The organism is Stenotrophomonas sp. VV52 (assembly GCF_002893095.1).
Lineage (GTDB): Bacteria > Pseudomonadota > Gammaproteobacteria > Xanthomonadales > Xanthomonadaceae > Stenotrophomonas > Stenotrophomonas aracearum.
The window spans coordinates 1-115082 of record NZ_PKQQ01000003.1 but is presented as its reverse complement, the minus strand read 5'-3'; the positions used below and the strand labels follow the sequence as shown (position 1 = coordinate 115082).

General features: G+C 67.1%; 98 protein-coding genes (1 of these 98 running past the window's edge). 32 read left to right on the top strand and 66 right to left on the bottom strand.

Features of this window, described 5'->3' with window-relative positions:
* Both C2U58_RS09035 and C2U58_RS09030 read left to right on the top strand, forming a co-directional pair.
* On the top strand, window positions 1-801 hold the 3' portion of the coding sequence (locus tag C2U58_RS09035) for an AGE family epimerase/isomerase (protein ID WP_102945561.1). It extends 393 nt beyond the left edge of the window; 801 of the gene's 1194 nt are visible here — the last part of the coding sequence; its start codon lies off the left edge, out of view; the stop codon is at window positions 799-801.
* A 33-nt stretch (window positions 802-834) separates the two neighbouring features.
* Window positions 835-3459 (top strand): glycoside hydrolase family 2 protein, encoded by a 2625-nt coding sequence (locus C2U58_RS09030; protein ID WP_102945560.1) that lies wholly within the window; start codon window positions 835-837, stop codon window positions 3457-3459.
* 55 nt (window positions 3460-3514) lie between these two features.
* Here the strand turns inward: C2U58_RS09030 and mtnC are convergent, their stop codons facing one another.
* From mtnC to C2U58_RS09005, 5 genes are all read right to left on the bottom strand, one after another.
* On the bottom strand, window positions 3515-4213 hold the full coding sequence (gene mtnC / locus C2U58_RS09025) for an acireductone synthase (protein WP_102945559.1): 699 nt from the start codon (window positions 4211-4213) through the stop codon (window positions 3515-3517).
* A gap of 3 nt (window positions 4214-4216) precedes the next feature.
* Entirely contained in the window at window positions 4217-4774 is a 558-nt protein-coding gene (locus C2U58_RS09020; RefSeq protein WP_102945558.1) for an acireductone dioxygenase, read from the bottom strand.
* Window positions 4775-4850: 76 nt separating this feature from the next.
* Window positions 4851-5489, bottom strand: coding sequence for a methylthioribulose 1-phosphate dehydratase (locus C2U58_RS09015; RefSeq protein WP_102945557.1), 639 nt, complete (start codon window positions 5487-5489; stop codon window positions 4851-4853).
* A 329-nt stretch (window positions 5490-5818) separates the two neighbouring features.
* The gene (locus tag C2U58_RS09010) at window positions 5819-7246 is read right to left on the bottom strand and encodes an amino acid permease (RefSeq protein WP_102945556.1); all 1428 of its coding nucleotides are present in this window, start codon (window positions 7244-7246) and stop codon (window positions 5819-5821) included.
* A 54-nt stretch (window positions 7247-7300) separates the two neighbouring features.
* Complete coding sequence (locus C2U58_RS09005; protein ID WP_102945555.1) at window positions 7301-8776, bottom strand: amino acid permease; 1476 nt, start codon at window positions 8774-8776, stop codon at window positions 7301-7303.
* 154 nt (window positions 8777-8930) lie between these two features.
* On the opposite strand from C2U58_RS09005, the gene C2U58_RS09000 reads away from it, so the two are divergent.
* Complete coding sequence (locus C2U58_RS09000; protein ID WP_102945554.1) at window positions 8931-9512, top strand: NUDIX hydrolase; 582 nt, start codon at window positions 8931-8933, stop codon at window positions 9510-9512.
* Here C2U58_RS09000 and serA read toward each other — a convergent pair whose 3' ends face one another.
* Entirely contained in the window at window positions 9513-10754 is a 1242-nt protein-coding gene (gene serA, locus C2U58_RS08995) for a phosphoglycerate dehydrogenase (RefSeq protein WP_102945553.1), read from the bottom strand.
* A gap of 168 nt (window positions 10755-10922) precedes the next feature.
* On the opposite strand from serA, the gene C2U58_RS08990 reads away from it, so the two are divergent.
* The 4 genes from C2U58_RS08990 to C2U58_RS08975 all read left to right on the top strand — a co-directional run bounded on the left by C2U58_RS08990 (window position 10923) and on the right by C2U58_RS08975 (window position 15150).
* The gene (locus C2U58_RS08990; RefSeq protein WP_102945552.1) at window positions 10923-12311 is read left to right on the top strand and encodes an FAD-binding oxidoreductase; all 1389 of its coding nucleotides are present in this window, start codon (window positions 10923-10925) and stop codon (window positions 12309-12311) included.
* A 62-nt stretch (window positions 12312-12373) separates the two neighbouring features.
* Window positions 12374-12664: a DUF2388 domain-containing protein gene (locus tag C2U58_RS08985; protein ID WP_102945551.1), complete on the top strand. Its 291-nt coding sequence runs from the start codon at window positions 12374-12376 to the stop codon at window positions 12662-12664.
* A complete protein-coding gene (locus C2U58_RS08980) occupies window positions 12664-14454 on the top strand; it encodes a DUF4105 domain-containing protein (protein WP_102945550.1) in 1791 nt (596 codons plus the stop codon). Before C2U58_RS08985 ends, C2U58_RS08980 begins: the two co-directional genes overlap by 1 nt.
* A 192-nt stretch (window positions 14455-14646) precedes the next feature.
* A complete protein-coding gene (locus tag C2U58_RS08975) occupies window positions 14647-15150 on the top strand; it encodes a hypothetical protein (RefSeq protein ID WP_253256696.1) in 504 nt (167 codons plus the stop codon).
* A 142-nt stretch (window positions 15151-15292) separates the two neighbouring features.
* On the opposite strand, the gene yeiP is transcribed toward C2U58_RS08975, so the two are convergent.
* The 5 genes from yeiP to C2U58_RS08950 form a co-directional block, all read right to left on the bottom strand.
* Window positions 15293-15859: an elongation factor P-like protein YeiP gene (gene yeiP / locus C2U58_RS08970; RefSeq protein WP_102945549.1), complete on the bottom strand. Its 567-nt coding sequence runs from the start codon at window positions 15857-15859 to the stop codon at window positions 15293-15295.
* A 32-nt stretch (window positions 15860-15891) separates the two neighbouring features.
* Window positions 15892-16662: an SDR family NAD(P)-dependent oxidoreductase gene (locus C2U58_RS08965; protein ID WP_102945548.1), complete on the bottom strand. Its 771-nt coding sequence runs from the start codon at window positions 16660-16662 to the stop codon at window positions 15892-15894.
* A gap of 79 nt (window positions 16663-16741) precedes the next feature.
* On the bottom strand, window positions 16742-19306 hold the full coding sequence (locus tag C2U58_RS08960; RefSeq protein ID WP_102945547.1) for an EAL domain-containing protein: 2565 nt from the start codon (window positions 19304-19306) through the stop codon (window positions 16742-16744).
* Entirely contained in the window at window positions 19303-20196 is an 894-nt protein-coding gene (locus C2U58_RS08955) for a hydroxymethylglutaryl-CoA lyase (RefSeq protein WP_102945546.1), read from the bottom strand. The genes C2U58_RS08960 and C2U58_RS08955 overlap by 4 nt, the downstream gene beginning before the upstream one ends.
* A 141-nt stretch (window positions 20197-20337) precedes the next feature.
* Window positions 20338-21126, bottom strand: a complete 789-nt coding sequence (locus tag C2U58_RS08950) for an enoyl-CoA hydratase-related protein (RefSeq protein WP_102945890.1) — start codon at window positions 21124-21126, stop codon at window positions 20338-20340.
* A gap of 119 nt (window positions 21127-21245) precedes the next feature.
* Here C2U58_RS08950 and C2U58_RS08945 point away from each other — a divergent pair, with 119 nt between their 5' ends.
* The 16 genes from C2U58_RS08945 (at window position 21246) to C2U58_RS08870 (ending at window position 42501) form a co-directional block, all read left to right on the top strand.
* A complete protein-coding gene (locus C2U58_RS08945) occupies window positions 21246-21500 on the top strand; it encodes a FeoA family protein (protein ID WP_102945545.1) in 255 nt (84 codons plus the stop codon).
* The gene (gene feoB, locus C2U58_RS08940; RefSeq protein ID WP_102945544.1) at window positions 21497-23350 is read left to right on the top strand and encodes a ferrous iron transport protein B; all 1854 of its coding nucleotides are present in this window, start codon (window positions 21497-21499) and stop codon (window positions 23348-23350) included. The genes C2U58_RS08945 and feoB overlap by 4 nt, the downstream gene beginning before the upstream one ends.
* Window positions 23350-23604: a DUF6587 family protein gene (locus tag C2U58_RS08935; RefSeq protein WP_102945543.1), complete on the top strand. Its 255-nt coding sequence runs from the start codon at window positions 23350-23352 to the stop codon at window positions 23602-23604. Before feoB ends, C2U58_RS08935 begins: the two co-directional genes overlap by 1 nt.
* An 87-nt stretch (window positions 23605-23691) precedes the next feature.
* On the top strand, window positions 23692-24414 hold the full coding sequence (dapB, locus tag C2U58_RS08930) for a 4-hydroxy-tetrahydrodipicolinate reductase (protein ID WP_102945542.1): 723 nt from the start codon (window positions 23692-23694) through the stop codon (window positions 24412-24414).
* A gap of 219 nt (window positions 24415-24633) precedes the next feature.
* Window positions 24634-25764 carry a glutamine-hydrolyzing carbamoyl-phosphate synthase small subunit gene (gene carA, locus C2U58_RS08925; protein ID WP_102945541.1) on the top strand — a complete coding sequence of 377 codons (1131 nt, stop codon included), beginning with the start codon at window positions 24634-24636 and terminating at the stop codon, window positions 25762-25764.
* 69 nt (window positions 25765-25833) lie between these two features.
* Window positions 25834-29076 (top strand): carbamoyl-phosphate synthase large subunit, encoded by a 3243-nt coding sequence (gene carB / locus C2U58_RS08920; RefSeq protein WP_102945540.1) that lies wholly within the window; start codon window positions 25834-25836, stop codon window positions 29074-29076.
* Window positions 29073-29549, top strand: coding sequence for a transcription elongation factor GreA (greA, locus tag C2U58_RS08915; RefSeq protein WP_102945539.1), 477 nt, complete (start codon window positions 29073-29075; stop codon window positions 29547-29549). The genes carB and greA overlap by 4 nt, the downstream gene beginning before the upstream one ends.
* A gap of 6 nt (window positions 29550-29555) precedes the next feature.
* Window positions 29556-30476: a phosphoglycerate mutase gene (locus C2U58_RS08910; RefSeq protein WP_102945538.1), complete on the top strand. Its 921-nt coding sequence runs from the start codon at window positions 29556-29558 to the stop codon at window positions 30474-30476.
* Window positions 30473-32206 (top strand): single-stranded-DNA-specific exonuclease RecJ, encoded by a 1734-nt coding sequence (gene recJ / locus C2U58_RS08905; protein ID WP_102945537.1) that lies wholly within the window; start codon window positions 30473-30475, stop codon window positions 32204-32206. The genes C2U58_RS08910 and recJ overlap by 4 nt, the downstream gene beginning before the upstream one ends.
* Before the next feature lie 89 nt (window positions 32207-32295).
* Window positions 32296-32841 (top strand): hypothetical protein, encoded by a 546-nt coding sequence (locus C2U58_RS08900; RefSeq protein WP_146033442.1) that lies wholly within the window; start codon window positions 32296-32298, stop codon window positions 32839-32841.
* Window positions 32841-33146, top strand: coding sequence for a hypothetical protein (locus tag C2U58_RS08895; protein WP_146033441.1), 306 nt, complete (start codon window positions 32841-32843; stop codon window positions 33144-33146). The genes C2U58_RS08900 and C2U58_RS08895 overlap by 1 nt, the downstream gene beginning before the upstream one ends.
* 180 nt (window positions 33147-33326) lie before the next feature.
* On the top strand, window positions 33327-36191 hold the full coding sequence (locus C2U58_RS08890) for a VIT domain-containing protein (RefSeq protein ID WP_253256710.1): 2865 nt from the start codon (window positions 33327-33329) through the stop codon (window positions 36189-36191).
* Window positions 36192-36261: 70 nt separating this feature from the next.
* A protein-coding gene (gene prfB / locus C2U58_RS08885) for a peptide chain release factor 2 (RefSeq protein ID WP_102945533.1) occupies window positions 36262-37387 on the top strand; the annotation gives its coding sequence in 2 pieces (ribosomal slippage) (window positions 36262-36336 and window positions 36338-37387; 1125 coding nt in all).
* A 76-nt stretch (window positions 37388-37463) separates the two neighbouring features.
* Window positions 37464-38981, top strand: a complete 1518-nt coding sequence (gene lysS / locus C2U58_RS08880; RefSeq protein ID WP_102945532.1) for a lysine--tRNA ligase — start codon at window positions 37464-37466, stop codon at window positions 38979-38981.
* A 204-nt stretch (window positions 38982-39185) separates the two neighbouring features.
* Window positions 39186-40325 (top strand): two-component system response regulator, encoded by a 1140-nt coding sequence (locus C2U58_RS08875; RefSeq protein WP_102945531.1) that lies wholly within the window; start codon window positions 39186-39188, stop codon window positions 40323-40325.
* Between the two features lie 10 nt (window positions 40326-40335).
* Window positions 40336-42501, top strand: a complete 2166-nt coding sequence (locus tag C2U58_RS08870; RefSeq protein ID WP_102945889.1) for an ATP-binding protein — start codon at window positions 40336-40338, stop codon at window positions 42499-42501.
* A 78-nt stretch (window positions 42502-42579) separates the two neighbouring features.
* On the opposite strand, the gene C2U58_RS08865 is transcribed toward C2U58_RS08870, so the two are convergent.
* From C2U58_RS08865 to acnA, 5 genes are all read right to left on the bottom strand, one after another.
* Window positions 42580-43449, bottom strand: coding sequence for a crotonase/enoyl-CoA hydratase family protein (locus tag C2U58_RS08865; RefSeq protein ID WP_070206802.1), 870 nt, complete (start codon window positions 43447-43449; stop codon window positions 42580-42582).
* Window positions 43450-44185: 736 nt separating this feature from the next.
* On the bottom strand, window positions 44186-45481 hold the full coding sequence (locus C2U58_RS08855) for an AAA family ATPase (RefSeq protein WP_253256695.1): 1296 nt from the start codon (window positions 45479-45481) through the stop codon (window positions 44186-44188).
* Window positions 45482-45525: 44 nt separating this feature from the next.
* Window positions 45526-46482, bottom strand: coding sequence for a reverse transcriptase family protein (locus tag C2U58_RS08850; protein ID WP_102945528.1), 957 nt, complete (start codon window positions 46480-46482; stop codon window positions 45526-45528).
* 321 nt (window positions 46483-46803) lie between these two features.
* On the bottom strand, window positions 46804-48480 hold the full coding sequence (locus C2U58_RS08845) for a long-chain fatty acid--CoA ligase (protein WP_102945527.1): 1677 nt from the start codon (window positions 48478-48480) through the stop codon (window positions 46804-46806).
* 165 nt (window positions 48481-48645) lie between these two features.
* On the bottom strand, window positions 48646-51399 hold the full coding sequence (acnA, locus tag C2U58_RS08840) for an aconitate hydratase AcnA (protein WP_102945526.1): 2754 nt from the start codon (window positions 51397-51399) through the stop codon (window positions 48646-48648).
* 271 nt (window positions 51400-51670) lie between these two features.
* Here acnA and C2U58_RS08835 point away from each other — a divergent pair, with 271 nt between their 5' ends.
* From C2U58_RS08835 to acnB, 3 genes are read left to right on the top strand one after another with little or no spacing between them, the layout of a single operon-like run.
* Complete coding sequence (locus C2U58_RS08835; RefSeq protein WP_070206788.1) at window positions 51671-51895, top strand: AbrB/MazE/SpoVT family DNA-binding domain-containing protein; 225 nt, start codon at window positions 51671-51673, stop codon at window positions 51893-51895.
* 6 nt (window positions 51896-51901) lie between these two features.
* Complete coding sequence (locus C2U58_RS08830; protein WP_070206789.1) at window positions 51902-52300, top strand: type II toxin-antitoxin system VapC family toxin; 399 nt, start codon at window positions 51902-51904, stop codon at window positions 52298-52300.
* 60 nt (window positions 52301-52360) lie between these two features.
* Window positions 52361-54952 (top strand): bifunctional aconitate hydratase 2/2-methylisocitrate dehydratase, encoded by a 2592-nt coding sequence (acnB, locus tag C2U58_RS08825; protein ID WP_102945525.1) that lies wholly within the window; start codon window positions 52361-52363, stop codon window positions 54950-54952.
* Between the two features lie 57 nt (window positions 54953-55009).
* On the opposite strand, the gene C2U58_RS08820 is transcribed toward acnB, so the two are convergent.
* A complete protein-coding gene (locus tag C2U58_RS08820; protein ID WP_102945524.1) occupies window positions 55010-56278 on the bottom strand; it encodes a LysR substrate-binding domain-containing protein in 1269 nt (422 codons plus the stop codon).
* Between the two features lie 100 nt (window positions 56279-56378).
* Between C2U58_RS08820 and C2U58_RS08815 the strand changes: the two genes are divergently transcribed.
* The 6 genes from C2U58_RS08815 to C2U58_RS08790 all read left to right on the top strand — a co-directional run bounded on the left by C2U58_RS08815 (window position 56379) and on the right by C2U58_RS08790 (window position 62763).
* Entirely contained in the window at window positions 56379-57050 is a 672-nt protein-coding gene (locus C2U58_RS08815) for a 4-carboxy-4-hydroxy-2-oxoadipate aldolase/oxaloacetate decarboxylase (RefSeq protein WP_102945523.1), read from the top strand.
* Window positions 57043-58098 (top strand): 4-oxalomesaconate tautomerase, encoded by a 1056-nt coding sequence (locus C2U58_RS08810; RefSeq protein ID WP_102945522.1) that lies wholly within the window; start codon window positions 57043-57045, stop codon window positions 58096-58098. The genes C2U58_RS08815 and C2U58_RS08810 overlap by 8 nt, the downstream gene beginning before the upstream one ends.
* A gap of 59 nt (window positions 58099-58157) precedes the next feature.
* Window positions 58158-59471, top strand: a complete 1314-nt coding sequence (gene dctA, locus C2U58_RS08805; RefSeq protein ID WP_102945521.1) for a C4-dicarboxylate transporter DctA — start codon at window positions 58158-58160, stop codon at window positions 59469-59471.
* Between the two features lie 79 nt (window positions 59472-59550).
* A complete protein-coding gene (locus tag C2U58_RS08800; protein ID WP_102945520.1) occupies window positions 59551-60831 on the top strand; it encodes a carbohydrate porin in 1281 nt (426 codons plus the stop codon).
* A gap of 22 nt (window positions 60832-60853) precedes the next feature.
* The gene (locus tag C2U58_RS08795) at window positions 60854-61876 is read left to right on the top strand and encodes an amidohydrolase family protein (RefSeq protein ID WP_102945519.1); all 1023 of its coding nucleotides are present in this window, start codon (window positions 60854-60856) and stop codon (window positions 61874-61876) included.
* Window positions 61876-62763 (top strand): amidohydrolase family protein, encoded by an 888-nt coding sequence (locus C2U58_RS08790; protein ID WP_102945518.1) that lies wholly within the window; start codon window positions 61876-61878, stop codon window positions 62761-62763. Before C2U58_RS08795 ends, C2U58_RS08790 begins: the two co-directional genes overlap by 1 nt.
* Window positions 62764-62823: 60 nt before the next feature.
* Here the strand turns inward: C2U58_RS08790 and C2U58_RS08785 are convergent, their stop codons facing one another.
* From C2U58_RS08785 to C2U58_RS08545, 49 genes are all read right to left on the bottom strand, one after another.
* Window positions 62824-63894, bottom strand: coding sequence for a chemotaxis response regulator protein-glutamate methylesterase (locus tag C2U58_RS08785; protein WP_102945517.1), 1071 nt, complete (start codon window positions 63892-63894; stop codon window positions 62824-62826).
* A complete protein-coding gene (gene cheD / locus C2U58_RS08780; protein ID WP_070206795.1) occupies window positions 63891-64487 on the bottom strand; it encodes a chemoreceptor glutamine deamidase CheD in 597 nt (198 codons plus the stop codon). The genes C2U58_RS08785 and cheD overlap by 4 nt, the downstream gene beginning before the upstream one ends.
* Entirely contained in the window at window positions 64484-65350 is an 867-nt protein-coding gene (locus tag C2U58_RS08775) for a CheR family methyltransferase (protein ID WP_102945516.1), read from the bottom strand. Before C2U58_RS08775 ends, cheD begins: the two co-directional genes overlap by 4 nt.
* Window positions 65351-65406: 56 nt before the next feature.
* The gene (locus C2U58_RS08770) at window positions 65407-67659 is read right to left on the bottom strand and encodes a methyl-accepting chemotaxis protein (RefSeq protein ID WP_102945515.1); all 2253 of its coding nucleotides are present in this window, start codon (window positions 67657-67659) and stop codon (window positions 65407-65409) included.
* Between the two features lie 183 nt (window positions 67660-67842).
* On the bottom strand, window positions 67843-70209 hold the full coding sequence (locus C2U58_RS08765; protein ID WP_102945514.1) for a methyl-accepting chemotaxis protein: 2367 nt from the start codon (window positions 70207-70209) through the stop codon (window positions 67843-67845).
* A 94-nt stretch (window positions 70210-70303) separates the two neighbouring features.
* On the bottom strand, window positions 70304-70609 hold the full coding sequence (locus C2U58_RS08760) for a hypothetical protein (RefSeq protein WP_253256708.1): 306 nt from the start codon (window positions 70607-70609) through the stop codon (window positions 70304-70306).
* 167 nt (window positions 70610-70776) lie between these two features.
* A complete protein-coding gene (locus C2U58_RS08755) occupies window positions 70777-71268 on the bottom strand; it encodes a chemotaxis protein CheW (protein ID WP_102945512.1) in 492 nt (163 codons plus the stop codon).
* Window positions 71269-71353: 85 nt separating this feature from the next.
* Complete coding sequence (locus C2U58_RS08750; protein ID WP_102945511.1) at window positions 71354-72130, bottom strand: flagellar brake protein; 777 nt, start codon at window positions 72128-72130, stop codon at window positions 71354-71356.
* 159 nt (window positions 72131-72289) lie between these two features.
* Window positions 72290-74527 carry a methyl-accepting chemotaxis protein gene (locus C2U58_RS08745; protein ID WP_102945510.1) on the bottom strand — a complete coding sequence of 746 codons (2238 nt, stop codon included), beginning with the start codon at window positions 74525-74527 and terminating at the stop codon, window positions 72290-72292.
* A gap of 311 nt (window positions 74528-74838) precedes the next feature.
* Window positions 74839-76821 carry a chemotaxis protein CheA gene (locus tag C2U58_RS08740; protein WP_102945509.1) on the bottom strand — a complete coding sequence of 661 codons (1983 nt, stop codon included), beginning with the start codon at window positions 76819-76821 and terminating at the stop codon, window positions 74839-74841.
* 48 nt (window positions 76822-76869) lie between these two features.
* A complete protein-coding gene (locus C2U58_RS08735; protein WP_070207889.1) occupies window positions 76870-77235 on the bottom strand; it encodes a response regulator in 366 nt (121 codons plus the stop codon).
* Window positions 77232-77540 carry an STAS domain-containing protein gene (locus C2U58_RS08730; protein WP_102945508.1) on the bottom strand — a complete coding sequence of 103 codons (309 nt, stop codon included), beginning with the start codon at window positions 77538-77540 and terminating at the stop codon, window positions 77232-77234. Before C2U58_RS08730 ends, C2U58_RS08735 begins: the two co-directional genes overlap by 4 nt.
* Before the next feature lie 74 nt (window positions 77541-77614).
* Window positions 77615-78679, bottom strand: coding sequence for a chemotaxis protein CheW (locus tag C2U58_RS08725; protein ID WP_102945507.1), 1065 nt, complete (start codon window positions 78677-78679; stop codon window positions 77615-77617).
* On the bottom strand, window positions 78676-79458 hold the full coding sequence (locus C2U58_RS08720) for a ParA family protein (RefSeq protein WP_102945506.1): 783 nt from the start codon (window positions 79456-79458) through the stop codon (window positions 78676-78678). Before C2U58_RS08720 ends, C2U58_RS08725 begins: the two co-directional genes overlap by 4 nt.
* 4 nt (window positions 79459-79462) lie before the next feature.
* Window positions 79463-80473 carry a flagellar motor protein MotD gene (gene motD / locus C2U58_RS08715; protein WP_102945505.1) on the bottom strand — a complete coding sequence of 337 codons (1011 nt, stop codon included), beginning with the start codon at window positions 80471-80473 and terminating at the stop codon, window positions 79463-79465.
* 1 nt (window position 80474) lies between these two features.
* Window positions 80475-81215 (bottom strand): flagellar motor protein, encoded by a 741-nt coding sequence (locus tag C2U58_RS08710; protein WP_102945504.1) that lies wholly within the window; start codon window positions 81213-81215, stop codon window positions 80475-80477.
* A 187-nt stretch (window positions 81216-81402) separates the two neighbouring features.
* A complete protein-coding gene (locus C2U58_RS08705; RefSeq protein WP_102945503.1) occupies window positions 81403-83223 on the bottom strand; it encodes a chemotaxis protein CheA in 1821 nt (606 codons plus the stop codon).
* A 4-nt stretch (window positions 83224-83227) separates the two neighbouring features.
* Window positions 83228-83842 (bottom strand): protein phosphatase CheZ, encoded by a 615-nt coding sequence (locus C2U58_RS08700; protein ID WP_070207896.1) that lies wholly within the window; start codon window positions 83840-83842, stop codon window positions 83228-83230.
* Complete coding sequence (cheY, locus tag C2U58_RS08695) at window positions 83842-84234, bottom strand: chemotaxis response regulator CheY (RefSeq protein ID WP_017357461.1); 393 nt, start codon at window positions 84232-84234, stop codon at window positions 83842-83844. Before cheY ends, C2U58_RS08700 begins: the two co-directional genes overlap by 1 nt.
* Window positions 84235-84250: 16 nt before the next feature.
* Window positions 84251-84997, bottom strand: coding sequence for an RNA polymerase sigma factor FliA (locus tag C2U58_RS08690; RefSeq protein ID WP_102945501.1), 747 nt, complete (start codon window positions 84995-84997; stop codon window positions 84251-84253).
* Complete coding sequence (locus C2U58_RS08685) at window positions 84994-85881, bottom strand: MinD/ParA family protein (RefSeq protein ID WP_102945500.1); 888 nt, start codon at window positions 85879-85881, stop codon at window positions 84994-84996. Before C2U58_RS08685 ends, C2U58_RS08690 begins: the two co-directional genes overlap by 4 nt.
* A complete protein-coding gene (flhF, locus tag C2U58_RS20260) occupies window positions 85868-87838 on the bottom strand; it encodes a flagellar biosynthesis protein FlhF (protein ID WP_343125467.1) in 1971 nt (656 codons plus the stop codon). The genes C2U58_RS08685 and flhF overlap by 14 nt, the downstream gene beginning before the upstream one ends.
* Window positions 87839-87992: 154 nt before the next feature.
* On the bottom strand, window positions 87993-90074 hold the full coding sequence (gene flhA, locus C2U58_RS08675; protein ID WP_172448124.1) for a flagellar biosynthesis protein FlhA: 2082 nt from the start codon (window positions 90072-90074) through the stop codon (window positions 87993-87995).
* 17 nt (window positions 90075-90091) lie between these two features.
* Window positions 90092-91219 carry a flagellar biosynthesis protein FlhB gene (flhB, locus tag C2U58_RS08670; RefSeq protein ID WP_102945498.1) on the bottom strand — a complete coding sequence of 376 codons (1128 nt, stop codon included), beginning with the start codon at window positions 91217-91219 and terminating at the stop codon, window positions 90092-90094.
* Between the two features lie 323 nt (window positions 91220-91542).
* Window positions 91543-93684 carry an EAL domain-containing protein gene (locus C2U58_RS08665; RefSeq protein ID WP_102945497.1) on the bottom strand — a complete coding sequence of 714 codons (2142 nt, stop codon included), beginning with the start codon at window positions 93682-93684 and terminating at the stop codon, window positions 91543-91545.
* 210 nt (window positions 93685-93894) lie between these two features.
* Entirely contained in the window at window positions 93895-94686 is a 792-nt protein-coding gene (gene fliR, locus C2U58_RS08660) for a flagellar biosynthetic protein FliR (RefSeq protein ID WP_102945496.1), read from the bottom strand.
* Between the two features lie 7 nt (window positions 94687-94693).
* A complete protein-coding gene (locus C2U58_RS08655; RefSeq protein ID WP_102945495.1) occupies window positions 94694-94963 on the bottom strand; it encodes a flagellar biosynthetic protein FliQ in 270 nt (89 codons plus the stop codon).
* Window positions 94964-94972: 9 nt separating this feature from the next.
* A complete protein-coding gene (gene fliP, locus C2U58_RS08650; RefSeq protein ID WP_301182355.1) occupies window positions 94973-95674 on the bottom strand; it encodes a flagellar type III secretion system pore protein FliP in 702 nt (233 codons plus the stop codon).
* An 83-nt stretch (window positions 95675-95757) separates the two neighbouring features.
* The gene (gene fliO / locus C2U58_RS08645) at window positions 95758-96159 is read right to left on the bottom strand and encodes a flagellar biosynthetic protein FliO (RefSeq protein ID WP_102945494.1); all 402 of its coding nucleotides are present in this window, start codon (window positions 96157-96159) and stop codon (window positions 95758-95760) included.
* Window positions 96156-96494, bottom strand: coding sequence for a flagellar motor switch protein FliN (gene fliN, locus C2U58_RS08640; protein ID WP_102945493.1), 339 nt, complete (start codon window positions 96492-96494; stop codon window positions 96156-96158). Before fliN ends, fliO begins: the two co-directional genes overlap by 4 nt.
* A complete protein-coding gene (gene fliM, locus C2U58_RS08635; RefSeq protein WP_102945492.1) occupies window positions 96491-97498 on the bottom strand; it encodes a flagellar motor switch protein FliM in 1008 nt (335 codons plus the stop codon). The genes fliN and fliM overlap by 4 nt, the downstream gene beginning before the upstream one ends.
* 9 nt (window positions 97499-97507) lie before the next feature.
* On the bottom strand, window positions 97508-98026 hold the full coding sequence (locus tag C2U58_RS08630; protein WP_102945491.1) for a flagellar basal body-associated FliL family protein: 519 nt from the start codon (window positions 98024-98026) through the stop codon (window positions 97508-97510).
* 382 nt (window positions 98027-98408) lie between these two features.
* A complete protein-coding gene (locus C2U58_RS08625; RefSeq protein ID WP_102945490.1) occupies window positions 98409-99566 on the bottom strand; it encodes a flagellar hook-length control protein FliK in 1158 nt (385 codons plus the stop codon).
* Window positions 99566-100021 carry a flagellar export protein FliJ gene (gene fliJ / locus C2U58_RS08620; RefSeq protein ID WP_070207910.1) on the bottom strand — a complete coding sequence of 152 codons (456 nt, stop codon included), beginning with the start codon at window positions 100019-100021 and terminating at the stop codon, window positions 99566-99568. The genes C2U58_RS08625 and fliJ overlap by 1 nt, the downstream gene beginning before the upstream one ends.
* Before the next feature lie 3 nt (window positions 100022-100024).
* Complete coding sequence (locus tag C2U58_RS08615; protein ID WP_102945489.1) at window positions 100025-101407, bottom strand: FliI/YscN family ATPase; 1383 nt, start codon at window positions 101405-101407, stop codon at window positions 100025-100027.
* A complete protein-coding gene (locus tag C2U58_RS08610; RefSeq protein ID WP_102945488.1) occupies window positions 101404-102039 on the bottom strand; it encodes a FliH/SctL family protein in 636 nt (211 codons plus the stop codon). The genes C2U58_RS08615 and C2U58_RS08610 overlap by 4 nt, the downstream gene beginning before the upstream one ends.
* A complete protein-coding gene (gene fliG, locus C2U58_RS08605; RefSeq protein ID WP_102945487.1) occupies window positions 102036-103049 on the bottom strand; it encodes a flagellar motor switch protein FliG in 1014 nt (337 codons plus the stop codon). The genes C2U58_RS08610 and fliG overlap by 4 nt, the downstream gene beginning before the upstream one ends.
* Window positions 103042-104688, bottom strand: a complete 1647-nt coding sequence (gene fliF / locus C2U58_RS08600; RefSeq protein ID WP_102945486.1) for a flagellar basal-body MS-ring/collar protein FliF — start codon at window positions 104686-104688, stop codon at window positions 103042-103044. Before fliF ends, fliG begins: the two co-directional genes overlap by 8 nt.
* Window positions 104689-104700: 12 nt before the next feature.
* Entirely contained in the window at window positions 104701-105057 is a 357-nt protein-coding gene (gene fliE, locus C2U58_RS08595) for a flagellar hook-basal body complex protein FliE (protein WP_102945485.1), read from the bottom strand.
* Window positions 105058-105333: 276 nt separating this feature from the next.
* Entirely contained in the window at window positions 105334-106443 is a 1110-nt protein-coding gene (locus C2U58_RS08590; protein ID WP_172448113.1) for a YadA-like family protein, read from the bottom strand.
* Window positions 106444-106728: 285 nt separating this feature from the next.
* A complete protein-coding gene (locus C2U58_RS08585) occupies window positions 106729-108216 on the bottom strand; it encodes a sigma-54 dependent transcriptional regulator (RefSeq protein ID WP_102945483.1) in 1488 nt (495 codons plus the stop codon).
* On the bottom strand, window positions 108213-108593 hold the full coding sequence (locus C2U58_RS08580; protein ID WP_102945482.1) for a response regulator transcription factor: 381 nt from the start codon (window positions 108591-108593) through the stop codon (window positions 108213-108215). Before C2U58_RS08580 ends, C2U58_RS08585 begins: the two co-directional genes overlap by 4 nt.
* A 12-nt stretch (window positions 108594-108605) precedes the next feature.
* Window positions 108606-110015: an RNA polymerase factor sigma-54 gene (rpoN, locus tag C2U58_RS08575; RefSeq protein WP_102945481.1), complete on the bottom strand. Its 1410-nt coding sequence runs from the start codon at window positions 110013-110015 to the stop codon at window positions 108606-108608.
* Between the two features lie 297 nt (window positions 110016-110312).
* Window positions 110313-110945 (bottom strand): response regulator transcription factor, encoded by a 633-nt coding sequence (locus C2U58_RS08570; protein ID WP_102945480.1) that lies wholly within the window; start codon window positions 110943-110945, stop codon window positions 110313-110315.
* 197 nt (window positions 110946-111142) lie between these two features.
* The gene (locus C2U58_RS08565; RefSeq protein WP_102945479.1) at window positions 111143-111721 is read right to left on the bottom strand and encodes a PilZ domain-containing protein; all 579 of its coding nucleotides are present in this window, start codon (window positions 111719-111721) and stop codon (window positions 111143-111145) included.
* On the bottom strand, window positions 111718-112023 hold the full coding sequence (locus tag C2U58_RS08560; protein WP_146033440.1) for a hypothetical protein: 306 nt from the start codon (window positions 112021-112023) through the stop codon (window positions 111718-111720). Before C2U58_RS08560 ends, C2U58_RS08565 begins: the two co-directional genes overlap by 4 nt.
* Complete coding sequence (gene fliS / locus C2U58_RS08555; RefSeq protein ID WP_070209330.1) at window positions 112023-112439, bottom strand: flagellar export chaperone FliS; 417 nt, start codon at window positions 112437-112439, stop codon at window positions 112023-112025. Before fliS ends, C2U58_RS08560 begins: the two co-directional genes overlap by 1 nt.
* A 67-nt stretch (window positions 112440-112506) precedes the next feature.
* Window positions 112507-113889 (bottom strand): flagellar filament capping protein FliD, encoded by a 1383-nt coding sequence (fliD, locus tag C2U58_RS08550; protein ID WP_102945477.1) that lies wholly within the window; start codon window positions 113887-113889, stop codon window positions 112507-112509.
* A gap of 387 nt (window positions 113890-114276) precedes the next feature.
* The coding region (locus C2U58_RS08545; RefSeq protein ID WP_102945476.1) for a flagellin at window positions 114277-115082 on the bottom strand (806 nt) is incomplete at its 5' end.

Genomic DNA, 115082 nt, shown 5'->3' with positions numbered 1-115082 from the left:
CTGAAGGCGGGCATCGAAGCCGCGCGCGGCTGGATGGACGAGACCTGGAACCTGCTGGAAACCCACTTCTGGGAGCCGGAATTCGGCCTGTACAAGGACGAGGCCGACGCCGACTGGAACTTCAGCGACTACCGGGGCCAGAACGCCAACATGCACATGTGCGAGGCGATGCTGGCTGCGTTCGAGGCCAGCGGCGAAGCGCGCTACCGCGACCGCGCCCTGCTGCTTGCCGACCACATGACCCGTCGCCAGGCGGCGCAGGGCGAGGGGCTGGTCTGGGAACACTACGACCGCAACTGGCAGATCGACTGGAACTACAACCTCGACAACCCCAAGCACCTGTTCCGTCCGTGGGGCTTCCAGCCGGGGCACCAGACCGAATGGGCCAAGCTGCTGCTGATCCTGGACCGCCACGTGCAGGCCGACTGGCTGGTACCGACCGCGCGTTCGCTGTTCGACACGGCCGTGGCACACAGTTGGGATGACGTGAACGGTGGGTTGGTCTATGGGTTCGCGCCCGATGGCACCGTGTGCGACAACGACAAGTACTTCTGGGTGCAGGCCGAGTCGCTGGCGACTGCTGCGTTGCTGGCCGCGCGTACTGGCGAGGCCATGTACTGGGAATGGTACGACCGCCTGTGGGCGTACTCGTGGGCGCACATGATCGACCATCAGTACGGTGCCTGGTTCCGCATCCTGGACGTGCAGAACCGCAAGTACAGCGACGAGAAGAGCCCGGCGGGCAAGACCGATTACCACACCATGGGCGCGTGTTACGAAGTGCTCAACGTGGTGCGCTGAGTTCGATTCGAGTGGCAACAACGGGGTGAGTGCATGAAGCAGTGGGCGTGGGTGTCGGGTCTTGTTCTGCTGCTTGCGCTTCATGCGCTCCCCACTGCCGCCGCGCCGTTGCAGGCGCAGTGGTCGTTCCGGCTGCTGCCCGGCAATGCGCAGTTGAAGGCGCATCCGGAGGCGGCCGACTGGCGAGCCGCCTCCGTGCCCGGTTCGGTGCATACCGACCTGCTGGCCGCGCAGCTCATTCCCGACCCGTACGCCGGTGCGCCGGAAGCGGCCCTGCAGTGGATCGGGCTGGCAGACTGGGAGTACCAGGCCCGGTTCGATGTGGATGCCGCCACCCTGGCGCGCGCGCATGCCGAACTGGTATTCGAAGGGTTGGACACCTTTGCTGATGTCAGTCTCAACGGCCGGCCGCTGTTGCGTGCCGACAACAGCCACCGTACCTGGCGGGCGTCTGTTGCGGGCCAGCTGCGTGCCCGCGGCAACGAACTGCGCGTGGTGATCCGCTCGCCGATCACCACGCTGCTGCCGGGCGTGCAGGCGATGCCGCACAAGATTGCAGGCAACTACCCGTCGCCGTACGGCGATGAACCGCGCGATGCGATGGTCGGCAATTTCGTACGCAAGCCCGGTTACCACTTCGGTTGGGACTGGGGCCCGCGCTATGTCACCGCTGGCATCTGGCGGCCGGTGCGGCTTGAAAGCTGGAACGTGCAGCGGATCACTGATGTGGCGGTGCAGACCACGGCACTCGACGCACAGCGCGCTGCGCTGCAGGTCCAGGTCGAGGTGGAAGCCGCTGCGGCACGACAGGCGACGGTGCAGGTGGAGATGCTGGATCCGGAAGGCCGCGTCGCGGCTACGGTGACGCAGCCGGCGGCGCTGGGTGCCGGCGTACAGGTGGTGTCGGTGCCGGTTGCGCTGGCCAAGCCTCGCCGCTGGTGGCCGGTCGGGCAGGGCGAGCAGGCGCGTTACACCGTGCGCGCGCGCGTGGATGGCGGTACGGCCGACGCGGTGGAGCGCAGCATCCGCACCGGCCTGCGCACGGTCGAGCTGCGCCGCGAGGAGGACGCCAAGGGCGGGCAGGGCTTCACCTTCGTCATCAATGGCGTGCCGATCTTCGCCAAGGGTGCCAACGTCATTCCGTTCGACATGTTCCCGGCCCGGGTCGATCCGGCACGGATCCGGCGCGAACTGACCGCCGCACGCGACGCCAACATGAACATGCTGCGCAACTGGGGCGGTGGCTACTACGAAGACGATGCGTTCTTCGACATCGCCGACGAGCTGGGGCTGCTGGTCTGGCAGGACTTCATGTTCGGCGGCGGCATGCAGCCGGGCTACGATCCGGCGTTCCGCGCCAACGTGGTGGCCGAGGCGCGCGACAACGTGCGCCGCCTGCGTCGCCATCCGAGCGTGGTGTTGTGGTGTGGCAACAATGAAGAAGAAACCGCGTGGAAGGACTGGGGCCACGGCAAGGACGTGAAGGCGGCCGATCCGGTGTTCGCAGCCAAGGTGTGGCAGGGCTACGTGGACCTGTTCGGCCACGATCTGCGCCAGGTGGTGGACGAGGAAGGGCTGGGCGTGCCGTACTGGTCAAGCTCGCCGAGCAACGACCTGGATACCGTGGCCAACGATTCGACCCGGGGCGACAAGCACTACTGGCAGGTGTGGGGCAATCCGGCGCTGCCGGTGCAGGCCTACCTGCGCGAAACCCCGCGTTTCATGTCCGAGTACGGGCTGCAGGCGTGGCCGGTGCTGCGGACGCTGGATGGCATCATTCCGGAAAGCGCGCGACAGGTGGACAGCACGACCGTGCGTGCGCACCAGAAGTTCATGGCGGGCGAGGGCAACCAGCGCCTGCTGCAGTACATCGAACGCGAGTTCGGCACGCCGCGCGACTTCGCCGATTTCGTCTACCTGAGCCAGGTGATGCAGGCCGAGGGCATCGAACTGGCCGCGCTGCATCATCGGGCCTCGCGTCCGTACACGATGGGTTCGCTGTACTGGCAGCTCAATGATGTATGGCCGGGCGCGTCGTGGTCGAGCATCGATCATGCGGGGCGCTGGAAGGCGCTGCATTTCCATGCGAAGCGGTTCTTCGCCGACCATGCGGTGGCCGCGTTGCGCGACGAGGGTGTGACCCGGGTAAGCCTGCTCAACGACCTGCAGCAGCCGTTGAAGGCGCAGTGGCGGCTGCAGGTGATGGATGTGGAGGGGCGCCAGCTTTCGAAACAGCAGCACGCGGTGGTGGTGCCGGCGCTGTCGGCGCTGGACGTGGGGCGATTCGCCGATGCGCAGCTGCTGGGCAATGCCGATCCTATGCAGACGGTGGCAGTGGTGGAGCTGCTGAAGGGTACGCAGGTGCTGTCGCGGCAGGTGGTCTATTTCGCGGCGGCGAAAGACATGCGGTTGCCGAAGGCGAAGATCGAGACGCGGTGGCTGCAGGACGGTGATGACACCGTGCTGGAGCTGCGCTCGGCAACGCTCGCACGCGGCGTGTGGGTGGCGTTCGAGGGGTTCGATGCCACCTTGGACGACAATGCGTTCGACCTGGTGCCGGGTGAGGCGGTATGCGTGCGGGTCAGCGCGGATGCGGACATGCAGGCGTTGAAGGACGCGTTGCAGGTTCGATCCGTAGTGGACGCGGTCGGAAGGTAATCGACTGCGCCGGCTACCGCGAGGACACGCCATGCGTGTCCCACGCAATGGCCGGTTACACCGTGATCTGCTGGAAATTCTCGACCCGGTCATGCCCGTGCGTTGCGTCCCCGGTGCGCGGCATCGGGTAATCGTCCAGGCGGTCCAGCAGGCGCGTCTGCAACCCGGCTTCGCGCGCGGCGTCCAGCTCTTCGACCACGTCGGACAGGAACACGATCTGCGCGGGGGGCACGCCAATCGCCTTGACGATGTTGCGATAACTCTCCGCGTCGCGCTTGCCGCCGATCTCGGTGTCGAACCAGCCGGACACCAGGTGGGTCAGGTCACCGGCTTCGCTGAAGCCGAAGAACTGCTTCTGGGCGGGGACCGAGCCGGAGGAGTACACGTACAGGGGCTTGCCTTCGGCGTGCCAGCCTTCGAGCACGGCGGCGACTTCGGGGTAGAAATGCGCCTTGTAGTCGCCGTTGCGGTAACCGGCTTCCCAGATCATGCCCTGCAGCGCCTTCAGCGCGGTGTGCTTGCGGTCCTGGTCGATCCAGCCCTGCAGGGTTTCCACGATCAGGGCGTCCTGGCAGGCACCGCCGATCTCCACGGCCACCGCATCCAGCCAGCGACGCACCTCCGGCTCCTGGCCGTGCGCGGCGACGTAGGCCGGCAGGGCCTTGCGCGCATACGGGAACAGCACGTTCTTGACGAACGAGATGCTGCTGGTGGTGCCTTCGATGTCGGTGAGGATGACGGTGGGGTGGGGCATGGATCAGGACGCCTTGGTCGGAACGTAACGGGGGAATTTCTGTGCGATGTCGGTGCCGGTGAAGTGCCCGACCCAGCCGTCCGGTTCGGTGAAGAAGCGGATCGCGACGAAGCTGGGTTCGTCGCCCATGTCGAACCAATGGGTGGTGCCGTCGGGCACGGCGATCAGGTCGTCCTTCACGCACTCGATCTCGTAGACCTTGTCGTCGACGTGCAGGGTGAACAGGCCGGAGCCGGCGACGAAGAAGCGGACTTCGTCTTCCTTGTGGAAGTGTTCGTCGAGGAACTTCCTGCGGAGTTCGGCGCGGTTGGGGTTGTCCGGGGCGATCGAGGCGACGTCGACGCTTTTGAAGCCGTGCTCGGCGACCAGGCGGTCGATGTCGCTGCGGTAGGCGGCGAACACCTCGTCCTGGCTGGCGCCGGGAGCGACTTCATGGGCGGCCTGCCAGCGCTCGAAGGTGACGCCGATCTTCTTCAGTTCGGCAGCGATGAGCGCGCCGTCCTGGGTATCCAGCAGCGGGGCGTCTGGGGCGTGGTCGTCGTAAATGCGCAGTCGGCTCATGGCGGCAGCTTGAACTGGTGGGGGAAACAGAGTGTGTAGTGCCGGCCGCTGGCCGGCAACCTTACGGTTGGAACGCTCAGGGCCCGCGCAGCTTGCGCAGCTCGAGCTCGCAATGCAGGAGGAATTCGAAGGCTTCCAGGTGGCGACGGGCTTCGGCCATGTCGCGGCCCCAGGCGTACAGGCCATGGCCGTCGATCAGGTAGCCCCACATGCAGCCTTCGTCGAGCCTGGCTTCGACCTTGGCGGCGAGTTCGTCCATGTCCTGGGTGTTGGGGAACACCGGTATCTCGACGGCGGTTTCATGGGTGGTGTTGCCGTGGAAGGCCTTCAACAGTTCGTAGCCTTCGATCCGGATGTGGCCGTTGGCGGCATACAGGCGCGAGGCGATGGTCTGCACGGGCGAGTGGGTGTGCAGGACGCAGCCGATTTCGGGGAAGCGGCGGTACAGCTGGGTATGCAGCAGGGTTTCGGCGGAGGGACGCAGGGGGCGGCCGACGGCCTTCCCGTCGAAGTCGACGACCATGATGTCGTCTTCGATCAGGCGACCCTTGTCCTTGCCGGAGACGGTGATCGCGGCGTGCTGGTCGTCCAGCCGGTGCGAAAAGTTGCTGCTGGTCGCGGGGGTCCACCCGGCCTGGGCCAGTTCGCGGATGTTGTCGATCAGCACCTGGGCCAGCTCACTCAGCCGGGTCGTGTCGTAGGGGGTGTTGTTCATGCTGGCATTTTAACTGGCAATGCAGGTAAAGGCAGGTTAGCGCGTGGAGCCGGGCTTTGCCCGGCTTTCACGCATTCGTGCGAACAGCCGAGGGCTGGTGCATGGCCTGTGCAGGGCCGCCCGGTGCGGGTTTGCGGGGTCGCCGTAAACCCATCCATGGGGGCTAAGCGGTCGCCATCCATGGCGCCGATTCCCCCGCAAACCCGCCCCGGTCGACCCTCGACAGAGGGCTGGCGGCCACGGGAAAGGCCACGTCAAACGCAGCGCACGTGCTGGCGCAGTGTTGCAGGCACGGTAGAGCCGGCCTCTGCCCGGCTGCACGGGAGCCGTCAGCGGTTGCGCAGGCGGCTGTGGCGGTAGCTGTAGCCGAAGTAGATCGCGAAGCCTACGACGGTCCAGACGCCCATCAGCATCCAGTTGTGCATCGTCATGGCCGAGAGCAGGGCCAGGCAGCTGAGCACGCCCAGGCTGCAGACCAGCCAGGCGGCCGGGATGCGGAAGGGGCGGGGCAGGTCCGGCTGGGTGCGGCGCAGGACCAGGACGCCGGCGCAGACGGCGGCGAAGGCGATCAGGGTGCCCATCGAGGTCAGTTCGCCGAGGATGTCAAGCGGGAACAGGGCCGCGAGCAGGGCGATGCCGATGCCGGTGATGACGGTGTTGATGTGCGGGGTGCGGTACTTCGGGTGGATCTTGGTGAACACCGGCGGCAGCAGGCCGTCGCGGCCCATGATCATGAAGATGCGCGGTTGGCCGATGATCATCACCAGCACCACCGAGCTCAGGCCGATCAGGGCGCCGATTTCGACCACGACCCGCAGCCAGCCGAGCTGGGGATGCGCGGCCACGGCGGTGACCACCGGTTCGTCGGTGCCCAGCATCGTGTAGGGCACCAGGCCGGTCATGACGGCCGCCATGGCGATGTAGAGCACGGTGCAGATCACCAGCGACAGCAGCATGCCGATCGGCATGTCGCGCTGCGGGCGGTGCGATTCCTGCGCGGCGACCGAAACCGCCTCGAAGCCGATGTAGGCGAAGAACACCATCGCCGCGCCGCGCAGCACGCCTTCCATGCCGTACTTGCCCGGGCCCTGGTTTTCCGGGATGAACGGGGACCAGTTGGCCGGGTCGACGTACTTCCAGCCGACTACGATGACCAGCACGATCAGGCCGGTCTTCAGGATGACCATGGCCATATTCATCGCCGAGGACTTGCTGATGCCGACGTAGCACAGCCAGGTCAGCAGCAGGACCAGGATGGCGGCCGGAATGTTGGCGATCGCGCCGGTCGGGCGCAGCTGGGCGTCCAGCGGGGCGCTGACCAGCGCGGTTGGCAGGTAAATGTCGAAATGACTGAGCAGGCTGAGGAAGTAGCCGGTCCAGCTGACCGCCACCGCCGACGCCGAGACGCCATACTCCAGCACCAGCATCCAGCCGATGAACCAGGCGGCCAGTTCGCCGAAGGTGGCGTAAGTGTAGGTGTAGGCGCTGCCGGAGACCGGCACCATCGAGGCGAACTCGGCGTAGGCCATGGCGCAGAACGCGCAGCAGATCGCGGCCAGCACGAACGACAGCATGATCGCCGGGCCGGCGTGGTTGGCGGCGGCCTGGCCGGTGATGACGAAGATGCCGCCGCCGATCACCGCGCCGATGCCCAGCGCGGTCAGGCCCCACGGGCCCAGATGGCGCTTCAGGCTCAGGCCGTTGGCGTCTTCATGCGCCGCATGCGGGTGCTTGGTCGCCCACAGTTGTTTGAACATCGATCAATTTCCGTCAAAGAACAGGGCCGGCGATGCGCCGGCCCGGGAATGGAATCAGGAAGCCTTGTTGAGCTTGCTGTGGCGGATGCCGTAGCCGAAGTAGATCAGCAGGCCCAGCACGGTCCAGCCGACGAACAGGTGCCAATGCACCACGAACGCCTGCCAGAACAGGAACAGGCACGCCAGCGCGCCCAGCGGGCAGATCAGCCACACCGCCGGCACGCGGAACGGACGGGTCAGTTCCGGGCGGGTGTAACGCAGCACCAGGACGCCGACGCAGACGGTGGCGAAGGCCAGCAGGGTGCCCATCGAGACCAGTTCGCCCAGCACGTTCAGCGGCATCAGGCCGGCCAGCGCGGCGGCCAGCACCCCGACCACGATGGTGGCCCAGTACGGGGTGCGGAAGCGGGCGTGGACCTTGCCGAAGATCTTCGGGATCAGGCCGTCGCGCGAGATCGTGTAGGCGATGCGGGTCTGGCCCATCATCATCACCAGCACCACCGAGGACAGGCCGGCGATCGCGCCGATTTCCACTGCGGTCTTGAGCCAGGACAGGCTGGCATACGGTTCAAGGGCGGTGGCCACCGGCTTGTCGGTGCCCAGCAGGTGGTACGGCATCATGCCGGTCAGCACCGCGCAGACGATGATGTAGACGATGGTGCACACCGCCAGCGAGCCGAGCAGGCCGATCGGCATGTTGCGCTGCGGGTCCTTGGTTTCACCGGCGGCGGTGGAGACCGCGTCGAAGCCGATGTAGGCGAAGAACACGATGGTGGCGGCACGGAACACGCCGCTCCAGCCGAACTCGCCGGACACACCGGTGTTTTCCGGGATGAAGGGCGTCCAGTTGGCGGCGTCGATATGCTGCGCGCCGAAGCCGATGAACAGGCAGATCACGGTGACCTTGATCGCCACGATGATCGCGTTGACGAAGGCCGATTGGGTCACGCCCACGTACAGCAGGCCCGAGACCGCCGCCACGATCAGCACCGCCGGCAGGTTGAACAGCTTGCCCGAGGAAATGAACTCCTGGCCGGTCCAGGCGATCGGCGCCGCGCTCAGTGCGTCCGGGAACGGCATGTGCAGGGTGGTGGTGATGAAACTGATCAGGTACGCCGACCAGCCCACCGCGACCGAGGCCGAGGCGAACAGGTATTCCAGCACCAGGCACCAGCCGATGAACCAGGCCATGCCTTCGCCGAGGGTGGCGTAGGAATAGGAATAGGCGCTGCCCGAGACCGGCATCATCGCCGCGAATTCGGCGTAGCACAGGCCGGCCAGCGCGCAGGCGAAGCCAGCGATCACGAACGACAGCATGACCGCCGGGCCGGCATGGTTGGCGGCAGCCTGGCCGGTCAGCACGAAGATACCTGCGCCGATCACCGCGCCGATGCCCAGCATGATGAGGTGTTTCGCCGTGAGGGTCCTTTTCAGTGAGGCTTCGCCATCCAGGCTGCCTTCGATCGGCTCGCCGGCATCGACGTGCCCGGCCGGTTCGACCGGTTTGACCCTCAACAGAGACTTCAGCATGCGGTGCTTCCCAAAAGTGGTGGTTACAACGGGGAGGTGCGATACATGGCCGCACCGGCCCGCTGTACCTTAGCCAAAGCTGAAGGCTGCTTACAAGCGCAAATGCAGCATGCCGGGCGATAATCTGCCAAATCCGTCTTCCAGCGCCGCTGCCATGCCCCAAATCCCCGAATCCGTTGTAGGACTTGATCCCGTGCTGCGCGCGCAATTGGCTGATTACGCCCGTCGCCACCCCGAACACGCCGACCTGGCTGACGAATTCAGCACATTGCTGGATGACCCGGAGAACCCGTTCCTGCGCAGCCGCCTGACCGGGCATTTCACCGGCAGCGCGTGGCTGGTCAGTGCCGATGGCGACAGGGTCCTGCTCACCCATCACCGCAAGCTGGACCGCTGGTTGCAGCTGGGCGGGCATGCCGACGGCGAGCGCGACCTGGCGAAGGTGGCGCTGACCGAGGCGGTGGAGGAATCCGGGCTCACCGGGCTGGTGCTGGAGGATGGCGAGCTGTTCGACATCGACAGGCACTGGATTCCGGAACGGAAGGACGTGCCAGGGCACTGGCACTACGACGCTCGGTACGTGGTGCGGGCGCTCGGCAGCGAAGCGTTCGTGGTCAGCGAGGAATCGCTGGCACTGGCTTGGCGGGAGGTGGCCGACGTGGCCAACGCGGCGATTGAAACCCCGGATGGGGATGATTCGTTGCCACGCATGGCGAAGCGCTGGCTGGCGCGGTGATCAATACAGAACGCGGGTGCGCAACGTGCCTGGAATGGCGGCCAGCTCGTCGCGCACCGCGGCCGCCTGTTCTTCGCTGGCGGTGATGTCGATCACCACGTAGCCGACCTTCGGGTCGGTGCGCAGGAACTGGCCGTCGATGTTGACGTTGTGGCGCGAGAAGATCTCGTTGACCTTGGACAGCACGCCCGGCACGTTCTGGTGGATGTGCAGCAGGCGCAGGCTGTCGGCGTGCTCGGGCAGGGTCACTTCCGGGAAGTTGACCGCCGACAGGGTGCTGCCGTTGTCGCTGTAGCGCACCAGCTTGGCTGCCACTTCCACGCCGATGTTGTCCTGCGCTTCCAGCGTGCTGCCGCCCACGTGCGGGGTGAGGATGACGTTGTCGTGCGCGGTCAGCGGCGACACGAACGCATCGCCATTGCCCTTGGGCTCGACCGGGAACACGTCCAGCGCCGCACCGCCGATGTGGCCCGAATGCAGCGCCGCGTCCAGCGCGTCGATGTCGACCACTGTGCCGCGTGCGGCGTTGATCAGGTGCGCGCCGGGGCGCATCTTCGCCAGCTGCGCCGCACCGATCATCCATTGCGTGGCCGCCGTTTCCGGCACGTGCACGGTGACGATGTCGGCGCGGGCCAGCAGGTCGTCCAGGTCGAGGGCGGCGCGCGCATTGCCCAGCGACAGCTTGGTTTCGATGTCGTGGAAGATCACCTGCATGCCCATCGCTTCGGCCATCACGCCCACCTGGGTGCCGATATGGCCATAGCCGATGATGCCCAGGGTCTTGCCGCGCACTTCATGGCTGCCGGCGGCCGACTTCGACCAGCCGCCGCGGTGGCATTCGGCGTTCTTCTGCGGAATGCCGCGGGTCAGCATGATCGCTTCGGCGATGACCAGCTCGGCCACGCTGCGGGTGTTGGAATACGGCGCGTTGAATACCGGGATGCCGGCCAGCTCGGCCGCTTCCAGGTCGACCTGGTTGGTGCCGATGCAGAAACAGCCCACCGCCATCAGGCGCTTGGCGTGGGCCAGCACCTCGGCGCTGAGCTGGGTGCGCGAGCGGATCCCGACGATGTGCGCTTCGGCGATGCGAGCTTTCAGCTCATCTTCGGGCAGCGCCTTGTTGTGCAGCTCGATCTGCGAATAGCCGGCGGCGCTGAACACGTCGATCGCGGTCTGGCTGACCCCCTCCAGCAACAGCACGCGGATATCCTGTTTGGGGAACGAGGTCTTCTTCGGCGACATGGGCGAGCGGCAGCATGTTGGACGGGAGCTGCCCACTATGCCAGATCGGGAGGGGCATGGTGCGGTGCGCCAAAGGGTGGAAATGGTTTCAAACGCGACCATGGCTGAGGTCGCACGACCAACGGCCGTGCGCTACCCTTTGGGGTTCTCCGCCCTGCGTTCGATTCCATGACCGACCCGCGCCTTGATTCGCTGTTGCAGGACTGCCCCGGGCTGCGGCTCAAGACCGATCCGGCCGATCTCGAACACTACGGGCGCGACTGGACCCGCCGCTGGACCCCGGCGCCGCTGGCGATCGCGTTGCCGGGCAGTGTCGAGGAGGTCCAGGCCATCCTGCGCTGGGCCAGCGCCCAGCGCGTGGCGGTGGTGCCCTCGGGCGGGCGCACCGGCCTGAGTGGCGGCGCCGTGGCGGCCCAGGGCGAGCTGGTGCTCAGCCTGGAACGCATGAACAAGCCACTGGCCTTCGATGCGGTCGACCGCACCCTGACCGTGCAGGCGGGCATGCCGCTGGAAGCGGTCCACAACGCTGCGCGCGAGCATGGCCTGATCTACCCGGTCGACTTCGCCGCGCGTGGGTCCTGCTCGATTGGCGGCAACATCGCCACCAATGCCGGCGGCATTCGGGTGATCCGTTACGGCAATACGCGCGAGTGGATCGCCGGGCTCAAGGTAGTGACCGCCAGCGGCGAGCTGCTCGAGCTGAACAAGGGGCTGATCAAGAACTCCAGCGGCTACGACTTCCGCCAGCTGCTGATCGCCTCGGAAGGCACGCTCGGGGTGATCGTCGAGGCCACCCTGAAGCTCACCGACCCGCCACCGGCCAGCAACGTGATGCTGCTCGCGCTGCCGTCGTTCGAGGTGCTGATGCAGGTGTTCGCCGCATTCCGTGAGCGCATGCAGCTGCAGGCCTTCGAATTCTTCACCGACCGCGCTTTGGAACACGTGCTGGCGCATGGTGCACAAGCGCCGTTCGAAGAGGTACATCCGTTTTACGTGGTCACCGAGTTCGCGGCCGGCGACGAGGCCCAGGAAGCGGCCGCGATGGCGGCGTTCGAGGCCTGCCTGGAGCAGGGCTGGGTCAGCGACGGCGTGGTCAGCCAGAGCGAGGCGCAGGCCGCGCAGCTGTGGCGCCTGCGCGAGGGCATCACCGAAGCGGTCGCGCGCTACAAGCCGTACAAGAACGATGTGTCGGTGCGGATATCGGCAATGCCGGCGTTCATGGCCCAGACCCAGGCGTTGATCGGCAAGGCCTATCCGCACTTCGACGTGGTCTGGTTCGGGCATATCGGCGATGGCAATCTGCACATCAACGTGCTCAAGCCTGACGGCACCGATGACGCCGAATTCCTGCAGCAGTGCGAGCACGTGACCAAGCTGCTGGCCAAGGTGCTGAAGGACTTCGATGGCAGCATTTCCGCCGAACATGGCATCGGGCTGGTCAAGAAGGGCTACCTGGACAGCACCCGGGGCCCCGCCGAAATCGCGCTGATGAAAGCGGTCAAACATGCGTTTGATCCCCAAGGGCTGCTGAATCCCGGCAAGGTATTCGACCTCTGACAGGCGACAGGCTTTCACATAGCCGATACGCTTTGCCTATTCCTGTCCTGAACGAATCCAAGATGACGCGATCGATCCTGCTGTTTGCCGTGCTCGCCCTGCCGCTTTCGGCCTTCGCTTCCAGCTTCGCCGGCTCGTCGGCCGGTTCGGCCTCGGGCGCTTCTTCGGCCGGCTCGTCCAGCTCGGACGATGACAAGGTGGTGGTGGACGCGCGCGAAGACGCGGCGGCCTTCGTCGCCAGCGACGGCGCGATCCGTGGCGCCCGCCTGGAAGCGGCACTCGTGCACCTGCGCGGCGCCGCCGCGCGCGACGCCAGCGACCTGCAGCTCGCGCGGTCGCTGCTGGCCCGCTGATGTTCCTGCGCCGCCGGGCCCTGCGCCGATGCGCGGCGGTCCTGGCGGCGCTGTTGTCCGCTCCGACCGCCCACGCCGCGCTGCAGCTGCAGTTGCAGGCCGACGGTCTCACCGCCGCGCAGGCCGACAGTGCCGCGCAGGTGCTGCACGCCGCGCCGGCCCTCCTGCCACCGGCGTGGCAGGCACGCTTCGTCGCGCCGGTCACCGTGGCCTGGTCGGATCGCCTGCCCGACAACGTGCACGGCCGCACCCGCCAGGGCGCGATCACCCTGCGTCGTGCCCTGCTCGATGCCGTGCGCCCCGGCGAACCGCTGCCCCGCGCGGTGCAGGCCGCACTCATCCACGAACTGACCCATGTGCTGGACCGCGCTGCCGACGGTGGCTGGTCATCCAGCGCGCGCTGGCGCGACCTGGCCGGCTGGCAACAACGCCCGTGGCGGCTGGGCCGCGGCGCCAACGCCTTCACCGAACGCAGCCCGGACCCCTACGAGCGCCACAGCCCGGCCGAGTATCTGGCGGTCAACGCCGAGCACTACCTGCTCGACGCCGATTTCGCCTGCCGTCGTCCGGCCCTGGCGGCGTGGTATGCCGCCGAGATCGGCGCCGGTCCACAGGCCGGTTGCGCGGGCACGGTGCCATTGGTGCAGGCAGGCGATACCACCGGCGAAGCCTCGCTGCTGGAGCTGGATCCGCGACGGGTGTACGCGGTGGACTACCTGCTGGCAGAAGGCAACGACCAGCTGATGAGCCGCTGGGGCCACAGCATGCTGCGCCTGGTGATCTGTGCGCCCGGACGCCCGCGTGGCCCGGCCTGTCGGCTGGACCTGGCCGAGCACCGCGTGCTGTCGTTCCGCGCCTTTGTCGGCGACGTGCAGATTTCCAGCTGGAGCGGCCTGACCGGGGCCTACCCGTCGCGCCTGTTCGTGCTGCCGCTCAACCAGGTCATCAACGAGTACACCCAGCTGGAACTGCGCGGACTGCAGTCGGTGCCGCTGGCGCTGGAGCAGGACGACATCGCCAGCCTGCTCGAACGCGTCGGCCAGGTGCACTGGAGCTACGACGGGCGCTACCGCTTCATCAGCAACAACTGCGCGGTGGAAACCGGCAAGTTGCTGCAGGAAGGCGTGCCGCGCTGGGCCGACCCCGGCCTGAACCGGCTCAGCCCCGGCGGCCTGCTGCGCCGACTGGAACGCGAAGGGCGCGCCGACGCCACGGTGCTGGACGATCGCCGCGAGGCGATGCGCCTGGGCTATTACTTCCCCTCGGCGCAGGTGCACTACCAGCAGCTGTTCGATGTGGCGCGCGCGGAACTAAACCTGCCCACCCGCAACGTCAGCAGCTGGTTGCAGCTGCCGGCCGAGCAGCGCGCCGCATGGGCCGAGCGCGGCGGACTGCGCGCAACCTCGGCATTGCTGTTGCTGGAACAGGCCGCGCGTTACCGCGAGGAGCTGCGCGCGCGCGACGGACTCAAGCGCGCGCTGGGCGCGGCGGGCGAGGGCGGCGACAGCGCGCTGGCCGCGCTGCTGGCACTGCTGGACGATGCCGGGCAGCTGGTCAATCCAGCGGGTCTGGTCGGGGGCGAAGGCTATGGCCTGCCCATAGGCGAGGAGCGTACAGCCGTGGCCGCCGCGACCCACCGCATCAGCGCGCGAGGCGTGCCCGCCTGGGCGCAGCTGCAGGCGCAGATGCGGGCGAGATTGCCGGCGGCGCAGCAGCGCGAGCTGCTGACGATTGACGACACGCTGGCAACGCTGGGCGACCGGATGCGCCGGTTGGCGCGCGAGGGCTGACGACCACCGCTGAAACCAACGCCGGTAGAGCCAGGCCCTGCCTGGCTGAATGTCGGAACGAGGCCTTGTTCGTGCCATTCAGGCGGTGTAGCCAGGCAGGGCCTGGCTCTACCACCTGTCTCGTCCCGTCAGGTTCACGATGGTTGCGTTACCGTTCCCTGCTGATCCAGAACATCGGCAAAGGAGTCGAACATGCGCATTTCTCCCCTTATCCTGAGCGCGGCCGTGGCCCTCGGGCTGGTGGCCTGCCAGCCTGCGCAGCACGCGGACCCGGCCGCGGCTGACCCGGCGGTTGGGACGGCAGCGCCGGCCGAGGCCCCAGCGGCGGATGCGAGTGGGTCGCTCGCGCCTGCGGCGGTTGCGGCCGGAGCCGAAGCGCCGCCGGCCTTCCGTGCCACCGGCAACGAGCCGGGTTGGCTGGCGCAGGTGAGCGACGGGCCCAACCCGGTGCTTCGTGTGGAAACCGGCTACGGTGAGCAGAAGTACGAGATCGCCTCGCCCACACAGGGTGCAGACGGCTGGTCGGGCAAGGCGGCCGACGGAACCGAGATCAAGCTCAGTTACCAGCGAACGCTCTGCCATGACGATATGAGTGGGCAGGGCTTCGGGGCCACGGTGATGCTTACCGTGGGCGCCCGCCAGTACCACGGCTGCGGCGAATTCGCCGGCGCCCCCGCCCGCGCGACACGCCCCTGACGAATCCGTAGCGACACGCCATGCGTGTCCCACGCGGTCCCAGCCCGGTAGAGCCACGCCCTGCGTGGCTGCCCCGTGGTGTCCAGCGAAAAGCAGCCGGGCAGAGCCCGGCTCTACGGAGTTTGCACCATCAGTGCATTGATCAATCCGCGCGACCGGCAAACTCGCCGGTCGCCGTATTCACCAGCACGCGCTCACCGTTGGTGATGTACTCGGGCACCATGATCTCGATGCCGGTGCTCAGCTTGGCCGGCTTCGGACGCTTGGTCGCGGTGCCGCCCTTCATTTCCGGCGGGGTCTCGACCACTTCCAGCACCACGCTGGCCGGCAGCTGCACGGCGACCGGCTGTTCGTCGATGACCTGCACATAGATGCCGGTCAGGCCTTCGGTGATGTAGCCGGCGTCGTCGCCGATCACGTCCGCATCCAGGGTGTACGGGGTGTAGTCCTCATCGTCCAGGAACACGAACGCATCGCCATCCATGTACGAGTAGGTGGACTGGCGGCGCAGCAGTTCGACTTCCGGCAGGTTGTCGTCGGCGTCGAAGCTGGCGTCCAACTTGTTGCCACCCGGCACGCTGTACATGATGAAACGGAAGCGCACGTTGCCGCCGCGACCCTGCGGCGAGCTGCGCTCGATGTCGCGGATCTGGTAGACGCCGTTGTTGTACTCGACGACGTTGCCTTTCTTGATGTCGTTGGCTTTCATTGGATGAAGATCAGTAGGTGGAAGTAGGGGTGTTACTTGGGAGCCAACCGCACCGCGCCGTCAAGGCGGATGGTTTCGCCGTTGAGGTAGGTGTTGGTGAGGATGTGCCCGACCAGGCCGGCGAAATCTTCCGGCTTGCCCAGGCGCGGCGGGAACGGGATCGACGCTGCCAGCGACTCCTGCACGGCCGGCGGCATGCCGTCGACCATCGGGGTCCAGAAGATGCCCGGGGCGATGGTCATCACGCGGATGCCGAAGCGCGACAGTTCGCGCGCCATCGGCAGGGTCATGCCGACCACGCCGCCCTTGGACGCGGCATACGCGGCCTGGCCGATCTGGCCTTCATAGGCGGCGACGCTGGCGGTGTTGATGATGACGCCGCGCTCGCCGTCGTCGCCGGCGGCATTGTGCTGCATGCGGTTGGCCGCGGCCTTGGCGACGTTGAAGCTGCCGACCAGGTTGACCATCACCGTGTTCTGGAAGGTGGCCAGCGGCATCGGCGCTTCCTTGCCCAGCACGCGGCCGGCACCGAGGATGCCAGCGCAGCTCACCACCGCGTTCAGGCCGCCGAGGAAGTCATGCGCGGCGTCGATCTGCGCGGCCACGGCGGCCTCGTCGCTGACGTTGGTGCTGAAATAGCGGGCGTGGTCGGCGCCGAGCTCGGCGACAGCAGCCGCGCCTTTTTCATCGTTGAGGTCGAACAGGGCCACGCGGGCGCCCTGGGACACCAGGTGCCGGGCCACCGACAGGCCCAGGCCGGAAACACCGCCGGTGACGACGGCGCGGACGGAAGACAGCTGCATTGCACGTACCCGCAGGTTCAAGAACCGCCGATTCTAGCGGATGCGGCCGGTTTCGCCGTTGTGCAGCGCGTGCGGGCGCTCAGTGGCGCGGGGTCAGGCGGCGGGCGAACTCGTCCGGGGCCAGCCCGGGCGCGAACAGGAAGCCCTGGCCGACGGTCACCCCCATGTCGTGCAGGAACCGCCGCTGCTCTTCCGATTCGATGCCCTCGGCGACCAGCCCCAGTCCCAGGCTGCGCGCGATGCCGCAGACCGCCTCGCATACCGCCACGTCCGAGCGGTTGCCGGGCACCCCCTCGACGAACATCTGGCTGAGCTTGAGCCCGTGGATCGGCAGCCGGCGAAGGTAGTTCAGCGCGCTGTAGCCTTCGCCGAAGTCGTCGATGGTCAGCAGCACCCCCATCTCGCGCAGCCGCGCGAAGGTCTGCAGCGTGTCCGGCGCGTCCTCGATCAGCACCCGCTCGGTGAATTCCAGCTCCAGCGCGCTGCCGGGCAGGCCGTACTGGTCCAGCGCCTGGCGCACGTTGCGGGCGAGGTCCTCGCCGACGAACTGCCGGTAGGAAACGTTGACCGCCACCCGCACGATGCCCAGCCCGGCGTCCTGCCACTGGCGGACCTGGCGGCAGGCCTCGTTCAGCACCCACAGCCCGATCCGGACGATGTCGCCGGTGCTTTCGGCATGACCGATGAAGATGTCCGGGCGCAGCTCGCCCAGTTGCGTGTTGCGCCAGCGGATCAGCGCTTCGGCCGCCACCATCTGCCCGGTGTGCAGGTTGACCTGCGGCTGGTAGACCAGGTGGAACTCGTCATCGTCCAGCGCCCGGTGCAGCCGGCTTTCGATCTGCAGGCGGTCGTGCTGGCGCTGCGCCAGTTCCGGTGAGAACACCTGCCAGCCGTTGCGGGTGCGGCGCTTGCAGTCGTACATGGCGATGTCGGCATTCTGGATCAGCTGCTGCGGGCGCAGCCCGTCCTGCGGCGCACGGGCGATGCCGATGCTGGTGGTCACCGCGAACTCGTCGCTGCCGAAGCGGAACGGCGTGGCGAACGCGCGGGTGATCGCCTCGGCAAGGCGTTCGGGCTGGTCGGGCTGGTCGCGGGTATCGCAGACCACCAGGAACTCATCGCCACCGAACCGCGCCAGCAGCCCTTCGGTGCCGATCGCAGTGGAAATGCGCCGGGTCGCGTCGATCAGCAGTTCGTCGCCGGCGTTGTGGCCGAGCAGGTCGTTGACCGTCTTGAACCGATCCAGGTCGATGTACAGCACGCCCACCCTGGAATGCGTGGGGCTGCCCATGCGCGTGGCGAGGTCGGTCAGCACCGCGTCGCGGTTCATGATCCCGGTAAGCGGGTCGGTGCGTGCCTGGATGCGCAGGGTTTCCTCGGCATGCTTGCGCGAGGTGATGTCCTGCACGGTGCCGGCGATGCGCGCGGCATTCACGTCGCCCGCTTCGGCTTCGCCGATCATGCGCACCCAGAACGAATGGCCGTCGCTGCGCTGGCCCTGCAGTTCAAGTTCGAACGGCGCCTGGCGGTCGATCACGTCCAGCAGGGCCTGCTGCAGCTGCATGCGGTCGTCCACGCGCAGGCATTCGAGCAGCTCGGCCATGTCCTGCAGCGGCAACTCCTGGCCGAGGATGCGCGCGGCTTCGTCGGTCAGGTACAGCCGGTGCAGGCCGCGGTCCCATTCCCAGCCGCCGATGTGGGCCAGCGACTGCGCGCGGTCGAACAGGGTGTTGTTGCGCTTGAGCTCGGTGATGTCGCTGAACAGTGCGAACACATGGTCGGGGATGTCGCGGCCGTTGCCGTACACCGGCACGTTGGTGGTGGAGATCCAGATCATGCGCCCGCGTGGCCGGTGGTAGAGCCCGACGATGGTGCTGCGGATGATGCGTCCGCGCAGCAGCGATTCGCTGGCCGGCCACTGCTCGCGGCTCAGCGGGTGGCCGTGCTCGTCCACGCTGATCCAGTCTTCCGGGGCCAGCAGCGCCTGCAGGCTGCCGCCGTTGCCCTGGGTGCCGAGGATGCGGTGCGCGGCCGGGTTGGCCGACACCACGCGCAGGTCCCGGTCGAACAGGATCACACCCTTGTCGATCGACTCCATCAGCAGGCGGTAGCGCGATTCGGCCTGCCAGCGGCTGCTCAGGTCGCGCGCGACCGCCACGATGCAGTGCTCGCCCTGGTGTTCGAACCCGGCTGAATGCACTTCCACCGGGAAGCGGCTGCCGTCGCCGCGCATGTTGGTGACTTCGATGACATAGGTTTCGCCCCGGCGCAGCGCTTCCCAGACCGGATCGAGGTGGTCACTGGGCAGGTCGGGATTGAGCGTTTCGATCGGCTGGCCGACGATGTCCTCGCGGCTGCGGCCATACGCGCGCACCCCGGCCTGGTTGAGGTCCAGCACCACGCCGGATTCACTGAGGATGCTGACCGGGTCGGGAACCGCGTCGAACAGCGCGGCGTAGCGGCGCAGCGCCAACTGGCGCTCATCCATAGCTTCCTGCAATGCCTGCTGCACGTCGCGCAGCAATGCATGCACATCCGTGCCCGGCGGCTGCGCCAGGGCCTGTTCCAGCGCCGCCAGCACATCGACGTGCGCGGTGAGGTGGTCACCGACCGCAGCATCCATGCGCGGGCGGAGACGGTTCATGCCGCGGCCAGCGCCCTTCCGGCCTTGCTGCCGGTTTCGCGGCCGAGCCGCGCGGCAAGCCAGCGGCCGGTCGCTGCCAATGCGGGCAGGTCGATCCCGGTGCGCATGCCGATCCCGTGCAGCAGGTACACCACGTCCTCGCTGGCGACATTGCCGCTGGCGCCCTTGGCATACGGGCAGCCGCCGGCGCCGGACACGGCCGAATCGACCACGCGCACGCCTTCTTCCAGGCAGGCATCGATGTTGGCCAGGGCCTGGCCATAGGTGTCGTGGAAATGGACGGCCAGCGCCGCCATCGGCACCTCGGCCGCGACCGCATGCAGCATCGCGCGCGCCTTGCGCGGGGTGCCCACGCCGATGGTGTCGCCCAGCGAGATTTCGTAACAGCCCATGGCGTGCAGCGCTTTGGCAACCCGCACCACCTCGCTGACCGGCACCTCGCCCTGGTAGGGGCAGCCGAGCACGGTGGAGACGTAGCCACGCACCTTGACCCCGTCGGCGCGCGCGCGCTCCAGGATCGGCGCGAAGCGGGCCAGCGACTCGTCGATGCCGGCATTGGTGTTGGTACGGTTGAAGGTCTCCGAGGCGGCGGTGAACACCGCCACTTCCTGCACGCCCACCGCACGCGCACGGTCGTAGCCCTGTTCGTTGGGGACCAGCACCGGATAGTCGATGCCAGGCAGGCGTTCGATACCGGCGTAGACCTCGGCGGCGTCGGCCAGCTGCGGCACCCAGCGCGGGCTGACGAAGCTGGTCGCCTCGATGGTGCGCAGGCCGGTCAGCGACAGCTGCCGGATCAGCTCGATCTTGTCGGCGGTGGCCACCGGCTGGGCTTCGTTCTGCAGCCCGTCGCGCGGTCCGACCTCGACGATGCGGACGAAGTCATCCATGACGGCGGGCCGGGCGGGCGGACAGCGGGGGGAACTCAAGTGCGATCACGGAACATCCTGGATGAATTGACGGCGCAGTTCCCTGGCGGGCCACGACAGGGAGATACGCGGGATGGGAAACAAAGCGGCCAGCGGCCGCGTTCAGTCCTGGCTGACCCAATGCGGGGCGCGTTTGTCCAGGAACGCGCCGAGCCCTTCCTGGCCCTCGGCCGAGACCCGTAGGCGCGCGATCAGCGCGGCATTGTCGCGGTCGGTGGCGTCGCGGTCGCGGCCGGCGGCGACCCGGCGCACCAGGTCCTTTGCCGACGCCGCGGCGATAGGGCCGGCCTTGTCGAGCAGCCCAAGCTGGCGCTGCACGGCTTCATCGATGCGTTCAGGTTCGACCAGCTGGTGCACCAGCCCGATCCGCAGCGCGGTCTCCGCATCGAAATGCTCGCCGGTGGCGAACCAGCGGCGGGCCTGGCGCGGGCCGATCGCGTCGATCACATAGGGCGAGATCACCGCCGGCAGCAGGCCGAGGCGGCTTTCGGTCAGGCCGAAACGGGCGCTGGTGCTGGCGATGGCGATGTCGCAGCAGGCCACCAGGCCGACCCCGCCGCCGAACGCGGCGCCGTGGACCCGGGCGATGGTCGGCTTGGGCAGCTCGTCCAGGGTCCGCATCAGCCGGGCCAGGGCCAGCGAGTCCTGGCGGTTGTCCTCCTCGCTGGCGGCGGCCATGCCGCGCATCCACTGCATGTCCGCGCCGGCCGAGAACGAGGCACCGGTCGCAGCCAGCACCACCGCGCGGACCTGCGGGTCGCGCCCGGCCGCGTCCAGCGCGGCGGTCAGCGCGGCGATCAGCCCGGCGTCGAAAGCGTTGTGCAGGGTGGGGCGGTCCAGCCACAGGGTCAGCACCGCGGCGCTGCGTTCAATCCGTAAAGCGTCACTCATCTTGGGGGCCTGCGCCTGCTCCATACATGTATGGATCATAGCGGTCCAAGGGGCGCGGGCCATGACGCGACGCGGCGATGCTAGAATTGATAACCATTCTTATCGACCCAAGGCGACCCGTGACGTTGTCCGATCTGCCGCTGCACGGCTCCGCTCAGGTGGAATCGGTGCGCGACCTCCATGCAAACGACGCCATTGCCCGCCGGCTCAGGGAACTGGGTTTTGTGAAGGGTGAAGATGTGCGTCTGGTAGCCCGTGGTCCCATCGGCGGCGAACCGCTGCTGGTGCAGGTCGGGTTCACCCGCTTCGCGCTGCGGATTTCCGAAGCCAGGCGCATCGACATCACGGCGGTTGCAGATGGAGCGGCCGCATGAGCGCCGCCACCCTGCGCGTTGCCCTGGTCGGCAACCCCAACAGCGGCAAGACCGCGCTGTTCAACCAGCTCACCGGCAGCCGCCAGAAGGTCGCCAACTACACCGGCGTAACCGTGGAACGCAAGGAAGGTCGCCTGCGCGCGCCGTCCGGTCGCGAATTCGCGGTGCTCGACCTGCCGGGTGCGTACAGCCTGCAGCCGGCCAGCCTGGACGAGGCGATCACCCGCGACCTGTGCCGGGGCTTCTACCCGGGCGAGGCGGCACCGGACGTGCTGCTGTGCGTGATCGACGCCACCAACCTGCGCCTGCACCTGCGTTTCGCGCTGGAGCTGCGCGAGCTGGGCAAGCCGATGATCGTGGCGCTGAACATGGTCGACGCGGCCGAGCGCCGTGGTATCAGGATCGACGTGCCAGCACTGGAGAAGGCCCTGGGCGTGCCGGTGGTGGAAACCGTGGCGGTGCGCCGTAACGGCGCCCGCGCGCTGGTCGAACGCCTGGACGCGATGGTGCCGCACCTGGATGCGCCGGTGGCGGCCGTCGCCGGGGAAACCGACTACCACATGCAGGTGCGCGACATCCTGGCCGCCGCGGTGAGCATGCCGACGCGCACCGCGAAGATCGACGACGCGCTGGACCGCTGGCTGCTGCACCCGGTGTTCGGGTTGATCACCCTGGTGGTGGTGATGTTCCTGATCTTCCAGGCGGTGTTCGCCTGGGCCACGCCGTTGATGGACGGGATCGAGGCCGGGTTCGGCTGGCTCGGCGAAGTGGTCGGCGCCAACCTGCCGGCCGGGCCGCTGACCAGCCTGCTCACCGACGGCATCATCGCCGGCGTCGGCGGGGTGGTGGTGTTCCTGCCGCAGATCCTGATCCTGTTCGCCTTCATCCTGGCGCTGGAAGAGTCCGGCTACCTGCCGCGCGCTGCGTTCCTGCTCGACCGCATGATGGCCTCGGCCGGCCTGTCCGGGCGTTCGTTCATCCCGCTGCTGTCCAGCTTCGCCTGCGCGGTGCCGGGGATCATGGCCACCCGAAGCATCCAGGATCCGCGCGACCGCCTGGCCACCATCCTGGTGGCGCCGCTGATGACCTGTTCGGCGCGCCTGCCGGTGTACGCGCTGCTGATCGGTGCCTTCATTCCGCAGAAGACGCTGTGGGGCTTCGTCAGCCAGCAGGGTCTGGTGCTGTTTGGCCTGTACGTGGCCGGCATCCTCAGCGCGCTGGCGATGTCGTGGGTGATGAAGAAGTGGCGCCGCGACAAGAGCGAGCATCCGCTCATGCTGGAACTGCCGTCCTACCGCATCCCGCACCCGCGCGACCTGGCGGTGGGCCTGTACGAGCGCGGCATGATCTTCCTCAAGCGCGTGGGTGGCATCATCCTGTCGCTGACCATCCTGCTGTGGGTGTTGCTGTCGTTCCCCGGTGCGCCGGAAAACGCCACCATGCCGGCCATCGACTACAGCTTCGCCGGCCAGATCGGCCATGCGATGGCGGTGTTCTTCGCGCCCCTGGGCTTCAACTGGCAGATCTGCATCGCGCTGATCCCGGGCATGGGCGCGCGCGAAGTGGCGGTGTCGTCGTTGGCGACCATCTATGCGCTGTCGGCAGCCGATGACGATGCTGCGATCCAGGCGCTGACCCCGGTGGTCGCCAACGGCTGGTCGCTGGCGACCGGGCTGTCGCTGCTGGTGTGGTTCATCTATGCGCCGATGTGCATTTCCACCCTGGCCACGATCAAGCGCGAGACCAACTCCTGGAAGCAGGTTGGCTTTGCCACCTTCTACCTGTTCGCGGCCGCTTACGTGGCTGCGCTGGTCACCTACCAGGTGACCGTGGCGCTGGGCGGCGGCTGATGGACGCCGGCCTGATGCTGCAGTACGTGGTGGTCGCACTGATCGTGCTGGCCAGCGCGTGGGTGGTGGTGAAGAAGCAGATGCCCGGCACCGTGCGCCGGGTGCGCGGGGCGATTGCGCTGGGGCTGGTGAAGCCGGATCGCAGTGCCTGGCTGCAGGCGCTGGGGCGCAGGATCGCCCCGCCTGCCACCGGCGGCGGCGCGTGTGGTGGTTGTGACAGCTGTGGTCCCACGCCGCCGAAGCAGCATCGGTAGCGCCGGCCGTTGGCCGGCCTTGGGATCGCGCGGGCCGGCCAACGGCCGGCGCTACCGTTTCCCGGGGCTTTCCTTTAGCCTTCTGGCATGACTACTCCCCCCATTCGTTTGCTCATCCACGGCGCATCCGGTCGCATGGGCCAGGCGCTGCTGCGGCTGGCCGCCGAACGCGACGACCTGCAGGTCGTTGCCGCCATCACCCGTCGTTCGCCGGCCCAGCGCGTGGTCGAAGGCGTGCCGCATTTCGCCGCCAGCGAACTGCACGGCGCGCCCCGGTTCGACGTGGCCATCGACTTCAGCCTGCCGGAAGGTTTCGATCCGGTACTGGCGCTGTGCGTGGAGCGCGGGGCAGGGCTGGTCTCCGGTACTACCGGGATCAGCGAAAGCCAGCGCCAGGCGCTGATCGCGGCCGCCGCGAAGATCCCGCTGGTGTGGGCCTCCAACTTCTCGCTCGGCGTGGCCGTGCTGGACGAACTGGTCGAACGCGCCGCCGCCGCGCTGGCAGGGTGGGATTGCGACATCGTCGAATCCCATCATGTGCACAAGCAGGACGCGCCGTCGGGCACCGCGCTTACGCTGGGCGCCGCCGCGCAGAAGGGTGGGGCACAGCCGCATTACGCCAGCCTGCGCGCCGGTGACATCGTGGGCGAGCATCTGGTCCAGTTCACCGGGCTGGGCGAGCGCATCGAACTGACCCACCGGGCCACCAACCGGGACATCTTCGCGCGGGGTGCGCTGTTTGCCGCCATTCAGCTGAATGGGCGGGCGCCGGGCAGCTACCGGGTCCGGGATCTGCTAGCCGGAGCGTAGGGACACGCCCTGCGTGTCCTGTGTGGTTCATCACGCATCGGCCCATCGTGAATACGCACAACCACTGGCGCCGGGGCGCCCTTCCCATTACAATTCCCGCTCGCCGAATCACGACAGCCGGACCGGTCCCGCACCGCAGTCCGCGCTTTTTTGCAACCGCTTTTCCGTGAAGCGTGGCGTGACTTCGGCGACCCCCTCGGTAGCCAAAGTGAGATTCCCGTGACCCAAGCCGCAATCCTCGTCCTCGAAGACGGCACCGTATTCGAGGGCGAATCCGTAGGCGCGCCCGGCCTGTCCGTCGGTGAGGTGGTGTTCAACACCGCCATGACCGGTTACCAGGAAGTGCTGACTGATCCCTCCTACGCTCGGCAGATGGTCACGCTGACCTACCCGCATATCGGCAACACCGGCATGACCGACCAGGACGACGAGGCCCACAAGGTCTGGTCGGCCGGCCTGATCGTGCGCGACGTGCCGCGCCGTCCCAGCAACTGGCGCAGCCAGGTCTCGCTGCAGGACTGGCTGCTGCAGCGTGGCGTGGTGGCCATTTCCGGCATCGACACCCGCAAGCTGACCCGCATCCTGCGCGAGCGCGGCGCGCAGAACGGTGCCCTGATGGCCGGCGACGACATCAACGTGGATGTGGCGCTGGAAGCGGCGCGCAAGTTCCCGGGCCTGAAGGGCATGGACCTGGCCAAGGTGACCAGCACGGAGAAGGCCTACAGCTGGAACGAGGGCCAGCTCGACCTGGACTCCAACACGTTCGTCAGCGCTGCCCCGCAGTTCAAGGTGGTGGCCTATGACTTCGGCGCCAAGCTGAACATCCTGCGCATGCTGGCCGAGCGCGGCTGCGACATCACCGTGGTGCCGGCGCAGACCCCGGCGGCCGAGGTGCTGGCGATGAACCCGGACGGCGTGTTCCTGTCCAACGGCCCGGGCGACCCGGAACCGTGCGACTACGCCATCGAGGCGATCAAGGTGTTCCTGGATAAGCAGCTGCCGGTGTTCGGCATCTGCCTGGGCCACCAGCTGCTGGCGCTGGCCTCCGGTGCCAAGACCGTGAAGATGGGCCACGGCCATCACGGTGCCAACCACCCGGTACAGGACCTGGACGACGGCCGGGTGATGATCACCTCGCAGAACCACGGTTTCGCGGTGGATGAAGCGACCCTGCCGGCCACCCTGCGCGTCACCCATCGCTCGCTGTTCGACGGTACCAACCAGGGCATCGCGCGTACCGACGTGCCGGCGTTCTCGTTCCAGGGCCATCCCGAAGCGTCGCCGGGCCCGCACGACGTCAGCCCGCTGTTCGACCGCTTCATCGCCCTGATGGCGCAGGCCAAGGCCTGATTCGCGGCGCCGCTGCCTTCGGCGCGGCGCCGGAACACCCCGACACGCTGTACTGACTTAGAGAAGACAATGCCCAAGCGCACTGACCTTAAGACCATCCTCATCATCGGTGCCGGCCCGATCGTCATCGGCCAGGCCTGCGAGTTCGATTACTCCGGCGCCCAGGCCTGCAAGGCCCTGCGTGACGAGGGGTATCGCGTGGTGCTGGTCAACAGCAACCCGGCCACGATCATGACCGACCCGGAGATGGCCGACGCCGTCTACATCGAGCCGATCAACTGGCAGACGGTCGAAAAGATCATCGCCAAGGAAAAGCCCGACGCGCTGCTGCCGACCATGGGCGGCCAGACCGCGCTGAACTGCGCGCTGGACCTCGCCGACAACGGCGTGCTGGAGAAGTACAACGTCGAGCTGATCGGCGCCAAGCGCGACGCGATCCGCATGGCCGAAGACCGCGAGCTGTTCCGCGTGGCGATGGGCGAGATCGGCCTGGAGTGCCCGACCGCTGCGGTCGCGCACACGCTGGAAGAAGCGATCGAGATCCAGACCCGCGTCGGCTACCCGACCATCATCCGCCCCAGCTTCACCTTGGGCGGCAGCGGTGGCGGCATCGCCTACAACCGCGAAGAGCTGGTCGATATCGTGACCCGCGGCCTGGAACTGTCGCCGACCACCGAAGTGCTGGTGGAAGAGTCGGTGCTGGGCTGGAAGGAATTCGAAATGGAGGTGGTGCGCGACACCGCCGACAACTGCATCATCGTCTGCTCGATCGAGAACCTGGACCCGATGGGCGTGCACACCGGTGACTCGATCACCGTGGCCCCGGCCCAGACCCTGACCGACAAGGAATACCAGCGCCTGCGCGATGCCTCCATCGCGGTGCTGCGCAAGATCGGCGTGGACACCGGCGGTTCCAACGTGCAGTTCGGCATCAGCCCGACCACCGGTCGCGTGGTGGTGATCGAAATGAACCCGCGCGTGTCGCGTTCGTCGGCGCTGGCCTCGAAGGCCACCGGCTTCCCGATCGCCAAGGTCGCCGCCAAGCTGGCGGTGGGTTACACCCTGGACGAGTTGAAGAACGAAATCACCGGCGGCCTGACCCCGGCTTCGTTCGAGCCGTCGATCGACTACGTCGTCACCAAGATCCCGCGCTTCGCCTTCGAGAAGTTCCCGGCCGCCGACGCCCGCCTGACCACCCAGATGAAGTCGGTGGGCGAGGTGATGGCGATGGGCCGCACCTTCCAGGAATCGCTGCAGAAGGCCCTGCGTGGCCTGGAAACCGGCAAGATCGGGCTCGACCCGACCGGCCTGGACCTGGCCAGCGAAGACGACATCACCACCCTGAAGCGCGAACTCAAGGCCCCGGGCCCGGAGCGCCTGTTCTTCGTGGGCGATGCGTTCCGCGCGGGCTTCAGCGTGGAAGAGGTGTTCGCGCTGTCGCACATCGACCCGTGGTTCCTGGACCAGATCGAAGAGATCATCCAGGCCGAAACCCAGCTGGCCGCCGATGGCCTCGACGCGCTCGACGCCGCACGCCTGCGCAGGCTCAAGCGCGCTGGCTTCTCCGATGCACGCCTGGCCGAGCTGACCGGTACCAACGAAGCGGGCGTGCGCGCGCTGCGCCGTGCGCACAAGGTGCGCCCGGTCTACAAGCGCGTGGACTCCTGCGCGGCCGAGTTCGGCACCAGCACCGCCTACCTGTACTCGACCTACGAGGACGAATGCGAAGCCGCACCGAGCAACCGCGACAAGATCATGATCCTGGGCGGCGGTCCGAACCGCATCGGCCAGGGCATCGAGTTCGACTACTGCTGCGTGCACGCGGCACTGGCGCTGCGCGACGATGGTTATGAAACCATCATGGTCAACTGCAACCCGGAAACCGTGTCGACCGACTACGACACCTCCGACCGCCTGTACTTCGAGCCGCTGACGCTGGAAGACGTGCTGGAGATCGTCGAGCTGGAACAGCCCAAGGGCGTGATCGTGCAGTACGGCGGCCAGACCCCGCTGAAGCTGGCGCGCGCGCTGGAAGCCAATGGCGTGCCGGTGATCGGCACCTCGCCGGATTCCATCGACCTGGCCGAAGACCGCGAGCGCTTCCAGCAGCTGGTGGACAAGCTGGGCCTGAAGCAGCCGCCGAACCGCATCGCCCGCAACGACCAGGAAGCGCTGCTGCTGGCCCGTGAGATCGGCTACCCGCTGGTGGTGCGCCCGAGCTACGTGCTGGGCGGCCGCGCCATGGAAATCGTCTACGGTGAAGCCGACCTGGCGCGCTACGTGCGCGACGCGGTCAAGGTTTCCAACGATTCGCCGGTGCTGCTGGACCGCTTCCTGGACAACGCGGTGGAAGTGGACGTGGACATCATTGCCGACAAGGACGGCAACGTGCTGATCGGCGGCGTGATGGAGCACATCGAAGAAGCCGGCGTGCATTCGGGCGACTCGTCCTGCTCGCTGCCGCCGTACTCGCTGTCGGCTGAAACCCAGGCCGAGCTGCGCCGCCAGGTGGTGGAACTGGCCAAGGCCCTGAACGTGGTCGGCCTGATGAACACCCAGTTCGCGATCCAGGCCGGCGACGACGGCCAGGACATCGTGTACCTGCTGGAAGTGAACCCGCGTGCCTCGCGCACCGTGCCGTTCGTGTCCAAGGCCACCGGCATGGCGCTGGCCAAGATCGCCGCGCGCTGCATGGCCGGCAAGACCCTGGCTGAGCAGGGCGCGACCAAGGAAATCGTGCCGGACTACTACTCGGTCAAGGAAGCGATCTTCCCGTTCGCCAAGTTCCAGGGCGTCGACCCGATCCTCGGGCCGGAAATGCGCTCCACCGGTGAGGTGATGGGCGTGGGCCGCAGCTTCAGCGCCGCCTTCGCGCGTGCGCAGGAAGCCGGTGGCATCAAGGCACCGCCGCTGGGCAAGGCCTTCGTGTCGGTCCGCGACCCGGACAAGAAGCGTGTGCTGCCGGTGGCGCAGGCGCTGCTGGAGCGCGGCTACAGCCTGGTGGCCACCCGTGGCACCGCAGCATGGCTGCAGCAGCACGGCATGGACTGCGAGATCGTCAACAAGGTGGTTGAAGGTCGCCCGCACATCGTCGACTCGATCAAGAACGGCGAAATCGTGTATATCGTCAACACGACCGAAGGTCGCGCGGCGATCAACGACTCGTTCTCGATCCGTCGCGAAGCGCTGCAGCACCGCGTGACCTATTCGACCACCATTGCCGGCGCCAAGGCGCTGGTGCAATCCCTGGAATTCCGCGGTACCGGCCCGGTCTGGTCGCTGCAGGAGCTGCACAAGGAGTTGAACGCATGAGAGCACCGATCACCCTGAAGGGCGCGCAGCGTCTGCGCGAAGAGCTGGACCACCTGAAGTCGGTCAAGCGCCCCAAGGTCATCGCGGCGATCGCCGAGGCGCGTGAGCACGGCGATCTCAAGGAGAACGCCGAGTACCACGCCGCGCGCGAAGAGCAGGGCTTCATCGAAGGCCGCATCAAGCAGCTGGAGAGTGAGCTCTCGCACGCCGAGATCATCGACATCAGCAAGCTCAATGCGGGCGAGAAGGTGGTCTTCGGCGCCAGCGTCACCCTGGCCGACGTGGACACCGACGAAGAGAAGAAGTACCAGATCGTCGGCGACCTGGAGGCGGACATCAAACTGGGGCTGATCGCGATTTCCTCGCCGGTGGCGCGCGCGCTGATCGGCAAGAACGCGGGCGACAGCGTGGTCATCGACGCGCCGGCTGGCCAGCGCGAGTACGAAATCGTCGACGTGCAGTACGTGGCCTGACCGACCATGGCCACGGCAACGTTGTTGCTGCCGGCACGCAGCCGGTTTCCCGCCGCATCGTTGCCCGATGACGTGGCCAAAGCGCTCGGCCGTGCCGAGCGCACCAGCGTCGACGCCGGCGAGCGTGCCCAGCTGCAGCGGCATTTCCAGCTGCAGCCGGCGCACTGGCCGGTGGCCGCGCTGACCCGCCAGCTCGACGTGGGCGATGCCCATGACGGGGTATGGCTGCGGGCCGATCCGGCCAATGTGGTGCCGGACATGCACGGCGCGCGGATGATGGGCCATGGCGACACGCTGCGACTCGAGGCCGACGACGTGGCCGCGCTGTTGCCGGCGTTGCAACCGCTGTTCGCCGGTTACGGTTTCACCCTGGACGCGCCGACCCCGTCGCGCTGGTACCTGCGCCTGCCGCCGGGCACCACGCTGCCGGCGTTTGCCGCGCCCGACGATGTGCTGGGCGATGACCTGTTCGCCTTCCTGCCCGAGGGCGATGCGGGGCGTCGTTGGCGTGCGCTGCTGACCGAGGCCCAGGTGGTGCTGCACCAGCATCCGTGGAACGCGCAGCGCGTGGCTGCCGGCAAGCGCGCGGTCAATTCGCTGTGGTTCTGGGGCGGTGGTGAGCTGCCTGAAGCGGTGCGCACCGCGCATGCCCAGGTGCGCAGCCGCGACGCGCTGCTGCAGGCGCTGGCCAAGGCGGCCGGCGTGCAGGCCGACGGCGACCAGCAGGTGGATGCGTTGGTCGACCTGCGGCAGCTGCGTTCGCTGGAGCAGCTGGGCAATGATGCGATCCGGCCGTTGTTGTCGGCCCTGCAGCGCGGTGAGTTGCGCCGGCTGGTGCTGGATTTCGAGGATGGCGCACGCTTCGAGCTGGACAAGGGCCAGCGCTGGCGCTTCTGGAAAAAGCCGGTCCAGCTGCACGACGCATGACCGCTTCCGATTCGCTCCAGATCCAGCGTCGCGTCATCCCGTCTGCCGGTGAATGGCCCGGTGAAATGTTGCCGCTTCTGCAGCGACTCTACGCGGCGCGCGGTGTCACTGACGCGGCCCAAGCGCAGCCAAAGCTGGCGCAACTGCATGCACCGGAGCTGATGGGCAGCATGCAGGCGGCCGTCGATCTGCTGGCCGAGGCCATCGCCAGCAATGCGCGCATCCTGGTGGTAGGCGATTTCGATTGCGACGGTGCTACCGCATGCGCGGTCGGCGTGCGCGGCCTGCGCATGCTCGGCGCGCGCGATGTGGTGCATGCGGTGCCCAATCGCATGTTGCACGGCTACGGGCTGTCGCCTTCCCTGGTGGCCGAACTGGCGCCCTTGAAGCCGGGCCTGCTGGTCACCGTCGACCATGGCATTGCCTGCCACGCCGGTGTAAACGCGGCCAAGGCGCTCGGCTGGAAGGTGCTGGTCACCGACCATCATCTGCCCGGCGAACAGCTGCCACCGGCCGATGCCATCGTCGACCCCAACATCAATGGCGATGCCTTCCCGAGCAAAGCGCTGGCCGGCGTCGGCGTGATCTTCTACGTGCTGATGGCGCTGCGCCGCCAGCTGCGCCAGCAGGGCGCGTTTGCGCCCGGCGCCGAGCCCGACCTGCTGACCCTGCTGGACCTCGTCGCGGTCGGTACCGTGGCCGATCTGGTCGCGCTGGATGCGAACAACCGCGCCCTGGTCAGCGCGGGTCTGCGCAGGCTGCGCGCGGGGCAGGGCTGTGTCGGCCTGCAGGCATTGATTGAAGCGAGTGGCCGCGAGGCAGCGCGCCTGAGCGCTACCGACATCGGGTTCGCCATCGGCCCGCGCCTCAACGCGGCGGGCCGACTGGAAGACATGGCGCTCGGCATCGAACTGCTGCTGACCGAAGACCGCACGCAGGCGCGCGAAATCGCCCAGACCCTGGAGCAGATCAACTCGGAACGGCGCGCGGTCCAGCAGCTGATGACCGACGACGCCGAGCTGGCGGTTGCACGCGCGGTACTGAGTGCCGAAGGCGAACGCCCGATCGCGGCCTGCCTCTTCGATGCCGAGTGGCACCCTGGCGTGGTCGGCCTGGTCGCGTCGAAGATGAAGGACCGCCTGCACCGTCCAGTAATTGCATTTGCACCGTCCGAACCGGGCAGCGATTCGCTGCGTGGCTCGGCCCGCTCCATCGCCGGTTTCCACATCCGTGACGCGCTGGCGCTGGTCAATGCCGCGCATCCGGGCCTGATCGACAAGTTCGGTGGCCATGCCATGGCCGCCGGCTTGAGCCTGTCGCACACGCGCCTGCCGGAGTTCCAGCGGGCGTTCGTGGCCGTCGTCGAATCCAGCATGGACCCGGCGGCACTGCAGCAGTTGCTGATGAGCGATGGCGAACTGGCGCCGACCGAACTGGACTTCCGCCACGCCGAAGCGCTGCGCCTGGCCGGCCCGTGGGGCCAGGGGTTCCCCGAACCGCTGTTCGACGGCCATTTCCAGGTCGCCCGCTGGCAGGTACTGAAAGAGAAGCACCTCAAGCTCAGCCTGCGCGTCCCCGGCCGCGCCGAACCGATCAACGCCATCCATTTCAGCGGCTGGCGCGGCAATGCCCCGGCCAACACCGTACACATCGCCTACCGCCTGGTCAGCGACGACTACCGCGGCGGCGGCGCCATCCAGCTCATCATCGAGCACTGCACCGACGCGTGATTGGGGATGGGCTGACTGCGATGGCGGATCCCGGACGTTAGGCTCGACGCGATGGCCAGACGGCCGACGCAGCGTGGGTGGCGGGATTCATGTCGCATGTTCGATGGATGTACGGTGTCGTGTCCGTCGCGGTTTGCGTTCTGCTGGTGTACGTCAGTGACAAATGGGCTGCTCCCGACAGAATTGATTCCTTCACCTACTGGTGTGGCGTTGCCACATTGGTGGCACTTGTCATCGCCGTTGGTGAGATTATTCATGCAGGAACGGCCACAAACGCAGTAAATCTGGCGCTTTCTGCCACTGCACGGCAGGAGGCGAGGACGCTGAGTGCCGAAGTCATTGCATTGGTTGACGAGGTCAGCGAAAGCATGCGCGCTGAGGACTACACTGCGGCGTTAAGGGCGGTGCAGATCGCGCGACGATTTGCCGCCCGCCTCGATTTCAAGCATGTGCTGCCGTTCGAAGGTAACGCCATCGCCGAGAAGCTGGGCGACGTGGAGCATGCTCTTCAAAGGGCACTGAACGACGACAGAGGGAAGCCAATGACCCGGGCCGGAAAGACTGAGCTGAATGATGTGTTGATGACCATCAAGCGCGCTGCCGAGAGGCTCGCAAATCTGGAGGGATGGGTCTGATGTTGCCGCCCAAAGTCCGGGATTTCATGGAGAAAGTCGTTTCAAAGACGGATGCCGGTGAACTGACATGGACCTTTACCTATGACAGGGATGCCATCACGACCAAGACTGACCAGTTCGAGATGACGGTCCGCCACCGACGCGCAACTGCTCAAGTCCCGGGCGGCTACCTCGTCTTTTACCGCAGCAGCATGGACCCCGAGGAATTCCGGTTCTTTGCCAGCTATGAGGCCGAGCAGGATTGCGCGCTTCTGCAGCAGGTATTCGATGGTGTGCAGGCGTGTTCGGCGCATTTCCCGTTCTAGGCCGGGTGGCCCCGCGGCTGGCGCGGCTCTCAGGTCGGTGACTTGACGCCTTTGTCCTTCAACCCCATTCCCACTCCCCATGCGTTGAACCTCCCGTCATCGGATCTGGAGCGTCACATGGACAGCATGCTGCGGAACATCGGGCTGGGGTTGTTGCTTTGGGCGGGGGTAGGGGCAGGCATGCAAACGGCGGCGGCGCAGCAGGTTGCCGCGCCGGTGTTGAAGGTCGCCGGGGCCGAGCAGCCGGTGCGGCTGGAGCAGGCCCGCATCGACAGCCACGTGGCCGGAGGATTGGGCGAAACCCGGATCGAGCTGGTGTTCCGCAACCCCAATCGCCGCGTCCTGGAAGGATCGCTGGAGTTTCCCTTGGCCGAAGGCCAGCAGGTGACCGGTTTCGCATTGGATATCGACGGTGTGCTGCGCGACGCGGTGCCGGTGCCCAAGGCGCAGGGTCGCCAGGTGTTCGAGGCCATTGAGCGGCGCGGGGTCGATCCGGGCCTGCTTGAACAGACGGCCGGTAACCAGTTCCGGCTACGCATCTACCCGATTCCGGCGATGGGCACGCGGCGGGTGGCGATCACTGTGCGCGAAGCGCTGCCGGTGGAAGCGCAGGGCCTGCGCTGGACCCTGCCGCTGCAGTTTGCGCGGCAGGCGCAGTCGGTGCAGCTGAGCCTTGATGCCGTGGGTAATGGCGTGCCGGTGGCCAACGGGAAGTCGCCGCTGGTGCTAGCCCCGCGCGACGGCGCGTGGCGGAGCCGCTGGCAGGGTTCCGGCATGGCATTGCCCGCACAACTGGGCTGGATCTTGCCGCTGCCGCGCGGGGTCGATGCGGTGCGCGGCCGCTTCGATGGCGGGCAGTACCTGATGGTGCAGGTGCCGGTTCCGGTGGAGGCGCGTGCACGCACGCTGCCGCGCCGGGTGGGACTGCTGTGGGACGCCTCGGGTTCGGCACGCAACCGCGACACCGCTGCGGAACTGGCGGTGCTGGATAGGTACTTCCGCGCCATTGGCAACGGCGAGGTGCAGCTGACCGTCCTGCGCGACCGTGCCGAGCCGAGCCGCCGCTTCGCGATCCGCCAGGGCGACTGGATCGCATTGCGTCGCCACCTGGAGGCATTGCCGCGGGACGGCGCCAGCGCCTTGGGCGACTGGACGCCCCAGCCCGACGTGGACGAGTACCTGCTGGTGAGCGACGGGCTGGCCAACTACGGCAAGCGCGACCAGCCCGTGCTGGGTGCGCAGCAGCGCCTGTACGCCCTGAGCGGCGCCGGCGCGCGCACCGACAGCGACCGCCTGCGCGTCTGGACCCGCGCCGGACGGGGCCAGCTGCTGGTGATGGACGGGGCCGGCGACGTGGAGGCCGCCGCCGCGCGCCTGCTGCGCGACAACCCGGCGGATGTGATGGCCGACGGCGAAGGACTGGCAGACCTGCTGATCGACCCGGAGCGTGCCGACCACGGTTGGGTGCGGGTGCTTGGGCGGGTGCAGCGTGCGGATGCGGTGCTGCGGCTGCAGGTACCGGACGAAAACGGCGCGCGACGCACCGTGACAGTGCGGCTGGCCGATGTCGGCGACATCGGTGGCGAACTGGTCGCCCATGCCTGGGCCGATGCCCAGCGTCGGGCGCTGGCCGGCGATCCGGGCGCGAACCGCGCGGCGATCCAGGCGCTGTCGCAGCGCTTCGGACTGGTCGGCCCCGATACCTCCCTGCTGGTACTCGAAACCTTGGACGATTACCTTCGGTACGGCATCCGCCCGGCCGGCCCGCTGCAGCAGGCGTATGACCGCCAGCACGCGGTCACCCTGGCCGACGATGCCGCCGCCCGTCGCCAGCGACTGGACACGCTGGCGGCGCAGTTCGCCCAGCGCGAGGCATGGTGGAACCGCTCCTGGCCCAAGGGCGCGCCGCCGGTCGCCCCACCGGCCAAGGCGATGTCCGCGCCGATGGCGATGGCACCGCCCGCGCCGCCTGCGCCTGCCGCACCGATGATGATGGCGGCGGAGCGCGCGCAGCGCCGAGAGGAAGCCGCGCGCTCGACCTCGCTGGACAGGATCGTGGTCACTGGTGCCCGCCTGCCGGCCGACGCCGAGTCCGCCGCTGACGCTGACGCCTACACCGCCGGTGACCCCGCCAACCGCGGCGCGCTGAAAACCAGCGTCGCTGCGTGGGCGCCTGATTCGGCCTACGCCCGTCGCCTGCGCGCGGCGCGTCCGGACGCGGTCTATGCGCTGTACCTGCAGGAGCGCGATGACCACGCCGACAGCAGCGCGTTCTATCTGGACGTGGCCGACATCCTGCTGGCCCACGGCCAACGCGACCTGGCCCTGCGGGTGCTGTCCAACCTGGCCGAGATGCAGCTGGAGAACCGCCACGTATTGCGCGTGCTGGGCTACCGGTTGATGCAGGCCAAGGCGCCGGCGTTGGCCGTGCCCGTGTTCCGGGATGTGCTGGCGCTCGGTGAGGAAGAGCCGCAGAGCTTCCGCGACCTGGCCCTGGCACTGGAAGCCAACAACCAGCCGGCGGAGGCACTGGCGGCGTTCAACGAGGTGGTGGTGCGGCCGTGGGATGCGCGCTTCGACGGCATCTCCCTGATCGCGCTGGACGAACTGACCACGCTGGTGGCGCGGACGGGGGTAGACGCCCGCGCGGTCAACCCGCGCCTGCGCCGGGCCATGCCGGTGGACCTGCGCGTGGTGCTGAGCTGGGACAGCGACAACAGCGACATGGACCTGTGGGTGACCGACCCGAATGGTGAACGCGCCTATTACGGCAACCAGCTGACGTACCAGGGCGGCCAGATGTCGCGCGACTTCACCGGCGGCTATGGTCCGGAGCAGTTCTCGCTGCGTCAGGCCAAGCCGGGCAAGTACAAGGTGGAGGCCAACTACTTCGGCAGCCGCGAGCAGCTGGTGACCGGCGCGACCACGCTGACCCTGCGGCTCAGCACCCATTGGGGCAGCCGAAGGCAGCAGGACCAGCAGGTGACCATGCGGTTGAAGGACAGCTCGGACACCGTGCTGGTCGGGGAGTTCGAGGTCCGCTGACCCTTGAACATGAACGGGGCTTGGGACGCTATAATCGTCGGTCTTGTCCCAAGCCTTCATTACCGCCGATATGATCGAGCTCAATCCCGTGCGCCAGCGAATCACCGATCTGACCGATCGCGTGGTCTCGCTCAGGGGGTATCTTTGACTACGACGCCAAGAAAGAGCGTCTGGAAGAAGTAACCCGGGAACTGGAAAATCCCGATATCTGGAACAACGCCGAGTACGCCCAGAACCTGGGCCGCGAGCGTTCCATGCTCGACAAGACGGTCGGCGGCATCGCCACCATCCTGGACGGGCTGACCGAATCCAGCGAACTGCTGGAGCTGGCTGAAAGCGAGCAGGACGAAGACACCGCGCTGGCCGTGGTCGCCGACCTGGACAAGTACCAGAAGCACGTGGAACAGCTGGAATTCCAGCGCATGTTCTCCGGCGAGATGGACAGCGCCGCCGCCTTCGTCGACATCCAGGCCGGTGCCGGTGGTACCGAAGCCCAGGACTGGGCCGAAATCCTGCTGCGCATGTACCTGCGCTGGTGCGAATCGCGTGGCTGGAAGACCGAGCTGATGGAAGTGTCCGGTGGCGATGTCGCCGGGATCAAGTCGGCCACGCTGCGCGTGGAAGGCGATTACGCCTATGGCTGGCTGAAGACCGAAACCGGCGTGCACCGCCTGGTGCGCAAGTCGCCGTTCGATTCGGACAACCGCCGCCACACCAGTTTCACCTCGGTGTTCGTGTCGCCGGAAATCGACGACAACATCGACATCACCATCAACCCGGCCGACCTGCGTACCGACGTGTACCGTTCGTCCGGCGCCGGTGGCCAGCACGTCAACAAGACCGAGTCGGCGGTGCGCATCACCCACATCCCGACCAACATCGTGGTGGCGTGCCAGACCGGCCGCAGCCAGCATCAGAACCGCGACAACGCGATGAAGATGCTGGCCGCCAAGCTCTATGAGCTGGAAATCCAGAAGCGCAACGCGGAAAAGGACGCCGTGGAAGCGACCAAGTCCGACATCGGCTGGGGCAGCCAGATCCGCAACTACGTGCTCGACCAGAGCCGTATCAAGGACCTGCGCACCGGCATCGAGCGTTCGGACACGCAGAAGGTGCTCGACGGCGACCTCGACGAATTCGTCGAAGCCAGCCTGAAGTCGGGCCTGGAAGTCGGTTCCAAACGCCTCGACGCCTGACCGTCGGGCCGCCACGTGCGGCCCGATGCTGCTTCACCTCCCCACTGTCCAACTCCCCAAGACACAGACCCACGCCATGAACGATCAGACCGCCGCGCCGCAGACCCCCGTCGACGAGAACAGCCTCATCGCCGAGCGCCGCGCGAAACTGACCGCGCTGCGCGGGCAGGGCATCGCCTATCCGAACGACTTCCGTCGCGAAGACTTCTCCGGCAGCCTCCAGGCCGAATTCGCCGATGCCGAACAGTGGACCGCCGAAGCGCTGGAAGCCACTGACCGTACGGTGAAGATGGCCGGCCGCCTGATGGCCAAGCGGGTGATGGGCAAGGCCAGCTTCGCCCAGATCCAGGACGAGTCCGGCCGCATCCAGCTGTTCCTGCAGGGCAACAGTCTGGGCGATGCCTACACCGCCTTCAAAGGCTGGGACGTAGGCGACATCATCGCGGTGGAAGGCGGGCTGACCCGCACCAAGACCGGCGAGCTGTCGGTCAAGGCGACCAGCATCCGCCTGCTGACCAAGTCGCTGCGCCCGCTGCCGGACAAGTGGCATGGCCTGGCCGACGTGGAGCAGCGCTACCGCCAGCGCTACGTCGACCTGATCGTGACCCCGGAGTCGCGCGAGGTGTTCATCAAGCGCTCGCGGATCATCCGCGCCATGCGCGCCTGGCTGGACAACCGCGACTTCCTGGAAGTCGAAACGCCGATGATGCATTACATCCCCGGCGGCGCCACGGCCAAGCCGTTCACCACCCATCACAACGCGCTGGACCTGGACCTGTACCTGCGCGTGGCGCCGGAGCTGTATCTCAAGCGCCTGGTCGTGGGTGGGCTCGAGCGCGTCTACGAAATCAACCGCAACTTCCGCAACGAAGGCGTCAGCACCCGGCACAACCCGGAATTCACCATGATGGAGCTGTACGAGGCCTACGCCACGTACACCGAAGTGATGGACCTGACCGAAGGCGTGATCCGTGACGTGGCCAGCAAGGTGCTGGGCACCACCACCGTGGAATGGGACGGCGCCACCATCGACCTGGCCCCGGCGTTCCGCCGCTGGCGCATGGACGAGGCGGTGCGCCACCACAACCCGGAGATCAGCCTGGCCGACTGCACCGACCGCGAGGCGTTGCTGCGCCATTGCGAGCGCCTGAAGATCCGGGTCAAGCCGTCCTACGGCTGGGGCAAGCTGCTGCTGGAGATCTTTGAAGCCACCGTCGAGCACACCCTGGTCCAGCCGACCTTCATCACCGACCACCCGGTCGAGGTCTCGCCGCTGGCCCGCGCCAACGACGACCAGCCGGGCTATACCGACCGCTTCGAGCTGTTCATCAACGGCAAGGAGCTGGCCAACGGCTTCTCCGAGCTGAACGACCCGGAAGACCAGGCGGCCCGATTCCAGGCCCAGGTCACGGCCAAGGAGGGCGGCGACGACGAAGCCATGCATTACGACGCCGATTACATCCGTGCGCTGGAGTACGGTATGGCCCCGACCGGCGGCCTGGGCATCGGCATCGACCGCCTGGTGATGCTGCTGACCGGCAGCAGCTCGATCCGCGATGTGCTCCTGTTCCCCTACATGCGCCCCGAAAACTGAGACGCAGGTCCGGTTGGACCCGCTGGGGCCACCCGGCGGGGTTCCGCTGGGATGGCCGGACGAGTATGGTTTCTGCGTAGCCCATTGAGGCGCCCTATGGGCGCCAGCTACGGATCATGAGCACTGGACGGCCCCCTGCGTTACGCACGCATCACGGCACGGCCAAGATCATGAATGGGGGAATCATGACCGGAGGTGGGTCCCATGCAAGGTGCCGGCGTACAAAGCAGCGGAGTATCGTCTTCGCAGCACGTTCCAGTGTGGTCCAGGAAGACAACGGAAGCAGCCTTGAATATTGTCATCGTTGACGATCAGACGTCTGCGCGCACCATGCTGCGTCATGTCATCGAGGACATCGCGCCGGAACTGAGCGTGCATGACTTCGGCGACCCGCTCACCGCGTTGGCCTGGTGCGAATCGCACGGGGTCGACCTGCTGCTGCTCGACTATCGCATGCCGGAAATGGACGGCCTGGAGTTTGCGCGCCGCTTCCGCCGCCTGCCCAAGCATCGCGACATTCCGGTGATCCTGATTACCGTGGTCGGCGACGAGCCGATCCGCCAGGCTGCGCTGGAAGCCGGGGTGATCGATTTCCTGGTCAAGCCGATCCGCCCGCGCGAACTGCGGGCGCGCTGCTACAACCTGCTGCAGCTGCGCCAGCAGTCCGAGAACGTGAAGCAACGTGCGCTCTCGCTGGAGCAGCGTCTGCTGGCCAGCATGCACGAGGTGGAAGAGCGCGAGCGCGAGACGCTGTCGCGGCTGGCCCGTGCGATCGAGTTTCGTGATGCCGGCACCAGCGCCTACCTGGAGCGCATGGCGCACGTGGCCGGGCTGATCGCTGAACAGCTGGGCCTGCCGGAAGAAGAGGTCAAGCTCATCGAGGCGGCCGCGCCGCTGCACGACATGGGCAAGATCGCCATTCCCGATGCGGTGCTGCTCAAGCAGGGCAAGCTCGACGACGAGGAGCTGGCGATCATGCGCCGGCACCCGCGGATCGGCTATGAGCTGCTCAGTGGCAGCCAGAACCGCTTCATCCAGGTGGGTGCGCTGATCGCGCTGCGCCACCACGAGCGCTACGACGGCAGCGGCTATCCCGATGGCCTGCGCGGCGATGCGATCCCGCTTGAAGCGCGGATCGTGGCGGTGGCCGACGTGTTCGACGCCCTCATTTCGCCCCGGCCCTACAAAGAAGCCTGGACGATGGAAGCCACCCTGGCCTATCTGTATGCACAGCGTGGTCGCCTGTTCGATCCGCGCTGCGTGGACGCCCTGCTGCGTGGCCGGCAGCAGCTCGACGATATCTGCGCGCAGCACTCCACTGCGTCGGCACGCCCGGGGATGTGAGGTGCAGAGCATGTTCCACACCTTGAAGCAGCGGCTGGGCAACCGTCCCGACACCGAGCACGGCCAGGCTATCGTGCGCATGGTGCTGATCGTCCTGATCCTGGGCTACGTGCTGCTTCCCGGTCCGCGCCACGACCTGCCGCACCACCAGTATCAGGTGGTGCTGGGCATCGTGCTGACCGGGTTGACCCTGTCGGTGCTGTTGTTCGCGTGGCTGCTGGCGCGCCCCGGCCGTTCGGACCCGCGCCGGGTGGCCGGCATGCTGGCCGACTACGGGCTGATCGCCGCCGGCATGGTGCAGATGGGCGAGCCGCTGGCCTGGGTCTACATCGTGGTGATGTGGGTGACCGTCGGCAACGGCATGCGCTTCGGCAACAAATACCTGTACACCGCCGTGGGCATGGCGCTGGTGAGTTTTGGGGTGACGGTGCTGGTCACCGACTACTGGCAGGCCAACGCGCGGCTCGGCTTCGGCCTGTGGCTGGGCCTGGCGGCGGTGCCGCTGTACTTCGCCACGCTGCTGCGCCAGCTGACCCATGCGATGGACGAGGCGCGCCGTGCCAGTGAAGCCAAGAGCCGTTTCCTGGCCAACATGAGCCATGAGTTCCGCACGCCGTTGAACGGCCTGTCGGGCATGACCGAAGTGCTGGCCACCACCACGCTGGACGAAGAACAGCGCGAGTGCGTCAACACCATCCAGGCGTCCTCGCGCAGCCTGCTGGCGCTGGTGGAAGAGGTGCTGGACATCTCGGCGATCGAGGCGGGCAAACTGCGCGTGGTGGCCGAGGACTTCTCGCTGGACGAGGTGATCCAGTCGATCGGGCTGATCCTGATGCCGCAGGCCAAGGTCAAGCGACTTGATTACCAGGTCAAGGTCGCCGCAGGCGTGCCCAAGCTGCTGCGTGGCGACCTCGGCCACCTGCGCCAGATCCTGCTCAACCTGGCCGGCAACGCGGTCAAGTTCACCGAGCATGGCCGCATCGAGATCCGCGTGTCGCAGCTGCGCGAAGAAAACGAAGGCCAGGTGCGGCTGCGCTTCGACATCCTCGACACCGGAATCGGCGTGGTGCCGGACATGCGCGCGCGCCTGTTCCAGGCCTTCGAGCAGGCCGATGTGAGCCTGGGCCGCCGCCACGAGGGCAGCGGGCTGGGCACCTCGATTTCGCGCGGCCTGGTGGAGGCCATGGGCGGGCAGATCGGCTATGCCGAGAATCCGCCGCAGGGCAGCTGCTTCTGGTTCGAACTGCCGTTCGCGCTGCCGCCGGTGGTGGCGGGCGAGTACACCCCGGCCGTGGTCGGGGAGGGCAGCGCCGCTGCGCCGGACAACGTGATCGCCTTCGCCGACCCGTTCCTCCGCCATCGCGCCCGGGTGCGCAGCATGAAAGTGCTGGTGGCCGACAACCACCAGGCCAACCGGCTGGTGCTGCAGCGCCTGCTGCAGAAGGCCGGGCACAAGGTGGTGTGCGTCAACGGCGGCGAAGCGGTGCTCGATGCCATGGCCGAGAGCGACTACGACGTGGCCATCGTCGACCTGCACATGCCCGGCATGAGCGGGCTGGACATGCTCAAGGAACTGCGCGTGCTGCAGGCCGGTGGCGCCCCGCGCACGCCGGTGCTGGTGCTCAGCGCCGACGTCACGCCCGAATCCATCCAGCAGTGTACCCAGGCCGGTGCGCATACCTTCTTCGGCAAGCCGGTGGTGCCGGTGCGCCTGCTCGACACGCTCGCTGAAATTGCCGCCAACGACGGCCTCAAGGCGCGCACGGCCGTGGTCCAGTCGGCGCCGGTCGCAGTGGGCGTGCTCGATACCGGTGTGCTCGACGAGCTGGCGGCGCTGGGCATGGGCGAAGGCTTCGAGCAGGAGTTCATCCGCCAGTGCCTGGCCGACGCCACGCAGTGCGTGGGCGGGGCCATGGAAGCCGGCGAACGCGGCGACTGGGTGCTGCTTCGCGAGCAGGCCCACGCCATCAAGGGCGTGGCCAGCAACCTGGGCCTGGTGCGGGTGGCGTACCGGGCCGGCGAGGTGATGCACATGGCCGACTGGCAACTCAAGAGCGAATGGCGCGAGCGGATGACGCTGATCCGTACGGCGGTGAAGGAAGGCCGGCAGGCACTGGAAGAACGCCGGCGCCCCGGTGCCGCATCCAGCGACGACGGCGGCATCGACATGCGCTGACCCGCGTGCCGATGGATGGAAAAAAGCCCGGTTTCCACCGGGCTTTTTTACCGAACCCCCTTGCCGGCAGCAGCGCCGTTACGCGGCATCGAACTGCGCACGACGGGTCTGCGCCTTGATCAAACGGTCCATGGTCCGCAGCGACTTGTCTTCCAGGGCCAGGGCCGAATCGACCCAGATCTTGGTGATTTCAAGCAGCTCGTCATAGCCCACCGCCTGGGCCAGGTTGCGTGCGGCGTTCATTGCCAGGTAGCTGCGCGGGGTGCGCTGCTGCTGGCGGATCAGGTCTTCGGCGGCCTTCACGCCCTGGCCCTTGGGCACCAGGATGTCGACCACGCCCATGGCGAACATTTCTTCGGACGAGTAGACCCGGCCTTCGAGGATGATCTTCTCGGCCAGCTGCGGGGCCACGCGGCGGCACAGGAACGAGTAGGCGCCCATGCCCGGGAAAAGCCCGAACAGCACTTCAGGCAGGCCCATGCCGCAGCCTTCCTCGGCAATGATGGTGTGGCAGGCCAGGGCCATTTCCAGGCCACCGCCCAGCGCGTCGCCCTGGATCAGGGCGATCGAGCGGACGTCGCCGCCGAAGCCGGTGTGCAGGTGGTGCACGCCTTCCACGCAGCGCTGGGCATAGGCCAGCAGGCGGTCGCGGTTGCCTTCACGGATCAGCTGGGCGAACAGGGCCAGGTCGCCGCCCAGGTTGTAGGCGGTGGCGTCGGAGGCCAGCACGAAGTGGCGCAGGCGGCCGCTGTTGCGTTCGGCCGGGGAGAGGGTGATCTGGCTCATCACGCTCCACATTTCGTCCAGCATGTCCTTGCGGCAGCAGGGACGGATGCCGGTAGCGGCGTCGGCGTGCATGAACAACCAGTGGGCGGCGTTGTCGCCGGTGGTTTCGGTGCGGATGGTCGCGTAGCCGCGGGCATAGGGGAGCTTTTCGATGGAATGCATGGTGATCACCTCGGCGGGTTGGCCTGCTGGGAGGACGGTGGGCGGCAGGCCGGACGGGTCCACACGCCGCGATCCTACACCGGCGGTGGGGGGTGTCATGCATATATCCCGCGTGCGTCTGGCAGCGGCGATGAAGGAGGGGTGAAACGCCCATACGCCTTGCGCGGCGGGGGTACTGCGTGGTCTTTGACCGAACGACGGGATCATCGCGTTCGCCCGGCACGGCGCAGAATGCGCAGATTCGTTCCAGTCCGACTCGGACGCGGGGCACCCGCTGTTCTTTCCGTAGTGGAGCCGAGTAGCGACATCGCGCAACGAACCCGTCTAGGACTACACCCCGTCTACAGCCCTGTCGTTGATGGTGCCGTTCGATTTGCTGACCGCGCTGGCGACGGATGCATACCTGCTTGCCACACTGGGCATGCCGGCCGGGCTGACACTACTGGCTGCCAAGGGCGATTGGGGATGATCGAATGCGCGGTCGAGCTTACCGGATCGACTACGGGTGACGACTATCTTCGTTTGCGATAAATCTCGAGGATCTCGTGCAGGGAATCTGCTTCGATTGCTTTGCTCATGTCAATCCCGTCAAGGCGACTGCTGTGGTAAAAGTTTCGGGTACGCATGGCAACATACAGGAGTGATGGGTTGCCGACGTCAGCAGCGATCTGGTCGATGTCATCTCTGGGTGTTACCTGCGTTTCAGGCGAGACATTGCAGTCCGATTTCGCCACCATCATGCCTCGTGAGCCGGGGGCAATAGTTGCCGAAGCGTTTCCGTAATGTCCTGAAATGCGTCTGGACTTCTGCCAATCAGATAATCGTAAATTTCTGATTGCGTTGCTATGCCTCTCTTCAAGATGTGACGAATCAAACTCTTTTCCTTGTCAAAGGTCATTCGCGGGACGTGAAACGGAAAGTCCGGGTCCTGTTTGCTCTCAGCAAGTAGGGCTTTTTCGACACTCTTGAGCGGTATCAGATGGATGCTCGGATGTTGGGCGTATCCCTCATCTTTCTGGTCACCATCAACAATACCAATCACCTGATCGGCTGGTCCAAGGAACTTCTCGCGGTCATTGTCCGAGACAAGTGCGCCGACACGAGCTCCGCTGCCTACATAAATGATCTTGTAGCTAAGGATCGTCCTGGGGCAGTACTTTTTTACTAAATGAGTAATGAATGCCGTGAGCGAGGTGTCTTCGGTGACGATGCACCTGTCGAATCCAGCGAATCCAAACATCTTCGCTCTGGCAAAGCTGAATGAGGTTGGTTCAATTGAGACGTTGCCATCGACCTGGTCCATGTAAAACATCTCGCCAGGTTCAAGCTTGTGCATGAGGGCGAGGGAGTGGGTCGTGAAAACCACCTTGCAGTTGTACTCAACGCAGAATCGCCTCAGCCAGCTCGCAAGATTTGCCTGCGCGGCGGCGTCAAGGGAAAGGTCGATTTCGTCAATGACCAGAAGCTTCGCTGATCCCTTGATGGTTCTATACAGATTTATGAGGAAATACTCGCCGGAGCTGAGGTAATCCTCTCTGATGTACGTCCCGTCATTACGCACGATGGCATAGTAGCTTTTCCCCTTGACTCGGACTTCCGCCATGGTCGAGAACCGATCCGAGCCGTAGATGGCGCCCAGAAAGTCAATCAGCTCCTCGGGACGTGCGTACTTGCCGAAGGAGATTGCCTTCCGAATGTCCAGGTCGGCTTCGCTCGCACTTTTAAAGTAGTTGAAGCGCCTCCCGTGCGGCATTGGGAGTTCGGCTTCAATCATCTTTCGAAGTGTCGAGGGGATCGTGTCCCTGCAATTCAGTGACCGGATCTTCTCGTCGTATGTGAACGCTACGCGTTCGCCCCCTGCCTCGTAGGTGATTCGACTCTTGTCGGAAAACGCGTAGGGCGTGGCCGTCCTGTTGAACGTGTCAGCGTTGGAGAGGTTTCGCAGGGCGCGCACCAGCGTTGTTTTGCCTGTTCCATTTCGACCCACCAGACACACCAAGCCAGGCGTTGACAGGTCGATGTCCAAAGTCATGTTGGTGACATGTTGAACTGATTCGAGCACTACACGAAATCGGCTCATTTGGCTGACCTGTGCAGGAAACTGTCGATTACGGTGGCTCCGAACTTTGCTCTAAGCTTGTCGAGGTACGCGACATCTGCCACATGCACGTAGCTGATGAGTCCGCTAAGGCTCTGCAAGCCATCTTCCCACTCCTCCTCCCGATCCTCTCTGAAAATTCTTGCAAGTTTGGACTGGTCGGTGATGTAGAAGTGGAGGTAGGACTCAATTCGGTTTCGTACTTCGCGATCGATGACAATGACGCCGGTGGGAACAATGACTCGGCCGAGCAACTTGACCTTCCTGCCGATGGTGGTCAGTTTGCTCTTGGTCGGATTCAGCGCAAAGCCATCACCGAGCTCAGAAGACAGACAGTCTTCAACCACGGCAACGGCATCGGCCAGCGATTCGCGGTCAGCGGCTGAAAGGATGATGTCGTCGGCGTAGCGCGTGTACACCCAGCCGCGATCACGACTCTGGGATTTCAGGCGACTGTCAAATCCCAGCAGGCATGCGTTGCTCAGGATTGGAGATGTCGAGTAGCCAATTGGCAGCTTGCCATCAATCGTAAGAAGTTCCAGGATGTGACCCAAGTGCTGTCCAAGGTCTTCCACCGGAATGTCGGATGTTTCAAGTGCGGTTCTGATGTGATCCGTCGTGATGCTGTCGAAGAATCGTTCGAGATCGGTCTGGAAGAAGGCGCGGCTGTGAGCGTGCGGCTCTACGGCCTGGAGCAAGGTTGTACCTCTACGGTAGGCAAATGAGACCGTTTCATCTACCTGCAGGTGGTCAAGTACGTAGTGGTTGAGGAAGCGATGAAACGCCTTGAGAACGCCCGTGGGTTTGTAGATTGTTCGACCCTTCCAGGAAACTCGCACCCTGTGCTGTTCTGGCTTCAGCTCCATGAACTCAATGAAGCGGTACTTTCCATGAAACATGGAGTCGAACAACTGTTCGAGCGGTTGTGGGGTCATTGTCCACTCACCCTTTCGTCCGACTGGAGGCGCGCGTCGCCACGAGCGCCTTCGGAGAGTACAAACGAAATGCCCGGTCGGGCGTGAGCCTGCGACCGGGCATGCGTAAATTGATGAAACGCCCTAGGGACCAGACTGTTGACTGGAGCTACTCCTAGTCGCTGGTATGCAAAAATCCTAGCATCTATCACGTTGAGTAGCAACCTTCGGCGTAAACGGCAAGTGAGGTGCGGGCTTTACCTATCTGGGCGTCTCTTGGCTTCTCAAGATGTGGTAGAGCACCTCAGGATTGTGAGGCGCTCTACCTGGCCCGCCGCGGAATTACGCCGCCGGTGCGTCACGCAGTTCGCGGCGCAGGATCTTGCCGACGTTGGTCTTCGGCAGTTCCTTGCGGAACTCGACGATCTTCGGGTGCTTGTAGCCGGTCAGGTTGGCGCGGGCGTGTTCCTTGACCTGTTCGGCGGTCAGGTTCGGGTCCTTCTTGACGATAACGACCTTGACGATTTCGCCGGACTTTTCGTCGGGTACGCCAACTGCCGCTACTTCGAGCACGCCGGGCATCATCGCGATGACGTCTTCGACTTCGTTCGGGTACACGTTGAAGCCGGACACCAGGATCATGTCCTTCTTGCGGTCGACGATGTAGAAGAAGCCCTGCTCGTCCATGCGCGCCATGTCGCCGGTGTGCAGCCAGCCGTCGGCGTCGATCGCCTTGGCGGTGTCTTCCGGACGCTGCCAGTAGCCCTTCATCACCTGCGGGCCACGGATGCACAGTTCGCCGACTTCACCGGCAGCCATGGTGACGCCGTTGTCGTCTTTCACGCAGGCGTCGGTGGACGGAATCGGCAGGCCGATCGCGCCGTTGTACTCGGCCAGGTTGAGCGGGTTGATGCAGGCGGCCGGTGAGGTTTCGGTCAGGCCGTAGGCTTCGACCAGGGTGACGCCGGTGGTCTTCTTCCAGCGCTCGGCGACCGAACGCTGCACGGCCATGCCGCCGCCCAGGGTGACCTTCAGCGAGGAGAAGTCGATCTCGTCGAAGCCCGGGGTGTTGAGCAGGCCGTTGAACAGCGTGTTGACGCCGGTGATGGCGGTGAAGCGGGTCGACTTGAGCTCCTTGACGAAGCCCTTCATGTCGCGCGGGTTGGTGATCAGGTGGTTGCAGCCACCGAACTTCATGAAGACCAGCCCGTTCGCGGTCAATGCGAAGATGTGGTACAGCGGCAGGGCGGTGATGATCCACTCCTTGCCCATTTCAATGCCCGACGCGGAGATCCACGCCGAGGCCTGCTGCATGTTGGCCACCAGGTTGCGGTTGGTGAGCATTGCCCCCTTGGCCACGCCGGTGGTGCCGCCGGTGTACTGCAGGAAGGCCACGTCGTCGTGGTCCAGCTCCACCTTCGGCAGGGTGTGCTTGCTGCCCAGCTTCAGCGCCTGGTTGAAGCGGATCGCGCCGCGCAGGCTGTAGTTGGGCACCATCTTCTTGATGTACTTCAGCACGAAGTTCACCAGCACGCCCTTGGCGCCGAGCATGTCGCCCAGGCCGGTGGTGATGACCTGCTTGACCTGGGTTTCAGCAATGACCTGCTGCACGGTGTCGCCGAAGTTGTCCACGACCACCAGGACCGAGGCGCCGGAATCGACCAGCTGGTGCTTCAGTTCGCGCGCGGTGTACAGCGGGTTGACATTGACCACGGTCAGGCCGGCGCGGAGCACGCCGAAGGTGGCCACCGGGTACTGCAGGCAGTTGGGCATCATCAGGGCGACGCGGTCGCCCTTCTTGAGCTTCAGCTCGCCGAGCAGGTAGGCGGCGAATTTTTCGACCAGGGCGTCGGTTTCACCATAGGTGAGGACCTTGCCGAAGCTGGAGTAGGCGGGACGGTCGCGGAACCTGGCCACGGACGTATCGAAAACGGCCGACACCGAATGGAACTCATTGACGTCGATTTCGGCGGGTACGCCGTTGGGATAGCTCTTCAGCCAGGGACGTTCCAGACTCATTATTCCCCCTCCAGGAAACGTGGATGTTGTGATGCTGACGGACAGTATCCGTCGATTCGGTCCCCGGCAGCATACCGGTCCGAATGGAAAACGCGAAGGCCCTGTGAATAAAGCGTGCAGGCCACGTGGAGAGGCCCCCTTCCTGAATGGAAGGGGGCAGGGGGCTCAGCGGGCCGCCAGCTGGCGCAGCACGTACTGCAGCAGGCCGCCGTGCTTGAAGTACTCCACTTCCTTGGGGGTCAGCAGCATCACATGGGCCTGGAAGGTCTTCACGGTGCCGTCGGCACGGGTCGCGGTGACCGTGGCGGTCTTGCTGGCGCCATCGGCCAGGCCGGTGATGTCGACCTTCTCCGAGCCGTCCAGGCCCAGGCTCTGGGCGTTCTCGCCGGCCTGGAACTGCAGCGGCAGCACGCCCATGCCGACCAGGTTGGAACGGTGGATGCGCTCGAAGCTCTCGGCCATCACCGCCTTCACGCCCAGCAGGTTGGTGCCCTTGGCGGCCCAGTCGCGCGAGGAGCCGGTGCCGTACTCCTTGCCGGCGAACACCACCAGCGGCACGCCCTCGGCCTTGTACTTCATGGCCGCGTCGTAGATGGCCAGCTTTTCCGGCTCGCCGCCGCCGGCCGGGTAGTACAGGGTGTTGCCGCCTTCCTCGCCCCCGAACATCAGGTTCTTGATGCGGATGTTGGCAAAGGTGCCGCGCACCATCACGTCGTCGTTGCCGCGGCGGCTGCCGTAGCTGTTGAAGTCGGCCGGCTGCACGCCGCGCTCCTGCAGGAAGCGGCCCGCCGGGGAGTCCTTCTTGATGTTGCCGGCCGGGGAGATGTGGTCGGTGGTGATCGAGTCGCCGAACAGGCCCATCACCCGGGCGCCGTGCACGTCGTCGATGTGGCCGACCTGCATGGTCATGCCGTCGAAGTAGGGCGGGTTCTTGATGTAGGTGGAGCTGCCGTCCCATTCGTACAGGTCGCCGTCGGGCGACTGGATGGTGTTCCAGCGGCTGTCGCCCTTGAACACGTCGGCGTAGTTCTGCTTGAACATCTCCGGGCCGATGGTCGCGGCAATGACATCGCCGATTTCCTTGTTGCTCGGCCAGATGTCGCGCAGGTACACCGGCTGGCCGTCGCTGCCGGTGCCGAGCGGTTCGGTGGTCAGGTCGATGTCGGTGGTGCCGGCGATGGCGTAGGCCACCACCAGTGGCGGGCTGGCCAGGTAGTTCATCTTCACTTCGGGGTGCACGCGGCCCTCGAAGTTGCGGTTGCCCGACAGCACCGAGGTCACCACCAGGTCGCCACTGGCGATGCCGGCGCTGACTTCGGTGGGCAGCGGGCCGGAATTGCCGATGCAGGTGGTGCAGCCGTAGCCGACCACGTAGAAGCCGACCTTTTCCAGCTCGGTGAGCACGCCGGCCTTTTCAAGGTAGTCGGTGACCACGCGCGAACCCGGGCCGAGCGAGGTCTTCACCCACGGCTTGCGGTCCAGGCCCTTGGCCGCCGCGTTGCGGGCGAGCAGGCCGGCACCGATCATCACCGCCGGGTTGGAGGTGTTGGTGCAGGAGGTGATGGCGGCGATGACCACGGCACCGTCCTTGAGCCGGAAACGGGTGCCGTCCAGGTCGACATCGGCGTAGCCCTTGGCCAGCTGTTCGTTGCCGACCGCAGCGCCGCCGCCTTCGTTGACGAACTTGGAAACGTCGTCGCTGCGCTTGTCGCGATTGGTGGTCAGGCCACCCAGGTTGTCGCGGTAGTTCTGCTTGACGTCCTGCAGCAGCACGCGATCCTGCGGGCGCTTGGGACCGGCCAGCGACGGCTTGACCTCGCCCATGTCCAGTTCCAGCGTGGCGCTGTAGCTGGCATGGGCGGTGGTGGCGTCGTGCCACAGGCCCTGGGCCTTGGCGTAGGCTTCGACCAGCGCGATCTGTTCTTCGTTGCGGCCGGACAGGCGCAGGTAGTTCAGCGATTCGTTGTCGATCGGGAAGATGCCGCAGGTGGCGCCGTACTCGGGCGCCATGTTGCCGATGGTGGCGCGGTCGGCCAGCGGCAGGTGCTGCAGGCCTTCGCCGAAGAACTCGACGAACTTGCCGACCACCCCGTGCTTGCGCAGCATCTGGGTGACGGTCAGCACCAGGTCGGTGGCGGTCGCGCCTTCGGGCAGGCGGCCGGTGAGCTTGAAGCCCACCACCTGCGGGATCAGCATGGAGGAGGGCTGGCCGAGCATGGCCGCTTCGGCCTCGATGCCGCCCACGCCCCAGCCGAGCACGCCGATGCCGTTGATCATCGTGGTGTGGCTGTCGGTGCCGAACACGGTATCGGGGTAGGCGACCGCCTTGCCGTCCTTGTCTGCGGTCATCACGACACGCGCGAGGTTTTCCAGGTTCACCTGGTGGACGATGCCGGTATTCGGCGGCACCACCTTGAAGTTGTCGAACGCCTTCTGGCCCCAGCGCAGGAAACCGTAGCGCTCCTGGTTGCGCTGGAACTCGATCTTGCCGTTCAGGTCGAGTGCGTCCGGGGTGCCGAACACGTCGACCTGCACGGAGTGGTCGATGACCAGCTCGGAGGGGATTTGCGGGTTGATCTGTTCCGGGCGGCCGCCCAGCTTGACCACGGCGTCGCGCATGGCGGCCAGGTCGACCACGCAGGGCACGCCGGTGAAGTCCTGCAGGACCACGCGGGCCGGCATGAAGGCGATTTCGATGTCCGGCTCGGCGGCCGGGTTCCAGCGTGCCACCGCTTCGATGTGATCGCGGCCGACGGTGGCGCCGCCGTCCTCGTGCCGGAGCAGGTTCTCCAGCAGGATCTTCATCGAATAGGGCAGGTGGGAGATGTCGAACTGCTGTCCGAGCTTGGGCAGGCTGAAGTAGTCGTAGGTGGTGCCGCCGACGTCCAGCTGGCTGCGGGTGGAGAACGAGTCGCTCATGCGGGGAAACTCCTCTTGCGGATGGCTTGCAGTGGCCCGGGGGCCTGCTTGCGGTTGCCGGAGGCCAGGCGCCGGCAGTGGGAACCAGTATGAACCCTTCAGCCACGCGCCGGTCTTCGGCAGGGCCTCAGGCTACCTATACCTATGTATCGCCTGTGTCATTGGTGTGGCAGGGCCTTGGCCGGTTGGAGGCGGCGAGGCTGAACAGGCTCGGGCAGAAGTATGCGGGGTCAAGTATGTATAATTCGTACATACTTTGGAGGGCCTACCGATGGAAGCCACCGTTGCAGAACGCGGACAGATCACCTTGCCCAAGGCGGTCCGCGACGCGCTCGGCCTGACCAAGGGCACCCAGCTGAAGGTGGAGCTCGACGGCAGCCGCATCATCCTGCGCAAGAGTGTTGACGATGCCATTTCAAGGGCGCGCGGCAAGTTCTCGCTGGACGGCTTCGAGTCGGCCGAGGCGGCCGTGCGCGCCGTGCGCGACGAGGGATAAGCCAGGATGATCGCCGTCGATTCCCCGGTACTGGTCGAGCTGCTGAGCAATGGTCCGCAGGCCGATGCCGTGGAGGCCTGCCTGCGCCAGAGCCTGGTCGGCGGCAAGGTGGTGGTGTGCGGGGCGACCCTCGCCGAAGTCTGTGCGAGCCTGCGCGGCGGCGCCGAGGTGCTGGAAGCGCTGGAGGAAATGGGTGTCCATTTCAACGCGCTGGAAGCCAAGTCGGCGCTGCGCGCGGGCGAGATGCACCGCCGCCATCGCCAGCGCGGGGACAGCCGGCGCAGCCTGGACGACTTCATGGTCGGCGCGCACGCGCTGTTGCAGTGCGACGGCCTGATCACCTGGAACGACAAGTTTTACCGCGACTACTTCAAGGGCCTGAAGCTGATCGTGCCAAACGCCTGAGCCCTCTTTTTTCAACCGTTTCATTCAATCGCATTCTTCGAGAATCACCCGGGAGTTGTCATGTTGGAAGCCTACCGCCACCACGTAGCCGAGCGCGCCGCGCTTGGCATCCCGCCGCTGCCGCTGAACGCCCAGCAGACGGCCGACGTCATCGAACTGCTGAAGAACCCGCCGGCCGGTGAAGCCGACTTCCTGGTCGAGCTGCTGACCCACCGCGTTCCGGCCGGCGTCGACGACGCGGCCAAGGTCAAGGCCTCGTACCTGGCCGCGATCGCCTTCGGCAGCGAAACCAATGCGCTGATTTCGCGCGAGCGCGCCACCGAACTGCTGGGCACCATGCTGGGCGGCTACAACGTTGCGCCGCTCGTGCAGCTGCTGGACGATGCCAGCGTCGGCACCATTGCCGCCGATGCGCTGAAGCACACCCTGCTGGTGTTCGACGCCTTCCACGACGTGCAGGAAAAGGCCAAGGCGGGTAACGCCAACGCACAGGCCGTGCTGCAGAGCTGGGCCGATGCCGAGTGGTTCACCAGCAAGCCGGAAGTGGCCGCGAGCATGACCGTCACCGTGTTCAAGGTGCCGGGCGAAACCAATACCGACGACCTGTCGCCGGCTCCGGACGCCACCACCCGCCCGGACATTCCGATGCACGCGCTGGCGATGCTGAAGAACAAGCGCGACGACGCCGCGTTCACGCCGGAAGAAGACGGCAAGCGCGGTCCGATCCAGCAGATCCTCTCGCTCAAGGACAAGGGCCACCTGGTCGCCTACGTGGGCGACGTGGTCGGCACCGGTTCCTCGCGCAAGTCGGCGACCAACAGCGTGCTGTGGTGGACCGGCGATGACATTCCGTACATCCCGAACAAGCGCGCCGGCGGCGTGTGCCTGGGTGGCAAGATCGCCCCGATCTTCTACAACACCATGGAAGACGCTGGCGCACTGCCGATCGAGCTGGACGTGACCAAGATGGAGCACGGCGATGTCGTCGAGCTGCGTCCGTACGAAGGCAAGGCACTGAAGAACGGCGAAGTGATCGCCGAATTCGAAGTGAAGTCCGAAGTGCTGTTCGACGAAGTGCGCGCCGGTGGCCGCATTCCGCTGATCGTCGGCCGCGGCCTGACCGGCAAGGCGCGCGAAGCGCTGGGCCTGGCCCCGACCGATCTGTTCCGCCTGCCGGTGCAGCCGGTCGACACCGGCAAGGGCTTCTCGCTGGCGCAGAAGATGGTCGGCCGCGCCTGTGGCCTGCCGGAAGGCCAGGGCATGCGCCCGGGCACCTACTGCGAACCGAAGATGACCTCGGTGGGCTCGCAGGACACCACCGGCCCGATGACCCGCGACGAGCTGAAGGACCTGGCCTGCCTGGGCTTCTCGGCCGACCTGGTGATGCAGTCGTTCTGCCACACCGCGGCGTACCCGAAGCCGGTCGACGTCAAGACCCACCACACCCTGCCGGAATTCATCTCCACCCGTGGCGGCGTGTCGCTGCGTCCGGGCGACGGCGTGATCCACAGCTGGCTCAACCGCATGCTGCTGCCCGACACCGTCGGCACCGGCGGCGACTCGCACACCCGTTTCCCGGTGGGCATTTCGTTCCCGGCCGGCTCGGGCCTGGTCGCGTTCGCCGCCGCCACCGGCGTGATGCCGCTGGACATGCCCGAATCGGTGCTGGTGCGCTTCAAGGGCCAGATGCAGCCGGGCGTGACCCTGCGTGACCTGGTCAACGCGATCCCGCTGTACGCGATCAGGTCGGGCCTGCTGACCGTGGCCAAGGCTGGCAAGAAGAACATCTTCTCCGGCCGCATCCTGGAAATCGAAGGCCTGCCGGACCTGAAGGTGGAGCAGGCGTTCGAACTGTCCGACGCCTCGGCCGAGCGCTCGGCTGCCGGTTGCTCGGTGCACCTGAACAAGGAACCGATCATCGAGTACCTCACCAGCAACATCACGCTGCTGAAGTGGATGATTGCCGAGGGGTATCAGGACGCCCGTTCGCTGGCGCGCCGCATCGAGAAGATGGAAGCGTGGCTGGCCAACCCGGAGCTGCTGGAACCGGATGCCGACGCCGAATACGCTGCGGTCATCGAAATCGACCTGGCCGACATCCACGAGCCGATCGTGGCCTGCCCGAACGATCCGGACGACGTCAAGACGCTGTCGGACGTGGCCGGTGCGGCCATCGATGAAGTCTTCATCGGTTCGTGCATGACCAATATCGGTCACTTCCGCGCCGCTGCGAAGCTGCTGGAAGGCAAGCGCGACATCCCGACCAAGCTGTGGGTGGCCCCGCCGACCAAGATGGATGCCTCGGAGCTGACCAAGGAAGGCCATTACGGCACCTTCGGCACCGCCGGTGCACGCATGGAAATGCCGGGCTGCTCGCTGTGCATGGGCAACCAGGCACAGGTGCGCGAAGGCGCGACCGTGTTCTCGACCTCGACCCGCAACTTCCCGAACCGCCTGGGCCGCAACTCCAACGTGTACCTGGGTTCGGCCGAACTGGCCGCGATCTGCTCGCGCCTGGGCCGCATTCCGACCAAGACCGAGTACATGGCCGACATCGGCGTGCTGGATGCCAGCGGCAAGGAGATCTACCGCTACATGAACTTCGACCAGATCGAGGAATACCAGGACGTGGCCAAGACGGTCGCCGCCTGAGTTTCGTGATCGGTTGATGTGTTGAACGAAGAACCCCCGGTGCGAACCGGGGGTTTTTTATTGAACCGATGTTCCTCGCGCCGGATAACGAAAAGGCCAGGTGGTATCGCTGTCATTGCTCCGTTCTGCACAGACCGCGCGGAAGGTGTCCACGAACGCCTGCTGCAGGCGGGTGGGGTGCCAGTCGGCGCGCGTGGTGAGGCCGATGCGGCGGCGCAGGTCATCGCCAGCGCTGGCGATTTCGCAGAGCAGGCCGGCGCGGCGTTCGATGACGAACTGGTCGCGTGACATCAGGGTCAGCCAGTCGTCTTCCAGCAGCAGGCCGCGGGTGATCAGCACCGAGCCGCATTCGATGCGCAGCCGCGGCGGTTCGTGCCCGTGCTGGCGGAACATGCGTTCCCAGCGGGCGCGTACCGGTGCGCCGGTGGCGGCGATCACCCACGGGTACGCCAGCAGCTGATCGAACGCGGGCGGCGTTGCGCCGGCCAGCGGGTGGCCCGTGCGCGCCACGATCACCGGTTCGTCGTCGAACAAGCCTTCCTGCGCGATGTCGCGCACCGGCAGGCTGTCGCGCATGGCGCCAATCAACAGGTCCAGGCTCCCTGCGCGCAGGTCGCCCAGCAGCTCTGCATACGGTCCTTCAATGACGTTCACCGATGCGCCGGGGTGGGCGCGTGCAAAGCGCGCCAGTACCTGCGGCAGCAGGATGGCGCGGGCCAGCGGCATGACGCCCAGCGTGACACGGCCGCCTTGTTCGGAGCGAAGCAGCGCCACTTCATCGATGCCCGCAGCCAGTTCGGACAGGGCCAGCCGCACCAGTCGAAGCATGCGCGTGGCCGCCGGGGTGGTCTGTACTGTCTTGCCATGGCGTTCGGTCAGCGGGGTCTCGATGGCCGTGCCCAGCTCGTGAACGGCACGGTAGATCGCGGGTTGTGAAATGCCAGAGCGCGCCGCTGCGAGCGTGAAACTGCCCGCCGCATCCACGGCAACCAGCGCCCGCAGCTGGCCCAGTGTTACCCGCCGCTCCACTGCCGGCAGCGCGGGCAGGCGGTGCGCGCGGCGTGCCACGCGGACGCCATCGGCGATATACCCCAACGCGCGCTCGATGCGCGGCACCAGCAGCTCGGCCGCTTCGGTGGGCGCCATGCCGCCGGGTTGGCGGTCGAACAGGGTGGCGTCGAGCTGGGTCTCCAGCCGCGCGATGGCCTGGGTCAATGCGGGTTGCGACAGGTTCACCTGTGGCGCCGCCGCACTGATGCCGCCGTGGCGGTGCACCGCGACGAGGGCGTGCAGGTGCTTCAGGTTCAGCTCAACGGCTCGATTCATGGATCAACTATAACCAAACCCAATGGCTGTTGCGGAAAACGATCTTGAGGGGTGGGCGCTGCCGGACAAGACTGCATCATCGTCATTGAAGGATGGATGGATGTCCCGCGTCGTCACCCATGTCGAACGCGCCGCTGCCGGCGCGATCCAGGTTCTCGCCCAGGCCGGTGTTGCCACCGCGCACGAAGCCCAGGGCCGCAGTGGCCTGCTGCACCCGCGGCTGCGCCCGATCTACAGCGGCGCCCGCATTGCCGGCAGCGCCATCACGGTGTCGGTGCCGCCGGGCGACAACTGGATGATGCACGTGGCCATCGAGCAGCTTCGCGAAGGCGATGTGCTGGTGGTGGCGCCGACCAGCGACTGCACCGATGGCTACTTCGGCGATCTGCTGGCCACGTCGGCGCAGGTGCGCGGCTGCCAGGGCCTGGTGATCGACGCCGGTGTGCGCGACGTGCGCGACCTGGCCGCGATGGGCTTTCCAGTCTGGAGCCGGGCGATACACGCGCAGGGCACGGTGAAGGAGACCCTGGGCTCGGTGAACGTGCCGGTGGTCTGCGGCGGCGCGCTGGTGCACCCGGGTGACGTGGTGATCGCCGACGATGATGGCGTCTGCATCGTGCCGCGCGCCGACGCGGTGCGCGTGGCTGCCGAAGCCCAGGCCCGTGAGGCGCGCGAAGCGGAGAAGCGCGAGCGCCTGGCCAAGGGCGAGCTGGGCCTGGACATCTATGCGATGCGCGAACGCCTGGCGGCAAAGGGCCTGCGCTATGAATGACGGCGTGCGCGCGATGTGGATGCGTGGGGGCACCTCCAAGGGCGGGTACTTCCTTGCCGACGAGCTGCCGCCGACAGCTGCGGACCGTGATGCGTTCCTGTTGCGTGCCTTTGGCTCGCCGGACCCGCGCCAGATCGATGGCATGGGCGGCGCGGATCCGTTGACCTCGAAGGTTGCGGTGGTATCGGCGTCCACCCGATCCGATGCGGATGTCGATTACCTGTTCCTGCAGGTGTTCGTCGATGAAGCCGTGGTCAGCGATGCGCAGAACTGCGGCAACCTGCTGGCCGGCGTGGGGCCGTTCGCGATCGAGCGTGGTCTTGTGTCCGCAAAAGCGGCGTCCACCGACGTGCGGATCTTCATGGTCAACACCGGCAAGCTGGCCACGGCCAACGTGCCGACCCCTGGCGGCAAGGTGCGCTACGACGGTCCAGCGCGGATCGATGGCGTGCCGGGCACGGCCGCGCCGATCCCGCTGACGTTTGCCGATATCGCCGGGTCCAGCTGTGGCGCGCTGCTGCCTACGGGACAGGCCTGCGATGTCATCGACGGGGTGCAGGTGACGCTGATCGACAATGGCATGCCCTGCGTGGTGCTGCGGGCCAGCGATGTGGGCGTAACCGGTTACGAAGACCGCGCAACGCTCGATGCCGACGAGGTACTGAAGGCGCGCCTGGAGGCGATCCGGCTGCAGGCCGGCCCGTTGATGAACCTCGGCGATGTCACCGCGCAGTCCGTACCGAAAATGATGCTGGTGACAGCGCCGCGCGAAGGCGGGGCGATCTGCGTGCGCTCGTTCATACCGCACCGCTGCCATGCCTCCATCGGTGTGCTCGGGGCGGTGACCGTGGCGACCGCCTGCCTGTTGCCCGGGTCGCCGGCCAGCGCGCTGGCCACCGTGGCGGACGGAAGCCCGCTGCAGCTGGATATCGAACACCCCAGCGGCAGCACCGGCTGCGTGCTGGAGCGGGATGCGGCGGGGCAGGTAACGGCTGCGGCGATCCTGCGCACCGCGCGAAAGCTCTTTGACGGCGTTCTATTCGGTTGAACGGCGCGTTCGACTGAATAGGCGCGTCGTCTTTATTCTTGTGACCTGGGAGGGTTGTCATGACAGTTGTTGAGAAGCGGCAGGGCCGCTTCGGCGTATTCGGCCAATTGTGGTTCCAGGTGCTGGCCGGCACCGTGATCGGCGTGGTGCTGGGCTGGCTGCAGCCGGACTGGGGCTCGGCGATGAAGCCGTTCGGCGACGCGTTCATCAAGCTGATCCGGATGATGATCGGACCGATCATCTTCGTGACGGTGGTGCATGGCATCGCCGGCATGCGCGACATGCGCAGCGTGGGTCGCCTGGCGCTGAAGTCGCTGATCTATTTCGAGGTCATCACCATCCTGGCACTGATCGTCGGGCTGGTCGCGGTCGATCTGTGGCAACCGGGCGCCGGCATGAACATCGACCCGGCCACCATCGACATGGCCAGCATCCAGGGCTATGTGCACACCGCGCACGACCAGTCGATCGTGGCGTACATCATGGCGATCATTCCCAACACCCTGGTCAGTGCGTTCACCGAAGCGCACGTGCTGCAGGTGCTGTTCGTGGCGGTGCTGTTCGGGGTGGCGCTGGCCTCGGTCGGCGAGCGCGGTGCGCCCGTGATGAAGGTGATCGAAGGCACGTCCAGTGCTTTGTTCAAGATCATCGGCTACATCATGTACTTCGCGCCGATCGGTGCGTTCGGCGCCATCGCCTTCACCGTGGGTCAGTTCGGCGCCGGGTCGCTGCTGTCGCTGGGCGAGCTGATCATCGAGTTCTTCGTGGTCTGCGCGGCATTCACCGTGTTCGTGCTGGGCGCGGTGTGCTGGTGGACCGGGGCCAGCCTGTGGCGCCTGCTGGCCTACCTGCGCGATGAGATTGTGATCGTCGCGGCCACCACGTCGACCGAAACGGTGCTGCCGCGCCTGATCGAGAAGATGAAGAAGCTGGGCTGCGAGGAGAGCGTGGTGGGCTTCGTGATTCCCGCCGGGTACTCGTTCAACCTGGACGGCACCTGCCTGTACCTGACCACGGTCGCACTGTTCCTGGCACAAGCGACCAACACCGAGCTCACCGTGTGGCACCAGCTGGGGTTGATCGCGGTGCTGCTGCTCACCTCCAAAGGCGCGGCAGGCGTGGCCGGCGCGGCGTTCGTGGTACTGGCCGCCACGCTGGGCACGACAGGCACGATCCCGGTGGCCAGCATCGCGCTGATCCTCGGCATCCACCGCATCCTGGCCGAAGGGCTGACCTTCGTGAACCTGGTCGGCAACGCGATCGCGGTGCTGGTGATCGCCAAGTGGGAAGGCAAGCTGGACGAGAAGGTGATGGCCGAACAGATCGGCACCCGCCGTGCCCGCCTGCGCCACCTGGGCGTGCGCGAAGCCTGACCGACGCGCTGCCGCGTGCTGGCGGCGCCACCTGAGAGTGCATTGAACCCGGTGTTACCGCACCGGGGAGGGAGAGATCATGTCCACCATTCACCACACCACGCTGGCGCTGTTGTTGAGCGCGGCACTGGCCGCTCCTGCGGCCGCCCAGGGCACGCTGCCGAAGGGCGTCGATCTGACCCTGGATGTCGTCGGCAACGTCGCCTCCAACCCGGTAGGCGGCGTCGAGCAGGGAACCGAGGGCTCCTACTGGATCATGGCGCAGTCGAAGTTCGACCTGGACGCGCTGTTCGGCGTTCACAACACCGACGTGGACGCGCAATGGGCCTGGTTTGCCGGACGCAACCTGGCCCGCGAGAAGATCGGCAATTCGATCAGCGCGCAGCAGACCTGGCGGCCGGTGGCCGGCGGGCGCCTGACCCGGTTGACCGTGCGCCACCGCTTCGACAATGGCCTGAGCATCACCGCCGGCCGCGCGCCGGTGAACAGCTACTTCAACAACTCGCCGCTCAACTGCGTGTTCATGAGCAATGCGATGTGCCTGACGCCGTATGGCGCGATCACCGATCTTGGCATCACCGCCTATCCGAACTCGTCCTGGGCCGGGATCCTGCGCTACGACGTGAATGATCGCTGGTATGTGCAGGGCGGCGCGTTCGACTACAACAACGAATTGAACAAGGCCGGCAAGAACGGCCTGGATTTCTCGGTGGGCGAGGGCACCGGTACCATCACCGCCTACGAAGTCGGTTACCAGACCAGCTTCGCCAATGACCGCCTGCCGCGCGCCTACCGGCTCGGCATGTACCGCAACAGCGACGGCGGCAAGAGTCCCTACTACGATGCCAACGGCAACTCGGCGGCGCTGAGCGGTCGGCCCACGGCGATGCAGGACGGGTCGCGCGCCGGCTGGTTCGGCATGGCCGACCAGACCGTGTGGCGCGGTGAAGGCAAGCGCAACCTGGCGCTGTTCGCCCGTGCCTACGTCAACACCGGCAACGAAGCGCCGGTGGACCAGTTCGTCTCGGCCGGGTTCGTCAAGACCGGTACGTTTGCTGGCCGCGACCAGGACACGCTGGCGATGTTCGTCTCCAACACCCACTTCAGCGATCAGCAGATCGGCTTCCTGCGCGACCGGCGCGCACGCAATGGCGGCACCGGCGCGCCCAGCGCCGATGAAATCATCGCCGAGCTCAGCTACGGCTGGGCCGTGCACAAGGGAATCCGGCTGATGCCGAACCTGCAGTACGTGGTCAACCCCGACCCGATCTACGCGCCCACGCGGACCACCGACATTCCCGATGCGCTGATCGTCGGCCTGCGCGTGGACGTCCATTTCGCCCAGCTGTTCGGCTGGTAACTCCTCCCCCACGAGGCCTCCCATGATCATCGACTGCCACGGTCACTACACCACCGCTCCCGCCAGCCATGACGCGTTCCGCAAGGCGCAGGTAGCGCACTTCAACGATCCGACCCTGCCGGCGCCGGTCTACCCGGAGATCAGCGACGACGAGCTGCGCGAAAGCGTTGAATCCAACCAGCTGCGCCTGCTGCGCGAGCGCGGCGCGGACATGACCATCTTCTCGCCGCGGGCCAGCACCATGGCCCATCACATCGGCGACGAAGCGGTCAGCGCCGAATGGACCCGCCGCTGCAACGACCTGATCGCGCGGGTTGTGCGCTTGTACCCGGAGACCTTCATCGGGGTGTGCCAGCTGCCGCAGTCGCCGGGGGTGCCGATCGCCCATTCGATCGCCGAGCTGGAGCGCTGCGTGAACGAGCTGGGGTTCGTCGGCTGCAACCTCAATCCGGATCCGTCCGGCGGGCACTGGACCGGGCTGCCGTTGACCGACCGCGCCTGGTACCCGTTCTTCGAGAAGATGGTCGAGCTGGACGTGCCGGCGATGGTGCATGTGTCGGGCAGCTGCAACGCCAACTTCCATGCCACCGGCGCGCACTACCTCAACGCCGACACCACCGCGTTCATGCAGTTCCTGCAGGGCGACCTGTTCCGCGACTTCCCGACCCTGCGCTTCATCATCCCGCATGGGGGTGGCGCGGTACCGTACCACTGGGGCCGCTTCCGTGGGCTGGCAGACATGCTGGGCAAGCCGCCGCTGAGCGAACATGTGATGAAGAACGTATTCTTCGATACCTGCGTATACCATCAGCCGGGCATCGACCTGCTGTTCAAGGTGATCGACATCGACAACATCCTGTTCGGCTCTGAAATGGTGGGCGCGGTGCGCGGGATCGACCCGGAGACGGGACAGTTCTTCGATGACACGCTGCGTTATGTGGAGGCGCTGGGGTTGTCGGCCGACGACCGCGCCAAGGTGCTGTCGGGCAATGCCAGGCGCGTGTACCCGCGCCTGGACGCACAACTGAAGGCGAGGGGGCTGTAATGAGCGACTTCGTGAAAGATGCGGACTGGCTGGACTTCTGCCCTGAACCGAGTCGGCCGACATTCGTGCCGCCGCCGGGCGCGGTGGATGCGCACTGCCATGTGTTCGGCCCGGGCAACCGGTTTCCGTACGCGCCGGAGCGCAAGTACACGCCGTGCGATGCGGGCAAGGAGCAGTTGTTCGCATTGCGCGACCACCTCGGCTTCAGCCGCAACGTGATCGTGCAGGCGACCTGCCATGGTGCTGACAACAGCGCGCTGGTGGATGCGCTGCGCAATTCGGATGGCTTGGCGCGGGGCGTGGCGACGGTGCGCGATACCGTGACCGACGTGGAGCTGCGCGAGCTGCATGAGGCCGGTGTTCGCGGCGTACGCTTCAATTTCGTGAAGCGGTTGGTGGACCCGAAGCCGGATGCGTATTACCGCGCGATCATCGAGCGGATCGCGCCGCTGGGCTGGCACGTGGTGGTGTATTTCGAGGCGGCGGACCTGGCAGAGCGGTGGGACTTCTTCACGTCGCTGCCGACCACGGTGGTGGTGGACCATATGGGACGCCCGGATGTCACCCAGCCCGTTGAGGGGCCTGAGTTCCAGCGTTTCGTGCGATTGATGCGCGAGCATCCGAACGTCTGGACCAAGGTCAGTTGCCCTGAGCGCCTCTCGAGATCCGGTCCGCCGCGCTACGACGACGTGGTGCCGTTCGCGAAGCATCTTGTGGAGCAGTTCCCGGACAGGGTGCTGTGGGGTACGGATTGGCCGCACCCGAACCTGAAGTCGCACATGCCCGATGACGGGGCGCTGGTTGATGTGATTCCGCGGATTGCGGTGACCGGGGAGTTGCAACGGAGGTTGTTGGTAGACAACCCGATGCGGTTGTATTGGCCGTGATGGCATCAGCGCAGCGACCCCGGCGGTAGGGTCGCATCCCGATCGACCGCCGGGGTGGCGTCAGGCTCCCCGTGCGAGTGCCATCAGGCGCTCCGCGATTCGCTCCAGTGGCACCTGCTCTTCCGCCGCACCCAGCTTGAACGCCGCTCCCGGCATGCCCCAGACCACGCTGGTTGCTTCGTCCTGGACGAGAGTTGGGGCGCCGACATTTTTCAGCTCCAGCAGCCCGCGCGCGCCGTCGTCGCCCATGCCGGTGAGGATCGCGCCGATGGCATTGGCACCGGCGCTTTCCGCCACGGAGCGGAACAGTACATCCACGGCCGGCTTGTGCCGGTTCACCGCCGGGCCGTCGTCGATGCGGCAGCGCCAGCGGGCGCCGTCGCGGATCACGCGCAGGTGCTTGCCGCCCGGGGGCAGGTAGGCGTGGCCGGCCAGCACGGCTTCGCCGTCGCTGGCTTCGCGTACGGACATCGCCGAGTGGCGGTCCAGGCGTTCGGCGAAGGCGGTGCTGAAGGTGGCGGGCAGGTGCTGGGTGAGCACCACGGCCGGCGCGTCGGCCGGCATCCCTTCCAGCACCACGCGCAGCGCTTCGGTGCCGCCGGCGGAGGCGCCGATGGCGATCAGGCGGTCGGTGGTGCGGAACTGGATGGAACGGGTGGGCGAGGGCGCCACGGCGTCGAGCGTGACGCGCGGGGCGATCGGGCGAGCCAGGGTGCGCACGCGTGAGCGCGCGGCCATCTTGACCTTGGCGATGATTTCTTCGGCATAGCCCTGCAGGCCGCGCGCGACGTCCAGCTTGGGCTTGGAAATGAAGTCCACCGCGCCCAGGGCCAGCGCCTGCAGGGTGGTGTCGGCGCCACGCTCGGTGAGCGAGGAGATCATCACCACCGGCAACGGGTGCAGGCGCATCAGGTTTTCCAGGAACGCCAGCCCGTCCATGCGCGGCATTTCCACATCCAGGGTGATGACGTCGGGCGCGAGGCGCTTGATCTTCTCGCGCGCCAGCAGCGGGTCGGCGGCGGTGCCGACCACCTCGATGCCAGGGTCGCTGGCGAGGATCTCGCTCAACATCTGCCGCACGACGGCGGAGTCGTCCACGATCAATACACGTACGGGCGAACCACTGATCATTCGAACAGCTCCACGCCACCGGTGACCGGGGCACGCGACAGGCGTGCACGTACCGCCGATTCGGTCGCGGCCACTTCGGCTTCGTGCGCATGCGGCAGGCGCTGCACCACCACGCGGCCGGTGTCGGCGAAGAACCACACCTTGCGCGGGTGGATGCCGCACAGGTCTTCGGCCAGCACCGGAATGTGCTCGGCCTGCAGGTACTGGCGCACGAACTCGGCATTGCGGGTGCCGACCGGATTGCTGGTGAAGCCCTTGAGCACGTTGGCGCCGCCGAACACCTTGGCTTCCAGGCGCTTGCGGTGTGCGCCACGCTTGAGCAGGTCGTTGATCAGCAGTTCCATGGCGTAGCTGCCGTAGCGGGCCGGTGCGCCGTCGCCGACGTTGCCTTCGGGCAGCAGGAAGTGGTTCATCCCGCCGATCTTGAGCACAGGGTCGCGCAGGCACGCGGCCACGCACGATCCCAGGGTGGTGGTGAGTGCGGTTTCATCGTCGACCACCAGGTACTGGGTCGGCAGCAGCTTGGCGGCGGTGACCTTGAAGCGGCTGTCGTAGTAACGCATCACCTCGTCGGTGCGGGCGGCGAGGTTCATGCCGGGGCTCCGGGAGCGCGCTTGTAGAGGGTCCGGCCGCACGGCTGGATCAGGTCGGCGGCGTGCAGGTAGTTCTCCGAATGCCCGGTGTAGAGCAGGCCGTCGTCGCCCATGTGCTGGATCAGCCGCGAGAGGATGCCGCGCTGGGTGGGCTTGTCGAAATAGATCATGACGTTGCGGCAGAACAGGGCGTCGAACGGGCCGCCGACGTCGTAGCGCGGCGCCAGCAGGTTGAGCGGGCGGAAGTCGATCAGCTCGCGCAGGGCCGGATGCACGCGGCACTGGCCTTCGTTGGGGCCGCTGCCGCGCTGGAAGTAGCGCTTCTTGATCGCCGGATCGAGCCCGGAGACGCGGTCGATGGCGTAGACACCCTTGCTGGCGGTGGCCAACACCTGGGTGTCGACGTCGGTGGCCAGGATCCGCACCGGTGGCTTCAGGGTGCCAAACGCTTCGCAGGCGGTGATCGCCATCGAGTAGGGCTCTTCACCGGTGGAGGCGGCGCACGACCACAACTGCAGGGTGCCGTGGCCGGTACGTGCGCGCAGTTCGGCGTCGAGCTTTTCGAAGTGGTGCGGTTCACGGAAGAACGCGGTGAGGTTGGTGGTCAGCGCGTTGGTGAACGCCTGCCATTCATCGCCGCCCTGGCTTTCGAGCTGGTCCAGGTAGTCCTGGAAGCTGCGCAGGCCGAGCGCGCGCAGGCGCCGAGAGAGGCGACCGTAGACCATGTCGCGCTTGGCCGGGGCCAGCGAGATGCCGACACGCTGGTAGATCAGGTCGCAGATCCGGCGGAAGTCGCGGTCGGCGAACTCGAATTCGCGACCGTGGGGCGTGCTGGCGGAGGCAGGGGCGGTTGGCGTGGTCACGGGCGCGCTCGGGAGAATGGGGGGCGGATGGAAGCGGAGCAGAGCTCCGCTCTACCTCAGAATTCCTGCCAGTTGTTGTCGTCGGTCGGCGTAGTGCGGGGCGCACGCGCGCCGGGAGACGACGTGGTCGCAACTGGCTTTACGCTGCGCAGTGGTGCAGGCGGTGCGACGCGTGCGGCGACCGCGCTGACCGCGTTGGCGACCTGGTTGTCGAGGCGGAAGATCGAGACGGCGTCGGCCAGCTGGGTCGCCTGTTCTTCCATGGCGCGGGCGGCGGCGGTGGCTTCTTCCACCAGTGCGGCGTTCTGCTGGGTGGTTTCGTCCATCTGCACCACGGTCTGGTTGACCTGTTCGATGCCGGCCGACTGCTCCTGCGAGGCCGCCGAGATCTCGGCCATGATGTCGTTCACGCGCTGCACCGAGGCGACGATCTCGCCCATGGTGGTGCCGGCCTTGTGCACCAGCGCCGAGCCGTCGGCCACGCTGGCCACCGAGTCGTCGATCAGGCCCTTGATCTCCTTGGCGGCACCCGCCGAACGCTGGGCCAGGGTGCGCACTTCGGAGGCGACCACGGCGAACCCGCGGCCCTGTTCGCCGGCACGCGCCGCTTCCACCGCGGCGTTCAGGGCCAGGATGTTGGTCTGGAAGGCGATGCCGTCGATCACCGAGATGATCTCGGCAATGCGCCTGGAGCTGGCTTCGATCGCGCTCATGGTGGTGACCACCTGGCCGACTACTTCACCGCCCTGCGAGGCGACGCTGTGCGCGCCGATGGCGAGCTGGTTGGCCTGGCGCGCGTGTTCGGCATTCTGGCGCACGGTGGAGGTCAGCTCCTCCATGGAGGCGGCGGTTTCTTCCAGGTTGGCGGCCTGCTGCTCGGTACGGCGCGACAGGTCGCTGTTGCCGGTGGCGATCTCGCCGGCGACCAGGTTGATGTTGCCGGCGGCCTGCTGGATCTGGCCGACGATCTGGGTCAGCTGCGCGACGGTGGCGTTGGCGTCGTCGCGCATGGTCGCGAACACGCCCTGGTAGTCGCCGTGCATGCGCGCGGTGAGGTCGCCTTCGGCGATCGCCGAGAGCAGCTGCGATAGCTTGCCGAGGTTGTCGTCGCTGACCTGCATCATCGCGTTGAGGCTGGCGATCATCTGCGCGAAGTCGTGGTCGAAGCGGTCGCTGTCGCCGCGCTGGCTGAAATCGCCTGCAGCGGCCGCGGCGCCCAGGCGCTTGATCTCGGCGTTGATGCTGGCCAGGTTGTGCTTGACCGCGTCGACGGTGGTGCTGATCGCGGCCTTGTCGCCCGGGTAACGGGCGATGTCGGCGCTCAGGTCGCCGATGGCGTAGCGCTGGACCACGGCCAGCACCTCCTGCATGGTCTGCACGTGCGCGCCGACCAGGGTGTTGGTTTCATGCACCATCAGGCCGTACTCGCCCGGGAAGGCGGCTTCGTCCATGCGGTAGCCGGTCTGGCCGGCGTCGTGCTGGCTGGCCATTTCACGCTGGGCGCCGATCACCGCGTGCAGCTGCTGCTGCATGCGGCCCATGCTTTCCAGCAGGCGGCCGGGTTCGTCCTGGGCCTGCACGCCGATGCGGCTGTCCAGCTTGCCGCGCGCGATGCTCTCGGCCACGCTGGTGGCCTGGCGCAGCGGCCCGGTGATGCGGTTGCCGATCAGCCAGCTCAGGGCCAGCACCAGCAGCACCACGGCGCCGCCGCTGCCGGCCATGATGCCGGTGAAGGCCAGCGCGTCGGACTGCACGTCGTCCATGTACACGCCGCTGGTGACCACCCACTGCCACGGTGCATACATGCCGGCGTAGGTGGCCTTTTCGATCAGGGCCTCGCCGTTGCCGGGCTTGGTGGTCGAGTAGTAAGTGAAGCCGCCGCTCTGCTTGGCCAGGTCCACCTGCTGCCGGTACAGCGGCACGCCGTCCTTGGAGACGTAGTCCTTCTGCACCTTGCCGACGCGGTCGGGCGCGAACGGGTGCATCAGCAGGGTGTAGTCGGTGGCCAGCACGTTGTAGTACGCCGCGTCGTTGTCGCCGCGCATGCTGTGCAGGGCCTGCAGGGCAGCGCTCTTGGCCGCTTCTTCGGTGAGTTCGCCGCTCTCGGTCAGGCGCTTGTAGTGGTCCAGGATGCCGTAGGTGAGTTCGACTTGGGTCTTCAGGCTCTCCTTGCGCGTTTCGGCCAGGTCCAGGTACTGGATGCGGGCGGCGATCATGGCAAGGACGATCACGCCAAGCGCGATCAGGGCGGTGAGCAGGTTGAGCTTGCCCCGGACGGAGAGGTTGGAGAAGCGGCTGGCGAGATTCATGTATTCGGGTCTTCTGCTGCGGGGGCATGCCGTCGACATACAGGGGACGGCAAAGGAGTTATCGGCCGCGGACGCGTCGGATTGAGGTGTGCGAGCTGAGCGCATTCAGCCTGGGATATGAAAAGGCCCCGGTGCATGCGCACCGGGGCCTGGTCTGTTGCGCGTCACGCGAGTGAGTAGCGCTTAGAACTCCTGCCAGTCGCCTTCGGCCAGTTCGGCGGCAACCGCACGGCTGGCCGGCTTGCGTGCCGGTGCAGCGGCAACCACCGGGCGGGCGGCAACGCGCGGTGCGGGTGCAGCGACCGGTGCCGGCGCCAGCACTTCATGCTCGTCGAGGCGGAAGATCGAGACGGCGTCGCTGAGGTGGCCGGCCTGTTCTTCCATGGCGCGGGCGGCAGCGGTGGCTTCTTCCACCAGCGCGGCGTTCTGCTGGGTGGTTTCGTCCATCTGCACCACGGTCTGGTTGACCTGTTCGATGCCGGCCGACTGTTCCTGCGAAGCGGCGGAGATCTCGGCCATGATGTCGGTGACGCGCTGCACCGAGGCGACGATCTCGCCCATGGTGGCGCCGGCCTTGTGGACCAGGGCCGAGCCGTCATTGACCTTGCCGACCGAATCGTCGATCAGGCCCTTGATCTCCTTGGCCGCACCGGCCGAACGCTGGGCCAGGGTACGTACTTCGGAGGCGACCACGGCGAAGCCGCGGCCCTGTTCGCCGGCACGCGCCGCTTCCACCGCGGCGTTCAGCGCCAGGATGTTGGTCTGGAACGCGATACCGTCGATCACCGAGATGATTTCGGCGATCTTCTTGGACGAGGTCTGGATCGCGCTCATGGTGGTGACCACCTGGCCGACCACGTCGCCACCCTGCGAGGCGACCGTGTGCGCGCCGATGGCGAGCTGGTTGGCCTGGCGGGCGTGTTCGGCGTTCTGGCGCACGGTGGAGGTCAGTTCCTCCATCGAGGCGGCGGTTTCTTCCAGGTTGGCGGCCTGCTGTTCGGTACGGCGCGACAGGTCGCTGTTGCCGCTGGCGATTTCGCTGGCGGCGGTGCTGATCGCCCGGCTGGACTGCTTGATTTTGGTGACGATGCCGCTGAGCTGTTCGGCGGTGGCGTTGGCGTCGTCGCGCATGGTGGCGAACACGCCTTCGAACTCACCGTGCATGCGCACGGTCAGGTCGCCCTGCGACAGCGCGGTGAGCAGGCCGGAGATCTGTTCGATGCTCGAGGCGTTGGCGTCGAGCAGGCCGTTGATCTGCTGCGCCAGCTGCAGGAAGAAGCCGTCCTTGCCTTCGGCACTGATGCGGCCGGACAGGTCGCCGGCGGCGGCCTGGGCGATCACGCGGGCCACTTCGGCTTCGACCAGCGCTTCGGGGGTGCGGTCGCGCCATTCGACCACGTGGCCGACGCTCTCGCCTTCTTCGTTGCGGATGGTGGAGACCACCTGGGCGAACTGGGCGTCACCGAACTGCATGGCGCGACGGGCAACGCCGTGCTGCTTGAGGTTGGCCAGCAGGTTGGCGTCCATTTCGCCACGGTGCTCGAGCACGGTCAGCGGGCGACCGACCAGGCTGGTGCCGGCGTCGAAGTCCGGCAGGCTGGCGCGCAGGTCGTCCTGGTACTGGGACAGGGTCTGTTCCAGGGCGCGGTTGGCGTAGACGATGTTGAGGTGGTTGTCGGTCAGGTAGACGCCGGTGGAGCTGTAATCCAGCGCGGTACGGATGCGCAGGTTCTCGCGGGCCACGGCCTGTTCGGTTTCGGTGCGTTCGCGCAGGTCGCGCTGCATGCGCTGCATGGCCTGCATCAGCTCGCCGACTTCGTCCTGGCGGGTGACGTCGATATGGCCATCGAGCTTGCCGCCGGCCACCTCGTTGGAGACCGAGACCGCGCCACGGACGGCGCCGACCAGCGAACGGGCGAACAGGTAGACCAGCACCAGGCCGAGCGCGGCGCCGCCGAGCAGGGCGATGACGGTCAGGGTGGCGGAGGTGGCGTAGGTCGATTCGGCCTCTTCGCGTGAGGCGCGGGCGAGGCGGTTGTCTTCGGCAATCAGGGTCTCAAGCGCGGTGGCGGCCTTGAGGTGCTTGGTGCGGGTTTCGCCGACGAAGGTGTCGATGGCATCGTCCGGCAGGTCGAGCTCGAGCATTTCGGTGACGGCGTCGTAGGAGGCGAGCGAGTCGGTCCAGTCCTTGGCGAAGGCGTCGAACAGCTTCTTCTGCTGGGGGCTGTCGATCAGCGCGGGGTACTTCTTGATCGAGGCGTCGATCTTGCCGCGCAGGTCCTTGGCGCGGGTCTTGGCTTCGGCCTTGACGTCGTCGCTGGCGCGGATCAGGCCCTGGTAGGCCGAGTTGCGGTATTCACCGAGCATGCCACGCATTTCGCCGGCCATGCGGATGCTTTCCATCCGGTTGCCGGCCAGTTCGGTGGTCACGTTGTTGAGGGAGTGCAGGCCGCGATAGGCGACCACGCCCTGCAGCAGCATCACCAGCAGGATGACGCCAAAAGTCAGCATCAACTTCGGCATCAGTTTGAGGTTCTTGATCCATTGCATGGTGGTGCACTCTCCTGTGGCAGACGCGCCCGGGTCTCAGGCCCGGTTGCAGCAGCCACGCCGGCGCGGGCCGGCGTGGCGGGGCATGGGTCGATTACTTGATGTTGGCGAGCTTCAGGCCAGCCGGCGAGCTGACTTCGATTTCAGCGCGCGAGGCGTCGCGGGCGATCTTGCCGATCACGCACACGGTCTTGCCTTCCAGGGTTTCCAGCGGGAAGCTGAACTTGCTGCGGTTGGCACCGGCGATGCGGGCCGAGAAGGTGTGGCGCGGGAAGGCGCCGCCCATGTACAGGAAGGTCGGCTGGCCTTCGGAGCCTTCGGCATAACGGGCCTTTTCGACCTTGCCGCAGACCATGCCGTCCTTGCCGACCGAGCGCGGGGCCAGCTCCGGCGGGATCATCTCGGCGGACTGGGCGAAGGCGGAGGAGGCGGAAGCGGCCAGGACGGCAGCCGAGAACACGGCAAAGAGGGACTTCATCGGGAAATTCTCCGGGGGACTATGAATGGTGGTACCTGATTCCAGCTATCGGCCTTTTGCGACAGAACTGAAGAACTTTTTTGTCCGGATCAGGCGGCGGCGTCTTCGACGGCGTTCGGCTGGCCCATGTCGGCGCTGTCGAGCAGGGTTTCGATGTCGAGCAGGATCAGCATGCGGTCGTCCTGGGTGCCGATACCGGAGATGAAACGGGTGTCGACGGCGGCGCCGAATTCGGGGGTGGGGCGGATCTGGTCGGCGTTGAGCGGGATGACGTCGGAGACGCTGTCGACGACGATGCCGACGACGCGGTTGTCGACGTTGAGCACGATCATGACGGTGAAGGCGTCGTAGCGGGCTTCATCCAGGCGCAGCTTGAGGCGCAGGTCGATGACCGGGACGATGGTGCCGCGCAGGTTGATCACGCCCTTGATGTAGTCGGGGGCATCGGGGACGCGGGTGACCGAATCGTAGCCGCGGATTTCCTGGACCTTGAGGATGTCCACGCCGTAGTGCTCGGCGCCGAGGGTGAAGCTGAGGTACTCGCCACCGCTGCTGGCGGCGTTGGGGTTGCTGTCGTTCATGGAAGGAATCCTGGGTCGGGCGTGGCGGTCGGAAAAACCGGGGCGTCACGCTTTTATCGGCTTGGATTCCGGAGTCTTTAGGGGGTCATTCCCCGTTCTTGCGGGCGCTGCGCTGGCGGTCGATGCGGAAGATGTAGCGCTGGATGGCGCTGTCGCCGCCGCGGGGCAGGCCGTCGAAACGCATGCCGATGCGCTTCATTTCCACGCCATTGGGGAGCTTGAGCGAGAGCTGGTTGCAGACGATCAGGGAGACCTGCAGGGGGCCGGTCTCGGGCATGTCCAGGCGGGCGTCGTAGCGCTTCTGGATCGAGAAGGCGTTGCAGTTGACCGGGACGGTGACGGCCAGGCCGCCGCCGCTGATGTCCACTACGCGCAGGTGCAGGGCTTCGCTGCGGTCTTCGTTGACCGGGAACAGCAGGTGCGGGGAGTCGGTGACCGGGGTTTCCAGGCGGTACAGTTCGCGGCGCTGGAGGTGCACCAGTTCGGTCGGGAAGGGAACGCGGAAGGCGACGTGCCCGTAGCCGCCGGTGCGTTCCAGGTGGTCCAGGCGAAAGCGGACCATGACCCGGTCCAGCTGGGCGAAACAGAGCAGGTGGCCGGCCTCTTCGGCGGCGCGGTTGGCCGGTTCGGAGGGGCTGCCGTCGAGCAGCAGGGTGTCGTCGTCTTCGTCCAGCTCGAGGATGGCAGTGGGGAACGACTGGTCGCGCCCACCCAGGTGCGCGGTGAGCAGCGAACGCTGGTCGATCAGCGCCTGCAGCAGCTGGCGGATCTGCCGGGGATTGCGGACCAGGTAGCGATCATCCGCGCCGTCGTCGTGGACGGCGTGGGCGTCGTTGTGTGCGTCAAGGCTGCCTTCGGACATGGACTCTGCTGCGTTGGGCGGGTACAGATTTCTTGCGAAATCAGGTCTCTGTCCGTTTATCGGCAGCAGATCACAATAATGTAGAGGCAATGTGTGCATCGGTAAACACGACACCCCGCCGGAGCGGGGTGTCGTGGGGCCTGTCGCCAGGGCAGTGGCTTAGAACTCCTGCCAGTCGCCTTCGCTGGCCAGCGCCGGTTCGCGCACGGCGGCGCGGCGGGCGGGAGCCGCCGGGGTACGCGGCGGGGTCGTTGTCCGCTGGCGGGTGGCCGGTGCGGCTGCGACCACGGTCGGTACGGCCTGGCCTTCCAGCTTGAACAGGGCGACCGCATCGGTGAGGTGGCCGGCCTGTTCTTCCATGGAGCGTGCGGCGGCAGTGGCTTCTTCGACCAGCGCGGCATTCTGCTGGGTGGTTTCGTCCATCTGCATGACGGTCTGGTTGACCTGTTCGATGCCGGCCGACTGTTCCTGCGAGGCGGCGGAGATCTCGGCCATGATGTCGGTCACGCGCTGTACCGAGGCCACGATCTCGTCCATGGTGGCGCCGGCCTGGTTGACCAGGGCCGAACCTTCGGCGACCTTGCCGACCGATTCGTCGATCAGGCCCTTGATCTCCTTGGCGGCACTGGCCGAACGCTGGGCCAGGGTGCGCACTTCGGAGGCGACCACGGCGAAGCCGCGGCCCTGCTCGCCGGCGCGGGCGGCTTCGACTGCAGCGTTCAAGGCCAGGATGTTGGTCTGGAAGGCGATGCCGTCGATGACGGTGATGATGTCGGCGATGCGGCGCGAGGACGCGTCGATCTCGTGCATGGTGCTGACCACCTTGCCGACCACGTCACCGCCCTGCGAGGCCACCGAGTGCGCGCCGATGGCGAGCTGGTTGGCCTGGCGTGCGTGTTCGGCGTTCTGGCGCACGGTGGAGGTGAGTTCTTCCATCGAGGCGGCGGTTTCTTCCAGATTGGCCGCCTGCTGTTCGGTACGGCGCGACAGGTCGTTGTTGCCCGAGGCGATCTCACCGGCGGCAGTGCTGATGCTGCCGGAAGCGTGCTGGATGCGGCTGACGATCTGGGTCAGCTGCGCGACAGTGGTGTTGGCGTCGTCGCGCATGCTGGCGAACACGCCGTGGAACTGGCCGTGCATGCGCGCGGTGAGGTCGCCGTTGGCAATGGCCTGGAGCAGGCGCGACAGCTGCGAGAGGTTGCCGTCGGCCACTTCCATCATGGTGTTGAGGTGCTCGATCATGACCTTGAAGTCGTGGTCGAAGCGCTGCGCGTCGCCGCGCTGGCTGAAGTCGCCGGCGGCTGCGGCCTGTGCCAGGGCCTGGATCTGGGTGTTGATGGCCAGCAGGCTGGCCTTGGCCGCGTCCATCGATTCGTGCAGGATCGCGCGGGTGCCGGGCAGGCGGCGTGCATCCCTGGACAGGTCGCCGGCCGCGTACTGGTTGAGCACGTCGATGGCGTCGCGGATCGAATCGAGGTGTTCGAAGATCACCGTGTTCACGCCGACCGCCAGCTGGCCGTACACGCCCGGGAAATCTTCCGGAATGCGGTGGCTGATGTCCGGGCCGGCGTGCATTTCGACCATCTGCTGGGTTTCGCTGGAGTAGCGGCGCAGCATCAGGGTCATGTCGCGGGTGGCCGCGAGCATGCGACCGGCTTCATCGGCGGTGGTGCTGGAGGCGATGTTGACCGACAGGTCGCCACGCGCCACCGACTGGATGGCGTGCATGGCCTGGCGGATCGGACCGGTGATGGCGCGCGCGATCACCACGCCCATCGCGATGGCCAGCAGGGCCAGCAGCGAGACGGTGGTGATGATGGCGATCACGCTGTTGCGATGGGTGGTGTTGGCCTCGTCGATCTTTTCCAGCATCAGGCCGCTGCTGAACGCGCCGAGGGTCTTGAGGTCCTCGAACATGGTGCGGCGGGCGGGGCGTGATTTGTCATCGGAGATCTGCCGGGCCAGCACGGCGTCGCCGGCGGCACCGGCGGCGCGCATTTCGGCGTTGGCCGCGAAGTAGACCTCCAGGTCGGCGGCGACCTTGCGGTACAGCGCCTTTTCCTGGTCGCCGGCCGGCAGCGCGGCGTAGGCGTTGAGTTCGTCACGCACGGTCTTGGCGGTGGCGTCCATGCGCGTGTTGTAGTCGGCGACCTTGTCGGGCTGGTCGAGCATGCTCAGCTGCGCCAGTTCGAAGGTGCGGAACTCGCCGAGCTGCGCGCGCACTTCGCCCAGGTGCTGCACCGAGGGGATGTCGTTGCTGGACATCTCGGCCAGCTCGGCATTCGCGCCGTTCAGGCGCAGCAGCGCAAACACGCCCAGCCCGATCGTCATCAAGGTGGTAAGGGCAAACCCGACCGCGAGCTTGCGGCTGATGGGCAGATTCTGGAACCACTTCATGCTGGGGACTCCGGGCAGGGCAGGGGCGCACGGCGGTTGAACCGCCGGGCGGGCAATGAAACTGTCATCGCTACTGCGGATAACGGCGTGCCCCAGCCCGAACTTGAGCGTTCGAATTCACATTTTTTCTGAAGCGTGAATGGTTGCGAAAGCAAGCAACGGCAAGGCTTTCGCCATGCGGATGCGGATGGATCGGGGGCGGCGGTGATCGTTGGCGAAAACGGGCGTCACGGTTCTGGTGGCGGCGCGGGAAAAGCAGAACGCCCCCGCTTTCGCGAGGGCGTTTCAGACAACCGGCAATTGAGCGCGGGTTACGCCGCCTGCGGCACCCGCAGCGAGCGCACCAGGCCGCCGATGTCGACGATCAGTGCAACGCGGCCATCACCCAGGATGGTGGCACCGGAGACCCCACCGATACGCCGGTAGTTGTTCTCGATGTTCTTCACCACCACCTGCTGCTGGCCGACCAGTTCGTCGACTTCCAGCGCGATTTTCTGGCCATCGCCTTCGACCACCACCACCAGCGAGTCCTCGCTGTTGCGGCGGCCATACCCGTAGTACTCGCTGAGCGAGAGGATCGGCAGGTATTCGCCACGCACGCGCAGCACGCGGCCTTCGCCGGCCATCGAGCGCACGTCTTCGGCCTGCGGCTGCAGTGCTTCAAGCACGTAGGCCAGGGGCAGGATCAGGGTTTCGCCGGCCACCGAGACGGTCATGCCGTCGAGGATGGCCAGGGTCAGCGGCAGGCGGATCAGCACGCGGGTGCCGTTGCCGGTCCTGCTTTCCAGCTGCACTTCGCCGCCCAGCGCCTGGATGTTGCGGCGGACCACGTCCATGCCCACGCCACGACCGGACAGGTCGGTGACCGCGTCGGCAGTGGAGAAGCCGGGCTGGAAGATCAGGTCCCAGACCTGCGCATCGGTGGGGTTGTCCGGCACGGCCAGGCCACGCTCGTGCGCCTTGGCCAGGATCTTGTCGCGGTTCAGGCCGCGGCCGTCGTCGCTGACTTCGATCACGATGTGGCCGCCCTGGTGCGAGGCCGCCAGGGTGATGGTGCCGGTTTCGTCCTTGCCGGCGTCGCGGCGGACGTCGGGCATTTCCAGGCCGTGGTCGATCGAGTTGCGTACCAGATGGACCAGCGGGTCGGCGATCTTTTCGATCAGGCCCTTGTCCAGCTCGGTGCCTTCGCCGATCGTGCGCAGGCGGACCTGCTTGCCCAGGCGCGTGGAGAGGTCGCGGACCAGGCGCGGGAAGCGGCGGAACACCGCGTCCACCGGCAGCATGCGCACGCCGATCACCGCTTCCTGCAGGTCGCGGGTATTGCGTTCGAGCAGGTCCAGGCCGGCGAACAGCTGCTCGGCGTGCACCGGGTCCAGTGCGTGCGAGACCTGCTTGAGCATGGCCTGGGTGATGACCAGTTCGCCGACCAGGTTGATCAGCGCGTCGACCTTGTCCACGCTGACGCGGATCGAGGTTTCCGCTTCGCTGGACGCGGCAGCGGGGGCGGCGGCAGCGGCCGGCGCCGCAGGTGCGGCTGCCGGGGCAGCGGCGACGGGCGCGGCAGGAGCGCTGGTGGCCAGGCTCGGCGGTGCGGCCGGGCGGATGTCCAGTTCGCAGTCGTCCACGACCCAGGCGAAGGTGTCTTCGATCTTGCTGCGCGGCACCTTGCCGACCAGGCCCAGGTCCCAGGCCAGGTGCGCTTCGAGCGGGTCGAGCTGGTCGAAGCCGGGCAGGCGCTCCAGGCGTGCGGCGACCTGCAGCGACCCGAGGTGTTCCAGTTCGCGGATGATGCGCAGCGGGTCGTTGCCACTCATGAACAGCGACGGCGCCGGCACGAAGCCGATCTGCCACGCTTCGGGGGTGTCGTCGACCTTGGCCGCGACCGGTGCGGCGGCGCTGGCGGCCTGGCCGGAGAGCACGGCTTCCAGGCGGGCCTTGATCGCGGCAACGGCCTGCGGGTCGGCCGGCTGGCCGTGTTCGGCTTCGCGCAGCAGGGCGCGCAGCACGTCCACCGAGGACAGCATGGCATCCACCGCGACCGGCTCCAGTGCGCGCTTGCCGGCGCGCAGTTCGTCCAGCAGCGTTTCCAGCACGTGGGTCAGCGCGGCGATGGCGTCGAAGCCGAAGGTGCCGGCGCCGCCCTTGATGGAGTGCGCGGCGCGGAACACCGAGTTGATGATTTCCGGATCCTGCTGGCCCGATTCCAGTGCCAGCAGCCCGGCTTCCATGGCGTCCAGGCCTTCGCGGCTTTCTTCGAAGAAAGTGGCGTGGAAGCGTTGCAGGTCCATGCTCATGGCAGTTCGGGTCCGGTTACCAAAGGGGAAGGAAGGGGCGGGGCGGGATCAGCCCAGGACTTTCTGGACGGTGGCGACCAGCTGTTCCGGGTTGAACGGCTTGACCAGCCAGCCGGTGGCGCCGGCGGCCTTGCCTTCGGACTTCTTGTCGGCGGCGGACTCGGTGGTCAGCATCAGCATCGGGGTGAACTTGTAGTCCGGCAGCTGGCGCAGTTCGCGGATCAGCGAGATGCCGTCCATGTTCGGCATGTTCACGTCGGTCACCACTGCATTGAAGCGCTGGCCCTTGGCGCGACCCAGCGCGACCGCGCCGTCTTCGGCTTCTTCGACGGCAAAGCCGGCCGAGGTGAGGGCGAAGGAAACCATCTGGCGCATCGACGCCGAATCGTCCACCACCAAGATACGTGCGCTCATGCCGCGTTCTCCACAGATTTCAGGTTGTCATGGGTTGCGTCCAGGCCCAGGGCCTGGGTGACGCCGAGCAGTCGCGCGGCGTCGCGGAAGGTGGCGGTGCAGCCTTCGAATGCGGTCGGGTTGCCTGCCTGGCGGCGGGCTTCGACGAATGCGCACAGGACCTGCACCGACGCGGTATGGATACGGCCGACCTGGCTGGCGTCCAGCGTCAGGTCGCCGCCCTGGTCCACCAAGGGGGCCAGGCGTGTTTTGAGCTCGGTGCTGCTCTCGATACCGAGATCATCACCCAGGGCCACAGTGCTCATCGTTGCTCCGGACAAACGGTTCCTAGGTCTATAACGGCTGGCTTCCAGGAACCTTTAGGGGTGCGTGACGGCCGTCAATTCAGCAGCTGCGTGGCGTCCAGCAGGATCATCGGCTGGGCGGTGACCCGGGCGACGCCGCGGAACAGGTCGTTGGAAATCTGGCAGATGCGCGCAGTGTCCGGCGGTTCGATCTGCGAATCGGTCAGGTTGGCGACGTCTTCCACGGCCGAGACGCGCAGGCCCATGGTTTCGCCGTTTTCCTCCAGCACCACGATGCGGGTGTTGGCGTCGTCCTGGGCCGGACCGGCACCCAGGTGGATGCCCAGGTCCATCACCGGCACCACCTGGCCGCGCAGGTTCATGATGCCGAGCATGGCCGACGGGGTGCCGCGCAGCGGCAGAAGCGGAACCGGCAACACGACTTCCTGCACCTTCAGCAGTTCGAGGGCATAGGCCTGGGCGCCGCAGCGCAGGCGCAGCCAGCGCGAGGTGCGCTCGCTGGCGCGGCGGTCGCCACGAGGGCTGGAGGCGGGGTTGCGGGCCTGGGCCTGCAGTTCCTGCCAGCTGTTCGGGCGGCCGGTCGGTGCAAACGGCGCCGGTGCGGCGGCGCGGGCGACCGGTTGCGGGGCGGGCGCGGGGACGGCGCGTGCAACAGGTGCTGCAACGGGTGCAGCAACAGGTGCGACAGCGCGGGGCGGTGCAGGCGGAGCAGCAGGCGCAACGGCAGGCGTTGCTGCAACGGCAGGCACGCTGTCGTGGAGCGCTTCTTCGGGCAGATCGTCCCAGCTCGGACGCGATGCGTCTGCAACAGGGCCCAACGCGGGATCGTTGAGCAGCTCGTCGAGCAGCGCAAGGTTGGCGGGTGCGCCGGGCGAGGTCGGCGTATCGAAGGCAGGGGCAGCGGGAGCGGCTACCGGGCCAAGCGCCGGATCGTTCAGCAATTCTTCGAGCAAGGCGAGGTTCGCGGGTGCGCCGGGCGACGTCGGGGTCTCGAACGCAGGCTCCGCGGCGAACTCCGCGCGGATTGCTTCGGCCACGCCTGCGGCTTCGGCCACATCGACCACGGCGATGCTCGCGGTCGGGACCGCGTCGCCCAGCAGTTCTTCCAGATAGTCGTCGAGCACGCCCACGGTATTCATGCCGCGCGCTCCATCTGCTGCGCGTCGTCGGCCAGGATCCATTCCAGCGCGCGGCGGTACGCCAGCAGGCCGCGGCCGGGGTAGTCGTCCGAGGTCAGCGGCAGGGTCAGGCCGGCGGCGTTGGAGATGCGGGTGTCGACCGGGATCGCGTCTTCCCACACGCGCTGGCCGTGGCGGTCCTGCATCTGCTTGAGGGTTTCGTTGCCGGCGCGGGTGCGGCGGTCGAACAGGGTCGGCAGGATCGACATCGGCAGCGGGCGGCGGCGCGAGCGCTCGACCATCTCACCGGTGCGGACCATGCCGTCCAGGCCGTGCAGGGCCAGCGGTTCGGCCTGGGTCGGGATGATCAGGCGGTCGGCGGCGGCCAGCGCGTTGATCATCAGCAGGCCCAGGGTCGGCGCGCAGTCGAGCAGGATGTAGTCATGCTGGCCCTGGTGGCGGGTCATCGCGTTCTGCAGGGCCAGGCCCAGCCCGGGCTGGTTCGCGCTGCGGCGCTCCAGCGTGGCCAGCGCGGCCTGCGCGCAGATGTAATCCAGGCCCGGCACCGTGCTGGCGTGGGCCAGGGCGCTGAGTTCAGCAGGCGGGGTGCCGAACAGTTCCAGCACGCCGGCCGGCGGCGGGTCCAGCGGCACGTTGAACGCGCGGGTCAGCGACGAATGCGGATCCAGGTCGATCAGCAGCACGCGGTGGCCCAGCGTGGCCAGGCCGCGGCCCAGCGCGAGGGTCGTGGTGGTCTTGCCCACGCCGCCCTTCTGGTTGGCGATTGCCCAGATACGCATCGGTTCACTCCTTCATTGCGGGGGGAACGGCGGCGCCAACACGGCTGCCGGCCGGCACCGGTGGCAGCTGCACCGGGGCGAGGGGGGAAACAGGGGAAAGCGCCGGCGGCTCCGGTGCGGGTGCCGGTGCGGTGGCGGGCGCTGCGTCGGCGGTGAGCTGCGGGCCCAGCGGGTCCACGCCCTGCGCGGTGTCGGCGAGGATGATCACATTCACCCGGCGGTTGCGGTTGCGGCCCTGCGCGCTGGCGTTGTCCTCGCGCGGGCGGAACTGGCCATAGCCGACCATCGCCAGCCGCGCCGGCTGCACGCCCTGGTCGGCGAACAGGTGCACCACGCTGGCCGCGCGCGCGGCCGAGAGTTCCCAGTTGGAGGGGAACAGCGCGGTGGCGATCGGCACGTCGTCGGTATGGCCTTCCACGCGCACGCCGTTGGGGGCGTCGTGCAGCACCTGGGCCAGCGAAGAGAGGGTGTCGCGCGCGTGCACGTCGAGCGTGGCCGAGCCGGTGGTGAACAGGATGTCGCTGTTGATCTCCACTTCGATCCACAGCTCGGTGCGGCGCACGGTGATCATGCCGCGGTCGATCAGCGGCGCCAGCGTGGCGGTGAGGCGGTCGGCGATGCCGTTGAGCTGGCGCTCGGCGCGCTGCAGCTGTTCCTGGTTGTGCACCGAGACCGGCATGCGCATCTGCGAGGCCATCGCCGGCAGCAGCGTCGGATCATTGCTGGGCGAGGGCGCGGACGAACCGATCCGGTTGCCGGCCTTGATCACCGAGGGGCTGTCCCAGCCGCCGCCCTGGACCTGCTGGTTGCCGACCTGGACCGGATTGATGGTGCGCGGCGCGCCGCCGAACGCGGTGGTCAGGGCGTCGGCCATGACCCGGTACTTGCCCTCGTTGAGCGAGGAGATCGCGTACATCACCACGAAGAAGGCAAGCAGCAGCGTCATGAGGTCGGCGTAGGGAATCGCCCAGGCCTCATGGTTGGCATGCTCTTCGTGGGCCTTGCGCCGGGCCATCTCAGTGCAGGAACCCGGACAGGTTGGTTTCGATGTTGCGCGGGTTCTCGCCCTGCGCGATCGAAATCAGGCCTTCGATGATCATCTCGCGGTCGCGGCTGTTGTGGTGGATCACGCTCTTGAGCTTGGCCGAGACCGGCAGGAACAGCAGGTTGGCCGAGGCGATGCCGTAGATGGTGGCGGTGAACGCGGCGGCGATGCCGTGGCCGAGCTTGCTCGGGTCCGCGAGGTTCTTCATTACCGCGATCAGGCCGAGCACGGCGCCGATGATGCCCAGGGTGGGCGCGTAGATGCCCATGCCTTCGAATACCTTGGAGGCGGCGAGGTCGCGGCTTTCCTGGCTGCTCAGTTCGATCTCCAGCATGTGCCGGATGGTTTCCGGTTCGACGCCGTCGACCAGCAGCTGCAGGCCCTTGCGCAGGAACGGGTCGTCCTGGGCCTCGACCTGGGTTTCCAGGCCCAGCAGGCCCTGGCGGCGGGCGATGTTGCTCCACTCCACGATCTGGCGGATCAGGTCGCTGCGGTCGGTGCTCGGCGGGCGGATGATCCAGCTGACGATCTTGAAGGCGTGCTTGAACACGGCCGGGGAGGTGTGCAGCAGGATCGAGGCGAGGGTGCCGACGATGACGATGACGAAGGCAGCGGGAGACCACAGCGACGCCAGCCCGGCACCCTTGAGGATGCTGCCGCCGACCAGGGAGGCCAGGGCGAGGAAAAGTCCGATGAGGCTGAGTCTGTCCATTGGTCCGATATCGGCTTGCGTGAGGGGGACTTGAGGTGGGGCGGTGTTGGGTTGGTCGGTGGTTCAGCCACGCAAGGCGTGGCTCTACCGGGGTGGACGTTCGGCCGAACCACCGGGCTGGACGTTCGGCCCAACCACCGGGGTGGACGTTCGGCGGTAGAGCCACGCCCTGCGTGGCTGCGACCGTTCAGCGCAAACCGTCTACGTCCAGAATGAGCGACATTCGGCCGTCGCCGATCAGGGTGGCGCCGGCGTAGCCGCGCAGGCCGCGTAGGGCCTTGGGCAACGGTTTGATGACGACTTCCTCGCGCCCGCGGACCTGGTCGACCACGAGGCCGAAACGCGCTTCGCCGGCCTGCAGCACCACGATGGTGAGCAGCGGCGAGGCAGCCGGTTCGACGTCAAGCCAGTGGCGCAGGTCGACCAGCGGCAGGGTGTGCGACTTGCGATCCAGCACCGCGCGGCCGTCGAACCAGCCCAGCGAGGTGTTGGGCGCATGCAACACTTCCATCACGCGCGCCAGCGGCAGCGCGTAGATGTCTTCGCCGGCCTGCACCAGCAGGGTCGGCAGGATCGCCAGGGTCAGCGGCACCCGGATCAGGAAGCGGCTGCCGCGACCCAGTTCCGACTGAATCTGGATCTGGCCGCTCAACTCGCGGATGCGCGACTGCACCACGTCCATGCCGACGCCACGACCGGAAATGTCGGTGACTTCCTGCTTGGTCGAGAAACCAGGCAGGAACACCAGGTGCAGGCATTCCTCGCTGCTCAGGCGGGCCGCCGCTTCGGGGTCGATCAAGCCCTTTTCGCGGGCCTTGGCGCGCAGGCGTTCGGGATCGATGCCGGCGCCGTCGTCCTGCACTTCAATGCTGACGTAGTCGCCTTCCTGCTGCGCCGACAGCCGCACGTTGCCGCTGCGGGTCTTGCCCTGCGCTTCGCGCAGTTCGGGCATTTCGATGCCGTGGTCGATCGCGTTGCGCACCAGGTGCACCAGCGGGTCGGCCAGCGCTTCGACCAGGTTGCGGTCCAGCTCGGTTTCCGCGCCGATAAGCTCCAGCTCCACTTCCTTCTTCAGGTTGCGGGCGACGTCGCGGGCCACCTTTGGGAAGCGCGAGAACACCTTGCCGACCGGCTGCATGCGGGTGCGCATCACCGCTGACTGCAGGCGCGCGGTGGCGATGTCCAGGGTCGACACCGCGCGGTCCAGCTCTTCGTCGTGCAGGCGCGCGCGCAGGGTCTTGAGCCGGTTGCGCGAGAGCACCAGTTCGCCGATCAGGTTGACGATCGCATCCAGGCGCTTGGTGTCCACGCGCACGGTGTGCTCGGCTTCGGCCACCGGCTTGTTGGCGGCCGGCTTGGCCGGTGCCGGCGCGGCGACCGGACGCGGCGCGGGCGCCGGTGCAGGCACGGCTGCCTGCACTGCGCCGGGGGCAGCACCACCGTGCAGCTGGTCGAGCAGCGCTTCGAATTCGTCTTCGCCGATCAGGCCGTCATCGACCTTTTTCGTGGGCGTCACGGCGGTCGGCGCGGCGCCACCGTGCAGGGTGTCCAGCAGCGCTTCGAACTCGTCGTCGGTGATCAGGTCACCGTTGGCCGGCGCGGCGGCCGCCACTGGTGCCGGCACTGCCGGACCGTTGACGTCGAACTGCGCGATCAGTTCCGGCGGGGCATAGCCCGGCTCGGTACCGGCCGACACCGAATCCAGCATCGACTGCAGGTAATCCAGCGACTGCTGGCCGGCATCGAAGTGATGCGCCTGCAGCACCGCGTGCCCGGAGCGGGCCATGCCCAGGGTCTCTTCCGCGGCGTGGCACAGTTCCACCATCGCCTGGATGCCGAGGAAACCGGCACCGCCCTTGAGCGTGTGGAAGCCGCGGAACACCGCGTTGAGCTGGTCGCTGTCCTGGGGCGACTGCTCCAGCGACACCAGCTGTTCGCCGAGGCGATCCAGGATTTCCTGGGCCTCGAGGATGAAGTCGGCGGCAATGTCGTCTGGAACAGCACTCATGGTTTCAAAGTCCCAAATCGGAAAGCAGGTCGTCAGCGTCGACCTGCGACACCTGGTGACGGTCCAACCCGGTCACGGCGGGGCCGGCCAGGCCGTTGTCGCGCTTGCTGGTGGTCTCGTCCGGCGGCGGCAGGCCGAGTGCGCCGAAGCCTTCGTGGACGCGGCGCACGATGCCGACCACGCGGCGGATGATCTGCCCGGTGAGGTCCTGGTAGCTCTGGGTGAGCGCGATCTCGGTGAGGTTGTGACGGATCCGCTCCAGCTGCACGTCCTGGTCCGGGCTGAGCCCGTTGGCGCGCAGCTGCTCGGTCAGCGCCCGGCATTCTTCGGCCAGGTCCAGGGTGCGGTGGGTCGCCTGTTCGGTCATCGCCACCACGTGGTCCAGGCGTGCACAGGCGTCGTCCAGCTCGCCGGCTTCGCTGGGCAGGGTGGGCAGTTCGCCCAGCGCCTGGCCCAGTTCGCGGGCCAGCCGGTTCAGGCCGGCCATCATCGGCTGGGTGCGCAGCGCGGCCAGCGCATCGATTTCCCGGCGCCAGCCCGCTTCGTCGCCACTTTCCAGCGCGGCAAGGGCGTCCTGCAGGCGCTGCACCAGCGCCGATTTGTCGCGAAGGGTTTCCATCAGGCGCTCGCCGCCAGGCGCTCGAAGATCTTGCCGAGCTTCTCTTCCAGGGTCTGTGCGGTGAACGGCTTGATGATGTAGCCGTTCACGCCGGACTGCGCGGCTTCGATGATCTGCTCGCGCTTGGCTTCGGCGGTGACCATCAATACCGGCAGGGTCTTGAGCTTGGCGTCGGCGCGGATCGCCTTGAGCAGGTCGATGCCGGTCATCACCGGCATGTTCCAGTCGGTGACCACGAAATCGAACGGCTGGCTCTGCAGCAGGGCCAGCGCGGCATGCCCGTCCTCGGCTTCGGCCGTATTGGTGAAGCCCAGATCGCCCAGCAGGTTCTTGACGATACGACGCATGGTCGAGAAGTCGTCGACGATCAGGATGCGCATGTTCTTGTTCAAAGGTGTTTCCTCGGTCTCAGTTGTTCTCGAGGCCGGCGTCGGCCGCCTCGAAGATCTTCAATCGGCCACGCAGGCGCAGCACGGCCTGGCCATGGATCTGGCAGACGCGCGACTCGCTGACCCCGAGCACTGCGCCGATCTCTTTCAGGTTCAGTTCCTGCTCGTAGTACAGCGACAGCACCAGCTGTTCGCGTTCGGGCAGCAGGCCGATCGCGTTGCCCAGCTCGCGGCCGAATTCGCCGCGCTCCAGCACCTGCTGCGGGGTCGGGCCGCCCTGGGCCACGGTGTCCAGCTCGCCCTGGTCTTCGATCCGCGACTCCAGGCTCAGCACCTGGCCGCGCGCGGCGTCTTCCATCAGGCGAAGGTAGTCGGGCAGCGGCATGTCCATCGCGGCGGCCACTTCGGTGGCGCTGGCGGCGCGGCCGGTGCTCTGCTCCAGGCGGCGGATGGTGGAGGCGGCGTCGCGCGCACGGCGGTGCACCGAGCGCGGTACCCAGTCGCCGCGGCGGATCTCGTCGATCATCGAACCGCGGATGCGGATCGAGGCGTAGGTTTCGAACGAGGCGCCCTGGTCGGCGTCGTAGCTGCGCGACGCCTCGATCAGGCCTATCATGCCGGCCTGGATCAGGTCGTCCACTTCAACGCTGGCCGGCAGGCGCGCGGCCAGGTGGTGGGCAATGCGCCGGACCAGGTCCGAGTGCTGGGCAATGCACTCGTTGGCGGCGGCGCGTTGCACCTCCTTGTATTGTGCGGCGCCTTTCATGCGGCCACCCCGCGCTGCTTGAGGATGCGTTCGAGGAAGAACTCGACGCCGCCGCGCGGTTCGGTGGGGGCCTGCCAGCGCGCGGTGCGGCGGGCGATCTCGGCGATCGCCTGCGCGGCCGGGCTGGACGGGTAGGCCTTCACCACCGGCTGCTGGCGCTGCACCGACAGGCGCAGCCAGTCGTCCTGCGGCACGCAGCCCAGGTAGTTGAGCGAAACGTCGGCCAGGAACTTCTCGCAGACCCGGCTCAGCTTTTCGTACAGCACGCGGCCTTCGTTGGGGTCGCGCACCATGTTGGCCACGACCTGGATGCGGTCCACGCCGCGCTCGCGCGAGAGCACCTTGATCAGTGCGTAAGCGTCGGTGATCGACGCCGGTTCATCGCAGACCACCACCACGGTGTCCTGCGCGGCCTGGCAGAAGGTCAGCACGCCGTCGGTGATGCCGGCGGCGGTGTCCACCACCATGAAGTCCAGTTCGCGTTCCAGTTCGGAGAACACATTGACCAGGCCCACGTACTCGGCCGGCTGCAGTTCGGCCATGTGCCGGCGCCCGGACGCGGCCGGGACCACCAGCACGCCGTTGGGGCCTTCCAGGATCACTTCTTCCAGCGTGCAGCGCCCGGCGACCAGGTCGGCCAGGGTCAGCTTGGGCTGCAGGCCCAGGATCACGTCGATGTTGGCCAGGCCCAGGTCGGCGTCCAGCAGCAGCGTGCGCTTGCCCATGCCGGCCAGCGCCACGGCCAGGTTGGCCGAGACATTGGTCTTGCCCACGCCGCCCTTGCCGCCGGTGACGGCGATGGTGCGTACCGGGCCCAGCGGCTGGCTGCGGGTAGCCGACAGCGGGAAGGTCCTGGTCAGGTTTTCGTACTCACGCGACGGCATGGTTCAACTCCGGGTTGCAGGGCATATCGGCCGCGCGGCGCAAATCTTCAAGGCGAAGTACAAGATTGGCGGCACTGGCCCGGTGCAGGTCTTCGGGAACGTCCTGGCCGTCGGTGACCCAGGTGATCGGCAGGCGGTGGTCGACCGCCACCGACAGGGCGGTGCCGAAGCGGCCGGTCTCGTCCAGCTTGCTCAGCACCACGCCCTGCGGGTTGGCGGCGCTGAAGCGGCGCACCACTTCGTCCATGTCGCCGAAGCTGGTGTTGGCCGGCAGCACCAGCAGGGTGCGGATCTGCTCGGACGCGCGCAGCCACTGCAGCTGGGCGGCCAGGGCGCGGTCGCGCGGGCCCAGCCCGGCGGTGTCGATCAGCACCAGCTTGTAGTCCTTCAGGCGCTCCAGCAGCTGGGCCAGGTCGCTGCCGCTGTTGGCTTCGTGCACCGCGATGCCGAGCTGGCGGCCGAAGCCGTACAGCTGTTCGCGGGCGCCGATGCGGGCGGTGTCGGTGGTGACCAGGGCCACGTCGCGGGCGGCATGCGCTTCGGCGAAGCGCGAGGCCAGCTTGGCGATGGTGGTGGTCTTGCCGGCACCGGTGGGACCGACCAGGGCGATCACGCCGCCGGCTTCGAGCGGGTCGACCGGGGCGATCGGCAGCTTCTTCGAGAGCAGGCCCAGCATCAGCCCGCGGCCACGATGGGCTTCGGTGTCCAGCGGGATCTGCAGGGCGACGTCGCGGCAGATGCCGGCGTCGAAGCCGTATTCGTCCATCAGGTCGAGCGCGGCGGCACGCACCGGCGAGCCGCGCAGGCGTTCGTCGGTGAAGCGGTTCATTTCGCGCTCGATCACGTGGCGCATGCCGGCCACTTCATGGCGCAGCTGGCGCAGTTCCTCGTCGTCGCGGACCAGGGTGACCGGGGCGGGTGCGGCGGCCGGCGCGGCGGCAACCGGTTCCGGGGCAGGCGCCCGCTCCGCTTCGGCGATCTCGGCCAGCGCCGTCGGTTCGTTGGCGGCCTGCATGGCCGGCAGCGCCGGCGGGGCGATCATCATCGCCGCCACCGGGGCGACCGGAGCGACCGGAGCGACCGGCGCAGCGGTCTCGATCATCGCCATCGGAGCGGGCGGCACGAATACGGCGGAGTCATCGATGTCCAGGCGCGCGGTGGCCGCTGCCGGGACCACCGGGACGGTTTCCCACAGCGGGGCGATCGGTGCGTCGAACGCGGCGCGCTGCATCTGCTGCGCGGGCATCTGCGGCAGCTGCGGCGGCAGGCTGCGGCCGGGCGGGGCGTGCATTTCGAACAGCGGGGCGTCGTCCTGCGGCGGGTCGATGATGAAGCGGGCGCGGTTGGACGGGGCCGGGGTGGTCGCGCGGGTCGGAGACGGTGCGTCTTCGATCACTGGCCGGGCAGAGCCCGGCGCTATGTCGGATTGGGCAGCGTAGGGGGTTGCCGGGTTGGCAGCGTGGGCGGCGGCCTGCTCTACATTGAACGGAGCGAAGATCTGTTCCGGCAACGCGTCCAGGGTGCGGCCCGGTGCGACGGCAGCGCGGGCCAGGGTCGCGGCGAAACCGGGGCTGCCCGGCGGCGGCACGATTTCGTTGGCGGTGTCCAGGGTGCGGCCGGTGGCGCCGACGGCGGCGCGGGCCAGCGCGGCGACGGCCGAGGTGGTGGCGGCCACCGGTTCCGGCGCGGCCACCGGTGCCTTGCGGCGGGTGACGGCGGCGATCACCGCGTCGGCGGCGTTGCGCGGGCGCGGGGCCGGCGGCGGCGGGGCGACGTCCTTGCGGGCGGCTTCCAGTGCGCGCTGCACCGCGCCTTCGTCATAGTTCGCCGCGGCCACGATCTCCACGCCTTCCTCGATCCGGCGATTGGACAGGATCACCGCATCGGGACCGTGTTCCTTGCGCACCAGGTTCATGGCCGAGCGCATATCGGGAGCGACGAAGCGTTTGATTTTCATGCTGTGGTACCGGGACGGAGTCTGGGGCTGGGGGGCGGAAGGGAGGCTCTGGTTGTCGGTGGTCTGCACGGTCCGGGGTTCCCTTCTTGTCCTGCTGCGGTGATGGCGAAATGGGTGTGTCTGTTTTCTGACGCGTTGCTGTCGGAGTTCCGGCTCAGCTGATCGTGCCGACCAGCTTCAAGCGCTTGTCTTCCGGCACCTCGCTGTAGGCCAGCACGGACAGCGACGGAACGCTGTGGCGTACCAGCCGTGCCAGCGCGGCACGTACCGGACCGGGCACCAACACCACCGCGGGCTCGTTTTTCGCTTCCTGCTTGCCGACACATTCGGCCAGGCTCTGGTGCAGTCGCTCGGCGAGTCCGGGTTCCAGCGCTGCGCCGTTGCCCTGTGTGGACTCCTGCAAGACACGTTCCAATTGCGGGTTGAGGGTGAACACCGGCAGCTCCGCCGACATGCCGGCGATCTCCTGCACGATGAAACGGCCCAGCGCGTTGCGCACGGCGGCGGTGAGCACGCCCGGGTCCTGGCTGAGCGGTGCGTTTTCCACCAGCGACTCGGCGATCTTGCGCAGCTGGCGCACCGGGATGCGCTCGATCAGCAGGTTCTGCAGCACCCGCACCACCACCGACAGCGGCAGCGCCTTGGGGGTGAGGTCTTCGACCAGCTTGGGCGCGCTCTTGGCCAGGTTGGCCAGCAGCTGCTGTACTTCCTCGTGGCCCAGCAGTTCCGGTGCGTGCTCGCGGATCAGGTGCGAGAGATGGGTGGCGACCACGGTGGCCGGGTCGACCACGGTGTAGCCCATCGATTCGGCGTGGGCGCGCTGATGCGGCTGGATCCAGGTGGCATCCAGGCCGAACGCGGGGTCCTTGCCGGCGATGCCTTCCAGTGCGCCGAGCGCGCTGCCCGGGTCCAGCGCGAGTTCGCGGTCCGGATGGATCTCTGCGGTGGCCACCGGCACGCCGTGGATCAGCAGGCGGTAGGCGGTGGCGCCCAGTTCCAGGTTGTCGCGGATGTGCACCGAGGGAATCAGGAAGCCGATGTCATGGGTGAGCTTGCGGCGCACGCCCTTGATCCGCGCCATCAGTTCGCCGCCCTGGTTCTTGTCCACCAGCGGGATCAGGCGGTAGCCCACTTCCAGGCCGAGCGGATCGACCGGGCGCAGTTCGTCCCAGGTGAGTTCGGCGGTGGGCGAGGGCGTGCCGGCCGGCAGGCCGAGCGCGGTGGTCGGGCCGGACGCCGGCGCAGCGGCGGCCTGCTCGGCGACCTGGCTCTTCTTCCACAGCTTCCAGGCGATGAAGCCGAGGATGGCGGCCAGCGTCAAGAAGGCGACGTTGGGCATGCCCGGGACCAGGCCGACCAGGCCGAGGATCGCGGCGGCAATGGTCAGCGCACGGTGCTGGCCGAACACCTGGCCCATCATGGCCTGGGCCATGTCCTGCGAGCGCGAGGCGCGGGTGACCAGCATCGCCACCGCCGAGGACACCAGCAGGGCCGGCAGCTGCGCCACCAGGCCGTCACCGATGGAGAGCAGGGTGTAGGTGGCTGCGGCTTGGCCGAACGGCATGCCGTGCTGGAGCACGCCCACGGCCAGGCCGCCGAGCATGTTGATGAACAGGATCAGGATGCCGGCGATGGCGTCGCCGCGGATGAACTTGCTGGCACCGTCCATCGCGCCGTAAAAGTCGGCTTCCTCGCGGACTTCTTCACGACGGACCTTGGCTTCCTCGCGCGTCAGCAAACCGGCGTTGAGGTCGGCGTCGATCGCCATCTGCTTGCCGGGCATGGCGTCGAGGATGAAGCGCGCGGTCACTTCGGAGACGCGCCCGGCGCCCTTGGTGATGACCACGAAGTTGATGATGGTCAGGATCGCGAAGACCACGATGCCGACCGCGTAGTTGCCGCCGATCACGAATTCGCCGAACGCGGCAATCACCTTGCCGGCCGCGTCGTGGCCGTTCTGGCCGTTGAGCAGGATCACGCGGGTGGAGGCCACGTTCAGCGCCAGCCGCAGCATGGTGGTGATCAGCAGCACGATCGGGAAGATGGTGAAGTCCAGCGGGCGCTTCACGTACACCACCGCCAGCAGCACCATCAGCGAGATGGCGATGTTGAAGGTGAACAGCGCGTCCAGCACCGGCGCGGCTAGCGGCACCACGACCATGGCCAGCAGGGCCAGCACGATCAGCGGGGCGCCCAGGCCCTGGCGGATCATGTCCAGGGCGCGGCGGGTGTTCATGCCAGCGGGCTGGGCGCTCACGGGCGGCCTCCCTTGCCGAACTCATCCACGTCGATGCTGGGCGCGGCCGGCATCGGCCCGCCCCGCCAGGTGCGCAGCTGGTAGACGTAGGACAGCACCTGGGCGACGGCCGAATACAGTCTCACGGGAATTTCCTTTCCAAGTTGACCTTCCCGATACAAGGCGCGTGCCAAAGGCGGGGCCGAGACGATGGCGACCTTGTTGCCGTCGGCCACTTCACGGATGCGCAGGGCGGTTTCGTCCACGCCCAGGGCCACCACGGTGGGGGCGCCCATCCTGCCGCCGTCGTATTTGAGGGCGACGGCATAGTGGGTCGGGTTGACCACGACCACGTCGGCGGTGGGCACCGCTTCCATCATCCGGCGGTTGGCCAGCTGCTGCTGCATCTGCCGGATGCGGCCCTTCACTTCCGGGCTGCCCTCGCTTTCCTTCATTTCCCGGCGCAGCTCTTCACGGGTCATCTTCAGCTTGCGCATCCAGTTCCAGCGCTGGTACGGGGCGTCGATGGCAGCCAGCAGCATCATGGCGCCACCGGTGGCCAGCATCAGCTTCAGGGTGAAGCCCAGGCCGTTGACGATGGCCGCTTCCAGCGGCTGGTGGACCAGGTCGCGCAGCGGGCGGATCCCGTGCCAGACCACCAGCCCGGCGGCAGCGCCGACGAACAGGATGCGCAGCAGCGACTTGATGAACTCGGCGATGGCCTCGGCGCCGTACAGGCGCTTCATGCCGGCCATCGGGCTGAGCCGGTTGAACTGGGGCATCAGCGACTTGTTCGACCAGCGCAGCCCGCCCATCGCCACCGGCGCCAGGAAACTGGCCAGCAGGCAGATCAGCAGCAACGGCCACATCGCCAGCATCAGCTGCAGGAACAGGTGGCCGAAGTGGCTGAACAGGCCGTTGGGTTCGAAGCGAAGGCCGGCCTCCGGGCTGAGCGCGGACTTCATCCAGGCCTTGCCGCCGGCCGCCATACTCCCGGAAAACGCCATCAGCGCCAGCACCGAGGCGCCGAACACGGCGGCCGTCGCCAGTTCGCGCGAACGCGGGATGTTGCCCTCTTCACGGGCATCGCGCAGGCGTTTTTCGGTAGGTTGTTCGGTCTTTTCGCCGGCTTGTTCTTCGGACATCGGGAGGGGGTACCGGAGGGGTCACCCGGGGTAGTGCAAGAACCGTTCCGTTCGGAAGCATGGTCGGAGGCGGCGCGCACCGGTAGGGTCGGTCTCCAGACGACCGCACGGAACGGTTCCACGTTCTGTAACGCATGACCATCGAACGGCAAGAGCCGTTTCCGTCCAAAGGTCATGCCCAACCGAACGCGGGCAATTTACGTGCAGTCGATTGGGATGCGACCCTACCAAGGCCAAAGCACAGTCCAAAGCAGCGTCCAACGCCGGTGTCACGCCGCAGATCGGCGCGGCCGGGTAGAGCCACGCCCTGCGTGGCTGCGCCCTCAGTCCAGGAAATGCCCGCCTTGGCTGGCCTGCAGTTCCGATGCGACCACCATGCGCGGTCGCGGCAGGTCGTGCAGCTGCATGAAGCGCTCCGGGTCGACCGGGCGGCCGAGCAGGTAGCCCTGCAGGAAATCACAGCCCAGCCGTTCCAGGTAGGCGCGCTGGCCGGCGGTTTCCACGCCTTCGGCGACGATGTCCATGTCCAGCGCGTGGCCGAGCGCCACGATGGCCGAAACGATGACTACGTCTTCGGAACTGTTCTCAAGATCGCGCACGAACGCGTGGTCGATCTTGATCTCGGTGGCTGGCAGGCGCTTGAGGTACAGCAGGCTGGAGTAACCGGTGCCGAAGTCGTCGATGGAAATGCCCACGCCCAGCCGCGCCAGCGACTGCAGCAGGCGCAGGCTGGTCTCGGTGTCGCGCATCACCGCGCTTTCGGTAATCTCCAGGACCAGCCGGCGCGGTTCCACCCGATGGATCTCCAGCGCGTCGCTCACTTCCTGCAGCAGGTGAGGGGAACCGAACTGGATCGGGGAAAGGTTCACCGACACCGACCAGGTGTCGTGCCCGGCGTCGTGCCAGCGCCGAAGCTGCCGGCAGGCTTCATTCAATGCCCAGCGGCCGATGTCGTTGATCACGCCGCTGCGCTCGGCCAGCCGGATGAACCGGTCCGGCGGAATCAGCCCCTGTTCGGGGTGCTGCCAGCGGATCAACGCCTCTGCACCGCTGACCTGATGGGTGCTGACGCGTACCTTGGGCTGGTACTGCAGGAACAGCTGGTTCAGTTCGATGGCGCGGCGCAGGTCGGCCAGCAGCCGGAACTGCTGTTCGGCGCTGTCGCTCATCCACTCGGCAAACACCACGTAGGCGTTGCGGCCCGCTTCCTTGGCCTGGTACATCGCCGCGTCGGCGTAGCCCATCAGCTGGCGTTCGGTGGCGGCGTGGTCGGGGCAGATCGCGATGCCGATGCTGGCGGTGATCTGCAGCTCATGGCCGGGTACCAGGTTGCCCTTGCCGATCGCCTGGATGATGCGGTTGGCCACGGTGGCCACGTCTTCGTCGTTTTCAATGCCGACCACCAGCACGAATTCGTCGCCACCCAGGCGCGCCAGCACGTCGGTGGGGCGCAGCAGCTGGCGGGTGCGTGCGGCCACCGCGACCAACAGCGAGTCGCCGGTCTGGTGGCCATAGGCGTCGTTGACCTGTTTGAAGCCGTCCAGGTCCATGAACATCACCGCGAAGCGGCCACCGCGCAGCTCGGCGTCGACCAGCGCCTGGTCGATGCGCTGCTGCAGCAGCAGGCGGTTGGGCAGGTGGGTGAGTGGGTCGTGCAGGGCAGCCTGGCTGAGTTCGGCTTCGGCGTCGTCCAGCGAGCTGCGCAGGCGCTGGTTGCGCAGGCGCAGCAGCTGCGCCTGCTGGCGCTGGTCCAGCCAGGACACCAGCAGCACCACGGCCAGGATGCCGATGGTCAGCACCATCACCAGCGCACCCAGCCACTGGGTCTGCAGGCCGTCACCGGCGGCGGCGCCACACACGCTGTTGGCCGGGAACTGCGCGGCGGCCATGCCGGTGTAGTGCATGCCGACGATGGCCACGCCGAGCAGCACGGCGGGCACGATCCGGTGATGCAGGCGGGTGTCGTTGTGGCGCAGGCGGAACGCGACGAACAGCGCCACCCACGACGCGGCGACCGCGACCATCACCGAGAGGATGAACCAGCCACTGTGATACTCGATGCCGGGCCGCATCAACATCGCCGACATGCCGATGTAATGCATGCTGGCGATGCCGCAGCCCATCAGCAGCCCGCCCAATGCCAGCCGCGAATGCGGCAGGGTCGGGCGCGAAACCAGCCAGAGGGCGAAGATCGACGATGCGATGGCGGCCAGCAGTGAGGCAGCGGTCAGGCCGAGGTCATACCCGAGGGGAATCGGCAGACGGAAGGCCAGCATGCCGATGAAATGCATCGACCAGATGCCCAGGCCCATGGCGCAACCGCCGCCGAACAGCCACAGCACGCTGATGCGCGGAGAAGGCGCGGTGGTAACGCGGTTGGCCATGTCCAGCGCGGTGAATGACGCGAGGATGGCAACCAGGAGCGAGACTACGACCAACCACGGGGTGTAACTGCCGATAAGCATGCTGACTCCTCCCTGGCGTACGCAGCAGACTGCACTGACCAGCACGCGGGCATGGCGATGCCGGCTGCTCCGGCACGTTCCCCCTGCCGTAGGCGCATGAGACGACAGGGGTGGGGGCGAAAGCAAGCGCAAAAACGGCCAAATTTCATGTGGAAATCACACGAAGATGACGTTTTTCACATACTCAACGGTATGTCACCGCGCCCGAAATCAGTGGGTGACGCTGTCGGCCGCCTGGAAGGCAGCGTCGAAAAGGCGTTGTACCGGCGGCCCCATTTCACCGGCCAGCACGGTCAGCAGGAACAGGCCGAGCAGCAGCGCGACCGGCAGGCCCAACTGGATCGGGTTCAGCGCCGGCGCGGCCTTGGAGAGCACGCCGAAGGCCAGGTTGATGGCGAGCATGGCCACGGTGAGCGGCAGGGCGAGGGTGAGCGCGCCGCGCAGCACCTGCAGCAGGAACATCGGCGCCACGTTCAGGAAGGCGTCGATGTCGGGCAGCGAGGTGCCGATGGGCACGGCTTTGTAGCTGTCCATCAGCAGCGAGATCAGTGCGAGATGACCGTTGGCGGTGAAGAACAGCAGGCCGAACAACAGGTAGAACCACTGGCCGATCACGCCGGAGGTGCCGCCGCGCATGGGGTCGCTCATCTGTGCGAAGGCCAGGCCGGTACCCTGGGAGACCAGTTCGCCGGCCATGGCGCCGGCTTCGAACACCAGCCGCAGCAGGAAGCCGATGGACACGCCGATGGCCAGTTCGCGGGCGATGCTGAGTACGGTGGCGGCGTCGAACCCGGTCCACGCCGGCACCGGCGGCAGCATCGGCGAGAGCGCGATGGCGAGGGCGCCGGAGAGCATGACGCGCACGCGGGCGGGGACGGCGCGGCTGCCGACCAGCGGCATCGCCATGATCATGGCGCCGATACGCAGCATGGTCCACAGCACGGTGCCGATCATGCCGAAGGCGTTGAGCCCGTCGGCGGCCATCTGGGTTGCCGAATCCATCGCGGTGCTATCCGATCAGGTGCGGTATGCGCTGGAACAGCAGGACGGTGTACTCGACCAGGTGGCCGATCAGCAGGCTGCCGAGCGCGAATAACACGGCGGTCAGCGCGGCGGCCTTGGCGACGAAGGCGATGGTGGGTTCGTTGAGCTGGGTGGCGGCCTGGACGACGCCGACCACGACGCCGACGATGAGCACGGTGAGCAGCAGCGGGCCGGCCACCCAGAGCACGGTGATCAGGCCACCGCGCAGTTCGGTCAGGGCAAGTTCGGGGGTCATATCAGCGCCTCAGACCGCGTTGAAGCTGGCGGCAAGCGTGCCGACCACCAGGACCCAGCCGTCGACGAGGACGAACAGCAGGATCTTGAACGGCGCCGAGACCAGCATCGGCGAGAGCATCATCATGCCCATGGACATCAGCACGCTGGCGACGACCAGGTCGATGATGACGAACGGGATGAAGATGAGGAAGCCGATTTCGAAGGCGGTCTTCAGTTCGCTGGTGACGAACGAGGCGACCAGTACCGGGAACGGAATGGCGTCGGGGCTGGCGTAGGTGCCGTGCCCGGCCATGCCGGCGAAGGTCATCAGGTCGGTCTCGCGGATCTGGGCCAGCATGAAGGCGCGCAGCGGCTGGGTGGTGAGGGTCCAGGCGGTCTGGAAGTCGATCTCGCCGTTGAGGTAGGGCGCCATGCCGGTGCCCCAGGCCTTCTGCCAGACGGGCAGCATGACCATGGCGGTGAGGAACAGGGCCAGGCCGAGCAGGACCTGGTTGGAGGGGGTCTGGCCGGTACCCAGGGCCTGGCGCAGCAGGCCGAGCACGATGATGATGCGGGTGAAGGCGGTGAGCACCAGCAGCATGGACGGGATCAGGGTGATCGCGGTCATCAGCAGCAGGGTCTGCAGCGGCAGGCTGACCGGGGCGCCACCGATCTTGCCGACGTTCACGTCGGGCAGGCTGGGCATGGCGGGGGCAGCGGGCGCAGCCATGGCCAGCGCGGGCAACGCGCACAGCAGCAGGGCGAACAGCAGCGGCAGGTAACGGGTCCAGGAAGCTTGGGGGCCACGCATGATCATGTGTCCTTGCGCAGCCGCTGTTGCAGGAGCTGGGCGAAATTGGGCAGGTTCTTGAAATCCGGCAGGCGCGCCGGTTCCGGGGTGGGCAGGGGTTCGGGCAGGCGGTGCAGGGTGTTGATGCCGCCGGCGGTGACGCCGAGCAGCAGCTGTTCACCGTTGACGTCGACGACGACGACGCGTTCCTTGGCACCCACGTTGAGGCTGGCGACCACGCGCAGGCCTTCGGCGGGCTTGAAGCCGCTGCCGGGCATGCGCTTGAGCAGCCAGCCGAGGCCGACGATCAGGGCGAGCACGGCCAGCAGGGCGAACACGGCGCCGAACATGCTGGGCGCGGCGGCGGCGTGCTGGCCGACCTTGGTCGCCTGCGCGCCGGCGGCGATGAGTGCCAGGGCGATCAACGCAGTCTCCGGATCCGTTCGCTGGGGCTGACGACGTCGGTCAGGCGGACGCCGAAACGGTCGTTGATGACGACGACTTCGCCGTGGGCGATGAGGGTGCCGTTGACGAAGACGTCGAGCGATTCGCCGGCGCCGCGTTCGAGTTCGACGACGGAGCCCTGGTTGAGCTGGAGCAGGTTGCGGATGGGGAGGCGGGCGCGGCCGACTTCGAGCGACAGGGTGACCGGGACGTCGAGGATGACGTCGAGGTTCAGGTCGGGACCGCCGTCGGCGTCGTCGGAATGCAGGGTGGTGAACTGCGCCGGTGCCGGTTCGTGGGTGTCGATGTCGTTCATTGCGGGTCTTCCTGGATGACGGGTACGCGGGGGCGGGTGCCCGGCGGGTGGGTAGCGGTGATCTTTACTGCGTTCATGCCGTTGGCGACGCCGAACTGGCCGGTGAAGACGGGGATGTTCTCGACGCAGACGGGAACCTGGTTGGGCAGGTCGATGGGCAGGACGTCGCCGATCTTGAGCCGGGTGAGGTCGCGCAGGCTCATGTGCTTGGTGGCGAGGACGCTGGAGAGGGTGACTTCGGCGACGTTGAGCTGTTCGCGCAGCATGGTGCCCCAGCTTTCGTCACGATCGTTGCGGTCGCTCTGGATGCCGGCATCGAGCAGTTCGCGGATCGGTTCGAGCATGGAATACGGGAGGGTGACGTGGATGTCGCCGCCACCGCCGTCAAGCTCGACATGCAGTCGGCAGACGACGACGTATTCGCGGGGGGTGACGATGTTGGCGAAGTGGGGGTTGATCTCGGAGTTGATGTATTCGAAGTCGACATCCATCACCGGGGCCCAGGCTTCGCGGAGGTCGGCGAAGGTCTGCTTGAGCAGGAGATGGATGACGCGCATTTCGGTGGCGGTGAATTCGCGACCTTCGATGCGGGTGGGGTAGCGGCCGTCGCCACCGAAGAAGTTGTCGACGATGGCGAAGACGAGGGTGGGTTCGAAGACGATCAGGCCGGTGCCGCGCAGGGGCTTGAAGCGGATGAGGTTGAGGTTGGTGGGGACGTAGAGGGAGTGCATGTAGTCGTTGAACTTGATCAGTTCAATGCCACGCACGGAAAGTTCGGCGGAACGACGGATGAGGTTGAACAGGCCGATGCGCCAGAGCCGGGCGAAGCGCTCGTTGACCATTTCGAGGGTCGGCATGCGGCCGCGGATGATGCGGTCCTGGCTGGCGAAGTCGTAGTTGCGGGCTTCGCCGGGGGCAATGGTGTCGACTTCGGTTTCGACGGCACCGGAGTCGACGCCATGCAGCAGGGCGTCGATTTCATCCTGGGAGAGCAGGTCGTTCATGGGGCGCCCTTACTGGGTGACGAAGCTGGTGAACAGCAGTTCGTCGGCGCCCTTGTTGCCGGTTTCGGCCTTGAGGAGCTTCTGGACTTCGGCGAGGGAGTCGGCCTGGAGCTTTTCCTTGCCGGCACGGTCGGCGATCTGGGCGGGTTCGACCTGGGAGAAGAGCATGAGCAGCTTGGCGCGGATGGCCGGTGCGTGAAGCTTGATGGCTTCGAGGGCGGCGGGGTCGCGGGTCATGAGCTGGACTTCGACCTGGAGGTAGCGGGGGCCGTCGAAGCTGCTGCTGAGGTTGACGACGAACGGGGGTTCGAGGCCGAAGTACTGGGCAGGCGCGGGCACGGCGGACTTGGCCTTTTCGGCTTTGGCCGGGGCCTTGTCGTCATGGGACTGGGTGAAATACCAGACGCCGCCACCGGCGGCGCCAGCGGCCACCACGGCAATGAGGGCCGTGATCAGGAGCGGGCTGCGCGGCTTGGCGGCCTTGTCCTTGTCGGCGGATTTCTTGGTTTTGTCGGCGGCTGCGGCCACTGGGAAGCTCCATTGGATTGCTTCCTGGCTACATGCAAGTGGTGTGCCGAAGTGCGGCGGGCTTCTGTTGCCGGGAAATTGACGTGAAGGTCAACGTCAACGGCAACGGCAACGGCGTCGGCTCTGCGGTTCCGCCTGGTTGGGCGGGTCGGTATGGGTTTGTGGGGGACGCCGTAAATCCGTCCATGGAGGCTAAGTCGCGGCATCCATGCCGCTCATTCCCCCACAAACCCATACCGACCCACCCCTGAAACCGTACGGGTGACGGTGGGGAGAGCGGGTTCGTCGCCCGGTGCAATTCCGGCGGTAGGGTCGGTTCCCAAACGACCGCCGATAACGATGATCGGCTCTTTTACGCATGGACCCTGATCGAAACGCGGCTTTACGCGTACGCGTCGACCAACCCTCTCTGCCGCATCAACTGCGCAGGGGAGACGATGGTTTCCGTGACTGCCATCTCGCTGTCGTTGACGCCTTGTCCATTCTGCCCACCACCGGCCTTTCCATCCTGGGCGGTGTGCTGCTGCCCGACATCGGCATTGCCCAACTGGAATCCCTGTTCGTTCAACATTTCGCGAAGGCGCGGAATGCTGGATTCGAGGGCGTGCCTCACATCCGCATGTGCGCTGCTGAAGGTGGCGTGGACCTTGTCGCCGTCCATCTGCAGGCGGACTTCGATCAGGCCGAGGTCGTGGGGGGTGACTTTGATGGTGGCGTGGCCGATCTTCTGGTCGGCGAGCCAGCCGATCCGGGCGCTGAGGGCGTCGTCGAAGTCGTCGCCGCCGACATGCGGGGTGGCGGTGGGCTCGGCCGCGAAGGGGGCGTTGGTGGCGTTGGCCTTGAGTTCGGCGGCGGCGTGCAGGGCGTGGAGGAGTGGGGTGGTGGTGGGGGCGTCGGCGTCGCTGGAGGTGGCAGAGGCGATGGCGTCGGCCAATTCGTCGGGGAGCGGGGTGTCTTCGCTGGCGCTGGCGTCGAGCGGCAGGGCGATCGGGCCGGCTGCATTGTCTGCTGGGGCGGCGGTGGCTGCGGTCAGTGCGGGGGCGGCGGTGAGGGGCGCGGCGCTGGGCAGGCCGGTCAGCACGGGGTCGGCCTTGGCGGCACTCTCGGCGTTGGCGGCGGGGGCGGCCTGGACGGTGACGGCTTCCGGGCCGGCCAGCGCGAGGCCGGCCAGGCCCAGCGGGGGCCAGGGGGCGGTGTCGGTGTCGTCGGGGGGTTCGGGGGTGGCGGGCGTTTCGCTGGCGGCCGAAGGGGTGGACGTGGTGGGATCGGTGCGGTCGCCGGGCGCGGTGCTGCCGGGACGGCGCGAGGCGTCGTCCGTGGCATTCGTGGCGGTGTCCTGGCCGGGCTGCTTTGCAGTGCCCTCGGGCTTTGCCTGCTTGCTGTCGGCCTTGGCGGGGGTCGGTTTGCGGGCGGGTTCGGCGTTGAGCAGGGCGTCAAAGTCCCGGCGGTCGCTGCCGTTGGTGGTGTTGCGCGGGGCGCTGCCGGTGGTGGCAGTGCTGCCGGTGGCGCTGGCGCTGCTGCCGAGGAAGGTGGGGGTCATCACGCGGTCTCCCCGGAGTCGGTGTCTTCAGCGCGGGCGGCGCGGCTGCGGCGGGCGCCGATGTCGTCCATTTCGCGCTGGTCGCGGCGGTCGACCAGGACTTTTTCCTGGGCGCGGTAGCTGGCGGCGAGCTGTTCGAGCACGGCCTTGTCGCGGCTGGCGAGGATCAGGCGGGCGCGTTCGGCTTCGACCTTTTCGCGGTTGTTGTCGACGGTCTGGCGCTGCTGGGCGACGGCGGTGTCGAGGCGGTCGAGGAAGGCGCGGCGGTTGAGCAGCTGGGCCGGGCTGGTGGCGGCCATCTGGGCGTTGGCGTACTCCTCGGCATAGCGACGCAGTTCGTCCAGGCGCGAGAGGTGGGTGTCGAGCACGCGCTGGCGCTCGGCGAGGTCGCGGGCGACTTCGTCTTCGTGGTCCTGGGCCCGCTTGAGCAGGGGATCGATGCGCTTGGATTGCATGGCTTAGCCCTCAGGTTCCACCAGGCGCTTGAGCGCGGCCTGGCTGTGCGGCAGGTCGGCGGCCTTGCCGACGTCCTGGCCGAGGAAATCGACGATGTCCGACCAGCGTTCCAGCGCTTCGTCGGTGGCCGGATCGTTGCCGCGCTGGTACGCGCCGATGGCGATCAGGTCGCGGTTGCTGGAGTAGGCCGAGACCAGGCGCTTGAGCTTGCGGATGCGCAGGCGCCACGGTTCGTCGGCGATTTCGGTGACCACGCGGCTGACCGAGGATTCGACGTCGATGGCCGGGTACAGGCCGCTGTCGGCAACCCGGCGCGAGAGCAGGATGTGGCCGTCGAGGATGGCGCGCGCGGCGTCGGCGATGGGGTCCTGCGGGTCGTCGCCTTCGGTCAGCACGGTGTAGAAGGCGGTGATCGAACCGCGTCCCTTGGCGCCGTTGCCGGCGCGTTCGACCAGCGCCGGCAGCTTGGCGAATACCGACGGCGGGTAGCCGCGGGTGGTGGGCGGTTCGCCGACCGACAGGCCGATCTCGCGCTGGGCCTGGGCGAAGCGGGTCAGCGAGTCCATCAGCAGGAGCACGTTCAGGCCCTGGTCGCGGAACCATTCGGCGATGGCGGTGGCGCGGTAGGCGCCGTGCAGGCGGGCCAGCGGCGGGCGGTCGGCGGGGCTGGCCACGACCACGGCGCGGCGCAGGCCTTCTTCGCCCAGGGTGCTTTCGACGAAGTCGCGCACTTCGCGGCCACGTTCGCCGATCAGGCCGACCACGATGACGTCGGCGGCGGTATAGCGGGTCATCATGCCGAGCAGGGTCGATTTACCGACACCCGAGCCTGCGAACAGGCCGACACGCTGGCCGCGGCCGATCGGCAGCAAGGCGTTGATGGCACGCACGCCGACGTCCAGCGGCTGGGTGATCGGTTCGCGGGCGAGCGGGTTGATGGCCACGCCGGCCATGCCGACGGTGCCCTCGGCGCGGATCGGGCCCTTGCCGTCCAGCGGTACGCCGTCGCTGTCGATGACGCGGCCGAGCAGGCCTTCGCCCACTTCCACGCCGCCACGGCCCAGCGAGGGCACCACGCGCGCGTTGGGCAGCAGGCCGTGCAGTTCGGCGCTGGGCATCAGGTAGGTGCGTTCGCCGGCGAAGCCGACCACTTCAGCGTCGACCCAGCCGCCGTCGGCGACTTCGACCTTGCAGCTGGCGCCCATCGGCGATTCGCAGCCGACCGCTTCCAGGGTCAGGCCGACCGCGCGGCGCAGCACGCCTTCGCGGATCAGGCCACGGCCATGCGCGCCGTCGGGCTGGATGCCGTCCAGGCGCGCGGCCAGGCGCAGGTTGCGCGCGGCCGCCCAGTCGGCGGCGGGGGCGGGGAGCGGTTCGGTGTTCATGCGCTGGCTCCGGATTTGCGCAGCACCGCGTCCAGCGCGCCACGCAGGCGCGCTTCCAGGGTGCCGTCGATGCGCACGGCTTCGGCGTGCACGCGCAGGTCGCCGCGGCTCAGGCTCAGGTCCGGGCTCAGCCGCTGGTTGGGCGAGAGAGTCAGCAGCGGGGCCAGGGCGGCGATGTCGTCGGGGTGCAGGCGCACTTCCACCTCGCGGTTGGCACCACCCACGGCGTCGACCGCTTCACCGACCAGCTGCGCGAGCAACGACGGATCAGCCTCGTAGGCGCGGCCGACCAAGGTGCCGGCAACGCGCACCGCCAGTTCGCCGAGCGCGGCCACCACTTCGTTTTCCAGGCGCACCAGCGGCCGGCTGAAGTTGTCCAGGATGCCTTCGATCTGCGCAATCAGGCGGCGCACTTCGGCCTGGCCCTGGGCGTGGCCGTCGGCATGGCCCTGGTCGAAGCCGTCCTTCTGCGCGGCGTCCTGGATCGCCTGGATTTCCTCCAGGGTGGGCAGCTGCAGCAGCGGTTCGGGGTCGTGCTCGAGCTCGATGGCCTGGTCGTCGAACTGTTCTTCCTGCACGGCGGACGGATCGGCCAGCAGGTCCGGGGCGAGCCAGCGTACGGCGTTGTTCACAGCATGGCCTCCGCGTTGCCGCCCAGTGTGACGGTGCCTTCATCGGCCATGCGCTTGACGATGGCCAGGATCTCGCGCTGCGCCGCTTCCACGTCGGACAGGCGCACCGGACCGCGCGCTTCCATGTCTTCGAGCAGGATTTCGGCCGCGCGCTGGGACATGTTGCGGGTGATCTTGTCGCGGACCTTAATGTCGGCGCCGCGCAGGGCCAGGCCCAGGCGTTCGCCGCTGACTTCGCGCAGTACCAGCTGCAGTTCGCGGTCTTCCAGGTCGATCAGGTCATCGAACACGAACATCTTTTCCTGGATGCGCGCGCTGAGCGGGGCGTCGATGCGGGAGATCTCGCCGAGGATCGCCTGGTCCTGGCCGCTGTCCATGAAGTTCAGGATGTTGGCCGCGCACTGCACGCCGCCGATGTTGGACGACTTCAGGTTCTGGTTGCCGGCGAACTGGCGCTCCATGATTTCGTTGAGTTCGTTCAGCGCGTTCGGCGGAATGCCGTCGAGCGTGGCGATGCGCAGCAGCACGTCGACCCGGGTGCGTTCGGGCAGCAGCTTGAGCGCGTCGGCGGCCTGGTCGGTTTCCAGGTGGGCCATCACGATCGCGATGATCTGCGGGTGTTCGTTGCGGACCAGGTCGGCCACCGCACGCGGGTCCATCCACTTCAGCGCGTCCAGCCCGGTGGTGTTGCGGCCGAGCAGGATGCGGTCGATCAGGTTGCCGGCCTTCTCGCTGCCCAGGGCCTGCACCAGCATGTTGCGGATGTAGTCGTCCGAGCCGACGCCCAGCGAGGTCTTGGAGCCCAGTTCGGTGTTGAACTGGTCCATCACCCGCTCGACCTGCTCGCGGGTGATGTCGCTCATGGTGGCCATGGCGATGCCGATCTTCTGCACTTCCTTCGGTTCCATGTGGCGCAGCACGTCGGCCGCTTCCACTTCGCCGAGCGAGAGCAGCAGCACGGCGGCGCGCTGCACGCCGCTGAGCGGGGCCGGGACGGTGGTATCAGTCATTGGCCACCCACCCCTTCACCACCTGGGCCACGCGCTTGGAATCGGTCTTTACAGCTTCACGCGCCATGCGCAGTCGTTCCTCGTAGGAGTCCACCGGCAGGGCCAGCGGCTCCTGTCCGGAGAGATGTACCCGGTCGGCGCCCAGCGCCGGCAGGCCTTCGCCGTCGTCCACCAGCTGCACGTCGGCGCTGTGCGGTTCCAGGCTGCCCTCGTTGGCCAGCTTCTTCGGGGTGCCGGTGATCGAGCGCAGCGCCGGGCGCAGCACGCCGAACACCAGCGCCAGCACCACGATGGCGCCGAGCAGCAGGCGCAGGCCGTCCTGCACGTACGGCAGTTCCCACCAGTTCGGGGCTTCGATCGGCGTGGTTTCGCGCACGAACGGGGCGTTCATCACCGACACGGTGTCGCCACGTTCGGCGTTGAAGCCCACCGCCTGCTTGACCAGCGCTTCCACGCGGGTGAGTTCGGCGGCCGAGAGCGGCTGTTCGGTGGTCTTGCCGTTGGCACCCGGGCGCGGCACGTTGTCCAGCAGCACCGCGACCGAGACGCGCTTGATGCGGCCGGCCGGCTGGCGGGTGTGCTGCAGGGTGCGGTCCAGCTCGTAGTTGCGGGTGGCGTTGCGCGCGGTTTCGGTCGGCGTGGCCGCGGTCGCTGGGGCGGCAGCCGGGCCGGGCGGGGTGTTGCTGGCCGCACCCGGTACGCCCTGCGGGCCCGGGGTGCTGGTGCTGTTTTCGCTGGTCTGCTCGCTGCGCAGCTTCTGCGGCTCGCCGTTGTACAGCTCACGCGCTTCTTCGGTGACCGAGAAGTCCATGTCCACGCTGACTTCCGGGTTGACCCGGCCCGGGCCGGTCATCGGCTCGAGCAGTTCGCGGATGCGCTGGTTGAACGAGGTTTCCTGGCGGCGCACCTGGTCGAACTGGGCGGCATTGACCGCCGCTTCGCTGTTCGGGTCGGACACGCTGAGCATGCGCCCGCTCTGGTCAACCACGGTGACGCGCTCGGCAGTCAGGTCGGGAATGCTGGCCGCGACCATGTGCACGATGGCGTCGATCTGGCCGCGCTCGAGCTGCTGGCCACCGCGCAGTTCCAGCACCACCGAGGCGCTGGCCACGTCGCGCTGGCGGGTGAAGGCGCTGGGCTTGGGAATGGCCAGGTGCACGCGCGAGTCGCGCACCGGACGCAGGGTGTTGATGGTGCGCGACAGCTCGGTTTCCAGCGAGTGCTGGTAGCGGGCGTTTTCCATGAACTGGCTGACGCCGAAGCCGGGGTCCCGCTCCATGAGCTCGAAACCGAGGCGGCCGCTGTCGGTCAGGCCGGAGCCGGCCAGTTTCAGGCGCGCGTCGTGCAGGTTCTTTTCCGGCACGGTGATGCCGCCGGTGGCGGCGTCCAGTTCGAACGGAAGCTGTGCGGCGCGCAGCAGGTCGGTCGCTTCGGCGGTGGCCTTCTGGTCCAGGCCGGTGTACAGCGGCACCATGCCGGGCTTCTGCGACCAGAAGAACACGAACAGGCCTGCCGCAACGGCCACGGCGATCATGGCCATCAGGCCAAGCCGACGGGTGATCTGCAGGCTTTGCAGCCGGTCGAACCACTGGCCCGCCTTTTCGGCGTTCAGGGATTCCTTGGTGAGCGACAGGGCCATGCGGTTCTATCCTTACAGCGGCATGTTCATCACGTCCTGGTAAGCCTGGACGAGACGGTTGCGGACTTCCACGGTGGCGCGGAAGGCGATCTGGGACTGCTGGGAGGCGACCATGACCTTGGCCAGGTCGGCGCCGGGTTCGCCCAGTTCGAAGGCGCGGGCGAGGGCGCCGGACTTCTGCTGGGCTTCGTTGACGCCGGCAATGGCGCCGCGCAGGGTGTCGGTGAAGCTCGCGCCCTGCACGTCCTGCGGGGCAGCCAGGCCCTGCAGCGCATTGGTCTGCGGAGTCTCCAGCGGGCCGACCGGCTGGGTGACCTGGGTCTGGTAGCTGCGGATCTGGGAGAGAATCGAGGTGACGGAGTGTGACATCTGGAACGTTCCGGCTGATTTTGGGGGATCTCGGGTGATGACGTTGCAAGCCCCGTGCCGAAACGGCTGAGCGGTTCAGTGATGTGGTGATGTCCGTGCGTGAAGGCCGGCGGTGCAAGGGGGGCGCGGAGAAATGTGTGACGTAGTTCCGCTGCGACGGGACGACGCACGCTCGCGACGGAACGTCGGCGTCGGGAAACCGGCGCGTTGGCCGGCGGCAGATGTGAAGACGCCCGGAGGATCCGGGCGTCTGTATGGATGGGTGGTAAAGCGCGGTTACCAGGTCACACCAGCACCGACCGCAACCGAGCTTTCGTCACCGCTGCGCGACGCACCTACCGACGCAGTGAAGTGCTCGGTGAAGCGGCGACGGAAACTGGCGGCAAAGGCATTCTCGCCTTCGGACCAGCCCACGCCTGCACCCAGGAAGTTACTGCCGACCTCCGGCATGCCAAGGCTCTGCGTCATCGCCGCGGCCATCGCGCCCTGGCGGCTGATCCGGCGGTCCATCACCCGCAACGCGTCGTCCATGCCGTTCAGGCGCTCATCGATCCCGGCGAACCGGTCTTCGGCTTGTGCCTTGAACTGGGCGAGTGCATCGTTGGCACCGGCGGCCAGGCTGCTGAGCTGGTTGACCTGCTGGTCGGTGTACTGGTTCGCTGCCACCAACGTGTCACCGGCCACCGTGTCGGTGTAGGTGTTGGCTTCGGCGAGCGTCGCGTCGGCCTGCTCGTCGGTGTAGGTGTTGGCCGCGGCGAGGGTGTCGGCAGCCGATTGCTTCAGCTGGCTGACGTTGACCCCGTCGGTGTCTGCGGTACCGGCGGCGAGGTTGACGATGCGGCGTTCGGAGCCTGCGACGCCGAGCGAGACGGTGTTGGCTTCGGTAGCGACTGCGCCGGCGCCGAGGGCGATGGAACTTACGCCCGAGGCCTTTGCACCTTGGCCGAATGCCAGAGCATTCAGTGCTGTGGCGTCAGTACCTACGCCGATCGCAAGGGTGCCTTCCTCGGTAGCGTTGCTGTTGACGCCGATTGCCTGACTGTCGCGGCCAACTGCCTTGACGTTATATCCGATTGCGGTCGAAGCGAACCCGGTTGCGCCGGAATTGCGTCCTACGGCGGTGCCGAACTGGTCGCCAGCGGCTGCACCGTTACCGACAGCCGTGGCGTTGGCGCCGCCGGCGCTGGCTGCATCGCCGCAGGCAAAGGCGCCAGCGCCGGTAGCGGTAGGTGCCGCGCCGCCGGTCTGGGTACAGACCGTCTGGGCGAGAACGGGAGTGCTCAGCGACAGGAACACGCACAGCGTGGCCCCAACAAAGGCGAGCGAACGGGCGAAGGAGGCGCGCGAAACACCACGCAATGCAATGCGATACCAGGAACGATCCATGGCAGAGATCCTCGGGTGGCAGCGCACCTGGCCGGTCATGCACCGGTTTGGCGTTCTGCGTGAATCCCCCGATTCCCCGTAGCCGGAGCGTGTTTTTGAAGCCCCGTCACACGGCTGTGGGCGACGCTATGCCCGGAGCCGTCATGGCGAGGTGAAGGTAGAGCCACGCCCTGCGTGGCTGCTCTTCGTTCCGGCGGCGTAAGGGCGTTTGGATCCCGGAATGGGGCCGGCACCGCGAGGACACGCGTGGCGTGTCGCTACGCGTGTGATCCCCATTCGTTTCCGTTAGCCGGCCAGCTCCGCCTGGTCGCGTTCGATTCCGTACTTGCGCAATTTTTCCACCAGCGTGGTGCGCCGCAGGCCGAGCAGCTGCGCGGCGTGCGCGACCACGCCCTGCGTGCGCTCCAGCGCTTCGTTGATCAGCGTCAACTCGATGCTGGCCATGTGGTTGCGCAGGTCCAGGCCTGCGTCGGGCAGGGCGGGGGCGCGTTCTGCCGGGTTTGCCGCTGCGGCTGCGGTGCCCGTCGTCGGGGTGTGGAACGAGAAACTACGCAGGTCCAGGCGCTCGTCGCCGTTGGCTTCCGGCGCAGCAACCGCCACCGGTGCGGCCACTGCGAAATCGCCGCGGTACTTGGCCGGCAGGTCCTGCACGCGCACGCTGCCGCCCGGATGCAGCACCGCCAGGCGCTCCACCAGGTTGGTCAGCTCGCGCACGTTGCCCGGCCATTCGTACCCGGCCAGCGCCTGCAGTGCCTCGGGGCTGAAACGCACTTCGCCACGTCCGGTGCGGGCCAGCTGGCCGGCGATGGTGGTGACCAGCGCGGGCAAATCTTCGGCGCGCTCGCGCAGGGCCGGCACTTCGATCGGGAACACGTTGAGGCGGTAGAACAGATCCTCGCGGAACTTGCCGTCGGCAATGCGCGACTCCAGGTCGCGGTGGGTCGCGGCGATCACGCGCACGTTGCAGCGGATGGTCTGGTTGCCGCCGACGCGCTCGAAGCTGCGCTCCTGCAGCACGCGCAGCAGCTTGACCTGCATCGGCAGGCTCATGTCGCCGATTTCATCGAGCAGCAGGGTGCCGCCTTCGGCCATTTCGAAACGGCCCTTGCGCGCGCTGAGCGCACCGGTGAAGGCGCCCTTTTCATGACCGAACAGCTCGCTTTCCAGCAGGTCGGCCGGAATCGCACCGCAGTTGATCGCGACGAACGGACCGTCGCGGCGCGGCGAGCGCTGGTGGATCGAGCGCGACACCACTTCCTTGCCGGTACCGGATTCGCCCAGCACCAGCACGGTGGTGTCGAACGCGGCGACCTGCTCGATCATCTGGCGCAGCGCACTTACCGCCGCACCGTCGCCGGTCGGGCCCTGTTCCTGCACGGCACCGGCCTGGTGTTCGGCGTCCAGCCGCTTCAGGCTGGCCCGGCGCAGCAGCGCTTCCATCTGCGCATGGCGCAGCGGCGCTTCCAGCGGCCACACGTTGGCTTCATGCAGCCCATGGCGCTGCGCGAACGCGCCGGGGTCGCCGTCGATCAGCATCACCGGCGGCGGCAGCGCGCCTTGGCCGGCCCAGGCAAACAGCGCTTCGCTGCGCTCGCCCGGTTCCAGCCCGCCGATGATCACCGCCATCCAGTCGGTGGCGCGGTGGCGGCGGTGGTCGAAATCGGCCGGGTCGGCGACCCAGCGCGGATTGAAGTCCATGAATTCCAGCAGGCTGACGGTGCGCTCGGCGCGCACGGCGTCGTTGTCCAGCACCAGGATGCGCGACTCGCTCATGGCGTGGCCTCCGGCTTCAATCCTTCCAGAATCGGCATGACCTCCTGGATGTAGGACAACTTGCTGACGAAGTTGTTGGCACCGGCCCGCAGCGCGTGCTCGCGGTGTTCGGTGTCATCGAAGTGGCTGGCGATCACGATGTACGGCGCGTCGTCCTGGCTCTTGATCAGCCGGGTGGCCTGCAGCCCGCCCATTTCCGGCATGGCCAGGTCCATCAGCACCACCTGCGGGCGCAGCGCTTCGGAACGCTCGATGGCTTCCAGGCCGTTGCCGGCACTGCCGACCACGTGCAGCCACTCGACCTTGCGGAAGTGGCGCATGGCCGCGTTGATGAAACCTTCGTGGTCGTCCACCAGCAGTACGGTGAGCTTGTTCATGGTTGTACTTCCTCAGCCCACCCGGGCCAGTAGCGGGGTGCGGGCACTGTGCCGGCGGCGTTCACGGGCCGGCGCGATGTCCAGTTGTTCGCGGTATTTTGCAACGGTTCGACGGGCAATATTCACCCCCTGGCGTGACAGAAGTCCCGCAATGGCTTCGTCGGCCAGCGGTTTGCCGGCCGGTTCGGCGTCGATCAGGCGGCGGACCATGGCCTTCACGGCCTGGCCGGAGACGCTGGCGCCTTCCAGCCGCACCGCGAAGAAGTGCTTCAGCTCCAGGGTGCCGCGCGGGGTCTGCAGGTACTTGCCGGTGGTGATCCGCGAGACGGTGGACTCGTGCATGCCGATGGCGTCGGCCACTTCCTTCAGGGTCAGCGGGGCCATAGCCTCTTCGCCGCGGGTCAGGAAGCCGGCCTGGCGCTCGATGATGACCCGGGTGGTGCGCAGCAGGGTGTCGTAGCGCATCGACAGCCCGCGGGTCAGCCAGCGGGCTTCCTGCAGCATGTCGCGCAGCGGCTGGGCGCTGTCGCCGGCATCGGCCAGGGCGTTCTCGTAGGTGGGGTTGATGCTGAGGCGGCGGCTGGTGGCCGGGTTCAGGGCCACGCGCCATTGGCCGTCGGCGTGCCAGGCGACCACGTCGGGGATGACCGCGCCGGTGCTGTCCGGCAGCAGGCTGTCGCCCGGGCGCGGCTGCAGCGACAGGATCAGGCGCACCGCTTCGTGGATGTCGGCCACCTCGGCGTCGAGCTGGCGGGCGAGGGCGGGGTAGTCGTGCGCGGCCAGCGCCTCCAGGCCGTTGTCCAGCACGCGCTGGGCCAGGTGGCGGGCCGGCACGCGGCCGTGCAGGGCGCGCAGCTGCACCGACAGGCATTCGTGCAGGTCCTGCGCGGCCAGCCCGGCCGGGTCGCCGTGCAGGATCTGCTGGCGCACCGCTTCCACCCCGGCGGCGTCGACATCGCAATGGGCGCTGGCCAGCAGGGTCAGCTGGGCCAGCGGGGCGTCCAGGTAACCGGCGTCGTCGCAGTGTTCCAGCCAGAACCGGGCCACCGCCAGTTCGCGGGCGTCCAGTTCCAGCGACAGGCGCTGCAGGGCGCGCAGCTGCGGGTCGCTGGACTCGTCGGCGGCGATGCGCTGCAGGCGGTCATCGTCGCCGTCGTGCCAGCTGGCACCGGCCACGTCCCCCATCGCCGGTTCGGGCAGTTCGTCGAAGGCGGCCACTTCCACCGTGGTGCCGGCTTCGCTGGTGGTCGCCGTTTCCTGCGCCGGGGCTTCTTCCAGCTCCAGCAGGGGATTGGTTTCCAGGGCGCGGCGGATCTCCAGCTCCAGCTGCATGCCGTCCAGCTGCAGCAGTCGGATCGACTGCAGCAGTTGCGGCGTGAGGTGGAGCTGCTGGCCCAGCTGGGTCGATAGGGTCGGCTTCATTGCGGTGTATCCCCGTCGCACCGTGTCCCCGGTGCGTTATGGAACACATCTTGCTTCCGATCCCTTGAGGGGAAAATCAGGGGGTTCCTGATCGAGGTCGTCAGGTTCCCGACACCCTGTAGGGAGATTCCCTACCGTATTCCAGTTCTTTGACGCTGGTTGCCGCTGGAAGCCTTGTCGCTGCGTGGCCGGGCGGTGTGTCTGCGATTCAAAATTCCGACGACTGGGGCTGCATCTGACCGTTGGGTGTCGGGGATCTGACGGGTCGCCCGCATCTCAGCGGGGCAGAGCCCCGCTCTACTCGAGCTCGTGCTGGTGGCGGGCGGCGAGCAGCAGCAGGTCGTTGGCGCGGCGGCAGCCCAGCGACTCCATCATGCGCGCCCGGTGGGTCTCTACGGTCTTGACGCTGATGCCGAGGTCGGCGGCGATTTCCTTGTTGCTCTCGCCCTTGCCGATCTGGCGCAGGATCTCGCGCTGGCGCGGCGAGAGGGCGGCAACGCCGACCGGCTTTTCCTTGCCCAGCATGGGCGCCAGCATCTTGGCCGAGATCTGCGGGCTCAGGAACACCTGCCCGGCATGCGCGGCGCGCAGCGCCAGTTCCAATTCCTGCGGGGCGGCGTCCTTGACCACGAAGCCGACCGCGCCGCGGTCCAGTGCGTCGCGCACGTGCACGGCGTCGTCGTGCATGGTCATCATTACCACGCGGGTGCCGGGCGCGCGGACCAGGATGTCGCTCAGCGCTTCCAGCCCGGTGCGGCCGGGCAGGGAGAGGTCCATCAGGATCACGTCGGGCGAATGCAGCAGCGCCATCTGCAGGGCCTGCTCGGCGTTGCTGGCCTCGGCGGCCACGTCCACGTCGGCAAAGCCCTGGAGCAGGCGACTGAGGCCGGCGCGGACCAGGGTGTGATCGTCGACGATGAGAACGCGCACGGGCAGGGAGGGTGTGAAGGTCAAGAAGTTCTTCACATTAACCGACCCAGCGGCGGGAGCCAAGCGGTAGCGCCGGCTGCTGGCCGGCCCAGGCGGTCCCAACCCACTCGGTCGCGCCGGCTCCTCGCATGACCAAGGACCGCCTGGGCCGGCCAACGGCCGGCGCTACCGGGAGGTCGAGCGGCCAACGGTTGGCTTCAGCGGCTGCGCCGGCTTTCCGCGACCTGGCGGCGGTGCAGCCTGAACAGGTGGCGTTCGAGGGCCATTTCCAGCGTTTCGCTCATGGGCTGGAAGCGCAGCCACAGGAAGCAGGAGCCGGCGCCGCTGGCGGCTTCGGCCAGGATGGAAACCGGCAGGTCGATGTGGTCGGGCAGCCAGTCGCAGGGCTGCAGGCGGATCACGCCCAGGCTGCCGGTCGGCGCGCCGGTGCGGGTGCCCAGCTCCAGGCGGATGCCGCGGCGCGACCAGCGCAGCGGGCGCAGGTCCAGTTCCTGGGTGCTCTGCCGCACCAGCCGGCCGAGCAGCACCATGGTCAGGTCCAGCTTGGCCTCCAGCCGCTGCAGCTGGGCGCTGTCGCCGCGCTCGTCATGGCCGTCGTCGACGCGCGCGTCTTCGACCAGGGCCACGCTGCGCAGCAGGGTCTCGGCGCTGCCCGGGCGGATCACCGCGCTGCCCAGCCGGAACTCGGCGGGCAGGGCCAGGTCGCAGCTCAGCGTTTCATCGAACAGCTCGCTTTCGGCCGGATGATGGATGTCGCTGGGGCGCTGGTCGCTCATGACAGGGCTTCTGCGGTGAGGTAGGCGCGCGCCACGCGGCCGGCGGCAACATTCTGGCGCAGGTGGCGCGCGGCTTCGTCGCGCTGGCTGGCCATCGTCCGCAGCAGCCGCTGCTGGCGGCTTTCCAGTGCGGTCAGGCCGGCCACGTCGGCCAGCGCGCCCGGCTGTGCCAGCCAGGCCTGCTGGTGGCGGTCCAGGTCATCCAGGCAGACCCCGGCGGCGGCGTAGTCGTCCACGCGCAGCGCTGCTTCCACCGCATCGAGGTCGGCATTGAGGCAGGCCAGCGACAGCGCGCCGTCCATCACAGCGCGACCGCGGCCGGCTGGCGCTGGTCGTGCGGAATCGCGTTCCAGGCCGAATCGATCTCGCCCAGCAGCTCCAGCGACTCGCGCAGGGCTTCGGGGTCGTTGTGCAGGTTGGCTTCGGTCAGGCGCTGCATGACGTAATCGTACAGGGCGGACAGATTGCCGGCGATTTCACCACCGGCTTCATGGTCCAGCGAGCCGTTGAGGTGGCCCACGATCGCGCAGACCTCGCCGATCGCCTTGCCCTTGCGCGCCTGGTCGCCGCCTTCCAGGCAGGCCTGGGCCAGGCGCACGCGTTCCAGCGCGCCGGACAGCAGCAGCGCGACCAGCTTGTGCGGGTCGGCATCGGTGATCGAGCTCTGCACGCCGACCTTGCGGTACTGCTCGGTGAATTGACGGTTGGAACCGTACATGGATCATGTCTCCTGCAACGTTGGTACCGATATCGGCCGCGCGCGCGCCCAACTTGAGCGTCCGCGCTCAACCCGACAGCTGGCTCAGCTGCTGGCTCAGCGCGGAGCTGCTCTGGCTGAGCTTGCCCATCAGGGCGTCCAGCGCCAGGAACTGCTTCTTGTAGCGTTCTTCGACGCCGGCCATGCGCGTGTCGAGCGCCTTGCGGCGCTTGTCGATGTCGGTCAGCGTGGCATTGATGCTCTTGGTGCGGGAAACGAACGCGCCTTCCTTGCCGACCGTGGTGCTGGTGTAGCCGTCGACCATGTTGAACAGCTTGGTGGCCGCACCGTCGTCGCCGGTGAAGGCCTGGCGCACTGCGCCGGCCTGGTTGACCAGGGCCGCTTCGAACTTGGTGTTGTCGAGCACCAGGCTGCCGTCCGCATTCGGGTAGGCGCGGGTCTGCAGGCCCAGGGTCTTGGGGTCCAGGCCATTGGCGGCCAGGTCCTTGAGCACGCCACTCATCATCGAGCGCAGCTGGCTGGCGGCACCGCGCATCTGCGCGTCGCCGGTCAGCGAGGACGGCTCCTTGTTTTCGATGTCGTACTTGGTCGCCGTGTTGATCGCCGCGAGCGCGCCGTTGTAGGCGGTCACGAAGTCCTGCATGACCTTGCGCGCGGCAGCCACGTCGCTGCTGATGGTGACGTTGCTCTCGCCGACCTTCTTCAGGTTCAGGGTCAGGCCCGGGACCACGTCGGTGACGGTGTTCTCACTGGCGACCACGGCCACGCCGTCGATGGTCAGCTTGGCGTCGGCCGCCGGGGTGCGCTCGGACATGCTGGCGGCCAGCGCGGTCAGGTCGGCGTTGCCGCTGCCGGCGCTCAGCTTGATCGCGTTGGCGGTGCCGGACTTCTCCTGCGACAGCGACAGGTACTGGTCGTCGCCGGAGGCGATCAGGGTGGTCTGTACGCCCAGGCTGCGGGCGGCCTTGTCGATCTTGGTACGGATCGAGGACAGGGTGTCGTCGGCTTCGACCTGGATGTCCAGCGACTTCATCTTGTCGCCCACACCGACATCCAGCGTCAGGGTTCCGGCGCCGAAGGTCTTGGTCTTGGGAATGGCGGTGTCGGCGATCCACTTGTTGGCCGTCGCCAGCTGCTCGACCTTGACCACATGGGTGCCGGTGGCGGCATCGTTGGTGCCGCTGGCCGTCAGGATCTCGTCGGTGCCGCTCTTGGTCACGTTGAACAGGCGTGCGTCGAAGGCCGTGGAGGCCTTGAGCGCCTTCAGCGACGTGCTGAGCACGTCGAACGCGGACTTGACGGTGCCCACGGCCGAGAGCTGCATCTTGGCCTTGGACTGCTGCAGGTTCAGTGCGTTGTCCGCGGGCTTGCGGTCGGCCGCGACCAGGCTGGCCACCATGCCGGAAATGTCCAGCCCCGAACCGATGCCGCCGTAACCAAAGTCAGCCACGCTGTTTCTCCTGTCTGTCAACGAATGTAGCGGCCGTAGCCGCAGGGTCTTTAGACCCGTGTCGATGCAGGAGTTGTGCCACGGGCAGGGCGCGGAGGAATGGCACGCCCTTTGCAGGGATGATCAGGCGGGACGCAGCATGGTCCGGCCGGGGGTCTGTAAAAAACCCTCCCCCAATGCAGGGGAGGGCTCAGGCTACTGAAAAATACGGGGGGAGACGAAGCCACCCGGGGAGTTCAGTCAAACTTACAGCGCTGATAACAGTTCGGCCGCAGGGGCGGGCCATGGCCACGGCGTCCATGGACATGGCCCGGTCCTGCAATGGGTTTGCTGCTGCTCGGGGTTGCCCGCGCCGCCGGCGATGTGCCGGCGGCGTAGGCGCGTGGCTCAGCGCAGCAGGCTGAGCACGTTCTGCGGCACCTGGTTGGCCTGGGCCAGCATGGCCGTACCGGCCTGCTGCAGGATCTGGGTGCGGGTCAGCTCTGCGGTTTCCTTGGCGAAATCCGTGTCCTTGATGCGGCTGCGCGACGCGGACAGGTTTTCGGTGGAGGTCTGCAGGTTGGCGACGACCGAGGTGAAGCGGTTCTGCACGGCACCCAGGTCGGCACGGGTGCTGTTGATCGAACCCAGCGCCTTGTCGACGATTTCCAGCGCCTGCTGGGCGCCAGCAACGGTGTCGATCTTCAGATCGGACAGGTGCGAAGCGGTGGTGTTGGCGGTCACGTCGGTGGTGGTCACACCAGCCACCGAAGCGCCCGCGCCAGCCACGGCCAGGTCGGCCAGCTTGGCGTCGGCCTTGACCGAGGTCAGGGTGATTTCGCCATCGATCGCCTTGCCGGTCGCATCCACCGCCTGCGTTGCCAGCAGGCCGGTTTCACCGAGCTTGCTGCTGATCGCCGCGGTGATCGCCTTGACGGCGTTGGCTTGGTTGGCGGCATCGGCGCCGGCCACGTAGTCGAACTTCACGTCGCCCAGTGCCACGCCACCGACGGTCATCGCACCAATGGTGCCGCTGGCGAGGTCTGCACCGTCCACTTCAATCTTGCCGGCGGTGGCGAAGGTCGCAGCGCCCAGCGAGTCGGCCTTCGCATTGACCACCTTGTCGATGGCGATGGCCTGGCCGGCGTTGGCGCCCACTTGGAACAGCTGGCTGGAGAACGAACCGTCCAGCAGCTTGGTGCCGTTGAAGTCCG

What these genes read in the sequence shown, in the direction of transcription:
- C2U58_RS09030 (WP_102945560.1), top strand. Translation starts at nt 835, where the DNA reads ATGAAGCAGTGGGCGTGGGTGTCGGGTCTTGTTCTGCTGCTTGCGCTT.
- mtnC (WP_102945559.1), bottom strand. Translation starts at nt 4,213, where the DNA reads ATGCCCCACCCCACCGTCATCCTCACCGACATCGAAGGCACCACCAGC.
- C2U58_RS09020 (WP_102945558.1), bottom strand. Translation starts at nt 4,774, where the DNA reads ATGAGCCGACTGCGCATTTACGACGACCACGCCCCAGACGCCCCGCTG.
- C2U58_RS09015 (WP_102945557.1), bottom strand. Translation starts at nt 5,489, where the DNA reads ATGAACAACACCCCCTACGACACGACCCGGCTGAGTGAGCTGGCCCAG.
- C2U58_RS09010 (WP_102945556.1), bottom strand. Translation starts at nt 7,246, where the DNA reads ATGTTCAAACAACTGTGGGCGACCAAGCACCCGCATGCGGCGCATGAA.
- C2U58_RS09005 (WP_102945555.1), bottom strand. Translation starts at nt 8,776, where the DNA reads ATGCTGAAGTCTCTGTTGAGGGTCAAACCGGTCGAACCGGCCGGGCAC.
- C2U58_RS09000 (WP_102945554.1), top strand. Translation starts at nt 8,931, where the DNA reads ATGCCCCAAATCCCCGAATCCGTTGTAGGACTTGATCCCGTGCTGCGC.
- serA (WP_102945553.1), bottom strand. Translation starts at nt 10,754, where the DNA reads ATGTCGCCGAAGAAGACCTCGTTCCCCAAACAGGATATCCGCGTGCTG.
- C2U58_RS08990 (WP_102945552.1), top strand. Translation starts at nt 10,923, where the DNA reads ATGACCGACCCGCGCCTTGATTCGCTGTTGCAGGACTGCCCCGGGCTG.
- C2U58_RS08985 (WP_102945551.1), top strand. Translation starts at nt 12,374, where the DNA reads ATGACGCGATCGATCCTGCTGTTTGCCGTGCTCGCCCTGCCGCTTTCG.
- C2U58_RS08980 (WP_102945550.1), top strand. Translation starts at nt 12,664, where the DNA reads ATGTTCCTGCGCCGCCGGGCCCTGCGCCGATGCGCGGCGGTCCTGGCG.
- C2U58_RS08975 (WP_253256696.1), top strand. Translation starts at nt 14,647, where the DNA reads ATGCGCATTTCTCCCCTTATCCTGAGCGCGGCCGTGGCCCTCGGGCTG.
- yeiP (WP_102945549.1), bottom strand. Translation starts at nt 15,859, where the DNA reads ATGAAAGCCAACGACATCAAGAAAGGCAACGTCGTCGAGTACAACAAC.
- C2U58_RS08965 (WP_102945548.1), bottom strand. Translation starts at nt 16,662, where the DNA reads ATGCAGCTGTCTTCCGTCCGCGCCGTCGTCACCGGCGGTGTTTCCGGC.
- C2U58_RS08960 (WP_102945547.1), bottom strand. Translation starts at nt 19,306, where the DNA reads ATGAACCGTCTCCGCCCGCGCATGGATGCTGCGGTCGGTGACCACCTC.
- C2U58_RS08955 (WP_102945546.1), bottom strand. Translation starts at nt 20,196, where the DNA reads ATGGATGACTTCGTCCGCATCGTCGAGGTCGGACCGCGCGACGGGCTG.
- C2U58_RS08950 (WP_102945890.1), bottom strand. Translation starts at nt 21,126, where the DNA reads ATGAGTGACGCTTTACGGATTGAACGCAGCGCCGCGGTGCTGACCCTG.
- feoB (WP_102945544.1), top strand. Translation starts at nt 21,497, where the DNA reads ATGAGCGCCGCCACCCTGCGCGTTGCCCTGGTCGGCAACCCCAACAGC.
- C2U58_RS08935 (WP_102945543.1), top strand. Translation starts at nt 23,350, where the DNA reads ATGGACGCCGGCCTGATGCTGCAGTACGTGGTGGTCGCACTGATCGTG.
- dapB (WP_102945542.1), top strand. Translation starts at nt 23,692, where the DNA reads ATGACTACTCCCCCCATTCGTTTGCTCATCCACGGCGCATCCGGTCGC.
- carB (WP_102945540.1), top strand. Translation starts at nt 25,834, where the DNA reads ATGCCCAAGCGCACTGACCTTAAGACCATCCTCATCATCGGTGCCGGC.
- greA (WP_102945539.1), top strand. Translation starts at nt 29,073, where the DNA reads ATGAGAGCACCGATCACCCTGAAGGGCGCGCAGCGTCTGCGCGAAGAG.
- C2U58_RS08910 (WP_102945538.1), top strand. Translation starts at nt 29,556, where the DNA reads ATGGCCACGGCAACGTTGTTGCTGCCGGCACGCAGCCGGTTTCCCGCC.
- recJ (WP_102945537.1), top strand. Translation starts at nt 30,473, where the DNA reads ATGACCGCTTCCGATTCGCTCCAGATCCAGCGTCGCGTCATCCCGTCT.
- C2U58_RS08900 (WP_146033442.1), top strand. Translation starts at nt 32,296, where the DNA reads ATGTCGCATGTTCGATGGATGTACGGTGTCGTGTCCGTCGCGGTTTGC.
- C2U58_RS08895 (WP_146033441.1), top strand. Translation starts at nt 32,841, where the DNA reads ATGTTGCCGCCCAAAGTCCGGGATTTCATGGAGAAAGTCGTTTCAAAG.
- C2U58_RS08890 (WP_253256710.1), top strand. Translation starts at nt 33,327, where the DNA reads ATGCAAACGGCGGCGGCGCAGCAGGTTGCCGCGCCGGTGTTGAAGGTC.
- lysS (WP_102945532.1), top strand. Translation starts at nt 37,464, where the DNA reads ATGAACGATCAGACCGCCGCGCCGCAGACCCCCGTCGACGAGAACAGC.
- C2U58_RS08875 (WP_102945531.1), top strand. Translation starts at nt 39,186, where the DNA reads ATGCAAGGTGCCGGCGTACAAAGCAGCGGAGTATCGTCTTCGCAGCAC.
- C2U58_RS08870 (WP_102945889.1), top strand. Translation starts at nt 40,336, where the DNA reads ATGTTCCACACCTTGAAGCAGCGGCTGGGCAACCGTCCCGACACCGAG.
- C2U58_RS08865 (WP_070206802.1), bottom strand. Translation starts at nt 43,449, where the DNA reads ATGCATTCCATCGAAAAGCTCCCCTATGCCCGCGGCTACGCGACCATC.
- C2U58_RS08855 (WP_253256695.1), bottom strand. Translation starts at nt 45,481, where the DNA reads ATGACTTTGGACATCGACCTGTCAACGCCTGGCTTGGTGTGTCTGGTG.
- C2U58_RS08850 (WP_102945528.1), bottom strand. Translation starts at nt 46,482, where the DNA reads ATGACCCCACAACCGCTCGAACAGTTGTTCGACTCCATGTTTCATGGA.
- C2U58_RS08845 (WP_102945527.1), bottom strand. Translation starts at nt 48,480, where the DNA reads ATGAGTCTGGAACGTCCCTGGCTGAAGAGCTATCCCAACGGCGTACCC.
- acnA (WP_102945526.1), bottom strand. Translation starts at nt 51,399, where the DNA reads ATGAGCGACTCGTTCTCCACCCGCAGCCAGCTGGACGTCGGCGGCACC.
- C2U58_RS08835 (WP_070206788.1), top strand. Translation starts at nt 51,671, where the DNA reads ATGGAAGCCACCGTTGCAGAACGCGGACAGATCACCTTGCCCAAGGCG.
- C2U58_RS08830 (WP_070206789.1), top strand. Translation starts at nt 51,902, where the DNA reads ATGATCGCCGTCGATTCCCCGGTACTGGTCGAGCTGCTGAGCAATGGT.
- acnB (WP_102945525.1), top strand. Translation starts at nt 52,361, where the DNA reads ATGTTGGAAGCCTACCGCCACCACGTAGCCGAGCGCGCCGCGCTTGGC.
- C2U58_RS08820 (WP_102945524.1), bottom strand. Translation starts at nt 56,278, where the DNA reads ATGAATCGAGCCGTTGAGCTGAACCTGAAGCACCTGCACGCCCTCGTC.
- C2U58_RS08815 (WP_102945523.1), top strand. Translation starts at nt 56,379, where the DNA reads ATGTCCCGCGTCGTCACCCATGTCGAACGCGCCGCTGCCGGCGCGATC.
- C2U58_RS08810 (WP_102945522.1), top strand. Translation starts at nt 57,043, where the DNA reads ATGAATGACGGCGTGCGCGCGATGTGGATGCGTGGGGGCACCTCCAAG.
- dctA (WP_102945521.1), top strand. Translation starts at nt 58,158, where the DNA reads ATGACAGTTGTTGAGAAGCGGCAGGGCCGCTTCGGCGTATTCGGCCAA.
- C2U58_RS08800 (WP_102945520.1), top strand. Translation starts at nt 59,551, where the DNA reads ATGTCCACCATTCACCACACCACGCTGGCGCTGTTGTTGAGCGCGGCA.
- C2U58_RS08795 (WP_102945519.1), top strand. Translation starts at nt 60,854, where the DNA reads ATGATCATCGACTGCCACGGTCACTACACCACCGCTCCCGCCAGCCAT.
- C2U58_RS08790 (WP_102945518.1), top strand. Translation starts at nt 61,876, where the DNA reads ATGAGCGACTTCGTGAAAGATGCGGACTGGCTGGACTTCTGCCCTGAA.
- C2U58_RS08785 (WP_102945517.1), bottom strand. Translation starts at nt 63,894, where the DNA reads ATGATCAGTGGTTCGCCCGTACGTGTATTGATCGTGGACGACTCCGCC.
- cheD (WP_070206795.1), bottom strand. Translation starts at nt 64,487, where the DNA reads ATGAACCTCGCCGCCCGCACCGACGAGGTGATGCGTTACTACGACAGC.
- C2U58_RS08770 (WP_102945515.1), bottom strand. Translation starts at nt 67,659, where the DNA reads ATGAATCTCGCCAGCCGCTTCTCCAACCTCTCCGTCCGGGGCAAGCTC.
- C2U58_RS08765 (WP_102945514.1), bottom strand. Translation starts at nt 70,209, where the DNA reads ATGCAATGGATCAAGAACCTCAAACTGATGCCGAAGTTGATGCTGACT.
- C2U58_RS08760 (WP_253256708.1), bottom strand. Translation starts at nt 70,609, where the DNA reads ATGATCCCGCCGGAGCTGGCCCCGCGCTCGGTCGGCAAGGACGGCATG.
- C2U58_RS08755 (WP_102945512.1), bottom strand. Translation starts at nt 71,268, where the DNA reads ATGAACGACAGCAACCCCAACGCCGCCAGCAGCGGTGGCGAGTACCTC.
- C2U58_RS08750 (WP_102945511.1), bottom strand. Translation starts at nt 72,130, where the DNA reads ATGTCCGAAGGCAGCCTTGACGCACACAACGACGCCCACGCCGTCCAC.
- C2U58_RS08745 (WP_102945510.1), bottom strand. Translation starts at nt 74,527, where the DNA reads ATGAAGTGGTTCCAGAATCTGCCCATCAGCCGCAAGCTCGCGGTCGGG.
- C2U58_RS08740 (WP_102945509.1), bottom strand. Translation starts at nt 76,821, where the DNA reads ATGAGCATGGACCTGCAACGCTTCCACGCCACTTTCTTCGAAGAAAGC.
- C2U58_RS08735 (WP_070207889.1), bottom strand. Translation starts at nt 77,235, where the DNA reads ATGAGCGCACGTATCTTGGTGGTGGACGATTCGGCGTCGATGCGCCAG.
- C2U58_RS08730 (WP_102945508.1), bottom strand. Translation starts at nt 77,540, where the DNA reads ATGAGCACTGTGGCCCTGGGTGATGATCTCGGTATCGAGAGCAGCACC.
- C2U58_RS08725 (WP_102945507.1), bottom strand. Translation starts at nt 78,679, where the DNA reads ATGAATACCGTGGGCGTGCTCGACGACTATCTGGAAGAACTGCTGGGC.
- C2U58_RS08720 (WP_102945506.1), bottom strand. Translation starts at nt 79,458, where the DNA reads ATGCGTATCTGGGCAATCGCCAACCAGAAGGGCGGCGTGGGCAAGACC.
- motD (WP_102945505.1), bottom strand. Translation starts at nt 80,473, where the DNA reads ATGGCCCGGCGCAAGGCCCACGAAGAGCATGCCAACCATGAGGCCTGG.
- C2U58_RS08710 (WP_102945504.1), bottom strand. Translation starts at nt 81,215, where the DNA reads ATGGACAGACTCAGCCTCATCGGACTTTTCCTCGCCCTGGCCTCCCTG.
- C2U58_RS08705 (WP_102945503.1), bottom strand. Translation starts at nt 83,223, where the DNA reads ATGAGTGCTGTTCCAGACGACATTGCCGCCGACTTCATCCTCGAGGCC.
- C2U58_RS08700 (WP_070207896.1), bottom strand. Translation starts at nt 83,842, where the DNA reads ATGGAAACCCTTCGCGACAAATCGGCGCTGGTGCAGCGCCTGCAGGAC.
- C2U58_RS08690 (WP_102945501.1), bottom strand. Translation starts at nt 84,997, where the DNA reads ATGAAAGGCGCCGCACAATACAAGGAGGTGCAACGCGCCGCCGCCAAC.
- C2U58_RS08685 (WP_102945500.1), bottom strand. Translation starts at nt 85,881, where the DNA reads ATGCCGTCGCGTGAGTACGAAAACCTGACCAGGACCTTCCCGCTGTCG.
- flhF (WP_343125467.1), bottom strand. Translation starts at nt 87,838, where the DNA reads ATGAAAATCAAACGCTTCGTCGCTCCCGATATGCGCTCGGCCATGAAC.
- flhA (WP_172448124.1), bottom strand. Translation starts at nt 90,074, where the DNA reads ATGAACACCCGCCGCGCCCTGGACATGATCCGCCAGGGCCTGGGCGCC.
- flhB (WP_102945498.1), bottom strand. Translation starts at nt 91,219, where the DNA reads ATGTCCGAAGAACAAGCCGGCGAAAAGACCGAACAACCTACCGAAAAA.
- C2U58_RS08665 (WP_102945497.1), bottom strand. Translation starts at nt 93,684, where the DNA reads ATGCTTATCGGCAGTTACACCCCGTGGTTGGTCGTAGTCTCGCTCCTG.
- fliR (WP_102945496.1), bottom strand. Translation starts at nt 94,686, where the DNA reads ATGGATTCGGCAACCCAGATGGCCGCCGACGGGCTCAACGCCTTCGGC.
- C2U58_RS08655 (WP_102945495.1), bottom strand. Translation starts at nt 94,963, where the DNA reads ATGACCCCCGAACTTGCCCTGACCGAACTGCGCGGTGGCCTGATCACC.
- fliP (WP_301182355.1), bottom strand. Translation starts at nt 95,674, where the DNA reads ATGGCTGCGCCCGCTGCCCCCGCCATGCCCAGCCTGCCCGACGTGAAC.
- fliN (WP_102945493.1), bottom strand. Translation starts at nt 96,494, where the DNA reads ATGAACGACATCGACACCCACGAACCGGCACCGGCGCAGTTCACCACC.
- fliM (WP_102945492.1), bottom strand. Translation starts at nt 97,498, where the DNA reads ATGAACGACCTGCTCTCCCAGGATGAAATCGACGCCCTGCTGCATGGC.
- C2U58_RS08625 (WP_102945490.1), bottom strand. Translation starts at nt 99,566, where the DNA reads ATGACCCCCACCTTCCTCGGCAGCAGCGCCAGCGCCACCGGCAGCACT.
- fliJ (WP_070207910.1), bottom strand. Translation starts at nt 100,021, where the DNA reads ATGCAATCCAAGCGCATCGATCCCCTGCTCAAGCGGGCCCAGGACCAC.
- C2U58_RS08615 (WP_102945489.1), bottom strand. Translation starts at nt 101,407, where the DNA reads ATGAACACCGAACCGCTCCCCGCCCCCGCCGCCGACTGGGCGGCCGCG.
- fliG (WP_102945487.1), bottom strand. Translation starts at nt 103,049, where the DNA reads ATGACTGATACCACCGTCCCGGCCCCGCTCAGCGGCGTGCAGCGCGCC.
- fliF (WP_102945486.1), bottom strand. Translation starts at nt 104,688, where the DNA reads ATGGCCCTGTCGCTCACCAAGGAATCCCTGAACGCCGAAAAGGCGGGC.
- fliE (WP_102945485.1), bottom strand. Translation starts at nt 105,057, where the DNA reads ATGTCACACTCCGTCACCTCGATTCTCTCCCAGATCCGCAGCTACCAG.
- C2U58_RS08590 (WP_172448113.1), bottom strand. Translation starts at nt 106,443, where the DNA reads ATGGATCGTTCCTGGTATCGCATTGCATTGCGTGGTGTTTCGCGCGCC.
- C2U58_RS08585 (WP_102945483.1), bottom strand. Translation starts at nt 108,216, where the DNA reads ATGAGCGAGTCGCGCATCCTGGTGCTGGACAACGACGCCGTGCGCGCC.
- C2U58_RS08580 (WP_102945482.1), bottom strand. Translation starts at nt 108,593, where the DNA reads ATGAACAAGCTCACCGTACTGCTGGTGGACGACCACGAAGGTTTCATC.
- rpoN (WP_102945481.1), bottom strand. Translation starts at nt 110,015, where the DNA reads ATGAAGCCGACCCTATCGACCCAGCTGGGCCAGCAGCTCCACCTCACG.
- C2U58_RS08565 (WP_102945479.1), bottom strand. Translation starts at nt 111,721, where the DNA reads ATGAGCGACCAGCGCCCCAGCGACATCCATCATCCGGCCGAAAGCGAG.
- C2U58_RS08560 (WP_146033440.1), bottom strand. Translation starts at nt 112,023, where the DNA reads ATGGACGGCGCGCTGTCGCTGGCCTGCCTCAATGCCGACCTCGATGCG.
- fliS (WP_070209330.1), bottom strand. Translation starts at nt 112,439, where the DNA reads ATGTACGGTTCCAACCGTCAATTCACCGAGCAGTACCGCAAGGTCGGC.